The following is a 115,343-nucleotide window of genomic DNA, read 5'->3' as shown; positions in this document are numbered from 1 at the left end:
CTGGGCACCGAGCGCAACGACGCGCTCGCCTTGTTTCAACGCCCCTGACACGCGAGCGCTGTCGTCGTCCAGGTGCAGGACCGTGACCGGCCGCCATGCAACCCTGGCCGGTTCGCCGTTGACGACCCACACGCCGGGCCCTTTGCCCGCGTCGAGCACTGCGCCGATCGGCACCTGCAAGCCGCCCAGGAGCGCCACGCGTGCGTCCGGTATCTCGATCGTGACGGTTGCGCCCAGCGGCGCGTCGGCCAGGGCACCCTGCAGCACATAACGCGCTTCGAAGGTGCGGGTACGCGGGTCCGCCGTATCCGAGAGCTGGCGCAGCGTGGCTGGCACGCTGGCGCCGCCGTTACCGAACAGGGTGGCCTGGGCGACCGAACCGATGGCGGGGCGCAGGGTTTCCGGCAGCTGGATCACAGCCTCGCGGCGCCCGGCGTGGGCCAGGCGCACCACCGGCTGTCCGGCGCTGACGACCTGACCCGGTTCGGCCAGCGTTTCCATCACGACGCCATCCCCGTCCGCCACCAGCTCGGCATAGCCGGTCGCATTGCGCGCGACGTCGGCGTCCGCCTCGGCCGCACTGAGCTGCGCCCTGGCGGCATCGGCGGCCGCCTTGGCCTGGTCGTACGCCGAAGCCGATATCGCCCCGGTACCGCGCAGGTCGCGGTAGCGCTCCTCATCCTGCGCGGTCTGCTGCGCCCGTGCCCGCGCGGCGGTGACCGCGTCCTGCCGGGCCTGCGCGGCAAGCTTCAGATCAATGGGGTCGAGGCGCATCAGCAGCTGACCACGTTTGACGGTTTGCCCGGCATCCACCAGCCGCTCCAGCACCTTGCCGGAGACGCGAAATCCCAGGTCGCTTTGCACGCGTGCGGCGACGGTTCCGGTAAACGAACGGGACGCGGGGATCGCCGCCTGGGCGATGGCGGTGCGCACCAGGGGCGTCTCGGTGCGCGGATCGGAAGGCGCTTTTCCGTCGCAGGCGGCTAGCGCAAGTGGCAGTGCACAGACGACTGCAGAGGTAGCGAGGCGACGCCGGAGCATGAAAGTCCCATTGATGGAGGAATCGGGGCTTTCATTGTGGTTCAAGTGACCAATTTAGTCAATGGTCACAAATGAAATTTCCATCAAGGCGACAGACTGCGGAGCACGAGGCTGGACAGTTGCGCAGGCGCGACCTTCGTGTAATCGAAGCTGTACTGCAGGAGCATCGGGTTGAGGTAGGGACGCATTACCAGATAGATCGCCATCGCGGTCTCATCGAGCGGTGTTTTGCGCTCGAAGTCCCCGCTCTGCCGACCCTCCTGCAGGATGTCCTGAAGCAGCTTCTGGACGCGCGCTTCATACGCAAGCACGGCCTGCCAATTCTCCGTGGCCGCAGATGCTGCAATCTCGTAGAGCTTGCGGTCCTGGAAAAACAGACGGAGGCTCGCCTCGGTGAAGACGCTGAACATTCGCCGCAACTTCTCCGGCGGCAGATCGGTCTGGGCGACGGCCGCCCTGACCTCGGTTTCGATCTCGTGCAGGCAGTTCGCGCAAATCATCTCGCCAATGGCCTGCTTGGACTCGAAGAACTTGTAAATGTAGGCCTTGGAGAACCCGATCGCCCTGGCGAGATCGGAGACCGTCGTTTTCTCGTAGCCATACCGGCTGAAGTGCTCGGTGGCGGCGACAACAATCTGATCTCGTATCTCGTGGTCAGCGGGGCCGCGAGTCGTGATGGGGGGAGTGGTGGCTTTTTTCATGGGGATAGCATACAGCAATAGACAACTAGTGACCATTTGGTATTATGGTCACAACAGTAACCCTGCGCAGACGGTCATGCTACCCAATCACATCCTTGCCGCGATCATTGTTGCCGGCCTCTCGACAGCCTGCGCCGTGGGCCCTGATTACGTCCGGCCCAATGTAGCCATGCCCGGGCAGTTCCAGGGCCAGGACGCAGTGAATCACCGGCACGCGGTGGCCAGTGCTGACCTGGTCACGTGGTGGACGGGTTTCGGTGATCCGCAACTCACACGATTCGTCGCGCTCGCGCTGGAACAGAATCTGGACCTCGCGCAGGCCGCCGCGCGCGTCTCGCAGGCGCGCGCAGGACTCGGGGCAGCGAATGCCGCGCTGCTGCCTTCAGGCAATGTCAGCGGCCAGGCGGCGCGAGTCTACCAATCTGTCGAAACGCCCTTGGGGCAGGTCCTGAATTCGACGCCCGGATTCGACCGCTACGGCAACGACTACGAGGCCAACTTCAGCGCGAGCTGGGAACTGGATGTGTTCGGTGGCCTGCGTCGCGGGCGGCAGGCGGCTCTTGCGGAGTACCAGGCTTCGGAAGCCGGCGCGGTGGCCACACGCCTGGCTGTGGCGGCGCAGACTGCCGATATTTACATCACGATTCGTGGATTGCAGGCCCGTCTGAAGGTTGCCCGGCGGCAGGTGCAAACGCAGCAGGATCTGCTCTCGACCATCAAGCTTCTGTATGGAAAAGGACTGGCGGCCGATCTTCAGGTGAGCCAGGCTGAGGGTGCGCTGGCCCAGGTACAGGCATCCGTCCCTGTCCTGGAGACGACACTGGATGCGGCCATGAACGCACTGGATGTGATGCTGGGCTCGCAGCCCGGCACGCATCAAGCCGAGCTGGTCGATGCTGGCGACATCCCGGCCGCCCCGCGGATCGCGGGCACGGGAACGCCGGGAGAGTTGCTCAGGCGCCGACCCGACCTGATCGTGGCCGAGCGTCGCCTGGCTGCGTCGAACGCGCGCATCGGGGTGGCCATCGCCGAGTATTACCCGAAATTCTCTCTGAGTGGACTGATCGGGAGCGCAACATCGATGGCCGCGGGCAATCTGTTCACTGGCGGCGCCAGTCAGGCGGCCGGGGTGCTTGGGCTGCGCTGGCGTCTGTTCGATTTCGGCCGCATCAATGCACAGATCGCGCAGGCCAGGGGCCAGGACGCCGAAATGTTGGCCGCGTATCGGCTTGCTGCACTACATGCAACGGAAGATGTGGAGAACGCCTTTTCAGCACTCGTCAAGCGGGAAGAAGAGGCCGCGGTGCTCACGCAGGGAGTGAACTCACTCGGGCGGGCCCGAGCCGCTTCGTTTGTGGCATATCAAAAAGGTGTCGTCAGCCTGATTGAAGTCCTGCAGGCCGACGAAAACTTGCTGCGCGCATCCGATGAGCGGGTGCAGGCGCAAACGGAATCGGCAAAGGCAGCGGTTGCTGCCTTCGAGGCACTTGGTGGTGGTTGGCAGCCCAGCGATCCTGAGGCCGTGGCAAGCCGGTAGACACTGCGGTTGGGCGTCAAGGGGGCCGCCGACCAGATGCGTGGCGGAGAGGGCGCGTCGGGCCCACTCTCCACTTCATCTGGTGGTCGCCGAAATGGCTCTGCCACCCTGTTACCAGCGAGAGAGCCCATTGCCTTCGGTCGAGACCGCTACCCCATGTGAAGGCCACCGTTTAGCGAGAAGTCTGCTCCAGTCGAAAAGGCTGCTTCGTCGCTGGCGAGCCACGAGACAATTGAAGCGATCTCGTTGGCTTCTCCGAGGCGCCGGACTGGAATGCTCTGGACGATGGCATCAAGCACCTCGGGACGAACGGCCCGAACCATATCCGTCCCAATGTACCCAGGGGATACCGTATTCACCGTGATGCCCTTTGTCGCGACTTCCTGGGCAAGCGCCATCGTAAAGCCATGAATGCCCGCCTTCGCGGTCGAATAGTTGGTCTGGCCGAACTGTCCTCTTTGTCCATTCACCGAGGAGATGTTGATGATGCGCCCCCACCCCTTTCCGACCATCTCCTCGATGACCTGCCTGGTTACATTGAAAAGGCTGGTCAGATTCGTGTCGATGACATCGTTCCAATTCTCACGAGACATCCTGCGAAAAACGCCGTCTCGCGTAATGCCCGCGTTGTTCACCAGCACATCGATGTCGCCGATCTCCTTCTTCACCTTGGCGAAGGCGACCTCGGTTGATTCCCAGTCCGCGACGTTGCCTTCCGACGCAGTGAAGGAAAAACCGAGCGCGGCCTGATCGGCCAGCCACCGTTCGCGACGCAACGAGTTTGGCCCACAGCCGGCCACGACGGTAAATCCGTCGCTATGGAGCCGCCGGCATATTGCGGTTCCGATTCCACCCATGCCCCCCGTTACATAAGCAATTCGCTTTGCCATTGTTGCCCTCTCCCATTGCGCTACGTTGATCAATCGAAACGCTTTCAGGTACCGCTAGTCACGTTGTACGAAATCGGTTCGCAAATGACTGGCCATGACGCGACCCGGAACATCGGCTCGACTCGACGCCCTGGGCAACTGGGGACTCACGTTCCGCCTTCACTGTTGCCATACAAGGTTTCCTTCGGCGCATTGGTACACGGCCGTTCCTGCGAGAACGCGTGCGGAGCGAAGGTTCAACGCGTTGCCCCAGGCGACGGGCCACGCTTTACAAACCCCAGAAGGACTTCTACGGCTCTCAGGTTTCCGCGCTCCTCCAGCTTCATGGCGAGTGCGCGCGTGAATTTTTTCAGTTCCTCAGGTCCGTGTGCGGCCTCAAACTGAAGAAGCGTTTCCTTGATGGCTGCCTGCATGCTTTCTTCGTGCAGCATGCTTGAGATGTGAGAAGCACTTCGCGCCAGTTCCATATCATGCGCAATCAGCCACCGCCTATCACCCGCTCTGTGGCGACCTGTCGTCATATTGGCGGTCTTGTCAATGGCCGGGCTTCAACTTCGACGATTCGCACAAGCCGCGTGTCGAGTTTTCACTCAAAATTGCTCCGACCGCAGGGTATCGAATTCGTCGCGGCAAACTTCGCTGAATCGGCTCAGAATGTCGATCGAACCATCGGCGAGCATTTCGCGCAGTTCAAGGAAAGTTTTTTCCGGCGCATCATAGGTATCCACAATCTTTCGCCCGATCCGATCGGCTTCAATTGCAACCTCCGTAGAGGATTGGACACGCATGCGGCTTATCTTCGCGAACAGACTGACGATAGCGGTAACGTCCGGCTCTTTGTGCTGTAGCGCGTGGACATAGCATTGCGATGCCTGCTCGATAAATTCCCTGTAGAGTTCCTGCCGATGGATGCGGTCGTGCGCAAGCGACTCTGCCCTTGCCTGGGTTCGTTGAGTAACAAGCGATGTTAGGCCACCGATGGCTGCACCGAACAATGCCGCTGTTGCTGATAAGAGTGTTGCGTTCATCGTGTTCAATTGGCAACGGCCGCCTGCATTTACGCTCCCGACTGCGATGACTGTGTCCATGACACCGCTCTCACTTGGGACGTCATCAAACGCCAGTAATGACATTACATTCAAAATTGATTGTTATGTCAATATGGTGCAAAAAATCGCAACCAGATGTCGGATGTGGACACGCCCCACCCCAGACATCCTCTCCGGCGTCGCTCGTCTTGCGAATGCGTAGACGAGATCCAGGTGCGTGGCAAGCGGGTTCGTATGGACGAAAGCGACGAAATGTCGGGAAAGTCATCAAGCTCCTGACTACCCATTGCATCATCGGCGTTCCCGGGCGACCTGCGCACGAGTGGCACTGTCCTCGCCAACTTCGAAAAACTGCGCAGCGTGATCGATAAACGCTCTAACCTTCGCTGGCAACAATGCGCGCCCTATGTACGCCAGCCGGACTTCCGCCGCGGTATCCGTGATCTCAAGGTCTTCCAGAAGTCGAACGAGTCGTCCCGACTTGATGTCTTCTTCCACGAGCGTGATGGGAAGCAAACCAATGCCCAATCCTTCCAGAATGACGTCGCGGTTAAAGATCGGATTGTTCGAAGCTATCTCGTAGTTGATCGGGACAGCGATGTTTTCCTCTTCTATCCGAAACGAGACAAATGGCTTGTGCATCGACGGCGGAACCGTCACGAATGCATGTTGCTCAAGATCAGCAGGATGCCGTGGTCAGGGATGCCTGCCAAGGTAGGCTTCCGTTGTCACGATGACGAGTGGCAACCGCTGGAGAAGCCGTGTCACCGCCAGATCCGTTGCCAGCATGAAAGGCAGCACGATGCCCAGGTCGTAACCGTCGGCCGTCAGGTCAACGGGCCGCTCAGTTAGCGTGATATCGAGCGTGACGTTTCCATGTTTGCGTCTGAACGACGCAATCAACGGCGCCAGCCACGTCAGGGCAGCCGTCGTGTGCGCAACCAGTCGTAACACTCCCGTCGGCAGCCGGCCGTGGCCCGCAGCGCTCGCTTCCATGCAATCCAGATCGTCGAGGACGCGGCAACACCCCTCGTAAAAGCGCTCCGCGGCTTCCGTCAACGAAAATTGCCGAGTCGACCGGTGAAACAGTCGTGCTCCAAGGCGCTCTTCCAGCGACGCAATCGCCCGGGAAACGACCGAGGGGGACAGGTCCATCATTTCGCCAGCGCGTCGGAAGTTTTTGACTTCGACGATGGTGCGGAATGTTTGTATATTACACTCATTTCTGACTATTTAGTCAACAATGAAAATGTGGGCGTGAGTGAAAGAAAAGTCGATGCAGTACAGCCGCACGTGCTGTGGCTGCACCGCTTGCCCATACCAGCCGGCCCGCACAGCGCCCGTCCGGCGGCACTGACGGCCATCGGTCTGCCGTCTCCAGCATGGTTCTCCTGTTGTGGCGTCAGGCAGCCTCGACTTCGTTGGTCGACTGGACGAGTTCGATCTCGCCCAGATAAACGCTTTCGCCCATCAGACATTCACGCGACGCATTGCCGAGGTCATGACGTATCTCGATCCGATAGCGACCGCTGTCTTTGGCCAGGCCTGCGAACCGGAAATCGCCGAACGCGTCCGTGACGGTATCGGCCACCTTCTGGTCGCCCGTATGCAGCGCGACGGCGGCATCGGCGACGCATTCGACGATCTGCCCCACCTGTGCACTGACGCTACCGCCAATAAAGCAGGTATCCCAGCGTTCAAGGCCGCGATACCACACACGGGGCTTTGTCTTGAGTTTGGGCTCCAAAACCCTGAGTCCTTCCCGTCGTGCTTTCAGTGCCATCGCGGCGTCATCGAGCTTGACGGTTTCGAATACGCCCGTCGGGCATGACTGTTCGCATCGCGGATGCTGCCACCCCTGGTCGAGCAGATGCGCATCGAAGATCCAGGTCTGCGGCAGCTGCAGTGCCTCATTCCACACGATCGCCTTGTACGGACAGGCTTTCACGATGTCCTTTCTGCCTCGCGCCTTGTCCGGATCGATGATGACGATGCCGTCGGCGCGCTTGCGGATGGCGTCGCCGCCCACTCGCATGCATGGTGCATCGTCACAGTGATTGCACATGACCGGCAGGTACGTCGTCTCGACCAGGTGCGCGTCGCCCTGCACCCGGCGCAGGATGCGGATGGGGCTTTCGGCATCGGCCGCAGCGGGTGCCGAGTAGCCGGGAAAGTCGTTGCCTACGTGCTCGTCTCGCGCGGCGATCACGCAGTTCTGGCAGTTCTCGCACTGCCCGACCTTGATAACCAGATTCCACTTGCTCATTGCCTGCTCCTCACGCTACGCGACCGAGCATGAACGCGTCGGCGCCTTTCCACTTTTCAACCTGCACGAGGCATGAATTCGGGCTCATGCTGCTCGTGCCCGCCGTCTGGGACCGGTCAGGAGTGAGCATGTTCATGCAGCCGCCGATCTCGACACGCTCGCCGGCGATTTCGATGAGCTGGAATTCAGCGCTCGCCTCGTATGACTTGACCACGCCGGCGGCAAACAGAGGCGACACGTCAGCGGCACAAATGACAGCGCCGCGGTCGTTGTAGACCTTGACGAGATCGCGGTGGGCAATCCCCCTTGCCGCCGCGTCGGCGGGACCGAGCCGCAGCAACCAGAATCGATGCCCGCCGATCAAAGCGCGATGATCTTCGACGCTGTTGACCGAGGAATTCTTGCCGTCGCAATGCGTGTGGAAGCTGTACCGGCTATGAGTCGCAATCAGTTGCAGCGGATAGCGCTGGGCCAGTTCGCTGCGCAACCCTTCCCAGGACGGGATATACCGGTTCAGCGGCGGCCGCTCGGGGTTGTCGGCGGTGTGTCGCTTCAGCAACTCAGGTACGAACTCGATCTTGCCGCTGGGCGTCTGCAATCCCATGCCGAACTTTTCGGCGTACTGCGACGGCATGGGATGCGGTTCCTGCAGATCCTTGCGACGACCTTCCGCGAACCAGCGCATGTCGACCGGGTGGCGCAGTTCGGGCTTCTCGGGTGGTACGACGTAATAGCCTTTGCGGCAGAAGTTTCGCCACGAAATGTGATCCGGCAGATCCGACGAGTCGAATACCCTCTTGACCCAATCGAGTTCGCCGCATCCTTCGGTGAACACGCCGCCAAGCCCGAGACGGGTCAGAATCGCGGTGAAGATGTCGTAATCGGAGCGGGACTCGCCCAGCGGCTCGATGCATTTGTGTTGCATCATCACCATGCGATGATTGACAGTGCTGAAGCCGTGATGGGCATAGCCGCCCGAATTCGACCATTCGCCAATATCCCATCGTTCCAGCGACGTGCACGCCGGCAGAATGATATCGGCGAACTGCGCCTCGCCCTCCATCCAGATCGACTGGTTGACCACGAACTCGATGCTCGGGTGGCGGTAGGCGTCGGCCCAGCGTCCGGATTTCGTGACGGTGCTGAAAGCAGATCCGCCATAGCGATAGATCATGTGGATCGGCGAATAGCCTGGCATCGGGTAGCTGAACGGCGCGAACTGCGCTTCCTGTGACATGCCGTCCCACAGGTATCCCGTCGCATGGCCATTGATGATGGCATCGGGTAGCTGCTGCCGGGGAACCATCTGCTTGACGGGATTCATGGTCAGGATGTGAGGCATGCGCTGATAGTTGTTCACGGCATTGGCCGTCCACGCGAGGTCGCCAGACATGCCACCGTCTGCATAGCCCGGAAAATAGAAGTGCAGGTCATGCGGAGCGCCGAGTTCCAGACACCCAAAATTGACGCCTGGCTTGCCCCACCCCTGCATCGCCATCATCATGATCATGCAACGCGCCCATTGCGCCCCGGTCGCGCCGCGTCCTGCGCCGCCGAACCCCGCACCTGTCATGCCGACGGCGAGATAGACCTTCTTCTTGCCCCACAGGCGCGCGAGCGCACGCACATCCTTCGCTGGCACGCCAGTCTCGGACTGCTGCCATTCGGGAGTCTTCGGCACGCCGTCGGTTTCCCCCAGCAGGTAGGCGCGCCATTCATCGAAGCCAGTCGTGCGGTTGGCAACGTAATCCTCGTCGTACAGACCCTCCGCGACCCAAACGTGCATGATGGCGGTCGCGAGCGCGGCATCGGTTTGCGGGCGCACGGGAATCCAGCGCCCACCGAGCAACTGCGCGGTTGGATTGCAGTGCGGATCGATGTGAACGAACTCGATTCCCAGTTCCCTCGCCCATAGACGCCGCGGCGTGCCTTCGAATCCCGCGTACGCCCCGTTGGTGCTTTCCGGGTCGCAGGACCAGAAGACAACCATTTCCGCCTCCCTCAGGCAGTCTTCGATGCCGCCATAGCCTGACGGCACGCCCACGCGCATCGAGTTGCCAAAGTGATGCATCGCGCCCCAGTACCATCCCTCCCAGCTATCCGGATTCGCAGCCACCCGGGTGAAGCCAATCAGGTTGGCGAAGCGCGTTAGCGCGCTCAGGTAGTAGCCAACATTGCCCCACTGGTGATGGGACGACATCGGGAACGTAATCGAGCCGGGGCCGTGAACGCGTTTTTGCCGGTTAATCTCCTTCGCGACGATGTCAAGCGCCTCATCCCAACTGATGGGCACATAAGCCGACTTGCCGCGGTTCTGCGGATTGCGTTCCCCGTCAGGATCGAAGTCGACTCGCTTCATCGGACGAAGAATGCGCTTGTCCGAGTAGACGAGCGACTTGATCGCCAATGCGTGCGGTGCAACGAGGCCTCGCCGGGGCGGGCTAAACCGGCGTCCGCGCGCTTCGATCTCCCAACTCGGAGCATCCTTGCTGTCGAGATCGACAGGCGTCACGCGAATGATGCGACCATTTTTCACGTACACGAATAACGGGCCGCCGTTGGTGCACGTGGTGTAGCGCTGCGTGCCGTCGTACATGGGCGTACCCATCGGCAGGCTGATGGTTTGCATCATGCTCAGCGTTTGCATGAACCACACCAGCAGTTCATCGTCGCCTTCAGTAACCACCTTGAAATTTTTCGCTGCGTGAATGATCTCCAGGTAGTCCGGAGTGGCGGACAGAAATTTCAGTGCGGTTGCCACATCCTTGAAGAGCATGCGCACGTCGGGCTGCGGATGCCTGCCGGCACACGACCGGATGCGGCCGTTCTTGAGCTTGATGACGCGGCCGATGCTTTGATCCATGAGCCCGATCCACGCGACGAGATCGCGCTGCTTTAGCCGATCGCGATAGGCAGGGAAGCGGCGTGCCGTCAGGTCGAGGACCTTGGGCATAGCAAAGAGAATGGTCTTGAGGATCTGTCGTTTCACTTTTTGATCCAATGGGAAGGCTTCGCAGGTGCAAGCATCATGGAATTGCGGACCGGCTCCCCGAGCGGGCAAGCCGCTCAGGCGGGCGCGATCATGTCTGGTGGTGGTTTAAAGACCCGGGAAAGCCGGACCCCATTGCAGCAACGCCCTGTTGCCGATCCAGCAAACCGTAATCGACCATGAAGTCGCGGACGGCAGCCAGGTCCGGGTGGCGGAAAATAACGTATTCGATGTCTTCGATGAGCATGGAAAATCTCGCGATTGATGCGTTGGCGGCACGACCCGCCGCCTCGATTGATGGCTGGGAACGCGGGTCGTACTCGCTAGAATGTGTAGCCGACATTCAAAAATACGTTAATGGGTTCGATTCGGAGCGTCGACTTCGAAACGATCTGCGTTCCGTTTGCGGTCTGTCCGTATATGGTCATGTGCGTCTGGATCGGCATGTAGCCAACTGACGCTCCGACCGACCAGTGTTTGGAGAACGCGTAGCTTGCCCCGACCTCGAACACGGGGTTCCACGACGCACTGAGGGTCGCACGTATCGATCCGCCAGGACCGACACTATCCGTGATGAACTGGTTGTTGGTTGCGCGAACCTGGGTGAACCACGTGTAGTTCACGCCCAATCCGACGAAAGGACGAAATTTTGACTGAGCCTCAAACAGGTGATATCGAAGCTCGATGGCGGGCGGCATCGGCCTCGTCGTGCCGAGGGTGCCGTACTTCGAGAGCGTCCCGTCGCCAACAAGATTCACTGTTAGTGGCAGGCCAAAGAGGGTGGCGATGCCGATGTGGTCGGTCACGTAGTACTCGGTGGTGATGCCGAGCGTATTCGTTGACGACGCGTGCGCACCACTACCCGTTAATTGCTGATTGACCGGCATACCACCCACGCTTTCCACGGTAAGCGGCGTGGCATGACCCTGTGGCGCTACGTAAAGCCACCCTGTCGCCAGCGTGAAGCTTCCGGCCGATTGCGCATTCGCATTTCCAGCAAGCGCAGCCGAACAGATAAAACCCGCCATAACGGCAGGTCGAACATTTTTCCCGTAATTCCTCACGCGTCTTCTCCTGCCTCATCGGCTAAATATCTTTTTATCGTGCTCAGGGCTTTAACGAGCCGCCCATTGCTCCGTCTCGTTGGATCGGTCCTCGTATGTATAGACCGACTCGAAAAATCATCTCCTTTTATATAGGCATACTAAATACAATGAATTGATTTACCCGGATCCCCGCGTTGCTTCGTGCCTGTGCACCGTATCGAGTCCTGGGCTGCGTACGCCTGTTACTTCTCTTTGCCGTTCTGCGCGGTTGCCAGGTTTGACAAGTTGCCCGGCATGTTAGTGAACTCGCATCACAAGGCGCTCGGCCTGCGGTGCGTCTCTTACGTTGCGTTGCCGTCAACGCTGCCCCTGGAGCCCTCCGCGATAGCGATTGAGAACGCGAACGGAAAGCGTCCAAGCGCGGAAGTCGCCAATGGTTCGAGTGCTGCGTCGGAGAGTTCGACGTGAACGGAAATCCCACGCAAGGCTTCTTCAACGATGCTGACGGTTGCCCCCTCAACACCAGCTTCCACGAGCGCCGACCGCAGGGCATCTACGGTTTCGATCCGCTTCAGCGCGGGTTTGAAGATCTTGCCGACAGCCGTCAGGGGCATCGTTTCAACGATCCGTATGCCTTTGGGAAACGCGGCTCGCTCGCTGATCTCGTCACGCAGGAACGCCGCCATTTCTGCTTCATTTGCCGTTATGCCAGGCTTGAGCTGGACATAAGCGACCGGCAGTTCGCCTGCGTGCATATCAGGGCGCCCTACTGCTGCGGCAATCTGCACTGCGGGATGTCGGTGCAGCGCTTCTTCGATCGCTGCAGGATCGATGTTGTGTCCGCCCCGAATAATGAGTTCCTTCTTCCGGCCTGTGAGCCAGAAGTAACCGTCTGCGTCGCAGCGTCCCAGATCGCCGGTATTCAGCCATCTGCCGCCATCAGCCAGGTCCATCCAGATGCCGTTGTTCTGCTCCGGCCGCATATAGCCGATGAACACGTTCGGGCCGGAGATCAGCAGTTGACCAACCTCGTCCGCCACGCAGTCCCGCACATAACGGCCCGCTTCATCGGCCATCACGGCTTTCATGGCATGGCCCGGCAGACGAAGGCCGATCGAGCCGACCCGCCGTTCGCCAAGCGGCGGATTGACACTGCTAACGCAGGCACCTTCCGTGAGGCCATAGCCCTCGAGGATCCTGATTCCGGTTCGAGCCTGGAAAGCACGCAGCAATTCCACCGGCATCGGCGCGGCGCCACACAACCCGTATTCGAGCGAACTGATATCGCGGCCGCCGATGGGAACGTCCAGCAACGACCCAAAGAGGGTCGGCACGCCGCTAAAAAAGTTGATCCGGTAATGCTCAACGATATCCCAGAAGCGTTTGACGACGCCATCTCCGCGATAACCTTGCGGCGTGCCAAGCACGACGTGTGCACCGCGTGAAAACGGCAGCAGACCCGTCACCATCACGGCGTTCACGTGGAAAAGCGGCAATCCGCAGAAGATCGTCTTGCCTGGCGCAACGCTTTCACCGAGAAATTCTCCGGCGCTCCATGCATTGGCCACCTCATTGCCGTGCCGGCGCATCGCAATTTTTGGCAGGCCTGTGGTGCCGCCCGTGCAGAAGTAGGACGATACGTCGTCCCGGTTCATCCGGTGCGGGGTGGAGAGCGCTATGCCCGGCTCCCGTGCGACGGCTTCACCGAAGTCGTGGATGCTGATCCGCGAAGGAACCGCGCCTCGCACGCCCTCCTCGCCATGCAACCTTGAGCACTCGCCGCGCTGAAGCATTCGAGCCGCAAATCGCTGTTCGCCGGGTGCATGGTCGGCGAGGTTGACCAGCACGACATGCTCGAGCGAGGCAACCTTGTGCAAGACCGCCTGCACTTTCGGCCAAAGGTCCGTGCCGGGATACGGCGCCAAAGTGACAATCACGCTGGCGCCTGAGGCATTGAGCAGCTCGCCGATCGCGTCGCTTTCGAGCAGTGGATTGATTGCGCAGACAACGCCGACCGCCTCGCCGCCCCAGATCACAAAGTGCGTTTCTGGCAGATTCGGCAGTACATAAGCGACGACCGTGTCTCGCTGCACACCCAGCCGCGACAACATGTTTGCCGTACGTGTGATGTCGCGCACCAGTTCGATGTAAGTCCATCGCTCCGGGGTCGTGTAGTCGTCCGTGGTTGCGAAGAACGAAAGCGCGGGTGCAGTTGGATCAATGGCGGCGCCCCGGCAGATCAATTCGTAGGTGCTCGACGGTAGATCCGCCGGCTGCTGCCCCTGCGATTCGATAGCGAGGACGTCCTGCTCGTTTGCGACGCCTTTCATGCGGCCTCTGCGACGACGACGTTACGCTGGGTGCCAAGATCGATCGAGCCATCCTGGCTGACGATACGTGCTTCGACCACGTCGCCATCCTGAAGGTACTGCGGTCGCTCGGCTTGCAACGCGAGGAAAAGACGCCATTTCTCCACTTCGGGCAGCTGTGCCGCGGCGCGTTGCTTTTCCGGCGACGGAATGATCAGCGCGCAACCGGACGGCGTACCCGTTGCGAGCAAGTCACCCGCATGCAGGTCTTGAACGCCGGACAGCTCGGTCAATGTCTCTGCCGGACCGTAGACAAGACCCGAAGTGGAATCGTTCTGTCGAACCGTTCCGTTGACAGTCAGCGTCAGCACGAGCTCCTTGAGCTTCGGCATGTCGTGCTTCTCGAGCAGGCAAAGGTACGGGCCGACAGGGCCGAACGTGCGATAGCTCTTGCCCTTGTAGAACTGCATCTGTGGAATCTGGATATCGCGGGCGGAATAGTCGTTCACGATCACGGCGCCGGCAATGTAGTCGTGCAGGTTCTCGTCGGTAATCGTTGCGCGGGACGTGATGTCGCGTTTGAGGACAAGACCGAGTTCGATCTCGTAGTCGAGGAACTTCACTTCGTGCGGCTTCACCAGCTTCGAGTCCGCAGCAACGATGCAACTCGTGGCCTTCGTGAAGATCATGTTGAATTTCTTCGCGTCCGGGTCCATGCCGGATTCGATCATATGCTGGCGGTAGTTCGCGCCCTGGCAGATGAACTGCTGATTGGCGGTCACAGGCGAGAGCCACTGCACATCCGCTTCGGGAATCGTAGGGCCATTCAGCGTCATTAACCGCTCGACCGGATTGGCATGGACAAACTCAGCGGTCGTCTTGAACTCACCGGGAATCGGCGTGATAGCGTTTTGAGCCACTACGCCCCACTGGGCGCGACCATCGTGCAGATAATGCAGAACGTGAATTGCCATGTTGGCGGTCTCCGGATTCGAAAAAGGGGTACGTCAGGCAAAAATCTTGAACAGTGCCCGTAGCCTCGCCAGCGTGACGTCGGGGCTTCGGCGCAGGTTTGCGATCAGCGCCGCGATGCTCGCGGGCGTCAATCGGGGCTTGGTGAAGCTGCGCGGCATTGTCGGCCCCCACTGGGCCATCGCCTCGCGACTCACGCCATGGATTCCCGTCGGCGTGTCGCTGGTGAAAAGATCACCGTCGCAGTAGTGCTCATGCTTGTCTCCCCAAGGGTCCTGCCAGTAGTCGAAAATCTGGCTCCCGAGGATATGTCGGCCGATGCCCCACGCATGCGTCCATCCGCTCGTGCGCAGGACGCGCTGACCCATACCGACCGCGTCCGCATCGACGAGCTCGTAGGCGCTATGGCTGTATGTCGGGGCGAACGCCTGTGCCAGCGCAAGCGTGTGATGGTCGGCGGGTCTGTCGCCGAGATCGAGCCGCATGAACGCGACAGCCGGTGACCCATCGGGCAGCACCTGCACGTCGCTGGGGATAAAACCAAAATGGCGCGTGTACCACGCACAGGTTTCCTGATAGTCGGCGAGTTCAAGCACCACGTGCCCAAGCCTGATGACTTCAGGCGCGCTCTCGGGCGGTCGCTGAGTGCCGTTGACGCGAACGGCGGCATCGACGGAATTGAACGGCAACGGGAGCCGGTGCGGCAACGCGGAGGCGGGCGCCTGGCCCCAGAGCGCATCGACACGGAAACCGGACGGATCCGCGAGTTGCACCACATAGCCGCCGCCCGGCAACGCGGACGCTTTCACCTCCGACGCGCCCGGCAGCCTGGCGAGAGCGTCCAGTTCGGCTTCGCTGCCGACCTGCAGGCCGAACCCGACAAATCGCGCTTTGGACGCCTTGCGTACGACATAACAGAAGTGCGACGCGGCCGTACCGCGCAGAAGCAGCATCTCTTCGTCACGCGTTACCGTTCGAAGCCCGAAGTCATTGAGAAACCGTTCAGCTTGCCCGAGGTCCGGCCGATCGAACATGAGGTAGGCCAATGCGTTCGCTTTCGCCGTTGGATTCGGGTGACGAGCCGGCTGTGCAGTAGTCAGTTTCATGGCGGACGGTAATCAGGCAGTTGGGATGGGTGATGCAGCCCGCAGCGCGGGCGCGCCGCACCTCGGGAGCACGTGAGCGCTCGCAGGCTCACCGGACGGCCAATTTGCCGGCGCGGGAGGGACAGCGGCTCGTAATGCCCGGATGGGCAAATGGGGAAGGTGATGCCGGGCGCTCGGCGCAATGCCGATGCCGATTCCGATTGCTGTCTCCACAGTCACTCCGTCTGTTTTAGTTAGACCGGCTCTCGACAGCCTATGGTGACATTAAACTCATAGATGATCATTTTGTCAATATAGACATTCGAATCTATACTGTGGTCATGACCAGACTTGGATCCATCATGACAACCACGACCAAGCGCGGGGCGGCCAGGCGCTCCCCGCCAGCGGCGCCCGCCTCCCCGGCCGCCGTCATCGAAGAAAAAGAGCCTCGCGGTGCGCGCCGCAAGCGCGAGACGCGCGCACGTCTGCTCGACGCCGCCCTCAGGCTGATGGCCGAAAAGGGTATGGAAGGCGTGGCGATCAATGAAATCACAGAGGCCGCCGATGTCGGCTTTGGCTCGTTCTACAACCACTTCGAGTCGAAGGAGGTGATCTACGCAACGCTCGTCGACAACGTGTTCGAAGAGTTTGCGAACGTGCTCGATCGCCTCGCGGGGGGCCTTTCCGACCCGGCGGAAGTGGTGGCCGTCTCGGTGCGCCACACGGTCCTGCGTGCGCGGCACAATCCCGTGTGGGGACGCTTTCTGATACGCGAAGGGTTTTCTGAGCGTGCGTTGAGCCGTGGGCTGGGCCAGCGGCTCCTGCGCGACATTCGAAACGGCATCGCTGCAAAGCGATTCGTCGTCGCCGACCCGTTTATTGGCTATCTTGCAGTGGGTGGCACAGTGCTCTCTGCCATCGCGGCCGAACTGAACTATGTCGTGCCGGGCGCAAGCGCCGCGGGTTTGCTGAAGGAACTGGGATTCAGCGGCGAGCACTTTCCCGAGCGCACGGCAGCCATGTTGCTGCAAATGCTCGGCCTGAAACGCGCGGAGGCGGAAAAGATTGCCGCGCGTCCACTGCCCATCGTCGAGGAAGCCGACGAGGCAGCTTGAACGCGGCCAGTCGTGAGGGGAGCCGGTCTGGCAACCGGCCCCGTCCCGGCTGGCGATGCGCCGGGAATTTATGCCCCGGAGCGCGGAGCCGCCGCCCTGTCGACCGCGGTTCGCGCGCCGTCTATAAATTGCGGGCAGGACAGCGTTGTCATTCCCGTTCTGCTGGACGCGCCCGCAGGGCTAAACGGCCGATCCGCCGCGGTCGCAGCGAAGTTGCGCACGACCGCGGCTATCTGATCAGCGATCGCGTTGATCGCATGACGATGCCCGTCGACGATCGCCTGATACCCGCCAGACACGGGCTCGCTCACTACGCTGTGGCAACTCAGGGTCTCCAGGCCCGCAGACCTGCTCACACGCCATACGACGTCAACCAGTACGTGTGAACCCGGCCACGATTCAAAGCGCTGAACGTCGACGCCGACCTGATAGACGGGAACCTCCTCATCACGGCCAACTGCGTTGGCAGCGGGCGCGCCGGCCTGCTGGCTCACGCGAGCAGCCAGTGCATCGCGAATCTCGTCCGGAAGGGCCGACGACCAGCGATCGTCTTCGAGCACCCGCACCTGGGCCGGGTTGACCTGCACCACAAGCTGACTCCTGGCGACGGCGGCCGGCACCTTCACTGGGCGTACCTCGATCCGCAAAGCGGGGCTTGTCGTATTCTTGGCGATGGTCGGCTCTGCGTCGGTTCCGAGCGTATAAAAGCGCGTCGCGGGCGTTGCGCACGCCGTCAGAAGGGCCAGCCCAACGACAGAGACGAGTGTCCTCACCATGGTGCGGGACGAGCGGGATTGCATTGCGATCATTGCTGGTCTCCTTTTTTGCCAAACAGCAGCGCCTGCGGATGGCGCTCCAGGTATTCGGAGAGCGCATTGAGCGACTGCAGCGTACGTGTGAGTTGCTGCATGGCGTCCTGAACGTCCGACTGCATCGGCGCCGTCTGCCGCAGCGTCGATTCCGCGGTCGCGAAGGTCTTTTGTGCGGCAGCGAGCGTGTCGCGTGCTTGCGGCACGACCTCGGTGTCCATATGCCCGAACAGCTTGCTGGCGTTCTCCAGTGCACCGTCGAGGTGGGCGCCGATCCGGTCGAACGGCACCTGGTTCAGCTTCCTCGCGATGTCCGCCACCTGCACCTGGAGCTCGTCGAGCGTATTCGGCACGGTCGGCAGTTCGATCGGGTTGCTGTGCACGTCGACACTCGCGCGCGGCGCCTTCGGGAACATGTCGAGCGCGACATACAACTGTCCCGTCAGGAGATTGCCGGTCCGCAATTGGCCGCGCAGCCCTTCCGTCACGAGATGCTGCAGCATCTCGTGACCGCCGGGCGTGTCCGGCGCCGGCAGCGCCTCGCTGGAGCGCCGGCTGAGCCGGTCAGGGTAAAGCGCCATCGACACCTTCATGCTGAAGCTCTTCTGCTTTTCGTCGTACTCGATACCAATCTCGGTCACCTGCCCCAGCGCAATACCGCGAAGGTCGACAGGTGCGCCAACAGACAGTCCACGCAAAGACTGATTGAAACGCATGACGACATTGAGCGGCTGGCCGTCGGGCTCGCGCATGGCGTCCGATTCGTCCGCGGCGAGCCGGAACTCCGCCCTGTCTGCTGCCGGTCGGCCAGCGTCCTGCCCGGCCGGAGACTGGAACGCCAGCCCTCCGACGACGACAGTCGCGAGTGATTGCGTATTGAGTTTCAGCCCGTTGGAATCGAGACGCAGATCGACGCCGCTTGCATTCCACCACCGCGTATTGCTGCCGACGTACTGGTCGTACGGCGCATTCACGAAGACGTTCACGATGACGCCGGCGCCGTGTGGATCGAGGGAGTAGCCAATCACCTGACCCGCCTGGATGCGATGGTAGAAGATGGGGGCGCCGATATCGATCGAGCCCAGCGACTCACCTCGCAGCGTGTACTGGTGACCCGGCTGTCCCGTGGTGACAATGGGCGGGCTTTCAAGACCGAGGAACGCGGTTTGCCTCTCGGTCGAGCGCCCGATGTCCACGCCGATGTACGCACCAGAGAGCAACGTACCGAGGCCGGAGATGCCGTTGGCGCCAATGCGCGGGCGTACCACCCAGAATCGCGTGCCTTGCGTCGCAAATTTCCCTGCGTCCTTGCTCAACTGGACACTCACGATGACGCGCCGCAAATCGGTGGACAGCGCAATGGCTTGCACGACACCGATTTCAACGTCCTTGTACTTTACCTTCGTCTTGCCTGCCTCAATGCCCTCCGCGTTATTGAAGGTGACCGTCACGACCGGCCCCTTTTCTGCAACGGATCTGACCACCAGGGCAACCCCGATCAATGCAGAGATGAGTGGTACTAACCAGATGAGGGATGGCAGCCAACGTTTGCGCGGCTTGAATTCAGGTCCGGATAGATTGGAAAGATGCATCGTCTGTTTCAGGATATGCGATTGGTGGGGAGAGAAGCAGCCGGAACTTCATCGTTCGCAGTTGGAGCGTCACGCTGCCCCGCGTCCACGTTGTCCCAGATGAGCCGCGGATCGAATTGATGCGATGCGAGCATGGTCAGGATCACAACCGCTCCGAAAGCGAGGGCGGCCGGTCCCGCAGTGATGACAGCAAGCGAGCCGAAATGCACCAGTGTGACCGTCAGTGCAACGACGAAGACGTCGAGCATCGACCATCGGCCAATGCGCTCGACGAGCCGGTACAGGATTGATCTTTCACGAGCGCGCCATCCCGAACCGTGAGAAGCGGCTACCGTGAGAAGCGTGAGAACAACGAGCTTGAGAACCGGCACGAGAACGCTGGCGACAAAAACGACGACAGCAAGGGGCCAGTCTCCCGATGTCCAGAAATACGCGACGCCGCCAAGGATCGTGTCGTCTTCCGAACCGCCCACGGATGAGGCGTGCATGATCGGCAGCAGGTTCGCCGGAATATAGGCAAACGCGGCGGCAAGAAGCAGACTGGCCGTTCGCGCCAGGCTGTCCGGCCTGCGTTCGTGCAGCACATGCTGGCATCGGGAGCAGCGCTGGTGGGCCTCTCCTTCGATACGCGTCTGAACGAGTGCGCACGCGTGACAGCCGACAAGGCCGGCGCGTTGTGCCGTGATGGCGGGCGGTGAGCCGGCTTTGCGCGCCCCCAATGGCCGTGTGAAACGCCCTCGCCCTGTACTGACTCTCGACCAGCGAACGTCCGCAATTCGAGCACACCTGATTTCGTCACGGACCGCCCAGAGCCTGCTCGGGTCGAATGAAGCAACAACGCCCAGCATGACAGTCAGCGCGCCCGTTGCGAACAATCCCGGTCCCGGGATCACTTCCGCGATGCTGACCATTTTCACGATCGTCACCAGCACGCCGAGCATGAACACCTCGATCATGCCCCACGGCCGAACGAGCTGCACGAGACGCACCATCGCGTTGAATTGAGGTGGCAGTTTGCCTAGCCGGAGCGGCACCAGCACATATAGCAATGAGAGCAGTTCGATCAACGGGAAGAGTACCGCCGAGCAGAACACCATGATCGCGACGACGCGCATGTTGCCGGACCAAAGCGAGCGCACGGCGCCAAACAGCGTCGCCTCGGATGTCATGCCGTTCGCGCGTAGCTCGATCACAGGGAAACTCTGCGCGATGCAAAAAACGATCAATGCGGCGAGCGTCACAGCGCAAATCCAGTCAAGCGGCCATCCGCTACCCGGTAGCGCTGTCATGCCCGCACCGCAGCGCGAACAAGCTGCGCGGCGCCCTTTGACACGGGAAGGCTTGCGAAACAGCAGATCGCATTCGTGGCAGGCAATTAGTCTCTGATATTCCATACGGAAATAAAGCGGAAATCCGGGGGCATTCACACTGGCGCAACGGCCGAATCACGCGGCCGGCGCGGTGGCCCGTCAATTGATGTGTCCAACGGCCATCGCGTGGCTCGAGCCACTGCTGAACGGCGAGGGCGGTCCTGGCGGATCGCCCTCGCGTTTCACGAACGCCTGGGTCAATGCGTCGATGCGGTCGTCTGCTGAGTCTGCTGAGCCGGGGGCACTTCCCCCATCGCCTGGAACAGTGCGGCTGTATCGCTCATGCGCTGGCTCGCTGCGCGCACTGCGCCGATCTCTGCGTTCAGATACCGCGACTCGCTCGCGTGCGTTGCCGCCGAAGGCAGCGAGCCCAGGCGGTGGCGCGACGCCGTGTCCTCGAATGCCGTCCGCGCGGCGTCAGCGGCGACTTCGCTCGACGCGAGGGTCTGTGCGTCGTTATCCAGCGCGGCGAGCGAATTCGCCACGTCCTGGAACGCCGAAAGCACAGTGGACTTGTAATGCAGCACGGTGGCGTCGTAAGTATCGACCGATGCACGGCGTTGCGCGAACAGCGCGCCGCCATGGAAGATCGGCTGCGAGAGGCTCGCGCCGATAGCCCAAAGGCCGCCCGCGCCCGAAACCAATGCCGGCCAGCTGAAGCCGCCGCGACCCATCGCGCCCGTCAGCGACAGGCTCGGGAAAAGTTGCGCCGTTGCCTCGCCCACATCGGCGGCCGCCGCCTTGACGGCGCCGTCGGCTGCCTGGATGTCCGGGCGCGAGCGCAACAGGTCCGAAGGCACGGCGACGGGCACGTGCTCTGGCAACGACAGGCTGTCCAGATCCGGCACGCTCGGGGCATTGTCCGGTGTACGGCCGATCAGCACCGCGAGTGCATGAACCGCAGTCGCGCGCTGCTGACGCAACTCGGGCAACGTCGCCGCGATGGAAGCCGCGTCCTGTTTCGACGCAAGCGCCTGGACGCGCGATACTGCGCCCAGCGCGTAGCGCTGCTCGTCCTCGTTCGCCGCATCGTTCGATACGGCAACGAGCCGCTCGGTGAGCGCAATCTCGCGATCGAGTGCCGCCACATTGATCGTGGCTGCCACGATGTTTGCAGCGAGCGCACGGCGCGACGCTTCGAGTTCGAACGCCTGCACATTCACACGGGCCGCGCTCGCCAAGTTCGCATAGCGCGTCTGGCCGAACAGGTCGAACGTGTAATGCGCGAGCAACTGCCCGGCAAAGAAGTTGTATTGCACTTGCTCGGGGAGGCCAAGCTGGGGCGCGACCGGTGAACGGGCGCGCTGGACCTGCGCGGCGCCGTCGATCGATGGCAGCGTCGATGAGCCGATCTGCGCGCGCAGTTGCTCTTGCGCCGCAGCGAGCGTACGCTGCGTCGCCGCAAGCGTCGGGCTGTTGCGCAGTCCTTCGTCGACGAGCGCATCCAGCGCGGCGCAGTGGTAGAGCCGCCACCATTGCGGCCCGGGCGTGTCGCCGACATCGAAGGTCTGCGCAACGCCACCCGCGGCCACCGTCTTCGCCGGCTGCGCCTGCGCACCGTAGTGCTCGGGCGACGGCATGGCCGGCGCCTCGCCGCTCGGCCCGAACGAGCACGCCGTCACAGCGAGTCCCGCGGCCACGGCCAGCACGGATGTCTTGTAGGTAAAAGTCATGATCAACCCTCCGTATGCTCGACGACGACCGGTTGCTCGCCGCGCTCGTCACGACGGACCCTGAAGCACGTCGCGTAGAGCGCGGGCAGGAAAAACACCGTCAGCACCGTGGCGGTGGTGATGCCGCCCATCAGCGCGGTCGCCATGGGTCCGAAGAAGCCGGAGCGCAGCAGCGGAATCAGCGCGAGCACGGCGGCGGCGGCGGCGGCCGTCAGCATGATCGGCCTGAAACGCCGCACCGTTGCGCCGATAATGGCGTCAAAGCGCGGGTGCCCCGCCGCGATGTCCTGATCGATCTGGTCCACCAGAATGACGGAGTTGCGCATGATGATCCCGAACATCGCGATCACACCAAGCAACGCGACGAAGCCAAACGGTTTGCCAAACAGCAACAGCGCAGTCACCACGCCGATCAGACCCAGCGGTGCGGTGAGCACCACGATGAAGGTGCGCGCGAAGTTCTTCAGCTGGATCATCAGCAGCGTCAGCACCGCAATGATCATCAGCGGCATTTCCGCGTTGATCGACGTCTGGCCCTTCACGCTCTCCTCGACCGCCCCGCCCACCTCGATCCGGTAGCCCACAGGCAGCTTTGCGCGCACAGCCGTGAGTGCGTTCTCGATGTCGTGCGTCACGTCGATGCCCTGCGCGTCGCCGCGCACGTCGGCCTGCACGGTGATGGTCGGCTGGCGGTCGCGCTCCCAGATCACGCCGTACTCGAGCGTGTCGCGCACATGTCCGAGCGAGCCGAGCGGAACCGGGCCGTTCGGTGTCGGAATCGCAAGGCTCGTGAGCTTTGCGGGATCGACGCGCTCGCTCTTCGGCGCACGCAGATCGACGTTGATCAGCTTGTCGCGCTCGCGGTACTGCGTGACGGTGTAGCCGGACAGCGTCATGGCGAGGAAGCTCGAAACGTCCGCTGACGTGACGCCAAGCTGGCGCGCGCGGTTCTGGTCGATCTCGAACGAGATCGAGCGTTCGGCCGGCTCGTCCCAGTCAAACTGGACGTTGCGCGTGCGCGAATCGGCACGGACTTTCCCCGCGACCGTTTCCACGATCGATCGCACCGTCGCGATATCGTCACCGCTCACGCGGAACTTGATCGGAAAGCCCACGGGCGGACCGTTTTCGAGTCGTGCCACACGTGTGCGAGCTCCGGAAAAGTCCTTCTCCAGTTTCGCGTCGAGCCAGTGCATCAGTTCCTCGCGTGTTTCGACGTCTTTGGCCGTGATCACGAACTGCGCGAAATTGGGCTGCTGCAGCTGCTGGTCGAGCGGGAGATAGAAGCGCGGGGCACCCGTGCCGACGAAGTCGACGAAATGGTCGATCCCGGGCTTGCCATCGAGGACCTTCTCGAGGCGCTTTGATTCACGTAACGTCGCCTCGAACGAAGCGCCTTCCGGCAGCCTGAGGTCGACCAGCAGTTCGGGCCGCTCGGAGTTCGGGAAGAACTGCTGCGGCACGCGCGTGAATGCCGCCATCGCAATAACGAAGAGCACGACGGTGACCCCGAGCACGACCCAGCGTCGGTCGATACACGACGCGACCCAGCCCGACAGACGCCGGTAAAAGCCCGTGTTATAGACATCATGTTCATGGTCATGGCCACCGCTCGCGTGAGCCTTGCTCTCCGGAAGCAGATGGAAGCCCAGCAACGGCACCAGCACGACTGCAGCGAACCACGAAACGACGAGCGCAATGGCCGATACCTCGAAGATCGAGCGTGTGTATTCACCCGTGCTCGATTTCGCGAGCGCAATCGGCAGGAAGCCCGCGACCGTGACGAGTGTGCCCGTCAGCATCGGGAATGCGGTGCTCGTGTAGGCAAAGGCCGCCGCGCGCATGCGGCTCCAGCCCTGCTCCAGCTTCACGGCCATCATTTCGACGGCGATGATGGCATCGTCGACGAGCAGCCCGAGCGCGAGTACGAGCGTACCGAGCGAAACCTTGTCGAGCCCGATACCGAATAGATGCATGCACAGCGCCGTCACGGCCAGCACAATCGGAATCGTGATGACGACGACCATGCCCGTGCGCAGGCCGAGCGAAACGAGGCTGACCACCAGCACGATCGCCACCGCTTCGCCAACCGCCTCGACGAAGTCGTCTACAGAGTGCTTGACCGCGTGCGGCATGCTTGAAACCGGCACGAGCTTCAGGCCGGCCGGCAGCGACGCCTGCAATTCCGCCGTCTTCGCGTCGAGTGCCCGGCCGAGGTCAATGACGTCGCCCCCCTTTTGCATCGTTACCCCGATGCCGAGCACAGCGTGGCTGCCAACGCGCATCTGCGTGACGGGCGGATCGTCATAACCGCGCTTGATGGTTGCAATATCGCCAAGACGGAACGAGCGGTTGTTGACCGTGATCAGCGTGTCCGCGAGCGCCTGTTCATTCTTGAACGCGCCGCTCGGCCGCACGAATATGCGGTCGTCCGCCGTCGTAACGGTGCCGACGGGTGCGACGGTGTTCTGCGCGTCGATTGCACGAGCGAGTTGCTGCGGCGTGATCGACAGACGCGTGAGTTGCGCGTTCGAAATCTCGACAAAGATATGCTGATCAGGGTCACCGAAGTAATCGACCTTCGCGACGCCCGGCACGCGCAACAGAACCGTGCGCAGCTGATCCGCATAGTCATGCACTTGCGCGGGCGTAAAGCCATCGCCTTCGAGCGCGTAGATGTTCGTGTAGACGTCACCGAACTCATCGTTGAAGAAGGGCCCGGCCGTTCCCCTCGGCAGCGTCGCCGCGATATCGCCCACCTTCTTGCGGACCTGGTACCAGGTCTCGGGCACCTCCTTGACAGGCGCCGAGTCCTTCATCGCGAAGAAGATCATCGACTCGCCGGGGCGCGAGTAGCTCTTGATGTTGTCGACATACGGCGCCGCCTGCAGCTGGCGGCCAATCCGGTCCGTGATCTGTTCCTGCACTTCGCGGGCGGTCGCGCCCGGCCAGTACGTCTTGATGACCATCGTCCGGAACGTGAACGGCGGGTCTTCCGATTGCGCAAGATGGGTATAGCCAATCACCCCAAAAAGCGTGGCCAGCCCGATCAGAAAAATCACGAGCTGCTGGTGCCGCAGCGCCCATGCAGAGAGGTTGAAGCCCGTACCGCTAGCGCTTTGCTCGCCAGAAGCGTTCGCCGGCGCGCTGTCGAGCGCGTGCTCGTGGTCGCGCGCGTTCATACCGAGGCGTCCTCTGAATGCAGCGGAGGCACCACTTGCACATGCTGCCCGGAACTCACGGCATGCACGCCCTGCAGGACGACGCGGTCGCCATCGTGCAGTCCCGAACTGAACGAGACAGTGCGTTCGTCGTACCGCTCGATCGTGACCGGGCGCAACTCTAGCGTGTCGCTGCCTCTACGCACCACCCACACGGCCGGATTCTCACCCTTGTGGAAGAGCGCCGTCACCGGCAGCGTAAAGACCTGACTGCCGGCAGCGAGATCGTCGGCTGCGCTGAATGCCACATTGGCGGTCATGCCAAGACGCACCTCGGGACTCGGTGCGGTCAGCGTGAGCTTCACACGCCACGTGCGGCTTTGCGTGTCGGCCGCAGCCGAAACCTCGCGCACCCGCGCTTCGAAAGTCTTGCCGGGCAGCGCGGGCAACGTGACGCGCGCGTTGCTACCGACAGCGAGAGCGTTCAGCGTTCTTTCAGACGCGTCACAAACGACATCGACGTCGCCCGTCCAGTCGAGGTGGTACACAGCCTGGGTTGCCTGAACGTTCTGGGCGGTATCCACATCCTCGGAAGTGATGACGCCGTCGTGGTCCGCGGTCAGCGTCGCATAGCGCAGATGATCCGTCGCGAGCGCCATCTGGGCGAGCGCGGAAGTGCGCTGCGCAAGCGCCGAAGCGTAGGCATCCTCGGTCTGCTCCAGTTGCGCGGGAGCAATCAGGTTCGCACGCGCCTGAGCCTGATCACGGTCGAGCTGCTGCTTTGCAAAAACGAGGCGATGCTCAGCCGCGTCGAGCTGCGCGCGCGCATTGACGAGGTTGTTCTGCAGATCCGTCGGGTCGAGCAACGCAACCACCTGTCCCGCCTTGACGGTATCGCCGATATGCACTCGCCGCTCGATGACCTTGCCTCCCACCCGGAACGACAGTGGCGTCGAATAACGCGCCTGTACCTGTGCCGGCAGCGAGTTGCTCTCAGCGTGCCCATCCGGATGAACCGCAAGCGCAACGACGGGCTTGGCCTCCGGGACGACGGCATCAGTCTGGTGGCATGCACAAAGAGCGATGGCGCTGCACGCCGCAACGACGACAGTCAACTTGTGCGTCGACGGAAAGAAGGAAGGCAGGAGGGAGCGCACTCGTTTCAGCGCGACAAGACCGGGTTGTTTCACGATGTTCACAAGGCAGGTGATGAATACAGGTAGAAAAGTCATCCGCGCCGATGGCTAGTCGCGCCTGCAAGAAGCGCGCGTTGCCCGTAGCGCGAAAACGAAGCCATTGATGCGGAACGGATCCTCTTCGACGACCCCATGGACCGGCGGCCCGAGCTTTGTTGACAGGCCATCGCAGCGGATCGCCACACGTGTCTCGAAGCGGCTCGGCACCATCTGATAGACGCATTCGCTGATGCATGCGCGCCTTTCTGCGCGGCGCCCGCGGACTTTGGCGCCAGGTATCTACCAGCGTCTCGCAGACGCTTTCGTTGCCCGTGGATCCAGACTGTTTTCCGCTTCCACCGTCGCAAGGATGACATTAAACCCATTACTGATGCTATTGTCAATAATGACATTTAAATCTAAACTCTGACAATATATGGTTCCAGGAGCTGACATGCCCAACGTCCCGCTTTCCCGCACGAGTCGTCGGAAACTGGCGAAGGCGCCAGTTTCCGGTCGCGAGTCCACCGCAACGCGATCGCCGCGCGTGGCCCGACGTAAGCTCGAAACGCGGCTTCGTTTGCTCGATGCCGCGTTTGCGCTGGTGACGGAAAAGGGAATGGAAAGCGTCACGATCACCGAGATTACGAATGCCGCCGACGTGGGATTTGGGTCCTTCTATAACCACTTCGATTCAAAGGAAGGGATCTTCGCCGCGCTCGTCGAATGGTTATTCGAGGAATTCGCGACTACGCTTGATCGTCTCGCAACCGGGTTGTCCGACCCGGCCGAAGCGATCGCAGTGTCGGTACGTCATACGCTTTTGCGGGCCTACCGGGAGCCGGTTTGGGGGCAACTACTGATACGCGAAGGGCTATCTACGCGGGTACTGAGCAGGGGGCTGGGTCAGCGGCTACTGCGGGACACGAAGCGAGGGATTTCGGAACGACGCTTCATGGTCGCGGACGAACTGCTATGCGTGTTTTCCGTCATCGGCACTGTCGTCGCTGCAGTAGCTGCTGAGCTTCACCTCTCTGGATCTTCAAAGCGGGCGGTTCGCGCACGAAAGGCCCTTCGATCCAGGCACGAAAAGTTCGCCGAGAGCACGGCGGCCATTGTGTTGCAGGCGTTCGGCCTCAAACGCACTGAAGCCGAAAGGATTGCTCATCGCCCCCTCCCTGCGCCCCCACAAGCGGCGAGCGTTTCAAGCGAAACGGCGGCATGACGCCAGGCACGGAAATACCGCTTTAACGCTTCAGCATTGCTTCAGGAAAGCTAATGCTTCAGCGACGGCAGGCTCCGGCAGACGATCGAGCATCATCCGCCGCCTGCCGGTACACTGCGCAGCGACCGCTGATCTCCAAACGATCAGTCCCGGTAAAGTGTGCTTTCAAGACAGCCCCACCGTAGTGCTCGCAACGCCGAATCAACGACGGCACTCACAGGCAGCGCAAGCAGCACGCCGAAGAAACCGAACAGTTGCCCAAACGCCAGCAACGAGAAAATAACCGCCAGCGGATGCAGGCCGATGCGCTCGCCAACGAGCCTGGGTGTAAGAACGACACTCTCGATGATCTGTCCGATTCCGTATACGGCGACCACCGCTGCGAAACCGTACCAGTTCCCAAATTGCAGAAACGCAGCGAGTAGCGCAAGAGCCAGCGCGGTCGAGAATCCAATATAGGGGACGAAGACGGCAAGTGCGGTGAGAAGGCCGACAGGCAGCGCGATGTCCAGTCCAGCGATCGCCAGAGCCGTGGGGTAATACACCGCAAGTATCACGACGACGAGCAGTTGCCCATGGAGATACTGCGCCAGCATGTGGTCGATCTCCGCAACAAAGTGCCGAGTTCTTCCGAGCCAGCGCCGCGGCACAAAACTCTCCATGCGCTCCAGCGCCTCGTGCCTGTCGTGGAGCAGATAGAAAAGGACGAGCGGCACTAGCACCACATTGCCCGCGAGGTTCATCATCATATTGCCGCTCGTACGCACGTACTGCCACGCAGCGAGGACAGCGCCGTGCTCGCCTGATATCAGTCGCGCCGTCAACGCGTCGCGGACATTCGCCAGATCGAGCGAGTAGTTGATTCCCAGGAAAGCCAGCCGGGGTTGCAGCGTAGCGTCGAGTTTGGCTGCCAACGAAGGCACCTGTTTTGCGAGTTCGGGCCCCTCCCTCTGGATGACCACGAATACCAGCAAAATGAGCAGCATGACAAGCAAGGCGAACACGGAAATCATGACAAACGCGGCAAGACCGCGTGGTGCGCGATGACGTACCAGCCACTCCACGCCCGGTTGCAAAACGTACGCGATCATGGCACCGAGCAGAAACGGCGTCAGGACGGGACGCAGGCTCCATAACAGGACGCCAGCCGACGGGGCAACGGCTCCCCAGAACAATGATTGGCGATGGTAGGCAGTCGTAGGTACGCCCTTCCGGCGTTAAATCATCTGTTCGGCACGCGAGCGGCGCCGGTCATGGTTTGTATCCGCGCATCGCCGAAATTCCTGCCAACCATGGACATAGAATCATGCACGGCGGCCGGGCGGTGCACTGCAACGATCCGCCGTCGCAGCCCGGCAGATCCACCGGTACCGAAGGCCAAATGCCAGCGAATGTTTCTCTGCAGTGGGGGCATTCGTTACGCGTTTACGGTTGCCGAAGCAGCAAGATTTGCAAGCAAAAGCAGCGCTTTCCGTTTCATGTCACTGTCGCAAAATGGGCTGAGCCTGGATACGCCGCCTGTACCCTGCTGTGGTCACCACGCATTTGCGCGCACCCGCATCGGGAACGGTCGAGGCGCCAGCGCTTCGCATACATGATATTATTATCATAATTGGGCTGTTCGTCAACTACTGCCTCGCCTGCCTTCTTCCACGATTTACGCGGCCGTGTGCAGTAGAGCGCTATCTCCCATATGGAACCGCTTGCCGGCCGGCGTGACCAGAGAAACCAGCTTACTCAGTTCAGTACCGTCCGGCTGCACGCTGTGGAATACCTGACGACCGCTTTCCATTCGTATGTTTTACCGCCGTGCATGAATCCGATACCTGATGGACGAGGTGATTACGGGAAGTATATGCGCCGCAGACGTTGAATTAACGCTCGCAATTGTTTGTTTCCATCTCGCCAACGCGCGAGCAAAGCCCGCCCCGCCCGCCGGATAAATCGGCGTAGTGCACAATGAGGCGAGGTGCATAGTGATGCGTCAAACGTGCTACAGACCAGACGCAAGGTATGCCCGGGCTGCTCCGCTCAGTAAGCAGTTGGCCCGGTAACCAGGACGAACCTACGGAAGACGCGATGGGTCTGTGACATGGCTATCAAGAGTGGTCCACGCAATCCGCCTTAGTTGCACACAACGAAGAGAGAGAAAGATAGAGCCGGAGCAGACCACCCGATTTTTATGATCCCAACGGCCACAACCGGAGGGAGCGACAGCGTCGACTACCGGAATGCAAGCAGCTACCGTAATACGTAACAAAACGTAAATTGGGCATATTTAAACCAATTAACTTCCAGGCGGAAGTTTTATGGTTACCTCCACATATATATACCCACGAACTCCCCGCAAACAAACTGGCGGAAGGCAGCCAGAGTCGAACTGACCCGGGAGCGGCTGACGCCCCCAACCGGGTTTGAAGCCCGGCCGTACCACCGGATACGAATGCCTTCCTTCGTCAAACCCAAACCACCTGCAACCGCCAACAGAAATCGATGTGCCTACAACCATTCGCGCATCCGGCTATCGTGCCGTAGCAGATGCGTATCGCGCTGAAAGCGAGTATATCCAACGCGGTCGAAGTACTCCAGAATCTGGATCGCGCGCTTGCGGCCCAATGCCGTGGCGTCGCGAAACGCCGCGGCATTGACCGCGCCGCCCTGCTCCTCCGCAATCTGTGCGACGGCACGAGCGAGCGTTTGCACCACGTCGCGATCGTAAAAGAGATCGCGCACGACCTGATACACCATACCCAAACGCGCGAGCTTGCGCAGCAGCGCACGCACCTTCTCTTCCGGCTGCCGCGTCTCGCGCGCGAGATCCCGCACCCACGGTGGATCGAAACGCCCTTGTGCGAGCAGCGGCATGAGGCGCGCGGCAAGCGCTTCGTCGTCGGCGTCGAGCGTCACCACGTGTGACGGCAGATGCAGCCACGGCCCGCTGCGCGCCACGCGCCCCTCGCGCTCGAGCGCTTCAATCGCGGCGCGCCACACGGCATCGCTCACGAGCGGTGCCGCCATGCGGCGCAACCGTGCCGCGTCCGGCCCCTGCTCGTCGGGCGAGCGCGCATGAAACTCGGCGAGCGCCTGGACAATGCGCTCGGTGAGCCTCGTCCAGTGCGCACGTGCGATCACCGCACCTTCGTCTTCGCGTCCTTGCGCTGCGATGGAAATCACATCGGCCGGCAAAGCAAGCGCAGCTTCGTCGTAACCGGTCAACTGCACCAACGTCGCGCGCGCAATACCGCGCGGCGCTTCTTCGATCAGCGGTGCCAGGTTCGCTTCGTCGAGCCACGTGCGCAACGCGTCGAGCCATGCACGGCGTTCCGGCGTCCGGCGCCGCCGCGACAGGCCGAACGGATCGAGCACGCGCCCTCCACCTACGGTATGGTTCGCCTGCGCGTTGCGAACAATGAAGCGGTCTCCCGGCAACGCGTGCATCGGCGCTTCGAACACGAGCTGCACGCGGGCAGCCGCGCCCGGCGCGAGCGTTTCGCCTTCGAGCAACGCGACGTTTGCAACGCGATGCGTCGTGCCGAGATGCACATGCAGCGGCGACCAGTGCTGCAACGTGATGCCCGCGTCGTCGAGCAACTGCAGTTCGACGTCGAGACGCACGGCCGGCTCAGCCAGCCGTGCATCGACGATCCAGTCGCCGCGCGCAATCTGCGCCTTGTCGATGCCCGCGAGATTGAGCGCGCAACGCTGGCCGGCGTGGCCCGCATCGCCGGCCTGTACCGCGCGATTCTGCGCATGCAGGCCGCGCACGCGCACAGGCGTGCCGGCGGGTGCGAGCACGAGCGCGTCGCCTGCCTGCACGCGCCCGGCGAATACGGTGCCCGTCACCACCGTCCCCTGGCCCGTCAGCGTAAATACGCGATCCACTGCGAGGCGAAAGAGCCCATCGTCTCGTCGCGCCCGCCATGTACTCGCGCGCTCGCGCAACCAGGCGTCGAGTTGCGCCACACCTTCGTCGTGCGACTGCGTAGCATGGGCCTCGAATACGGTTGCGTCCGCAAGCATCGTGTTGGCAAGCCACGCGGCAATTTCGGCACGCACGGCGGCGAGCCGCGCCGCGTCCACGCGATCGCACTTGGTCAGCGCAATGGCGCCTTGCTGCACGCCAAGCAGTTGCAGAATGGCGAGGTGCTCGCGCGTTTGCGGCATGACACCGTCGTCGGCCGCAATCACGAGCAGCGCGAAGTCGATGCCGCACGCGCCTGCCGCCATCGTATGGACAAGCTTTTCGTGGCCGGGCACGTCGATGAAGCCAAGCACGTCGCCGTTGGCGAGCGGCAGGTACGCGTAACCCAGTTCGATCGAAATGCCGCGCGCCTTCTCTTCTTTCAGGCGGTCGGTGTCCACGCCGGTCAATGCGCGGACCAGCGTGGTCTTGCCATGGTCGATGTGCCCCGCCGTGCCGACGATCACAGACGCAGCTCCGCGAGTTGCGCCGCGAACGCCGCTTCGTCCGCGGGTTCGAGGCAGCGCAGGTCCAGACGCAGGGCGTCGTCGGCAATGCGGCCGATCACGGGCCGCGGCAGCTCGCGCAACGCGCGTTCGAGCTTGAGTAGCGCGCGGCCACTGCCGCCCTTGCCCGCGTGGCGCACGACCAGCCCGCTGCTCGGCAGCACGTCCACGGGCAGCGCGCCGCTGCCGATCTGGCTGAACATCGGCTCGACGCTCGCGGCGTACCCTTCGCCGATGGCACGCTGAAACGCGGGCAGCGCGCGCTGCGCGGCCTCTTGCATTTGCAATGCGGGCCGTGTGAGAAGGCGCAGCGTAGTGAGCCGCTCCCGCAAGAATTCGGGCGCCTGATAGAGCCGCAACACCGGTTCGAGCGCAGCGAGCGTGAGCTTGCCGACCCGCAACGCGCGCTTGAGCGGGTGCTTCTTGATCTTCGCAATGAGCGCCTTGCGCCCTACGATCAGCCCCGCCTGCGGGCCGCCCAGCAGCTTGTCGCCGCTGAAGGTCACGAGGTCCGCACCCGCTTCCACGGTCGCGCGCACCGTGGGTTCCGCTGGCAAGCCCCACTGCGCGAGATCGACGAGCGTCCCGCTGCCCAGATCGACCGCTACGGGCAGGCCGTGCTGACGCGCCAGCGGCGCGAGTTCATCGAGTTCGACACTCTTCGTAAAGCCGCTGATCGCGTAGTTGCTGCAATGCACTTTCATCAGGAGCGCCGTGCGGGCATTGATCGCCGCCTCGTAGTCCTTTAGATGCGTCCGGTTCGTCGTGCCGATTTCACGCAGGCGTGCGCCAGCCCGGCTCATGATGTCGGGAATGCGAAACGCGCCACCGATCTCGACCAGTTCGCCGCGCGAAACGACGACCTCCTTGCGATTGGCGAGTGCGCTCAACAGCAACAGCACGGCCGCTGCGTTGTTGTTCACGACGGTCGCGGCTTCAGCGCCCGTCAGTTCGCAGATCAGCGAGTCGATCAGGTCGTCGCGGTCGCCGCGCTTGCCGCTCGCGAGATCGAATTCGAGGTTCGCGGGTTGCGTGAGCGCCTGCACCACGGCTTTTACAGCCTCGTCGGGCAGCAGCGCGCGGCCGAGATTCGTGTGCAGGACTGTGCCCGTGAGATTGAAGACCGCACGCAGGCGGCTTTGCGTACGCTCGGCCAACCGTTGCGCAGTCGCCGCGATCACGCGCTCCAGCGAAAATGGTTCGGCATCCTTGTGTCCATTCGCCGGCACACCAGTTCGCACATCGCGACGCCAGCCGTCCTGCGTGGCGCGTATCGCGTCCAGCACCTGGGTGCGTCCGTACTGCGCAATCAGCGGCTGCGCTTGCTCCGAGGCAATCACGCGCTCGACGGCCGGCATTTTCGCGAGCAGCGCATGAAGGGCGTGCGCGTCGTGCTCCGCTGCCTGTCCCATGGTTTCACTCATGGCGCGCGCGGCTCCTTACTGGTCGCCAGGCACTTCGGGCCACAGCAACGGATTCGGGCTCGCGCGACGGTAGCCCGCATCGCTCATCAGCAGATCGAGCGTGAGGCTCGCCAGGTCGTCGGCAAGCGGCTCGAAATCGAGGTCTTTCTCCTGATAGCCGATCTTGCGGTACGTATGGCATTCGTCGCACGATTCGGCCTTGAGTGCATCATTGCCCCCTTCGATGCCGTGATACGCAATGCCCTTGGTCGAATCGCAGTTCGTGCACTTCACCCGCACCACGTGCGCCTCGGTGCCGCACAGGCTGCATTGCGCAAACCGGTAGCCCTGATACACGCCACCAATGCGCACGATGCTGGCAACGGGCGGCGACCCGCACACGGGACATACGCCCGGTGCGTCGACATAGGGAACATCGCGCACGTCGATGCGGCTCGCGAGGTCGGTCCACACCACCTGCAGCGCGGCCATGATGAACGGCGCGGTGGCGGGTGCGACTTCGGTGTAGCGCTGCGCGAGAACCGCATCGGCCTGGACGTCGAGTTGTGCTTCGTTCATAGCGCGCAGTTCGTCTAGCACTTTCGCGAGCGCAGGCGCGACGGCTCCTGCCGCTTCGACCCGATCGGCGAGACGCAATAGCACGGCGTGCCATTGCGGATCACGCTCGCCCGAAATCGCCGGCAGTATCGGCATGCAATGATGCTGCGCGTTCGCAATGGCTTCGCGCGAAGGCATGGACGCGCTGCAATGTTCGAGCGCCTCCTGCTGCGCATCGACGAGCGCTGCCATGAGACGCACGTAGCCGCCAATGGGATTGTGGTCCGCGAGATGCCGCAGGCGCACGGCGCGCGTGCTGAAAAAGGCGAAGCGCTCGGGCAGACGGATGCGCGGAATCGCCGAAGGATCGAGCGATTCGATTTGCTGCGGGTCGAGAATGCGTTGCGTCACGACGGTCTGCTCCAGAACGGCTTCACAAAGAAAAAACCGCCGTGCCCTCGCGGGCGCCGGCGGTTTGCCGCTCGCGCCGCCACTGCCTTAGCCAACGGCGCGGCAGGCGGCGCGCAGCCTGTGCGTTACTTGATGCTCTCGCGGAACCAGCGCGGATGATGCTTTCTCGCCCAGCCCCAGGTGACGTAACCGCGCGTCATCGCGCCGATCGACCCCTTCACCCAAAGCGCTGCATAAATATGGACGATGATGCCGCACATCAGCACGAACGCCGCTACCGCATGCACCAGGGAAGAGAGCCGGATAATCTCGATCGAGAAATAGATCGAAAAATATCGCCGCCAGATCACGATGCCGCTCAAAAGCAACAGCACGAGGCAAACCACCATCACAAAGAATAACAGCTTCTGGCCCGCATTGTAGCGGCCGATCTCGGGCAACCTGTCTTCGCGGTTGTTGAGCACGTCGCCCATCTGTTTCATCCACTGGATATCGTCTTTGTCCAGATAGTTGTGATGCCAGAAGCGCAACGCAAGGAGCAGGAACGAGACGAACATCACGATGCCGATGAACGGATGCAAAATACGCGTCCACTGGCCGCCGCCAAGCACCGCATAAAGCCAGGACATGGCCGGATGAAACATCGCGAGGCCCGAGAGCGCGAGCAGGATGAAGCTGATCGCGGTGATCCAGTGGTTGCTGCGCTCGTTGGGCGTGTAGCGCTCGATCAGTTGCGGTTCATCGTCTTTCATCGCTGCGCTCCTCGGGCGGTTCGCCACGCATGCGCCGCGCCTCGTCGCGCGCGGCAACTTCATCTTCTTCCGTCACCTCGTTCGGGCCGACTCGCGTGTAGTGGAAGAAACCCGCCAGCGCCGTGAGCGCCATGATGCCGAGTGCGATCGGCTTGGCGGCGCCCTTCCAGAGCCGCACCATCGGGCTGATGCGCGGGTTATCGGGCAGCCCGTGATAAAGCGAGGGCCGGTCCGCGTGATGCAGCACATACATTACGTGCGTGCCGCTCACGCCCGGCGGATCGTAGAGCCCGGCGTTCTGAAAGCCGCGCTCCTTGAGGTCCACGATGCGCTCGGCCGCATGCTGCTTCATGTCTTCCTTGGTGCCGAACACGATTGCGCCCGTCGGGCAGGTCTTCACGCAAGCGGGTTCCTGCCCCACCGCCACGCGGTCCGAACACAGCGTGCATTTGTAGACGCGACGGTCCTTCTGCGAGAGGCGCGGAATATTGAATGGGCAGCCCGTGATGCAAAAGCCGCAGCCAATGCAATTCTCCTGGTGGAAATCCACGATGCCGTTCGTATACTGCACGATCGCGCCCGGCGACGGACACGCCTTCAGGCAGCCCGGGTCCTCGCAATGCATGCAGCCGTCCTTGCGAATCAGCCATTCGAGGTTGCCGTCCGGGTTCTCCCATTCCGAGAACCGCATGACGGTCCACGAGTGCTCGGTGAGATCGTGCGGATTGTCGTAGACACCCGTATTGACACCGATTTCGTCGCGCAGATCGTTCCACTCCATGCACGCCGTTTGACACGCCTTGCAGCCAATGCACTTGGTCACGTCGATGAGCTTCGCGACCGTGCCCGTGACCGGCTCGCGCACGCCCGGCGGCGGCGTGGTCGTGGCTGAGATGCGCTTGATGTCGAGTGATTGCAATGCCATGGTTCGCGCCCCCTATGCCTTTTCGACCTTCACGAGGAACGACTTGAACTCGGGTGTCTGCGAATTGCCGTCGCCCACGGGCGGCGTGAGCGTATTCGTCAGATAGCCCGGGTGCGTGAGTCCCGTGAAGCCCCAGTGCAGCGGTACGCCAACCTGATGCACGGTCTTGCCCTCGATGGTCAGCGGCTTGATGCGCTTGGTGACCACCGCCACCGCGACCAGATAGCCGCGATTGCTCGACACCTTCACGCGCTCGCCCGCCACCACGCCCACCTCCTTCGCGAGCGCCTCGCCGATCTCGACGAACTGCTGCGGCTGAATGATCGCGTTCAGCCGGGCGTGTTTCGTCCAGAAGTGGAAGTGCTCGGTGAGCCGGTACGTGGTCGCCACATGCGGGAACTGCTTCGCGGTTCCAAACGTCTTGCGGTCGTCGGGGAACACGCGCGCCGCCGGATTGCTCGTGGCGAGCGGGTTGTTCGGATGGAACGGGTTATAGCCGAGCGGGTTTTCGAACGGTTCGTAATGCTCAGGGAACGGACCTTCGTTCATGCCGTCGCGGGCGAAGAAACGCGCCACGCCCTCGGGGTTCATGATGAACGGCCCCATGCCCTGATCGGGCGCTTCATCGACCTTGTAGTCGGGTATGTCCGCGCCCGTCCATGCACTGCCGTTCCAGCCAATCAGCTTGCGGGTCGGATCGAAGGGCTTGCCCGCCACGTCGCACGAGGCACGGTTGTACAGCACGCGCCGGTTCGCCGGCCACGCCCAGGCCCAGTTGAGCGTCTGCCCGATGCCCGTGGGGTCGTCGTTGTCGCGCCGACCCATCTGGTTGCCCGCCTGGGTCCACGCGCCGCAGAAGATCCAGCAGCCGCTCGCGGTCGTGCCATCGTCCTTCAGCTGCGCGAAGGCCGAGAGCTGCTCGCCCTTCTTCACGAGCACCTTGGTCGGATCTTTCGCATCGGTCAGGTCGGCGAGGGCACGGCCGTTGTACTCCTTCGCCAGTTCTTCCGGCGTAGGGCTCGCGGGATTCGAATAGGGCCAGTCGAGCTTGACGATCGGATCGGGCAGCTTGCCGCCGTCCTTCTGATACGCGGCGCGTATGCGCAGGAACAGGCCCGACATGATCTCGAGGTCGCTCTTCGCCTCGCCCGGCGGCTCCGCACCCTTCCAGTGCCACTGCAGCACGCGGCTCGAACTCACGAGCGAGCCGTTTTCTTCCGCAAAGCACGTGGTGGGCAAACGGAACACTTCGGTTTGAATCGAAGCCGGATCGACATCGTTATAGTCGCCGTACTTCTTCCAGAACTCGGCAGTTTCGATGGCGAGCGGGTCCATGATCACGAGCCACTTGAGCTTGCTGAGCGCCGAGACGGTCTTGGCCTTGTTCGGGGAGGACGCCATGACGTTGAAGCCCTGGCAGATATAGCCGTTGACCTTGCCCTGATTCATCAGCTCGATGGTCTGCAGCAGGTCGTACGGCTTGTCGAGCTTGGGCAGCCAGTCGTAGCCCCAGTTGTTGTCCTTCGTGGCTGCGTCGCCCCACCACGACTTCATGAAGCTCACAAAGAATGCGCCGTAATGCTGCCAGTAGCTGAGCTGGTTCGGCCGCATGGGCTGCGACGCGCGCTTCTTGATGTAGTCGTCGTAGTCCTGCTCCGCTTCGAACGGCAGCGTCATGTAACCCGTGAGCAGGTTCGACATGAGCCCGAGGTCGGTCAGCCCCTGGATGTTCGAGTGGCCGCGCAGCGCGTTCATGCCGCCGCCCGCAATGCCGATATTGCCGAGCAGGAGCTGCACCATCGCGCCGGTGCGGATATTCTGCGAGCCGATCGAGTGATGGGTCCAGCCGAGCGCATACATGATCGTGGCCGCGCGGCCCGGCACGGCCGTGCTCGCAAGCATTTCGCACACCTTCAGGAATTTGTCCTTCGGCGTGCCGCACACTTTCTCGACCATCTCGGGCGTGTAGCGCGAGTAATGCTGCTTGAGCAGCTGATATACGCAGCGCGGATTCTGCAGCGTGTCGTCGGTCTTCACGAAGCCGTCGTCGCCGAGCTCGTAGTTCCACGACGACTTGTCTGGGTACGAATGCTTCTGAGGATCGTAGCCCGAAAAAATGCCGTCGTTGAACGCGTAGTCTTCGCGCACGATGAACGAGAAGTCCGTGTAGTTCTTCACGTACTCGTGCTGGATCTTGTCGTTGGTGAGCAAGTAGCTGATCACCGCGCCAAGAAAGGCGACGTCCGTGCCCGTGCGGATCGGCGCGTAGAAGTCCGCGACCGATGCCGTGCGCGTGAAGCGCGGGTCCACCACGATGAGCCGCGCCTTGCGGTGCGCCTTCGCCTCCGTGACCCACTTGAAGCCGCACGGGTGCGCCTCGGCCGCATTGCCGCCCATCACCAGAATCACGTCCGCATTGCGAATGTCGACCCAATGGTTCGTCATCGCTCCACGGCCAAACGTCGGGGCAAGACCTGCCACCGTCGGGCCGTGTCAGACACGCGCCTGGTTGTCGAATGCTAGCAGGCCCATGCTGCGGGCCACTTTGTGCGTGAGATAGCCGACTTCGTTGGTGCCCGCCGATGCGGCCAGCATGCCCGTGGTCAACCAGCGGTTCACGGTCTTGCCGTCGGCGGTTTTCTCGACGAAGTTCGCGTCGCGATCTTCCTTCAACAGCTTCGCGATCCGGTCGAGCGCCTCATCCCACGACATGCGTTTCCACTCGTTCGAGCCGGCCGCCCGGTACTCGGGGTACTTGAGGCGGCTCTCGCTATGAATGAAATCGATCAGGCTCGCGCCCTTCGGGCACAGCGTGCCGCGATTGACGGGGTGATCGGGATCGCCCTCGATATGGATGACGCTCGTCGTAGCATTCTTCGCGCCATCGCCGAGACCGTACATGAGGATCCCGCAACCAACCGAGCAGTACGGGCAGGTATTGCGGGTTTCAGTGGTGCGCGCCAGTTTGTATTGTCGGACCTCGGCAAGCGCGTTGTCGGGCGCGAACCCCATCAACGCGAGGCTGGAACCCGCCAGCGACGTAGCCGTGACCTTGAGGAACTGGCGCCGGGACATCTGCAGCATGATTCGTCCTCGGCCTGGTTGTGGGTTTTTTCAGTATAAGACGTTTTGGGAGACGGATCGCGCTGGATGTTCGCGAGCTTTACGCGCGTGCGGCGCGAGATCGCCCGGGAACTACGCTTGCTAATATTATTGAATGGCGAATGAGCCATGTTTGTGACGAAAACGAACCACTGAAGAACCACCGCGGGGCGCTCCATCATGTCAACGCTTTCCACCGAACGACTGCAGTCCGCCGCGCGCAAGGAAGCGTCGTGGGTGGTAGGCGCGTTGCGCCAGTTCATCGCCAATCGCTGCCCGTCGCTGGCGGCGAGCATCGCGTTCTATTCGGCGTTTTCGCTCGCGCCCACGCTCGTGATGGTGATTGCCGTGGCCGGCTGGTTCTTTGGCGACGATGCCGCCCGCGGCGAACTCTTCCGCCAGGTCCACAACGTGCTCGGCGACGACGCGGCCGCGGGCATCACCACCATCGTGCAGAACGCGCACCGGGCGGGCGGCAAGGGCGGCGTCGCGGCGATTATCTCGCTCGCCCTGCTCGTAATCGGCGCGTCCGCAACCTTCTCCTCGCTCAATTCCGCGCTGAACATCGTCTGGCCGCCGGACGGGCAGCGTCCCTCCAGCATGATGGCGCTCGTGCGCGTGCGGCTCATTTCGTTCAGCCTCGTGCTGGGCGTCGCGTTCCTGCTGATCGTCTCGCTCGTGCTCGACACGGCCATTACGTTCGTCGGTCAGTGGCTCTGGGGCAATTCTCCTTATGTGATCATTGGCAACCTGATGCAGCTCGCCGTGGGTCTCGTGGTGCTGGCCGTCGCGTTCGGCGCCCTGCTGCGCTTCCTGCCCGACGCCGACGTGCGCTGGCGCGACGCGATGGTGGGCGGCATCGTCGCGGCAGTGCTGTTCTCGGCAGGCAAGAAGCTATTCGCGCTCTATCTCGCGCACGCGGGCATGGCGACGGCCTTCGGCGCCGCCGGCTCGCTCGCGGTGCTGCTCATGTGGCTCTATTTTTCAGCGGCGGTGCTCCTGCTCGGCGCGGAATTCTCGGCCGCGCGCGGGCGCATGCACGACCCGCGTGGCGCGTGGGGTTTCCTTGAGGAAACACCGCCCGGCAGCCGCGCCAAGCTGGCCTCGGTGCTCGCCGCCTCCACCATCGTCGCGCGGCACGACACGAAGCGTGCGGACCGTCCCGCCGCTGCGCTAGCGCCATCGGCCGTGCCGATCGGAAACGGCGGCACGGCCGCCACGGCAATGCCTGCGGCTCTGGCGGCAGCCATTTCGGCAGACAAATCGACACGATCGGAAACTCCGCTCGGCGCGATCGGCCGCGCGAGCGCGCATGGCGGCGCGTTCGGGAGGCTGAAATCGGGGCTGCAGATCCGCCGTTCGGTCGTGCGCATGGAGGACAGCGCCACTTACGCGGCCGCGCTCACGCTGGTCCACGCGGGCCGCACGGTCGCCGCCGCGGACCGCTACGTGAAGCGCCACCCGTGGGGTTCGGTGCTGTTCGTCGCCAGCGCCGCGCTCGCCATGACAGCCGCCGGCAGGCGCCGCCACCCCAATGCCGCCGCGCCAATTGAGTCGGCTACCCAAGGTCGCAGTAAGGCGAAAAAATAACGGCTGTTTACGGAACTTTTATCAAAAACGACAATAATGCTCGATCAACAATCCAATATTTCTTAAAACGGCATAGTGGACCGAGGCCCCGTCTGACAAGGGGTTCTGGCCGGTGTCAGGTTTTCGCGACAATCTTTATTTTTTCATTTCAGGTCGCCTGGCCTGCTGCGTTATTCTGCAACGCGCAACAACTAAACAATTTCTGCGTGGAGAAAACAGAATGAAACGAGTCGCTCTCTCGACCCTCTCGCTGGCCCTCTTGGCCGCAGCTGGCACCGCTCACGCTCAAAGCAGCGTGACCCTCTATGGTGTGATCGACGAATCGATCCAGTACGTCAACCACACGATGAACAGCCAAGGTCAAAACAAGAACCTGGTCGCCCTGGTCGGCGGCAACCTGCAGGGTAACCGCTGGGGCCTGAAGGGCACGGAAGATCTGGGCGGCGGCCTTAAGGCAATTTTCCAATTGGAAAGCGGCTTCGACATCAACAGCGGCAAGATGGGCAAGTACAACGGCAACACGGCGATCTTCGGCCGTCAAGCATTCGTTGGCCTGTCGCACGACCAGTACGGTACGGTCACGTTCGGCCGCCAGTACGACCCCGTGGTCGACATGGTTCAGCCGCTGACGGGTGACAACTACTTCGGCAGCACGTTCGCTACCCCGGGTGACGTCGACAACAACGACAACAGCTCGCGTACGAACAGCGCGGTCAAGTACGTCTCGCCAGTTCTGCAAGGCTTCCAGTTCGAAGGCATGTACGCGTTTGGCGGCGTGGCTGGCTCGACCGGCTCGGGTCAGACCTGGGGTGCTGCTGCAACGTACGGCATCGGCTCGTTCAACGTCGCCGGCGGCTACGTCCGCATGGACAACGCGTCGTCGCCGGCATCGCGCGCGGCTAACGGCGGCTGGGCTTCGGGCGCAACGTCGGACGCCATGTTCCAGGACGGCAGCCAGATCACCCAGGCTTACGCTTCGGCGAAGTCGGTTGGCATTGCTTCGGTGGCTGCACAATACGTCGCTGGTCCGTTCACGTTCAACGGCCGTTACAGCAACGTTCAGATGCGCCGGGACAGCGCTTCGGCATTCCCGTCGAACCAGCGCTTCAACGTCGCAGGCGGCTACCTCGGTTATCAGCTGAACCCGGCACTGCTGCTCGGCCTCGGCTACACCTGGACGCACGGCTCTGGCGACACCTCGAACACGTACAACCAGGTTTCGCTCGGCGCGGACTACAACCTGTCGAAGCGCACCGACCTGTACGCTGTGGCGGCCTGGCAGCACGCCAACGGCACGCAGCGCGACAGCGCGACCACGACGTCGATCGCAGGCGCGTCGATCGGCTCGTACGGCTACAACTCAGCTACGAGCTCGCAGACCATGGTCAGCCTGGGCATCCGCCACAAGTTCTAAGCAACGCTTTACTCCGGGCTTCGGCCCGGCGCCGGAACGGGCTGACGAGCCCTTCCGGCGCAGCTCGCGAGACCACGCAGCTAAAAACGAAACGCCCCACAAACCAGCCTCAGGCGCAAGCCCTGGCTGGTTTTTTTATGGCCGCCGGGTTTTAGGAGCATTCCCCCAAGGGCGTGTTCACGCAAAATCTTGACTTGCGCCGTTTACACGCCTTTTAACGAGCGAAAGGCTCAACGCAGCCGCGCCAGCGCGGCGGCGGCGTGCCACACGAACGCGTCGCTCAGCGCCGTCGCCGCGCGCTGCGTGCCGCGCACGACATGGAGCGCACCCGAAAGCGCGGGCGTGAAGCGCTTCACGCTCACCCGCGCGCTCGCGTGCTGGGCTGTCAGCGCGTCGACGAGCGCGATGCCCATCCCCGCCTCCACCATCGCCACGACGGATTGCGCGAGCGCCGCTTCGACGCCGGGCTCGCGCGCCACCCCGCATTCGGCAAAGTGCCGGTCGATCGAGAGGCGCGCCTCGCTCGCCGCGGCAAACGAAATGAAGGGTTCGCCCGCGCAGTCTTGCGCATGAATCACGCGCTTGCGCGCGAGCCGGTGCCCGCGCGGCACGATGCAGTGCAGCGGCCATTCACCCAGATACTCGAGACGCGCGCCAGGATGCGCGACGGCTTGCGCGACGAAACCGAGATCGCAGCGTTGCGCCGCCACCCGCTCGGCAATCCCGGCGGCCTCGCCCGTCAGCAATTCGAAATCGACGCCTTCGTGCTCGCTCGCAAACGCGGCGGCCACGCGCGGCAGGAAGTCGGCGCAAAGATCCGCTGAAGCAGCAACGCGCACGACGCCGCGCCGTTGCGCGCGAATCTGCGCGGCCGCCTGAGCCACGCGCTCGAAACCGAAGAACGCGCGCTCGACTTCGTCTTGCAGCGTATGGGCCTCGACGGTCGGCAGCAAACGCCCCCGGCGCCGCTCGAAAAGCGCGAACCCCACCTTTGCTTCGAAGTCGGCAAGCAAACGGCTCACCGCAGGTTGAGAAATGCCGAGCGCCTGTGCCGCGCGCGTGACGGTGCGCCATTGCATCAACGCGCGAAACGCTTCCACCTGGCGCAAACTGAGGTCGGCTGTCTGCATAACACCTTGTTATGGATGGTTGAATCATTCTGTCTAAAGCATCATTTTCATATGATATCGACGACGACCCTATCGCGAATACAGAGATATCATACTGAATATCAGCCATAATATCAGGGCATAGCAAAGCAGTTCCAGTGCGCATTGCACGCACCAAATGAAAAATCCCCGTGGGCTCGACGCCAACGGGGATTTTTTGGTACTGACGGGTAACCGCTACCCGAAGGCCGCGGCTTGTAGCGCAATCAGCGCGATCAGGCTGCTGCTGCGTCCTTCAGCTTCTTGAGGGCGCGCGCCTTGATGCGGACCGATGCGGGCTTCGCCGGGAACCAGCGCTCTTCGCCCGTGAACGGATCCTTGCCGAAGCGCTTCTTCTTCGCCGGCACGGCCTGGACGACGATCTTCAGAAGGCCCGACAGCGTGAATTCGCCAGCGCCCTTCTTGTGGACCGAACCGAGGATCGTGTCTTCCAGCGCGGCGAGCACGGCCTTGGCAGCCTTCGGCTCGACGCCTGCACGCTCAGCGACGTGGGTAGCCAGCGAGGCCTTCGTGAAGGTGTCCTTGATCGGCGTCGGTGCGCCGGACGCCTTCACGGCGACCTTCTTAGCTGCGGCCGTCTTGGTGGCGGGCGCTTTCTTTGCGGCAACCTTCTTGGCCGGGGCAGCTGCCTTTTTTGCGGCCACTTTCTTTGCGGAAGTCGGCATGTTTCTCCTACCAGTGTTGGTCAGTGAATCGAAGAAGCACTGCGGAATGCACGTGCTTCAACGGCGGATTCTACATACGCGCAAGCGTTTTGCGTGAAGCTTTTGCATTGTCGTTACGATTTTGTTGCGCGGCGCTGACTCTCGATCACATTCTGACGCCTGTTTACAGGGGTAAACGTGCCCCTGACGCGCCCGAATCGCTGACGGACGACGCACTTCGGTCGGCGCGGCGCACGCCGCGTTCATCAGGAAAGCGCCATACGTATGGCGTTTTTGCACGATTTCGGCTGCCACGCCGGTGTCGCCGAGGCGGCAAGATGCAGTCACAGCGTGCGCAGCAGCGTGGCGAGCGACGTCAGCGCGGCGTCGATACGCTCGACGTCGACTCCACCGTAACCGAACAGAAAACCGCTCTGCACAGGTGCTTCGAGATGAAACGGCCCGAGCGGGTGCAGGCCGATCGACGCGCGGCGCGCGGCCTGCGCGAGCGCGGCGGCGTCGAGCGGCGCGACGAGCCGTGCCGCCACGTGCAACCCCGCCGTGTTCGGCATGACGGGTTCGAGCCAGGGCGCAAGCGGTCCGCTCAGATGCGCGAGCAGCACGTCGTGGCGCTGCGAATACGCCTGATTGACAACGCCTAAAGTGCACCTGTGGCTACGCAGTTCGCGAGTCCAACGCATCGTTGTCAACCTCGCTGTCGACGACAGCGCCACGAAATTCAACTCGATAGGTGAACGCTCATGCAAGCACGTCTGGATTTCTACAAGGCCAACCCGGAAGGCACGAAGGCCATGATTGCGCTCGAAGAGCGCGCGAGCAAAAGCTCGATCAAAAAGCCGCTCGCAGAACGGGGGCGCCTGCGCGCTTCGCAGATCAATGGCTGCGCCTATTGTGTCGACATGCACACCATTGATGCGCGTAAGGGCGGCGAAACCGATCGCCAGCTCGCCACGGTATCGGTGTGGCGCGAAACGCCGTTCTACACTGAGTGCGAGCGCGTGGCGCTCGAATGGACCGAATCGGTCACGCTGCTCGCGCAAACGCACGTGCCCGACGACATTTGGGAACGCGTGAAGCCGCATTTCAGCGATCAGGAGATCGCCGACTCACGCTGCTGATCATCGCGATCAACGGCTGGAACCGCATCGCGATGACGTTCCGCAAGATGCCGGCCTGAGTTTGAAGCAGCCAACGCGCCGCTTCAGTTGCCGCAAGTTAAGCGGCGGCTGAACGCGGCGCGTGTCTCGTTCACTGAACGCTTTCCGATTGCGGCTCGCACCTGCGCCGCTGGCAGTTTTTGCGTGGTTTTTGGCATGGTTGTGGACCGGGGCGAGATTACAGTGATTTCCGAATCATCGGCACAGCTATCGACCCTTTGCGACAGTCCAATCTTGACCGGGAACCCCACATGGCACTGCAAATCGGATTTCTCGCATTTCCCAACGTTCAGCAGCTCGACCTGACCGGCCCGTACGACGTGCTCGCGTCGATGCCGGACAGCCAGGCGCGGCTCATCTGGAAGACGCGCGATCCGGTGCGCTCGAGCACCGGTCTCATGCTCACGCCCGACACGACCTTCGAGGACTGCCCGCCACTCGACGTGGTCTGCGTGCCGGGCGGCAGTGGCGTCTCCCTGCTGATTCCCGACGACGAGACGCTCGCGTTCCTGCGCCGCCAGGCGAGCACGGCGCGCTACGTCACCTCGGTTTGCACGGGCGCGCTCGTGCTCGGCGCGGCCGGGCTGCTGCGCGGACGCCGCGCGACCACGCACTGGGCCTTCCACGAACTGCTGGAGCCGCTCGGCGCGCTGCCCGTGAAAGCGCGTGTGGTGCGCGACGGGAACGTGCTGACCGGCGGCGGCATCACTGCCGGTATCGATTTCGCATTAACGCTCGCCGCCGAGCTGATCGGCGACGAGGCCGCCCAGGCGCTCCAGCTCGAACTTGAATACGCCCCCGCGCCGCCATTCGATGCGGGCGACCCCGCCAGCGCGCCGCGTGTGATCGTGGAAAGGTTGCGCGCGCAGACAGCTGCGTCGCTCGCCGAACGCGCGCGCGTAGTCGCAGCGGCGGCCGCGAAACTCGGCGCCTGAGTGCCCAGCGAGCCCGCCGGGGTCGCCGCTGCGGTTACCAGCAAGCCAGGGTCAGCGCTTGCTACCGTCTTTGGTGGGGATCGATTACATTGAGCAACGGGCGCGCCGCAGCCATGTGCGCCCGTCGTCCCAGCCCTGAGTAAGTCGTTCAAACCAATGATTAGGGGAATCAATGCGCTCCACCACCAGCAAGCTGACTCTCGCCGCGGCTACCGCCGCTTTCCTGATCGGCGTTGCCGCGCCGGCATTCGCGCAAACGGAAGCCAGCGCACCCGCCGCCGCCGCGGCCTCGCAACCGCTCACCAAGGAACAGAAGGCGCAGGCCAAGGCTCAGGCCAAAGCGCAGCGCAAGGCCGAACGCAAGCAAGCCCGCGCGAAGAACAATGCCGAGCTGAAGAAGCTGGAAGACGCGGGCTACAAGCCGGCGTTGAACGACCCGAACTATCCGCAGAACCTGCAGGACGCACAGAAGAAAGCTAACGCTGCTGCTGGCGCCAGCCAGTAATTCGCGTCGGCGGCCGTTTTAACCGGCTGTTTTGCCGGTTAAAACGCCTCCACCATCAACTTGCCCGCATCACCCGCGGCATGCTGCCACGCCGCCCTTCCCCAGCCTTCGCGCTCGCCCGCTTCCGCCGTACACACTAAACGCTTCATCAGTCGAATGGCAGTACCATCCGCGAAGCGAATGCGCTGACTCGTTCGCAAGCCGCCACACCGCCGCTTTTCGACGCTGCACGCGCCCTGCCAGAAGCGACACGCGAGCCATGCCGCGTGCATGCCCAACATGGAGTCATCGCCATGAACGCACCCCAGCCAGCCGCCAACGCGAGCGCCGCGCCGCAGAAAAAGGGCATACCTGTGGGCCTGATCGCGGGCGTGATCGCGCTCGTCGTCGTGCTTCTGCTGCCCCTGCCCGATAGCCTCCCGCCCGCCGGCCAGCGCATGCTCGCCATCCTCGCGTTCGCCGTGGTCGTGTGGCTCACCGAAGCGGTATCGTACGAAGCGAGCGCCATCATCATCACCTCGCTCATGGCGTTTCTCGTGGGCACCGCACCCACCATCGACAACCCCGCTGTCGATTACGGCACCAACAAAGCCATCAGCATGGCGCTCGCGGGCTTCTCCAATTCCGCGCTCGCGCTCGTGGCTGGCGCACTCTTTATCTCCGCGGCGATGACCGTCACCGGGCTCGACCGGCGCATTGCGCTCGTCACGCTCTCGCTGATCGGCACCACCACGCGGCGCATCCTGATCGGCGCGGTCGCCGTGACCATCGTGCTCTCGCTCGTGGTGCCGAGCGCCACCGCGCGCAGCGCCTGCGTCGTGCCGATCATGGTGGGCGTGATCTCGGCGTTCGGCGTGGACAAGCGCTCGAACATCGCGGCGGGCATCATGATCGTGGTCGCGCAAGGCACCAGCATCTGGAACGTCGGCATCCAGACCGCCGCCGCGCAGAATCTGCTGACCGTGGGCTTCATGGACAAGATGCTCGGCGCGCGCGTCACGTGGCTCGACTGGCTCATTGCGGGTGCGCCCTGGGCGATCGTGATGTCGGCGGCGCTGCTCTTCATCGTGCTGAAGATGCTGCCGCCCGAAGCCGACGCGATCGCGGGCGGCAAGGAAGCCGTCGAAGCCTCGCTGCGCGAACTCGGCCCCATGACGGGCCCGCAAAAACGCCTGCTGGGTGTTTCCATCGGCCTGCTGCTGTTCTGGGCGACCGAAGGCAAGCTGCACCCGTTCGATACCACCTCGGTCACTTACGTTGGGCTCGTGCTGCTGCTGTTGCCGCGCTTTGGTGTGATGGACTGGAAGACCGTGCAAAGCCGCATTCCGTGGGGCACGGTGATCGTGTTCGGCGTGGGCATCAGCCTCGGCACGGCGCTGCTCACGACGAAGGCGGGCCAATGGCTCGGCGACCTCGTCGCGCATCACACGGGGCTCGACACCGCCACCCCGTTCATGGCCTTCGCGATTCTCTCGGCCTTCCTCATCCTCATCCACCTCGGATTTGCGAGCGCAACGGCGCTCACCTCCGCGATGCTGCCGATTCTCGTGTCGGTGCTGCAGTCCATGCAGGGCGACTTCAACCGGCTCGGTCTCACCATGCTGCTCGGCTACGTCGTGAGCTTCGGCTTCATCCTGCCGATCAACGCGCCGCAAAACATGGTGTGCCTCGCCACCGAAACGTTCACGGCGAAGCAGTTCGCGCGCGTGGGCATCGTGCTGACGATCGTCGGCTATGTGTTATTGCTGCTGTTCGCCGCGACGTGGTGGCGCTGGCTGGGCTGGATCTGAACACTGCACCCGAACGCTGCACGGTTAGCAAGGAGCCGCTCATGGAAGTCAAGATCGACGACGCACGCCGCTTCGCCACGGCCGTGCTCACGAACGTCTCGGTGCCTGAAGACATTGCCGCCGACGTGGCCGATCACCTGATCGAATCCGACCGCGTGGGCTACGCGAGCCACGGCCTGTCGATCCTGCCTAACTACAAGCGCGTGCTTGCCGCGGGTTTCGTCGCCGCCGATGGTCGCGCGGAACGCGTAGTCGACCGCGGCAGCCTGATCGGCTATGACGGCCACAGCGGCTTTGGCCAGCACATTGGCAAGGTCGTGATGGAAGACGCGATCGCTCGCGCGCACGAGCATGGCCAGTGCATCGTGACGCTGCGCCATAGCCATCACCTGGGACGCATGGGCCACTACGGCGAAATGGTCGCGGCGCAAGGCTACGTGCTGCTCGCGTTCACCAACGTGGTGAACCGCGCGCCGATCGTCGCGCCGTTCGGCGGACGCGAGCCTCGACTCACGACCAACCCGCTGTGCTTCGCGGGCCCGCTGCCGGGCGGGCGGCCGCCCTTCGTCGTGGATATCGCCACGAGCGCCATTGCCGTGAACAAGGCGCGCGTGCTCGCCGAAAACGGCCTGCCGGCGCCCGACGGCTCGGTGATCGACGCGAACGGCCAACCGAGCACCGACCCGAACGTGCTGTTCGCCGACCCGCCCGGCGCGCTGCTGCCGTTCGGCCTGCACAAAGGTTATGCGCTCGGGCTCGTGGCGGAACTGCTCGCGGGTGTGCTCTCGGGCGGCGGCACGATCCATCCGGACAACCCGCGCAACGGCGTCGCGACCAACAATCTGTTCGCGCTGGTGCTCGATCCGCAGGTGGATTTCAACACGACGTGGCGCTCGCAGGAGGTCGAATCGTTCCTCGACTATCTGCTCAGCTGCCCGCCGCAGGATCCGGCGCAGCCGGTGCAATATCCGGGCCAATATGAGGCGGAGAATCGCGCACGGCATATGCAGACGATCGTTCTGCCCGACTCCGTAAGAAAACCCTTCGCCGATATCACAAACGAACTGGGCATCGCGCCGCTCACGGCGATTTGAAACCGGCTTGAAACGGTCCAACGCGCCGCCGGACACGCAAAAAAAGCCGCGCGAGCCCTTCGGGACCCGCGCGGCCATTTCATTCGTTGCGCTTACCTCACACGGCAACCGCGCCCACGTAGTTCTCGGCCATCGCCGTCGCGGCGGCGCGCGACGTGGTGACGTGCTCCAGCTCGGCGACCTGCAGGCGCTGCTCGAACGGCGTGGCATCGTCGAGGCGGTGCATCATGCGCGTCATCCAGTACGAGAAGTGTTCGGCGCGCCAGATGCGGCGCAGCGCCGTTTCGCTATAGCCGTCGAGCAGATCGGTGCGGCCTTCCTTGTAGAACGCCACCAGCGCCGCGGTCAGCACGCGCACGTCCGCCACCGCGAGATTGAGGCCCTTCGCGCCGGTAGGCGGCACGATATGCGCCGCGTCGCCCGCGAGAAAGAGGCGGCCGTGCTGCATCGTGGTCGTGACGAAGCTGCGCATGCCCACGATGTTCTTCTGGAATATCTTGCCTTCCACCACTTGGTGGCCTTCGCGCGAATTGACGCGCGCGTGCAACTCGGCCCAGATGCGGTCGTCGGACCAGTGATCGACGTTGTCCTTCGGATCGCACTGGAAATACATGCGCTGCACGTTCGGCGAGCGCGTGCTGACGAGCGCGAAGCCGCGATCGTGCCGCGCGTAGATCAGCTCGTCGGAAGTGGGCGGCGCCTCGACGAGAATACCGAACCAGCCGAACGGGAACACGCGCTCGTAGTCCTGGCGCAGCGTTGCCGGAATCGAGGCGCGCGACACGCCGTGAAAACCGTCGCAGCCGATCACGTAGTCGCAGTGCAGCTCGTGCGCCTCGCCTTCATGCGTGAAGCGGATCGACGGCGTGCTGGATTCGACGCCGTGAATCGACGTGTCCGAGACGTTGAAGAAGAGCTTGCCGTCCGCAGCCACGCGCGCGGCCACGAGGTCCTTGAGCACTTCGTGCTGCGCGTAGACGGTGATGGCTTTGCCCGTGAGGCCAGTGAGATCGATGCGGCGGCGCTTGCCTTCGAACGCGAGTTCGAAGCCGTGATGCAGCGCGCCTTCGGCCTTCATGCGCTCGCCAACGCCCGCTTCGGTGAGCACGTCCATCGTGCCTTGCTCGAGCACGCCGGCGCGAATGGTCGATTCGATCTGCTCGCGGCCACGCAGCTCGAGCACGACCGAGTCGATGCCACGCAAATGCAGAAGATGGGAAAGAAGCAGGCCCGCGGGCCCGGCGCCGATGATACCAACCTGAGTGCGCATGAGATGTCTCCTGGTGCGGCGTTGCTTGAATTGATTTTTCGCAAGTTTCGCCGCTGCGCCCGTTATCGCGCAACGCGATATGAAGAATATGGACTATCCCGATTTCGAATAACGCCGCAGGCGCCAGCCGTCTCGCCAGCCCGTTGGGCGGAACGGAAATTGCTCCTTGGCACGCTTCGCCTGCGCCCACGTTCGCGCGCAGGCGCGCTCGTCGCCCATCAAAAACATCAAGGCCATGTCTTTTCCGTTCCGCTCCCGCACGCCCGCATCCGCCACGAAATCCCGCTCCATCCCGTTTGCCGCCACACTCGCCGCTGCGTTGTGCCTCGCCTGGCCGCTCGCGCAAACCGCCCATGCCGCTAACGCCCAGGCCGACGCCGCGGCCTCCGCGAGCGCGCCGGCCAACGCGCAGGAATTACAAACGTCCGCGCGATCGGCAAAGCCGGTTCGCTCGCCAGCGCAGCATGACGCGGCAAAAGAGAGCCAGCCCGCCACGCCCGCCGACCTCTACGGCCGCCTCTATCACGACGTGCAGCTCGCGCAGATCTTCCCCGACAGCAAGACGTTTGCCGATATGCTGCCCAACGAGCGCCCGAGCCAGATCACGGCGGCCTACGAGCGCTGGCGCCAGCAGCACGCGGGGTTGCACGACAACGCCGCGCGCAAGGCCGCGCTCACGCAGTTCGTGAACCAGTACTTCACGGCCCCGGCGCAAACTGAAAACCACTACGTTTCCGATCCGAACCAGGATGTCGTCGGCCACATCGACACACTCTGGAACGTGCTGAGCCGCCGCCCCGACGCGAAGCCGAATCCGTATTCGTCGCTGCTGCCGCTGCCGTATGCGTACGTCGTGCCGGGCGGGCGCTTCAACGAAATCTACTACTGGGATTCGTACTTCATCATGCTCGGCCTGGAAGCCAGCGGCCGCCACGAACTCGCGCTCGACGAGCTGAACAACTTCGCCGCGCTGATCGACCGCTACGGCCATATCGCGAACGGCAATCGCACGTACTACCTGAGCCGCTCGCAGCCGCCGTTTTTCGCGCAGATGGTGAGCCTCGTCGCGGAGAAAGACGGCGACGCCGTGTACCTCCATTACCTGTCGCAACTGCGCAAGGAATATGACTACTGGATGGCCGGCGCGCAGACGCTCAAGCCCGGCCACGCCGCGCGCCACCTCGTGCGCCTGCCCGACGGCACGCTGCTCAACCGCTACTGGGACGCGCGCAACCGCCCGCGCGACGAGTCGTACCGCGAAGACATCCTCACCGCGCGCGCCACGCCGCAGCGTGATGCCTCCGACCTCTGGCGCAACCTGCGCGCGGGCGCGGAAACGGGCTGGGACTACAGTTCGCGCTGGCTCGCCGACGGCCACACCCTCTCGACCATCGACGTGACCTCGCTCGCGCCGGTGGACCTCAATTCGCTGATGGTGATCCTCGAACGCACGCTCGCGAAGGCCTACGGCCTGAAGGGCGACGCGCGCGAGGCCGAACTGATGACGAAGCGCGCGCAACAACGCGCCGACGCCATCGACCGCGTGCTCTGGGATCCGCAATTGCACGCATACAGCGACTACGACTTCGCACACCGCACGCTCACGCACCGGCTCACGGCGGCGACCGTCTACCCGCTCTATGCGGGCGCCGCGACGAAGGCCCAGGCACAGGAAGTAGCCGCCGCGGTGCGCGCCGGACTGCTGCGCCCCGGCGGCCTCGCCACCACCCAGGTCGCGACCGGCCAGCAATGGGACGAGCCGAACGGCTGGGCGCCGCTCCAATATCTCGCGGTCATGGGGCTGCGCCGCTACGGCGAGCAGGACCTGGCGCAGGAAATCGCCACACGCTGGATCGCCACGAATCTCGCCTACTACACCCGCACGCACAAGCTCGTTGAGAAGTACGACGTGAGCGCGTCGGCCACGAAGGCCTCGTCGGCGGGCGGCGGCGAATATCCGCTGCAGGACGGCTTTGGATGGACCAATGGCGTACTGCGCGTGCTGCTGCAGATGTATCCGCAGACGGGCGCCGCCCAAGGCGCCCCGGCGGCGTCCGGCGCGGCTGCTGCCAGCGCGCCCTGAGGCGACGCCGCTAGCCCGCCGCGGCGTACACTTTTTGCGCTACCACTGCGTAATCGTCGTGTTGCAACAGGAGCCACCCATGCGCAACGAAACGGCCTTTTTGTTCGACCTCGACGGCACGCTCGTCGACAGCGTGTATCAGCACGTGCTCGCATGGAAGGAAGCGCTCGACGCGGACGGCATCGAGCTTTCGGTGTGGCGCATTCATCGGCGCATCGGCATGAGCGGCGGGCTTTTCATGAACCAGTTGCTGCGCGAGACGCACGAGGCCCACGAGACGATCGCGCCCGAGCGTATCGCACGCTTGCAAAAACTACACGCTGACGCCTATCGCCGCCACGCCGACAAGGTGCGGCCGCTGCCCGGCGCTCGCGCGCTGCTCGACGCCCTGAGCGCCGCGCAGGTGCCCTGGGCGATCGCCACGAGCGGGCGGCTCGCCACGGCGTCCGTGAACTTGCAGGCGCTCGGCGTGGACCCGTCCGTCACGACCGTGGTCACGCGCGACGAAGTGCGCCACGCCAAGCCCGATCCGGATCTCTTCGTCGCCGCGGCGCTGCGGCTGAGCGTGCCGATCGAGCGCTGCCTCGTGGTGGGCGACAGCGTCTGGGACATGCTCGCGGCCCAGCGCTGCCGCGCGCTCGGCATTGGCCTGCAGTCGGGCGGCTACGGCACCGAGGAACTGGAGCGTGCGGGCGCGCTGCGCGTGTACGAAGATCCCGCCGACCTGCTCGGCCACCTCGACGAAGTCTGCGCGCGCGACTGAGCGGCTGGTTGGGCGGCTAATCGAACTGATCGCGCGCACCGCCCGCATGCGGCGCGGAAATTGCGCAGCTCTCGAATGTGCAGTGCAGCACCCCCGCTGCGCCGCCCCGCCTCTGGCGCACGTCATGTACTGCATGTCGCGCGCCATCGGCGTATGCTGACATAGGTCAATTCGACAACTCACCGGCCGGCTCCCGCCGCCTGCTGCGATGAACGACTCCGCCCCTGCCCCCGGAACTCCCAGCGCGCCGCGCGTGACGGTGGTCGTCCTCACGCGCAATCACGTACGTCAAACCATCGATACCGTCGCGCGCCTCACCGCCCTTCCCGAGCACCCCGACCTCATCGTGGCCGACAACGGCTCCACCGATTCCACCGTCTCCCTGCTGGCGTCGCTCTTTCCGCAAGTGCGCATCGTCCAGTCGCTGGGCGACCACGGCATGGCCGGCTTCAATCGCGCCGTGCTGCTCGCGCGCACCGACTACGTCGCGTGCTGCGACGACAGCACCTGGTTCGCACCCGGCGCGCTCGCGCGCGCGGCGCAGCTGCTAGACGCCCATGCGCAAGTCGCCGTGCTCAATGCGCGCGTGGTAAGCGGCGACGAGCGCGAAATTCACCCCGCCTGCCTGATGCTCGCCGCCACGTCGCCGGGCGCGGAAGGCGACGCCGGCCCGGCGCTCGCGAACTTCATGGCGGGCGCGTGCATTTTCCGCGCGGCCGTGTTCCGCGCACTCGGCGGCTACGAGGAGCGGCTGTCACACGGCGGCGCCGAGGAGCTTGCCGCGCTCGACATGCTGTCGGCCGGCCATGAGATCGTCTATTGCGAGCAGGCGCTCGCACATCGCGAACCGCTTTACCGCTGGTTCACGCGCGCGCAGCAATGCGCGCTCGCGCGCAACACCGCCTGGGTGGCATGGATGCGCCTGCCCGCGCGCGATGCGTTCGCGGCGACCGGCCGTGCGCTCGCCGTGTTCGCACGCCAGCGCTCGCTCGGGCCCGCGGGCGTGGCGCTGCTGCGCGGCGCGTTCTGGACGTTGCGCGCACGCCGCGTGGTGCCGCCCCACGTCGTGCTGCTCACCCGCCAGGTCCGCCGCGCGGAACGCCACGTGCGCGCAGGCATTCCGGCAATGGCCGAAAAGTACGACCGCTCAGGGCAGCGCGCGTGGTAAGCTGCGGCGCCCGCTGTACGCGGGCCGTCCATTCAAGAGGCCAGAGCCTGTCAAACTTGTGAACAGGCCGTATGACAGACCCGAGGACCATGACGACGCCCGACTCCGGCATCGCCCCGCACAACGCCGCCGCCGAAAGCCACCACGAACGCCGCTTCGAGGCGCTCGTGGAGCCGATCGAGGACTACGCGATCTTCCTGCTCGATACGCGCGGCTACATCGTGAGCTGGAATCGCGGCGCGGCCCGCATCAAGGGCTATGAAGCGCACGAGATCATCGGCCAGCATTTCTCGCGCTTTTACACCGACGAAGCGAATGCGCGCCGCTGGCCCGATCACGAGCTGGAGCAGGCCGCGCTGCACGGACGCTTCAACGACGAAGGCTGGCGCGTGCGCAAGGATGGCTCGATGTTCTGGGCCAACGTCGTCATCACCGCGCTGCGCGAGCGCGACGGCTCGCTCTCCGGCTTCGCCAAGGTCACGCGCGACCTCACCGCCGAACGCCGCCAGGTCGAGGCGCTGCGCCTTTCCGAGGAGCGCTTTCGCCTGCTCGTGGAAAGCGTGAGCGACTACGCGATGTTCATGCTCGATCCGCAGGGCCACGTGGTGAGCTGGAACGCCGGCGCGACCAACCTGAAGGGCTACCGCCCGGCCGAGATCGTCGGCCAGCATTTTTCCGTGTTCTATCCGCCCGACGAGGTCGCCGCTGGCCAGCCCGAACGCGAGCTGCGCCGCGCGAAGGAGTTGGGCCGGGTCGTGACCGAGGGCTGGCGCGTGCGCAAGGACGGCTCGATGTTCTGGGCCAGCGTCACGATCACAGCCGTGCACGACGGCCACGGCCGGCTCACAGGTTTCGCAAAGGTCACGCGCGACATGACCGAAAGCCGCCGCACCGACGAACTCGAGCATTCGAGCGAGCAGATGAAGCAGTTCCTCGCCTTGCTCGCGCACGAACTGCGCAACCCGCTCGCGCCGGTGCGCAACGCCGTGGCCACGATGCGCCTCATGGCTGCGCCGAGCCCCGACATCGAGCGCGCACGCGACACGATCGACCGGCAGATCGTGCACCTCACGCGGCTCGTGGACGACCTGCTCGACGTCGGGCGCATCACGTCGGGCAAGATCGAGTTGCGCGAGGCGCCGCTCGACCTGCACGAAGTGGTCGCGCACGCCATCGACGCGGCGCAGCCCTTCACCTCGGCGCGCGGCCAGCACGTGGACGTGCAGATGCCCGACAAGACGCTCACCATGACGGGCGACCACACGCGGCTCGTGCAGGTGCTGCAGAACCTGCTGCACAACGCCTCGAAGTTCTCGCCCGACGGCAGCCATATCGTCGTGGACGTGCGTTCCGCCGCGCGCGCCGTACAGATCCAGGTGCACGACGAAGGCCGCGGCCTGCGGCCCGGCACGCACGAGTCGATCTTCGGCCTCTTCAGCCAGGACCGCTCGGCGCCCGGGCCCGCGGAAAACGGGCTCGGCATCGGCCTCATGCTGTGCCGCTCGCTCGTCGAGCTGCATGGCGGCACCATCTCGGCCAGGAGCGCCGGGCCCGGCAAAGGCAGCACGTTCACGATCCGCCTGCCGTTCGTGCGCGAGACCGCGCATGCCGTGCAGCCGCCGCCGCTCATGCCGGACACGGCCGAGCTGGCCGCGCTGGCCGAAGCCGGCGTGCCGCCGCTGCGCGTGCTCGTAGTCGACGACAACCGCGATTCGGCCGACAGCCTCGCCACGCTGCTCGAACTCAAAGGGCACGACGTGCGCGTGGCCTACAGCGCCGCCCACGCGCGCGAGGAAGTGGACGGCTTCACGCCCGACGCCGCGCTCATCGACATCGCCATGCCCGAGATCGACGGCTATGCGACGCTGCGCGCCCTGCGCGCGCTGCCGCCGCTCAGGCACACCCTGTTCGCCGCGATGACGGGTTTCGGCCAGGCCGCCGACATCGAACTCACGCGCGAAGCGGGCTTCGAAATGCATCTCGTGAAGCCCGTGGACGTCACGCTTTTCGACGAGGTGCTCGCACTCGCGGCGGCACGGCAAAGGCGCCGCCGCGCGTAACGTCGACTTGAGGCGCCTTAAGGTGAGATAGGTGCGAACGGCCGGTACTCGACCGTGGGCCCGCGCACGACGATCGCCGTCGATTCCGGCACTTCGGCCCATACATCGAGCGCATCGCCAAGCGGCTCGGAAACGAGCAGATAGGCATCGTCGCCGGCCGCCACGATGCGCGGGTCGTCGGGATACAGTTCGCGCAGATGCCGGAACGCCGTGGTGTGATAGAGCGAGCGCGAGTTGCGCTCGCTCGAATAGCGCGCGGCGACGATCTGCTCGCCGTCGCATGCGCAGACGGTCATATTGAGCGCCGGCTCGACGCCATGCTTTTTTGCGGTTTCCTCGACAAAACCCGCCATGCGTTCCAGCGCAAGAACGGGATCGATTTCGAGGCCGAACGTCATGGCCAGATAGAACATCGTTTCCGAATCCGTCGACCCTTCGAGCGCATTGAAGCGCCCCGGATCAATCGCGACCAGCAGATCGCGCCGCATCAGCGGATAGCTGCGGATCAGCCCGTTGTGCGCGAAGATCCAGCGCCGGTGGCGAAACGGATGGCAGTTCGTTTCCTGCACGGGCGTATGCGTGGCCGCGCGGATGTGCGCGACGAACATCGGCGCGCGCACCGCGCGCGCCAGTTCGCGCAGGTTGCGGTCGTTCCAGGCCGGATGCACGCTGCGGTAGCGATAGGGAATGTCGTGCGGGTCCTGATACCAGCCGAGCCCGAAGCCGTCGCCATTCGTGGTGGTCGCGCCTTTGGTGGAGTGCAGGCTTTGATCGATCAGCGAATGGCGGGCGTGAAACAGCACGGTTTCGAGCTGCACGGGGTTCCCGGTATAAGCGAGCCAGCGGCACATGAAGGTCTCCTTCGCGTGAGGACGCGTGTGTACGCCGGCCCGCTAGAAAGCGCTGCTACTTCGCGGCGCGCAGGTCGGCGATCGGCGTGAGAAAGCCGGTCAGGCCAGTCAGTATGATCTGCACCCCGATGCACAGGAGCAGAAACGACGACACGCGCACGGCCACGCGCGTGCCTTCCACACCCAGGTACTGCGAAAGCCGCGCAGCGCGGCTGTACACGTAATAGATCACGAGCATGACGAGCGCGGAGATCACGATCGACGCGAAGCTCGAGAGCAGCCACGCCGAAAGCTTGTGCGTGCGGTTGGCATTCAGCGCGATGGCCGTGGCGATGGAGCCGGGTCCGGTGGTGAGCGGAATGGTCAGCGGAAAAAAGGCCTTGCCGGAGGCCGAACTCGCGCTCATGGGCTTGACCGGATGATCGACCGGAAGCGGCTCGGGTTCGGGCGCGTTGAGCATCTGCCAGCCGCTCACGGCCACCGCGAGGCCCCCGCCAATACGCAGCGCTTCCATGGAAATGCCGAAGAAATGCAGGATGGGCGTGCCCACGAAAAACGCCGCGACCAGCACGCAGAACGCATTGATCGCCACGCGCTTGGCGAGCAGGCGCCGCTCTTCGTCGGTGAGGTTCGCCGTGCGGTCGAGAAAAACGAAGGCAACGCCAATGGGATTGATGATGCTGATGAGTCCGGTGAAACCGAACAGGATGTCTGAAATCAGGCTCTCGATCATGGAGTCGATCCGGTAAGGGGATGCGCAAAAAGCGCGCCGGGCTGGCGAGAAGTGTAGCCGGATCGGCATTAGGCGTGCCTGATCGACGTCGCTCGATGCCCTGAAAAATGGCGCGTTGCAGCAATTTTTACAGCGGGCCCTTCAGTATTTTTGGCAGCTTTACGGGGCGCGTTCACAAGCATAGAGTGGGTTGCCTCGCACCCCGACGCGACGTTTCTTTTCTTCTCATATGAAAGAGGAGTTGCCATGTCACTGCGGTTGCTCGCTGCCCTGCCCTTTATCGGCATCCTGTTAGGGGTGCCGTTCGTCAATCGCACCGAGCCGCTCGTGCTCGGCATGCCGCTCGTGCTCGCGTGGATCGTCATGTGGGTCGTGCTGGCCGCGGTGATCATGGGCATCGTCTACCGGCTCGACCCGGTCAACCGGCTTTCGGGCGAAGCGGATGCGGAGGTGCGATCATGAGCGCCCTCATCATCATCGCGGCGATGACCCTCGTCGCGCTCTTCCTCGGCGTGCGCGCGCGCCGGGGCCACGACATGAGTCTCGAGCAGTGGTCGGTGGGCGGACGCAGCTTCGGCACCGCGTTCGTGTTCCTGCTGATGGCGGGCGAAATCTACACGACCTTCACGTTTCTGGGCGGCAGCGGCTTCGCCTACGGCAAGGGCGCGCCCGTCTACTACATTCTTGCCTACGGCACACTTGCATACATCCTCTCGTACTGGATGCTGCCGCCCGTATGGCGCTTCGCCAAGCAGCACCGGCTCGTCTCGCAGCCGCACTTCTTCGCGCGCAAGTATCAGAGCCCCGCGCTCGGCGTGCTCGTGGCGTGTGTGGGCGTGCTCGCGCTCGTGCCCTATCTCGTGCTGCAATTGAAGGGCCTCGGCATCATCGTGACGACGGCCTCGTATGGCGCGGTTTCGTCGACGGCGGCGATCTGGATCGGGGCGATCGTGGTGACGGTCTACGTGATCGCTTCGGGCGTGCGCGGCTGCGCATGGAACTCGGTCGTGAAAGATACGATGATTCTCGCCATCGCCGTGTTCCTCGGCATCTACCTGCCGATTCACCACTATGGCAGCCTGAGCGAGATGTTCCGCGCCATCGACGCGGCCAAGCCCGGCTTCCTCACCTTCCCGGCACGCGGCCAGAGCGTAACGTGGTTCCAGTCCACCGTGCTCCTCACGGCGCTGGGCTTCTTCATGTGGCCGCACACGTTCATGTCGGTGTACACCGCGAAGAACGAGCGTATTTTCCGCCGCAACGCGATGATCCTGCCGCTCTACCAGCTCATTTTGCTGTTCGTGTTTTTCTGCGGTTTCGCGGCGGTGCTCAAGGTACCGGGACTCAAGGGCGGCGACATCGACCTCTCGCTCTTTCGGCTCGCGCTGCAAACGTTCGATCCGTGGTTCGTGGGCGTGATTGGCGCGGCCGGCGTGCTCACCGCACTCGTGCCAGGCTCGATGATCCTCACGACGGCATCCACGCTGCTTGCCAATGACGTCTACCGTGGCGGCCGCGTGAAGAACGCCGACGACGCGCGCGTCGCGAAGCTCGCACGCCTGTTCGTGCCGGTGATCGCGCTCGTGGCCGTGGGCTTCACGCTCCGGGGCGGCGAAACCATCGTCGCGCTGCTGCTGATGGGCTATAACTTCGTCACGCAGTTGTTCCCGGCACTGGTGTGCAGCCTTTCCGCGCGCAACCGCGTGACGAAGCAAGGCGCGTTTTGCGGCATCGTGGCGGGCGTGCTGGTCGTCATCGTCACGACGATGACGCACCTGAGCGTCGCGCAACTGCTTCCGTTCGCACCGGACGCCATCAAGGACGTCAACATCGGCTTCCTTGCGCTGTTCGTGAACGTGATCGTGCTTGCCGTCGTGAGCACGGTGACGCAGCCGCGCACGCATGTGGATCATGAGCACGCGCGGGCGCATTGACATTGCATAACGCGGTAACGAGGCGGCCCATTCGGCGCGATCCGATTGGGCCGTTTTCCATTTACGCGGCCTTGCGCGCCTCGGCTATGCGCTGCGGCGCCTCGGGGCGCGCGTAGAGGCGATCGAGATACGCCTGCAAGCGCGGGAAGCCGTCCAGCAGATGCACTTCGTTGGCCCAGTCCATCAGATAAACCGTCACGCAGTCGGCGACCGAAAGCTTGTTGCCGACGATGAACTCGCGTCCTTCGAGGTGCTTCTCGAGCACCGCGGCCATGGCCCTGAAGTCCTCCCGCGCGAGTTCGATATCGGCCGGACTGCGCTTTTCCGGCGGATAAAGGAACGAATGCCGTGTGATTCTCCAAAGCGGCTGTTCCAGTTCGGTGACCGCGAACAGGGTCCAGCGATACGCCTGTGCCCGCTCGTCGAGATCCGCGGGCAATAGCACTTTCTCCGGGTATTTATCCGCGAGATACAGCACGATGGCAGCCGATTCGGGAATCACGCGGTCGCCGTCGATCAGCACGGGCACCTTGCCCGCGGGATTGATGCGCAGGTATTCGGGCCGCCTGTGCTCGCCTTCGAGCAGATTGACCGAGATGAATTCGAAATCGGCATCGACTTCCTTGAGGCCCCATAGCGCGCGTTGCGAACGGGTGCCGGCAAAACCGTAGAGTTTCATGACGGGGCCTCCGTTCAGACACCGGGAATCGGCAGAACCGGCATCAGTTCGACGCCCTCGCCCGGGAAAATCGAAAAATGCGGGTGCCCTTCGAACAGCTTCGCAGCCTCTTCGTGCGATGCGGCACGCAGCACGGTATAGCCCGTTAGCGCGTTAGACGTATCCGCAATGCCATGCTCGCCAATCGACTTGGTCTTGCCAAGCGGCCCGCCCATATCGACGATCGATGCCTTGTGCTTTTCGACCCACGCGTGCCAGGCCGCAATGCCCTCCTTTTCCTTTGCGTGTCGATCCGCTTCGGAAAGCGCCGCCCAACCCTTCATGCGTGCGTTGTCTTTGGTACCGAGAAAAACAGCGAGAAACAGTTTCTGATCGCTCATGTGTCCTCCAACTGCTGGTCTGGTTGCTGGTCTGAAAAACGGGAGCAACGGCATGTCGCCCATCCGGCCTTGACAGCATAGGTTGATATCAACATAATTGCAACATGGCACGTGCAAAGAAACTTCCCTTCGAAACCACGCTATTGGTGCGCGATTGCTGCCTGTGTTTGCATATGCAGCGGGCGGCACGCAATCTCGCGCGCATTTTCGACGACGTGCTGCGTCCGCTCGATCTCACGAACGGGCAATTTTCACTGCTGATGTCGCTGAACCGTCCGCATCCGCCCGGCATGAAAGACGTGGCGTCGCTGCTGGCCATGGATCGCACCACGCTCACGGCCGCGCTCAAGCCACTGGAGCGGCGCGGCCTCGTCGTGATCGAGCAGGACCCGGAAGACAAGCGCAGCCGTTTGCTGAGCCTCACCGACGAGGGGCATCGGCTGCTCAACGCGGCGTTTCCGCTATGGCAGCAAACGCATGAGGAAATCGAAAAGGAGTTTGCCGATGGCGAGGTGGACAAGCTGCGGGCGCACTTGCGCGCGCTTTCGTAGCCCTAGCGCTTCTGCGCCCCATACAGCGTCGAATCCGCAAATCCCTCCGCCGCGAGCACGCGCCCCACGAGAATCAGCGCCGTACGCTCGATATCCGTGGCCAGCACCTTCTGCGCGATATCCGCTAGCGTGCCCGTCACGCGTTCCTCGTCGGGCCAGCTCACGCGATAGATCACCGCGACCGGGCAATCCTCGCCATAGTGCGGCCGCAATTCCTCGACGATGCGCGCGATATGGCGCACGCCCAGGTGAATCGCGAGCGTCGCTTTGTGACGCGCGAGGTCGGCTAGCTGCTCGCCTTCGGGCATCGACGTTTTCGTGGCGTAGCGCGTAAGGATGAGCGTCTGCGAAATGCCGGGCAGCGTAAGTTCGCTGCCGAGCGCCGCCGCGCACGCAGCGGTCGCGGTCACGCCGGGCACGACTTCATAAGGAATACCAAGTAGACGCAGCCGCCGTATCTGCTCGCCGATTGCGCCATAGAGCGACGGGTCGCCCGAATGCACGCGCGCCACGTCGAAGCCCTGGGCATGCGCGCTTTCGAGCAGCGCAACGATCTCGTCGAGCGTGAGCGGCGCCGTGTCCACCACCTTGTGCGCGCGGTGGCCTTCCAGCACGGCGGGCGGCACGAGCGAGCCCGCGTAGAGAATGACGGGGCAGCTGCGCACGAGGCGCTGGCCCTTCACGGTGATCAGTTCAGGATCGCCCGGACCCGCGCCGATAAAGAAAACGGTCATACGTGGAAACTCCGCTAAATAGGGTTCGCGAGCGCGTCGGTTGCCGCTTGCGCCGACGTGAATTCACGTTGCGCTGCGGGCAGCGGCGGCCGCTGCATCATCACCACAGGCAAGCCCATTTCGCGCGCGACGGCGAGCTTCGCTTCGGTCGCGCCGCCGCCGCTGTTCTTGCTGACCACGACGTCGATGCGCGCTTCGGTAAAGAGCGCGCGCTCGCCAACGGCTGTGAACGGCCCGCGCGCATCGATGACGCGAGCGCGGGCAGGGCCGGGATGCGCTTCGAGGCAACGGATCGTCCAGTGCTGCTGCGGCGGCACTTCGTTCAGATGCGCAAGCGGCTCGCGCCCGAGCGTGAAGAGCGGGCGCGCGAACGGCACGATCGCTTCGACTACGCCGGCCCAGCCGCTCACCATGCGCCAGTCGTCGCCGGGCTGCGGCTGCCACGGCGCACGCCGCAGCGCCCAGTACGGCACCTGTGCCGCAGCGCACACGCGCGCCGCATTGGCGCTGATCTGCGCGGCATAGGGATGCGTGGCGTCGAAAACGAGTGCGATGTTTTCGTCGGCGAGAAAGCGCGCGAGCCCTTCTGCCCCGCCAAAGCCGCCCACGCGCACCGCGCAGACGAGATCGGCGGGCACGCGGCCAAGGCCCGCGAGCGAGTACACGTGCTGCGGGCCGAGCGTGCGCGCGATCGCCAGCGCATCGCCGGTGCCGCCGAGCAGCAGGATGCGCACCGTCACGGCTTGACGGCCTCGTAAAGCGTGACAGGCAAGGCCTGACGCCAGGTATCGAAGCCGCCCAGCGGCTGCGCCTCGCCGATGCCGATGCGCGTGAGCGTGCCGCCGTGCTGCGCGCGCCATGCCACGAGTGCCGCTTCGCTCTGCAATGTTACCGCGTTCGCGACGAGCCGCCCGCCGCTCGCTAGCGCCGCCCAGCACGCGTCCAGCACGCCGGGTACGGTCACGCCGCCGCCGATGAAGACCGCGTCGGGCGCGGCAAGTCCTGCGAGCGCGTCGGGCGCGCGGCCCGCGACGAGTTGCAAACCCGGCACGCCCAACGCCGCGCGATTGTGCTCGATGAAACGTTGACGCTCGGCGTGCGCCTCGATCGCGATCGCGCGGCAGGCGGCGTGCGAGCGCATCCACTCGATGCCGATCGAGCCGCTGCCGGCGCCCACGTCCCAAAGCAGCGCGCCGGGCGTCGGCGCGAGACGCGCGAGCGTGAGTGCGCGCACGTCGCGCTTCGTGATCTGACCATCGTGGCGGTAGGCATCGTCGGGAAGGCCGGGCGTGAGCGTCCAGCCGCGCGCGGGCGTCTGCACACTATCGCTTTCGCATTCGAACGCGACCAGATTGAGTGCCGCGGCTTCTTTGACGTGCCACGCATCGGCGCGGCCTTCAATGCGGCGCTCGAGCGGGCCGCCCAGATGCTCGAATACGGCAAGACGCGTGGCGCCGAAGCCCGCTTCGGCGAGCAACGCGGCAAGCGCCGCGGGCGTGCGCCCATCCGCGCTCAACGCGAGCACGCGCGAGCGCCCGTAGAGATGGCGGCGCAGCGCATCGAGCGGACGGCCGACGAGCGAGACCATCGCCGTATCCTGCAACGCCCACCCCCTGCGCGCCGCCGCGAGCGAGAGCGACGACGGCGCGGGCAGCACGCGCATTTCACCGGGCGCCACGCGGCGCGCGAGCATCGCGCCCACGCCGAACAGCATGGGGTCGCCGCTCGCAAGCACGCATACGGACAGATTCGACTCGCGGAACGCAAGCAGCGCCTCCACGCTGAACGGCTGCGGCCACGCTTCGCGCCGCGCACGCACGCGCGAGGGCAGCATCGCGAGATGGCGCTCGCCGCCCGTCACGATGGCCGCGTCGAACAGCGCGCGCCGCGCGTCGCGCCCGAGCCCCGCGTAGCCATCGTCGCCGATGCCCACCACCGTCAGCCATGCCTGCGTGCCCAGCATTCGTTCTCCCGCCTTTACCTGTTTCTCTACACCGCCGCGGGCCCTGAGCCCCATCGTGGGGCGGAGCACGCGTGAAAACGGGCATAATACCGTGTCCGCCGGCGCCGTTAAGGCAACTTTGCGTGAGACCGGAGTAAGCGCTGAAGCACTAACTCCGGATCGCAGAAAGGGAACACAGCAAGCTGTGGCCGCCCCCGCGACTGTGAGCAGCGAGACCGCATCCACCCGAGCCACTGGTTTTACCGGGAAGGCCGATGCGGTCGACGACCTGCGAGCCAGGAGACCTGCCGGCCGAATGTTTGCGCGAACCCATATCGGGCGGGGTGTACCGATACCGCTGCCGTTTCCCGCCTGCCGTGCGGGCAGCGCGCCGCACCAGCGCGATGCTTACCCGGTATTCCCTTGAAACACGAAACGAAGCCCGTCTCGCCCGCTGCTGCATTGGCCGTGCTCCGCCCCTCGGCGTGCCCGGGGCTCGTACGCGTAGTCGCGGCACGCGACGGCGGCCTGTGCCGCATCCGCCTGCCTGGCGGCGTGCTGAGCGCCGCGCGTGCGCGCGCCCTCGCGGGCGCCGCGTTGACGCATGCAAGCGGCGTGCTCGAACTGACCAATCGCGCGAACGTGCAGATTCGCGGCGTGCGCGCCGGCGAGGAAGCGGCGTTGAGCGCCACGCTGATCAGCGCTGGCCTCGGCCCCGCTGGCATCGACGCCGCGAGCCCGGTCGAGCGCGCGTGCGCCGCCGACGAACTGCGCAACGTGATGCTGAGCCCGCTCGCGGGCCTTGACCCTAACGCGTTGTGCGATACGACGGAACTCGCCGCCGCGCTCATCGACATGATGCAGCGCGAGCCGCGTTTCGCCGCGCTCTCGCCCAAGTTCGCGCTGCAACTGGACGGCGGCGAACGTCTGGCGATGCTCGAGCATCCGCACGACATCTGGCTCGCCGCGCTGCCGCATGGCGCAACGGTGCGCTTCGCGGTGGGCCTCGCGGGTTGCCCCACGGCGCAGCCAGTCGGCACGCTCGCGGCCGGGGACGTTTGCGCATCGATGCGCGCGCTGCTGCATGCGTTCCTCGATCTCGCCGCAGTAGACGCAACACGCATGCGCGACGTGCTGGCCGCTCACTCGCTCGACGCGCTGCTGCAGCGCGCGCAACAGCATGGCGAATGCGCGCTGATGCGTGACGACGCCGCCCTGCACGCATGGCGCCGCGCCGCGAGTCCCGCCGACTTGCGCCTCGGCGCGCACGCCCTGCACGCCGACGGCAGCGGCTATGTGGGCGCGCAGCCCTCGCTCGGCCGTATCGACGCGCAAACGCTGCGCGCACTAGCCGCGCTCGCTGAAGACTCAGGCGATGCGACGCTGCGTGTGACGCCATGGCAAGGCGTGCTGCTGCCCAACGTGCCCGCTCACGCCATGCCCGCCGCGCTCGAACGGCTGCACGCGCTCGGCCTCATCGTCTCGCGCGCCAACCCGCTTGCACGCCTGATCGCGTGCACGGGCTCGACGGGATGCGCAAACAGCCACGCGGACACGAAAGCCGACGCACAGCGCCTCGCCGCCCTGCTGCCGCCCGGCGCCGAAGCCCACCTGAGCGGCTGCGAGCGCTCCTGCGCGGCCGCGCATTGCGCGCCGTTCACGTTGCTCGCCAGCGCACCGGACCACTACGACCTGTACCAGCGCGACGATACGCAAAGCGGCTTCGGCCAGCTCGTCGCGCGCAACCTGACGATCGAAGCCGCTGCCCTTGCACTCGCGCAGCAGCCCCGGAGTACCCAAGATGTCTGATTACATCCGCGACGGCCAGGCGATCTATCGCGAGTCGTTCGCGACGATCCGTGCCGAAGCCGACCTCTCGCGCATTCCCGCCGACCTCGAAAAACTCACCGTACGCGTGATTCACGCATGCGGCATGGTCGACGTGGCCGCCGACCTCGCGTTTTCCGCAGGCGCGGGCACGGCGGGCCGCAACGCGCTCGCGGGCGGCGCGCCGATTCTCTGCGACGCGAAAATGGTCGCCAATGGCGTGACGCGCGCGCGCCTGCCCGCGAACAACGCCGTGATCTGCACGCTCGACGATCCCGCCGTACCGGATCTCGCGCGCGAGATCGGCAACACGCGCTCGGCAGCCGCGCTCGAACTGTGGCGGCCGCACCTTGCAGGCAGCGTCGTTGCGATCGGCAATGCGCCTACCGCGCTCTTTTATCTGCTCGACATGATCGCCGCCGGCGCACCGCGCCCCGCGCTGATCCTCGGCTTTCCCGTGGGCTTCGTCGGCGCGGCCGAGTCCAAGGCGCAGCTCACAGCCGAAAGTCATGGCGTGCCCTTCGTCGTCGTGCACGGCCGCCGCGGCGGCAGCGCGATGGCCGCCGCCGCCGTCAACGCACTCGCTTCGGAGACCGAATAAATGATCCGCAAAGGACGTCTGCACGGCATTGGCGTCGGCCCCGGCGACCCCGAACTGCTCACGCTCAAGGCGCTGCGCCTGCTCAAAGCCGCGCCCGTAGTCGCGTATTTCGTCGCGAAGGGCAAGAAAGGCAATGCGTTCGGCATTGTCGAGGGCCATCTCGAAGCGGAGCAGGAACGCCTGCCGCTCGTGTACCCCGTCACGACCGAAGCGCTCGAACCGCCGCTCTCGTATGAAGCGATCATCGCCGACTTCTACGACGGCGCGGCGCAAACGCTTTCGCGCCATCTCGACGCCGGACGCGACGTGGCCGTGATCTGCGAAGGCGATCCGTTCTTCTACGGCTCGTACATGTATCTGCACGACCGGCTCGCCGCGCGCTACGAGGCCGAAGTCGTGCCGGGCGTGTGCTCGATGCTGGGCGGCGCGGCGGTGCTCGGCGTGCCGCTCGTCTACCGCAACCAGAGCCTCGCCGTCCTCTCGGGGGCGCTGCCCGAAGACGAATTGCGCCGGCGCCTGGCCGACGCTGACGCCGCCGTGATCATGAAACTGGGCCGCAACTTCGACAAGGTGCGCCGCGTGCTGGGCGAACTGGGCCTCGCGCATCGCGCGCTATATGTCGAGCGCGCAACGATGGCGAACCAGCGTATCGTCGCGCTCGACGACGTCGATCCGATGGCTTCGCCCTACTTCTCGCTGCTCGTCGTGCCGGGGGTGAAATGGCAGTCGTGACGCCGCCCGCCATCGTCATTCTCGGTCCCGGCGCACTCGCCATGGCGCGGCGCGTGCAGGCGCTTTACCCAGGCGCGCAGGTCCATGCGCTACAAGGCCGCGTGGCAGGCGATGTCGCGTTCAGCGAGCTTGGCGCGCATTTGCGCGAATGCTATACGCGTGGCCTGCCCATCGTCGCGCTGTGCGCGGCGGGCATCGTGATCCGGTGCCTCGCGCCGCTCTTTGCCAACAAGGGCGCGGAGCCACCGGTGCTCGCGCTCGCCGAGGATGGCAGCGCCGTCGTGCCGCTGCTCGGTGGGCTCACCGGCGTGAACGTCATGGCGCGCGAAATTGGCGCGGCGCTCGCGGTTGCGCCCGCCATCACCACGAGCGGCGAATTGCGCTTCGGCACCTGCCTGCTCAATCCGCCCGCGGGCTATGCGCTGGCGAGCCTCGCGCAAGGCAAGCGCTTCGTCTCCGATCTGCTTGCGGGCGCAACGACACGCGTGGACGGCCAGGCATCGTGGCTGGAAAACGTCGATCTGCCGCGCGACGCCGCGGCGCGCCATGCGATACGCGTGAGCGCGCACAGCTGGGACGGCAGTCCCGACGACCTCGTGATTCATCCTCGCAGCATCGTCGCGGCCGTGGGTGCGCCACGCGAAGCGCTTGCCGCTTGCGTGCGCCGCGCACTCGTTGCACATGGCCTCGCGCCGCTCGCGCTCGCGGCGCTCGTCGCCCCTGCTGCGCACATGGGCGATGCGTCGCTCGCGCAGGCGGCAACGGAACTCGGCGTACCGCTGCGCTTCGTCGATAGCGCGGAGAACACCGCGCAAGCCACGCTCGCCGCCCTCGACTTTGCGGCAAACGTCGAACGCTATGCGCCGAACGACAACGGCGTCGCCCTCGCCTGCGCGGCCGCGCCGCTCGACCCGCTTGCGCTGGGCCGCGCGCGCGGCAAGCTCACGGTGCTGGGCCTCGGCCCCGGCCGCGCCGATTTGCTCACGCCCGCCGCACGCGCCGCGCTCGACAGCGCCACCGATATCGTCGGCTATGCCACCTATGTGGAGATGGCGGGCCCGTTTCGCGCGGACCAGCAGCGCCACGCCACCGACAACCGCGAAGAATTGCAGCGCGCCCGCCACGCGTTCGAGATGGCGAGTGAGGGCCGGCGCGTGGCCGTGGTCTCGTCGGGCGACCCCGGTGTGTTCGCCATGGCGGCCGCCGTGCTCGAAGCGCTCGAAGGCTCGGATGACGCACGCTGGCATGCCGTCGAACTGGCGATCGTGCCAGGGGTTTCCGCGGCGCTCGCCACGGCGGCGCAAGTCGGCGCGCCGCTCGGCCACGACTTCTGCATGCTGTCGCTTTCCGACAACCTGAAGCCGTGGACAGTGATCGAAAAGCGCCTGCTGCACGCGGCGCAGGCCGATCTCGTGATGGCGTTCTACAACCCGATCTCGCGCGCGCGGCCCTGGCAGCTCGAGCGCGCGCTGGAAATCTTGCGCAGCGTGCGCGCGCCGCACACGCGCGTGGTGCTGGGCCGCGACGTGGGCCGCCCCGGCGAGACGCTGCGCGCCATGACCCTGGGCGAACTGCGTTCGGCGGACGTCGATATGCGCACCATGGTGATCGTCGGGTCGTCGGCCACGCGCGGGTTCGCTCGCAGCGACGGCAGCGAGTGGATTTACACGCCGCGCTGGTATCGCGAGGATACCTAAAAGAAACTTACGCCTTCAACGTGGGTAGCGAGTCGCGCGGGTCGGGTGGCGCGCCCTCGAACTCGCGCGCTTTCACCTGATTGCGCCCCGCCTGTTTCGCCGCGTAAAGCTCCGCGTCGGCGGCGCGCAGCAGCGCCTGGGCGCCGCCGCGCTCGCGCGGCACGCAAGTGGCGCAGCCAATGCTCACGGTCAGCGTGCCGTATTCACTGTGCTCGTGCGCGATTCCCAGCGCCGCCACCTGCTGGCGCACCGCTTCCGCGATTTTCACGGCGCCGTCGGCCGGCGTGGCCGGCAGGACCGCGGCGAACTCCTCGCCGCCATAGCGCGCCACCATGTCCGTTGCGCGGCGGCAGGCCTCGCGTATCGCACGGGCCACGGCGGCGAGCACTTTATCGCCCTCGGCGTGTCCGTAGAAGTCGTTGAAGAGCTTGAACTTGTCGATGTCGATGAAGAGCACGGAGAGCGGTTCGCCCGCGCGTCTCGCGTGCTGCCATTCGGTTTCGATGCGCAAGTCGAGTGCGCGGCGATTGTAGAGGCTCGTGAGCGCGTCGGTGACTGCGAGGCGTTCGAATTCTTTTTGCGTAGCGAGCCGCGTGCGCATCGACAGTGCGAGCAGCCACGACGAAGCCGCGATCAACGCGCCGAAGATCAACGCCATCGGCGCGTAGGTCCGCAGGCGGTGGTGCCAAGCGTCGAGCGCGCCGTCCACGGAAGGCGCGACCACCGCGATGAGCGACGTGTGCGGAACGCGCTTGAACGTGTAGATGCGCTCGACCTCGTCCCCCTCGCCCGCGGCGATGAACGAACCGGCACTGGTTTTCAGCATCGGCTGGACGTAATCCAGCTCGCCGATTTGCGCACCCACTTCGTAGTCCGAATAGGGGCGGTGCGCGAGCATGGTCCCGTCGCTCAGCAGGATGAACGCGCTGCCCTTCGCGTCGACGTCGACGCGGTCGAACAGTTGCTGAAAATACGCGAGCCGCAGCGTGAGCAGCACGACGCCGCCAAACGAGCCGTCGTACTCGCTCACGCGGCGTGAGAGCGCAATCGAATATTGGCCTTCGCGCGAGCGCGAGCGAATCGGGTCCGAAATATACATGCCGACCGAGCGCTCGTGCTGCGCCGTGAAGTAGTCCCGGTCCGCGAGGTTGACGCCGGGATACGCGCGGCCGTCCCGCGATTCGACGATACGGCCACCCGCGTCAGCGTAGAACGCGTCGTCGAGATACGCGCCGGTGGCCACGCGGCCGAACAGCAGCTTGCGGCGGATGTCGGCCGGAAGGCCTGCCGTGCGCGGGTCGCGCGCGCTGTCGGCAGCATCGAGCAGCAGGAGGTCGTAGATGCCGAAATTCGCCTCGAGGTCGTTCGACATCAGTGCAACGAGCGCGGCCGAATTGTGCTGTGTGCTGGCGATGGCCTGGGTGCGCTGCTGCATCAGCCCCACCAGTACGATGGCCACGATGGTCGCGCCGACCAGCGAGCCCGTCGTGCCGACAATGAACGGGTGCCCCCCCACCCACTGCATGAGCGCCCGGTTCCATTGGCGGAGGATTCGCAAACATCGTGTCCAGAGCTTCATGAGGCGTTTCCTCTTGCTCCGCGCGTTTGGTTGATACCGCTTGCACCGCGTGCCGGCCGATTACAGATTGCATTCAGGGGCCATCATACTGCGGCTCGCGAAACCGCCTTCGAATCGCGGCACGCACTCAATATCCCTGCCGCAGCGCCGTAAACCAGATGAACCCGCGAAGTGCATTCGCGACGCGAACCGCTCACCGCCTAGCCCTGCGCCGATGACCAACCCGACCACCGAAGATCAAGCCGAAGCGACCGACGCCGCAACGCAAGCCGCCCCGCTCACGCCGGAAGCCCTGCCGGTTGGCGAGCCGCTCGCCTGGCCTGTCGTCGATCGCGACGGCGCCCTGCTGCTCGACGCCGGCTCGGTGCTGATGGGCGAAGCGGAACGCGACTTTCTGTTCCAGCATTTCGCGCCGCATCGCGGCGACATGGAAAGGCACGAGGTTGCACCGGAGAGCGCGGCGGCCACGAATGCGCCCAGCACCGGCGATACCGCCACCACCGCGCGCGACATGCACCTGAACATCGGCGCGCTGATGGGCCTGCGTCCGCAGATGGGCGCGAGCGGCGAGCCGATGCACCCGTGCCGTCTGATCGGCTTCGCGCCCAACGAGGCGTTCTTCGTGACGACGCCCTACGTCGATGGCCGCCCCATCGCCATCACGCCAGGCGAAAACGTCGAGATCGTCGCGATTGCGAGCCAGGCCGTCTATCGCTTCGTATGCACCGCGCATGCGCTCAGCCAGACGCCGTTCGACTATCTCGTGCTTTCGAAGCCCGCCAACATCCGCCGCCTGCGCGAACGCCGCTCGATTCGCGTGCGCGCGCAATTTCCCGTGCGCTACGGCATCGGCGAGGAAGGCGCGGGTTATGACGGCGTGGCGCTCGCGCGCGGGATCAGCGCGCTCGGGCTTTCGGTGAGCGCCGCGTGGGCGCTCGGCAAAGTCGGCGAGCGGCTGCGCGTGGCCTTCCAGCTGCGCTCGGGCGACAACGCAACGGCGATCGAAACCAGCGCGATCATCCGCAACGTGCAGGCGGAAACGGACGCCCCCGCGCACGCGACGCTCGGCCTCGAACTCGACCGCCTCACGGCCGCCGAGCAGATGGCGATGAAAGTCTACGTATTCGATCGTCAGGACGACGTGCTGTACTGGACCGGCGGCACCCGCTAACGCGCGTTCAGGCGAGCAGCGCCTGCGCGTTCAGGCACTCGCCGGCCCATGCCTGCGCGAGCGCCTCGCAGCGCCCGACGCGCAGCGTGCCAAGTTCGCAATCGATCACCGTGACGTGGTCGGCGTGACGTGGCCGCGCGGGCCACTGCGTCGTGCGGCCGTCGCTGAACAGCCAGAGATGGCGCGCGCGCGCCGGATCGCGGCGCGCAGCGGTTTCGAGCACTTGCGCCGCGCGGCCGATGCCCGCTTCGAGCGGTGTGCCGCCGCCCCCGCCGATCGGCTCGATCCAGCGCTCGTTCCACCAGCGCGGCACCGCGGGCCCGAACCTCAGCTCGGCGCCGGCACCGCCGAAAGCAATCAGCGCCACTTCCACACGCTCGGCGCGGGCGCGATCGAACAGCGCGATCAACAACCCCTTGGCGAGCGCGAGTTGGCCGCGCGCGAGCATCGAGGCCGAGCAGTCGAGCACGAAGCAATGGAGCGCGCCGGAACCCGTCTTGCGTTTGGCGAAGCGGAAATGTTGCGCCTGCAATGACCCGGCGCGCTTGGCCGCGAGCGTGGGCGGCCAGGCGATGCGCGCGCCGTGCTTCGCGACTTGCGCGAGACCGCGCCCCGGGCCTTCTCGCCGTCGAGCGCCGCCCTGTGACGAGGCGGCGGCCTGTGCCCGACGGGTCAGCGTTTTTTTGCGGGCAGCGGGATGACATCCTTCACGGCCTTTGCCGCAACGGGCTCGGGCGGCAACTCGCCCCAATCGGTAGCCGATGTTGTTTCGGTATGCCTGTCTTCGCGCCCGGGCGCGGATGCCGGCGGCAGCGGCTCGGGGAAAGACGGCGCATCGGAACGCTGCGGCATGGCGTGCCGGCGATGCGCGAGCACGCAATCGGCAACCTCGTCGACGTGTTGCGGGCTCACCGCTCGCGCCCCTTCAAACGCGGCGAGCGCACGCGCCGCGCGCAGCATCACGAGATCGGCGCGCAAGCCGTCAACGGCAGCCTCGATGCAACGCTGCGCCGCGCGCTCGTGGACGGCATCGCTCCAGTCGAGCTTGCCGAGCATTTCGCGGGCCGCCGCAATACGCTGCGCGAGCGAGCGCTGTTCGGTCTCGTGGGCCGCACAAAACGCCTGCGGATCGGCGTCGAATGCAAGCCGCGCCTTGACGATGCGTTGCCGCTCTGCGACGTCATAAGGCGTGCCGAGTTCGACCATCAAGCCGAAGCGATCGAGCAATTGCGGCCGCAACTCGCCTTCTTCGGGATTCATCGTGCCGACCAGCACGAAGTGCGCGTCGTGCATGTGCGAGACGCCATCGCGCTCCACGGTGTTCACGCCGCTCGCTGCCGCGTCGAGCAGCACGTCGACGAGCGCATCGGGCAGCAGGTTCACCTCGTCCACGTAGAGCACGCCGCCATGCGCGCGCGCGAGCAGCCCCGGCGCGAAGCGCACCGCGCTCTCACGCAACGCCGCTTCGAGGTCGAGCGTGCCGATCAGCTTGTCCTCGCTCGCGCCGAGCGGCAGCGTGACGAACGCGCCTTCCGGCAAGAGCGCCGCGAGCGCACGCGCCGCCGTGGATTTCGCGGTGCCGCGTGGCCCGCTCACCAGCACGCCGCCGATCGCGGGGTCGATGGCCGCGAGCAGCAGCGCGCGCTGCAACGGCGCCTGGCCGACCAGCGCGGTAAAGGGAAACGCGGGACGCGTGGCCGCAGCGCTCATGGTCCTGATCCTTCCAGATGCTGCCCGGCTTCGAGCAGACGGTGTTCGAGTTGTGCGCGATGCTCGCCCGGCTCCTGCCAGAGACCGCGCTGGATCGCTTCGAGCAGGCGCTCGCACACGGCATGCAGCGCGTGCGGATTGTGGCGCTGCATGAACTCGCGCGTGTCGTCGTCGTGCACGTAGGCGTTCGCGACGAGCGCGTACTGATGATCGCCCACCACGCGCGCGGTCGCGTCATAGCCGAACAGATAGTCCACGGTCGCCGCCATTTCCGCCGCGCCCTTGTAACCGTGACGCTTCACGCCGTCGATCCACTTCGGGTTCACCACGCGCGAGCGGATCACGCGGGCGATCTCTTCGTGCAGCGGACGAATGCGCGGCGCAGCGGGGTTGCTGTGGTCCGCGTGATAGAGCGCCGGCTGCGCCTGCGAAAAATGCCGCGCTGCCGCGGCCATGCCGCCCTGGAACTGGTAATAGTCGTTCGAGTCGAGCAGGTCGTGTTCGCGGTTGTCCTGGTTCTGCAGGACCACATCGAGCGTCGCGAGACGCGCGCGGAACGCATCGCTCGCCTCGTCGCCCGCGCTCTTTTGCGCGTAGGCGTAGCCGCCCCACGCCTGATATGCGTTCGCGAGATCGGCGTCGGTCTGCCACTGGCGATGGTCGATCATCGACTGCAAGCCCGCGCCGTACGCGCCAGGACGCGCGCTGAACACGCGCCAGCCCGCGCGGCGGCGCGCCTCGTCGGTGGCCATGCCGTTCGCAACCAGCGCATCGCGCTCGCGCAGCACGCGTGCGTGCAGCGGGTTCTGGTGCTCCGGCTCGTCGAGATCGGCCACGGCTTGCACGGCGGCGTCGAACAGATGCATCACGTTGGGAAACGCGTCGCGGAAGAAGCCCGATACACGCAGCGTCACGTCGATGCGCGGCCGGTCGAGCGCCTCGACCGGCATGATCTCGAAGTCGGTCACGCGCTGGCTACCGGCGGCCCACTTCGGCCGCACGCCGATCAGCGCGAACGCCTGGGCGATGTCGTCGCCGCCGGTGCGCATCGTCGCCGTGCCCCAGACCGAAAGCCCCACGGCGCGCGGGAAGTCGCCGTGCTCCTGGAGATGTCGCTCGATCAGCTGCTGCGCCGATTTCATGCCGAGCGCCCACGCGGCCTGGGTCGGAATGGCGCGCGTATCGACGGAGTAGAAGTTGCGGCCCGTGGGCAGCACATCGGGGCGGCCGCGCGAAGGCGACCCGCTGGGGCCTGGCGGTACGAAGCGGCCTTCGAAGCCACGGCGCAACTGGCGCATCTCTTCGGGGCCGCAGGCGTCGAGGCGCGGCAGCACGTCGTCGCGCAGGCGCGCGAGCACCTGGGCCGCGTGCGGCAGCGATGCCCGCTCCGCATCGCTTCGTTGGCCTGAGCAAATGTCTTCAATCAGCGTGGCTGCGAACCTTTCCAGGCGTTCGCGCGTGTCGCCCGCATGACGCCATGGCGTATCGCTCACCGCAGCGAGCTGCGGCGGACGCGGGCCCTGCCACGGCGCAGCCCAATCGACCGTGGCAGGATCGACGAGGTGATCGATGCGCAGGTCTCGCGCGAGCGCGTCGATGAGGCCCGCGTTCGCGCCCTGCCCGTCGCCGCATGCATAGCGCCCGAGCGCGAGCAGCGTGTCGCGCCGCTGCTGGCCTTGCGGCGATGCGCCGAACGTATGCAGGCCGTCGCGAATCTGGGCTTCCTTCAGCTCGCAGAGGTAAGCGTCGGCGCGCGTGAGCAATTCGTCTTCGCCGGCCTGATCCTGCGGCGCGGAAACGCTCAATTCCTCATGCAGCCGGTGCTCGATGATCGTCGCGAGTATGGTCTTGCGCAGCAGCTTCGCGCGGCGCGGGTCCACCATCAATGCTTCGTAATACTCATCGACCTGACGTTCCAGGTCTTGCAGCGGCCCGTAGTTTTCGGCGCGCGTGAGCGGCGGCATCAGGTGATCGACGATCACGGCCTGGGCGCGGCGCTTGGCCTGGCTCCCCTCGCCCGGATCGTTGACGATGAACGGGTACAGATGCGGCAGCGGCCCGAGCGCCATGTCGGGCCAACAGGTGTCGGCGAGCGCCACACTCTTGCCCGGCAGCCACTCCAGGTTGCCGTGCTTGCCCACGTGCGCGATGGCGTCGATGCCGAACGTCTCGCGCAGCCAGAAGTAGAACGCGAGATACGCGTGCGGCGGCACGAGTTCGGCGTCGTGATAGTTCGCGTAGGTGTCGTCGCCGCGCGAGCGCGAAGGCTGGATGCCCACGAACACCTGGCCACAGCGCCAGCCCGCAATCATGAAGCGGCCGCGGCGCACCGTTGGGTCGTCCTCCGGCACGCCCCAGCGCGCGATCAGCGCGTTTTGCGCCTCGGCGGGCAACTGCGAGAAGCGCGCGCGGTAGTCGTCGAGGGAAAGACTCTGCCATGCGGGACGCAGCGCGCGCGTGTCGGGATCGTTCGTCACGCCCTGCGTGAGGATGCGCATGAGCGCGTCGCCGTCTGCGGGCAAATCGGCCACGCGATAGCCTTCGTCGCGCAGCATGCGCAGGATGCCAACCACCGAGGTCGGCGTGTCGAGCCCCACGCCGTTGCCGATGCGCCCTTCGCTCATTGGATAGTTCGCGAGCACGAGCGCGAGCTTCTTCTCTGCGTTCGGCAAGCTGCGCAAACGACACCACCGGCGCGCCAGTTCGGCGACGAACGCCACGCGTTCGATATCGGGCTGATAGCGCACGACATCGACCTGCGTCTGCTTGCAGTGGTACGCGAGGCCCTTGAAGCTGATCGCGCGCGTAATCACGCGGCCATCTACTTCGGGCAGCGCGATATGCATGGCGATGTCGCGCGAATTCAGGCCGTGATTGTCCTTCACCCAGTCTTCGCGATTGCCGCCGCTCAGGATCACCTGGAGCACAGGCGCGTCGCCGGCCAGCGCGATCGGTTCGGGGTCGTCGAGCGACGAAGCCGCGAATGCGGTGGTATTCAGCACGAGTGAGACGTCGTGCTCGGCCGCCAGTTGATCGAGCACGTCGCGGCTCAAGGTGTCCTTGAGCGACGTGATCGCAAGCGGCAGCGGGTTCATGCCGCGCGTGAGCAGCGCGGCGATGAGGGCATCGAACGCGGCGGTGTTCGCCGCCTGCAGATGCGCCTTGTAAAACAGCAGCGCGACGACCGGCGCGCCGGGTTGCCAGCGCGCGCGCCATTCGTCGATGGTCGCGACGTCGCGCTGCGGGCAATAGAGCGCGGCGGCCGGCAGCGCGACGGGCGGCGCAGGCTCGCTGCCCCAGTCGAATGCCCGCCACGCGAGCGCACGCAGGAACGACTCGGCGTTGGCCGCGCCGCCTTCGCGCAGATAACGCCACAGCAAGCGGCAAAACTCGGGCTCGGCGCGGCTCTTCGCGATGAGATTGGGGTCTTCCTGCAAGTCGCCGGAAAACATCGCGAGCAGTTGCCCGCGGCGCTCGGCGAGCGAGACGACCTGCTCGATGCCATAAGGCCAGTATGTTTCGCCGCCCAGATGATCGACCACCACCACGCGCGCGTGCTGCAGGACGTCTTCGACGTAGAAGTCCACCGACGCGGGCTGGCGCAGATACGTGACGTTCGCGAGCCGCACGCTGGGAAAACCTGCGGGCAAGCGCGGCACGACGCTCGCCAGCAGCGCGAGCGTCGTGTCCGCCGAACTGAGCACGACGATCTCGGCGGGCTGCTGGTCGATACGGATAACGCCCTGCGTGTCGTCGACGAAACCGCCGGGCGTGGTGCGCAGCAAATGCATGGGACGGCCTCGTCTAGCTCGGCACGTTCACTTCGCGGCCGCGGTCTGCACGTTCGCCAATGCGGCGTCGAAGGCCGCTTGCAGCGTCGCGCCATCGAGGTCCTCGCCGATCAGCACGAAGCGGCTCGCCAGCGGCTGCGCCGCGCTTTCCTGCGTGTTCCAGCGGCGGTCGAAATAGCTGTCGAAGCGGCGGCCCACGCCTTGAATCACGAGGCGCATCGGCGCGCCCGGCAACGCGGCAAAGCCCTTCACGCGATAGATCGTGTGCGCATCGACGAGTTGTTGCAGCGCCTCGATCACGGTCTCGCGCGAAGCGGCATTGCCTGACACCACAACCGAGTCGAACTCGTCATGGTGATGATCGGGATCGTCGGCGGAGCCGTGATGGTCGTGCCGCAGATGAATGCTCTCCTCGGAGGCCGCCTCGAGCCCGAGCAGCGTATGCAGATCGAGCTTGCCGTGCTGCGCGCGCACGATCTTCACTTGCGGCGGCAGCTCTTCGCGCAGCTCGGCGATGAGCGCGTCCTGGCCCGCCTCGTCGAGCAGATCGGTCTTGTTGAGAATGACGAGGTCGGCGGCCGAAAGCTGGTCTTCGAACAGCTCATGCAGCGGCGATTCGTGATCGAGATTCGGGTCGGCGCGGCGCTGCGCGTCCACGGCCTGGGGATTTTCGGCGAACTGGCCGCTCGCAGCGGCAGGGCCGTCCACCACGGTCACGACCGCATCGACGGTGAACGCGTTGCGGATCGACGGCCAGTTGAACGCCTGCACGAGCGGCTTGGGCAGCGCGAGACCCGAGGTTTCGATCAGCACGTGATCGACATCGCCCCGGCGTTCGAGCAGTTTCTCCATCACGGGGAAGAACTCTTCCTGCACGGTGCAGCAGAGGCAGCCGTTCGCGAGTTCGTAGAGCTGCCCTTCGGTTTCGTTGCCGTTTTCGTCGCAGCCAATGCCGCAGCCACGCAGAATTTCGCCGTCGATGCCGAGTTCGCCGAATTCGTTGACGATGACCGCGACGCGCAGGCCGCCCGCGTGCTGAAGAATGTGACGCAGCAGCGTGGTTTTACCGCTGCCGAGAAAGCCCGTCACGATCGTGACCGGAATCTTGCGCATTTGCATGAAGTGCTCCTTCGGCGCCAGGCCGGATCGAGGGGCATGGTGCGTCGCGCCTGCCGTTCGTGCGGGTGTCGTGTTGCGCTCACGCGCGTATCCGTGGAGACGCTGTCACGCGTAACGATTCAACAACCTGCAGGGGACGAACGACCAGAAACGCACCCGGGCCACGCCCAGCTGACGCATGAAAATCACGGATCCGGCACCGCATCCCCGCAGCGCGAATCCCACGTATCTGGCCGGTATCCGGACTGACGAGACACCGCTTCGCCTTCCCGCGCGAGTGGCCTTGCGGCCGTCTTGCACAGTGGCGTGGACTGCGTAAAGCATGGAAGCGGTTTGCGGCATTCGTGCGAACGCCGCGCTCGTTGTACCGTTGCGGGTGCAGTTCAGGTTGGCCATGCCCGAGGCGGGATGGCTCCCTGATTCCCGTTTAACTGCGCGCGCATTATGAGTCGCGCACGCGAGCACCAGAGTGCGTGCGAGTGTAGGCGCGGGGGGCCTGCGCGTCAAGGAAGGCGTGGGAAGCCGCAAACGCGTGTGCTATCGTAGCGCGCATCCGGCGCCGGCCGGAACGCGACTCTTTTGCTCGTTTTGCCTCTGCGATCAGCCTTCGATCGACGCTCTCGCCGTGAATCCTGCCGAAAATCGCGCCTCGCGCGCAGCCTCATTCGAAGCCACGCTGGAACCCATGCAGCGCGTGCCGCCGCTCGCGCTCGGCATCGGCTGCCGGCGCGGCGTGACACTCGCGCAGATCGAAGCCGCGGTGCGCGCCGCGCTCGGCGCGTGGCCGCTCGACAGCGTAACGGCTGTGGCAACGCTCGACGCCAAAGCCGGCGAACCCGCCTTGCAAGCGTTTTGCGCCGCACATGCGCTGCCGCTGCAAACGTACACGCGCGAGCAACTCGCCGCGACGCCCACACGGGCGGCGCCCTCCGCAGCCGCGCAAGCGCAGTTCGGCGTGGACGGCGTGTGCGAACCCTGCGCGCGTCTTGCAGCGGGCGGCGCTCCGCTCGTGCGCGGCAAGCTGGCGCTCGACGGTGTGACGGTCGCAATCGCAGGCTTTCTGCCAAACCACGCAAACGCGGACGCGAAGGCGCCGCAACCAACCCACTCCCGACGATGAAAACCGATCCCGAATCGCACCAACGCATGACGCAACGCCGCCGCGAAGGCCACGAGAAGAAGCAGGCCGCCGCGACGCACGAAAAGGGCCTGCTGATCGTCAACACCGGCAACGGCAAGGGCAAGAGCACGGCCGCGTTCGGCATGGCGGTGCGCATGCTCGGCCACGGCATGAAGCTTGGCGTCGTGCAGTTCATCAAGGGCGCGCTGCACACGGCCGAACGTGATTTTCTCGGCAGCGTTGCGCACTGCGATTTCGTGACGATGGGCGACGGCTACACCTGGAACACGCAGAATCGCGACGGCGACATCGCCACCGCGCGCAAGGGCTGGGACGAAGCGAAGCGCATGATCGAGAGCGGCGAGTACGCCATGGTGATCCTCGACGAACTCAACACGGTGCTCAAATACGAGTACCTGCCGCTCGACGAAGTGCTCGGTGTGATCGCGTCGCGCGCGCCGCACGTGCACGTGGTCGTGACGGGCCGCCATGCCCCCGACGCCCTGATCGAAGCCGCAGACCTCGTCACGGAAATGCGCCTCGTGAAGCATCCGTATCGCGAGCAAGGCGTGAAAGCGCAAAAGGGCGTGGAGTTTTAAGCGCATGAGCGCAACCTTTGCCTGCCCCGCGCTCTTCATCAGCGCGCCCGCGTCGGGTCAGGGCAAGACCACGCTCACGGCTGGCCTCGCGCGCCTGCACCGGCGCGCGGGCCGACGCGTGCGCGTCTTCAAGACTGGGCCGGATTTTCTCGACCCGATGATCCTCGCACGCGCGAGCGGCGCGCCGGTGCTCTCGCTCGACCTGTGGATGGTGGGCAAAGAGGCGTGCCGCGCCCTGCTCGCGCAGGCCGCGCGCGAAGCCGACCTGATCCTCATCGAAGGCGTGATGGGCCTGTTCGACGGCACGCCGAGCAGCGCCGATCTCGCGACCGCGTTCGGCGTGCCGGTGGCCGCCATCGTCAGCGCGAAGTCGATGGCCCAGACCTTCGGCGCGATCGCGTTCGGTCTCGCGCGTTTTCGGCCGGACGTGCCGTTTCATGGCGTGCTGGCGAACCGCGTGGGCTCAGCGCGTCACGCGCAAATGCTGCAGGAGGCATTGCCCGCCGACGTGCGCTGGCTCGGGCACGTCGCGAGCGAAGCAACGATGGCGCTGCCCGACCGTCATCTCGGTCTGCATCAGGCGGCGGAGATCGACGACCTCGACGCGCGCATCGAACGCGCCGCGGACGCGCTCGCGCAAACCGCGCTCGTCGAATTGCCGCCTGCGGTGACATTCTCCGATCCTTCGCATGACGAAACGATTGCGCGCCAGCTCGAAGGCCATCATATCGCCGTTGCCCGCGACGCCGCGTTCTCGTTTCTCTATCCGGCGAACGTCGCGTTGCTCGAATCGCTGGGCGCGAACGTGAGTTACTTCTCGCCGCTCGCGAACGAGCCCGCACCCGCCGGCGCAGAGGCGATCTTTCTGCCGGGCGGCTATCCCGAGCTACATGCTTCGACGCTCGCGCACAATACGCAGAGCGCGAATTCGTTGCGCGCGCATGTATCTGCGGGCAAACCGCTCGTCGCCGAATGTGGCGGCATGCTCTATCTGCTCGATGCCCTGACCGACGTAGAAGGCACGTGCACGCCGATGCTCGGCCTGCTACCAGGCGTTGCGGTCATGCAAAAGCGCTTCGCGGCGCTCGGCATGCAGCAGTTCGACGGCGCGCATGGCGCGCTGCGCGGCCACACGTTTCACTACTCGCGCATGGCCACGCCGCTGGCGCCCGCGCTCACGGCACACCACGCACAAACTGGCGCGCCCGGCGAGGCGCTGTACCGGCACGGCTCGATCACGGCCACCTATATGCACGCTTACTGGCCCTCCAACCCGGCTTTCGCGGCCGCACTCTTTCATGGCACAGCCCTTTGACGAAGCCGAACGCGCGGCGGTCTACCGCGCGATTTACGAGCGCCGCGACATGCGGCACTTCGCACCGGGCCCGATCGATCCCGCGACGCTCGCGCGCCTGCTCGACGCCGCGCATCACGCGCCGAGCGTAGGCTTCATGCAGCCGTGGCGGATCGTGCGCATCACGGACCATTCGCTGCGCGAGCAACTTCACGCGACAGTCGAGCGCGAACGCATTGCAACCGCCGATGCGCTGGGCAAACGCCGCGACGAGTTCATGAAGCTCAAGGTGGAAGGCATGCGCGATTGCGCCGAGGTGCTCGTGGTCGCGCTGATGGATCGCCGCGAAGCCCACGTCTTCGGCCGCCGCACGCTGCCCGAGATGGACCTCGCCTCGGTGGCGTGCGCGATCCAGAACATGTGGCTCGCGGCCCGCGCCGAAGGGCTCGGCATGGGCTGGGTGTCGATCTTCGACGTCGACGAGGTGCGCGCCCTGCTCGCCATGCCGCCCGGCGCCAAGCCGGTGGCGATACTCTGCGTGGGTCAGGTCGACGCATTCTACCCGCAGCCGATGCTCGAAATGGAGAAATGGGCGGAACGCAAGCCGCTTGGCGAATGCGTGTTCGAAAACCGCTGGCCGCAGGACGAGGCGGCCAGCGTGCCCGCGGCGGCGCCGGATGCCACGCCTGGCGCCTGACGCCCGCTTACGCTTCGCGCGCGTAGCAGACGGCCTCGACGTTGTTGCCGTCGGGATCGATCAGGAATGCTGCGTAATAGTCGGGACTGTAGTCGGCACGCAGGCCGGGTTCGCCATTGTCTTTCGCGCCTGCGCGCAGGCCCGCTTCATAGAAACCAACGACCGCCGCGCGGTTCGCCGCCGCGAACGCCACATGCACGCCGCGCGGCGCGAGCGCGGCGTCGGCGGAGACGGCGTGCAGCCAGAGTTTGGGCTCGCCCGGCTGGCCGAGCCCCGCGTAGGTGTCGTCGCGCATACACACCACGACGCCTAGCGGCGCGAGCAGCGCCTCGTAAAAACGCACGCTGCGTGCGAGATCCGGCACGCGCAATCCAATGTGATCGAACATGAGCGACTCCCGTGATGTCTGCGCGCAACCGTTGCGCCAGATTCTGGAGCCAGCATAACGCCTTCGCGTTCGACGCGGCCTGGGGAAAGTTGCCCTGAACTACTGCGGATTGACGGGTGAGACGGAGAGCACTTCCGGTATGCCCGGCGCGTGATCCGCCGTGCCGGCGTTGGCCGGCCCCTTCAGCTTGACGCGCCATTGCGGCGCGCCCGCGTACGGCAGCCGCGCCAGTGCGCCCGCCACGAGGTACGGCACGGCCTCGCGTGCATCGGCGTTGCGGTCGCGCTTCACGGCGCTCACCTTGTAGACCTCGCCACCATCGGGCAACGCGAAGAAACGCAGCGTCAACGTATGCACGTAGGGCCGCCCGAACCACGGCAACGACGGCCCCTCGGCCGGCGCGCAGCCGGCGCCGCAGCCGGCGTCCACGACTTTCACCTCGGCGGGATGCGTGTCCCACGCCACCGAGACGAGATAGCGCGCCGCCTCGGGCGCGCCTGCCTTGAAGCCGCGCTGCGCGAGCCCATCGCTCAGCAACGCCTGGTACGGGAGGATCTCGCCCGCATCGGCCTGGGCGGGCGTTGGCGCAAAACGGTAGGTCGCGGTGGCCGCAGCGGGCAGTGCGCCCGTGGCCGCGACGTCGGTCGTCACGCCCGCACATCCGGCGAGGGCGACGAATATCGGCAGGAGACAGATCGACAGCAAGGTCTTCACGAAACACTCCATCGGGTTGCCGCCGGCATGCGGCCAGCGGCATTCGGGTTATTCATGCGCAGCCGCAACGGCCCGGTGCGGCTCAAACCGGCGCGTCGAACGCGGGCAGCGACATCGTCAGGACGGTGCCCTTGCCTGGCTCGCTGTCCAGCTGGACGTCGCCGCCGTGGCGCGTCACGACGGTTTTCACGAACGCCATGCCGAGCCCCGCACCGCTCACCTCGGGGCGCTGTTCCGCGTGAAAGCGCTGGAACGGCTGGAACAGCCTCGCCTGATCCTCCTGCGCGATGCCGTAGCCCTGATCGCGAATCGAGCAGACCACACGCGGCGCAACGCGCTCGTCCAGCGCGACAGTGCAGACGATGCGCGTATCCGCAGGACTGTACTTCACGGCATTGTTCAGCACGTTCACGAGCGCGCGCGTCATGAGCGAGCGGTCGGCGTTGATCCAGCCCATCTGCTCGCCTTCGAACACGGTGTCGATCTGGATGCGTTTCGCGTGCGCCTGCGGCCACACTTCGTCGCTCGCGTCGATCACCAGTTCCGCGAGGCTCGTGGGCTCGAGCGCATACACCTGCGACTCGGCGCGCGCGAGTTGCACGAAGTCGTCGGCGAGCTTGAGCGAGCGGCGCGCGTAGCGCTCGATACGCTCCATCACGCCGCGCACGGGCTCCGAGGCGAGCGCGCCGCGCTCGCGCTCCGTTTCGACGAGCGCGACGATCGAGGCCTGCGGCGAGCGCATGTCGTGCGACAGCAGGCGCAGCGCGTCCTCGCGCTGGCGTTCGGCGTCGTGCAGCTCGGTCACGTCGACGAGACCCGCGATCCAGCCCACCGCCTGCCCCTGCGCGTTCGTACAGCGCGCGTAGCGCAGCAGATAGTCGCTGCCGTCGCGCGCGCGCACTTCCACGCCGCGCTCCATCAGCTCCGCGAACTCGTCGCGCGCCGGGTCGAGCGGCGCGGGCCAATGCGCGTGCGCAAACGCCATCGCATCGGGCGCCGGGTCGATCGGCTTGACAAGCGCGAGGTCGCCGAACACGTCCTGCATCCGGCGCCCTTCCGCGGCGCTCACCGCCAGGCGCTCGAGATACGCACGCGAAGCATGATTCGCGATCAGCACGACACCGCGCAAATCGGCCACGAGAATCGGCTCCGGCACGGAATCGAGGCTGTCCCACACGAAGCGGCGCATGTCCTGCAGCCGCTGCGCGGCCTGCGCCATGAGCGCCATTTGCTGGGCGAGCGCGTCGCCAGCGAATTCGCGGCGCGGCGTGGCCGCCTCGGGCAACAGGTAAGGTTCGTCGGCAAGCTGGCGCAGTTCCTTGCGCAGGTAAGCCATCGTCATTTCGAGGCGGCGCCAGCTCCACGCCGGATAGGCGATCAGCAGCGCGACGATCGCGGGCACGGGCGAGAGCCAGAGGCGCGCGTGCAGCATGCCCGCGCTCGCACCGAGCGACACGACGATCAGGAACGCGAGCAGCAGCAGCGTGCGCAACGGCGAGAGCACGAGGAATCCCGCCAGCAGCAGCACGAGCGGCGCGAGCGAAGCAAGCACGACCATGACCGGCGGCACGGGCTGGATGGCGCTGCCGTTGAGCAGCGTGTCGAGCACGATGGCGTGGATGTACACGCCGGGCAGCGGCCCGAGCGTACCCGAGAGCGGCGTGGCGAAGCGGTCGTAGAGCCCCGAGGCCGTGACGCCGACGATCGCCACGCGCCCGCGCAACTGCTCGGGCGGCACGCGGCCTTCGAGTACGTCGGCGAAGGAGACCTTATGGAAAGTCTGCGAATTCGCGCCGAACGGAATCAGGAAACGCGACTCGGTATCAGGCGCCGCCGCATGCAGCACATCATCGCGCTGCGCGGCCGCGGGCGTGCCATGCGCGAGCTTCACGACGCCGTTGCGCACGGCCCGCCAGACCGGCACCATCAGTTGCGGCCAACGCTGCTGCGCGTCGCCTTCGAAGAGCGCGACGCTGCGCACGATGCCGTCGCTATCGACTTCGAAGTTGATATGGCCCATGCCGGCGACCGCCTGCGCAAGCGGCGCAACCGGGCGCACGGCCTCGCGGCGACCGGTGTCGTCGGGGGGGGTGAGCAGGATGGGGAGGAACGCCGGGCGCGCGCGCAGCGCCTGCGCAAAGTGCGCATCGTCGGGAGACGATTCGGTGAACAACACGTCGTAGACGACGGCCGCGGCGCCCGCTTTCGCGAGCTGATCGACGAGCCGCGCATGCAGCTCGCGCGGCCACGGCCAGCGCCCGAGCGCGGCGACGCTAGCATTGTCGATCTCCACCAGCACGATGTCGGGCGACACCGGCAGCGCGCGCGCAGAGAGCAGGCGGTCATAGACCAGATGGTCGGCGCCGCTCGTGAGCCGCCAGAGCACGCAGAGCACGACCACGACCACGCCCGCGCAGCCCACTCCGGCCCATTCGAACAGGAAGCGTCGCCCGACGGAGCGGCCAAGGCGCGCGGGCTGCCTCATGCTCATGCGCGGCTCCACCTCGTCTGGGCGAGTCACCAGTCGAGCCTGAACGACTGGACCGGGCTTGCCTTCTGGTAATAGTGGCCGTTGTCGAACTGCTCAGCGATCACCGTCCAGTAGTAGACGCCCTTCGGCAGGTCGCGCACGACCGCGTCGCCCGCCGTGATGTCGGTACGGTCGATGAGCGGCGCGCGCAGATCGGACGTCGTGCCGAGCACGAAGCGAAAGCGCGTGTTCGGCGCGTTGCGGTCGATGAACCAGCGGAACGCGAAGTCGCGCGAGCCTTCAATCGGGCCGGCGCTCGTGCCGAGCGCAACGCGCCGGCGCTCGAACGCATATGACACCGGCATGCCTTCGAGACCGCGAGCGTCGATAGCGGAGATGCGTACGAAGTAGGTGCCGTCGTCGAGGTTGGCAAACGACACGCGCGGGTCGGCGCTGCGCTGGTCGCGCATCATGTCGAGCAGGCCCGCGTCGCGACCGATTTGCACGCGCCAGGCGCTCGCACCCGCTGTGGGCGCGATTTCGAAGGCGACGTCTTCGTCGTCCTGCACCTTGGACGGATGCAGCAGCTCGGGCGCGTCGAGCAGCGTGACGGGCGCGCCCGCCGGCTGGCCCGCCAGCGTGAGGTTCCCATGGTGCGCGGCGACGAGTTGCTCCGAGGCGCTGAGCGGCGTACCCGGTGCCGGCGGCTGCGCGCGAGCACCGTGGCGGTTACGGGCCGGCGAGTCGGCGTCGACGCCCACCGCGCCGTCCAGCACCTCGACCGCCGTCGCACCCTTGTCGCCGTCATAGCTCACGCGAAACTGCGTGCCGCGCACGCCGGCCACCACGGAAGGCGAGCGGATCTGGAAGCGATCGTCCTTCTTCGTGGCATGGGTGACCTCGCTGTTCACCTCGCCATGGTGGAGATCGACGATGCGGTCGGTCGCGCCGGTGAGCGCCGTTTGACGCAGCGTGGCAAGGTCGAGCGAGGTATCGGGCGGCAGCGCGATATGCGAACCGTCGGCCAGTTCGAGGGTGGCGAAGCCGTTGTGGCCGGTCTGCACCCGGTCGCCTTCGACGAGGCTTGCGCCGACCGTGAGCGGCAGGAGCGGACCGGCGCGGAACGCATGCTGCACCGGACCGTTCGCGGCGACCACCTGCGCGCTCAGGCCATCCTGGCGCAGCAGCGCGACCGGCACGCGCAGCGTCGTGCCCGGCCGGAGGTGGCGCGGCTCGCTCACATGATTGAGGCTCGCGAGCTTCTTCCAGTCGGCGGGATTGCGCAGATAACGCGTGGCGATGTCGTAGAGCGAGTCGCCGGGGCGCGTGACGTAGGTGGTCATCTCGGGCGGCTGCGACGCAGCGCCCTCACGCGCCTCGGCGCCGCGGGGAAGTGCAAGGAACGCGAGCGCGAAGGCAAGGAACGGCGCCGCGGTCGCGCGCACCGCACGCGCGCCCCTCACGCGTTGTCCCCCTCGATACGCTCGAGCCGGTAACCGTAGCCGTAGATCGGCGTGAGGCGATAGCCGTTTTCGGGGCGCAGGCCGAGCTTCGAGCGCAGCATGGAAACGTGCGTGTCCATCGTGCGCGAAGGAATGTCGTCGGACTGCTTCCAGATCACGTCGAGAATGTGCGCGCGCGACAGTGGCCGGCTCAGGTGCTGAAACAGCAGCAGCGCGAGATCGAACTCCTTCTGCGTGAGCGCGACGTTGCGGCCGCTCACTGAAGCCTGGCGCGACTTCAGGTCGAACTCGTACTCGCCGAAGGTTTCCTTGAACGCGGGCGTGTGCAGTTGATAGGCGCGGCGCAGCAGCGAATTGACGCGGGCGATCAGCACCGGCGCCGAGACAGGCTTGACGACATAGTCGTCGGCGCCGGCGTTGAGCATTTGCGCGATGTCGGCCTCGCGGCTGCGGCTCGTCATGAAGAGCACCGGCAGGCGCGTGGAGAGGCTCTGCCGCACCCAGTGCAGCACTTCGTCGCCCGCCATGTCGGGCACGTTCCAGTCGAGCACGAGCAGATCGAATGTCTGCCGCCGAAGCTGCCTGACGAGCTCGCTGCCCTTGGCAAACGCGTGGCAGGCGTGGCCTGCCGCGCTCAAGGCCTGGCAGACGAACTCTGTCTGCGCTGCATCGTCATCCAGTACTGCAACTCTCATAGCACCCCGCAACCAGGTTTGTTATTCATCGTCTCAGGATGGGCTGCCTCCCTGCCGCACCGCGCTGCTACCGGGACCATCGTCTGGCAGGCTCTGGCGCGCGCACCGGCGCCGGGTCGCCGGCCATCCGCCCGGGCCCTGGCGGCACGCGGGACCCGCCGTGCGCCGAAGCCTGCTACATTCGCCGCGTCTCGAAAAAAATGGGAGCGCGAGGCCGCGCTCGACTTCGGTGAACAGATCGCTCTCATGTTAATCACTCATGGTAGTCGAATTTGCCTTCGTTCGAACCGGGCCTGGCCTCCTCGCCCGCAGCCGACGGCGATTGCGCGAGCAGCGCGGTCAGATGGGAGCGCACGTGCTCCCATGCCGCGTGCGCATAGTCGGGCTGCAGGGCCGCGCGCGACTGCGCCATCATGAACACGCGCAGCACTGTGGACGAACACTGTGTCAGGCGCTCGGCCGCGCCGAAACGCGAAAGGTTCAGCGCTTCGCTGAGCCACGGGAGTTCGGCCGCGCAGGAATCCGCGTAGGCCTCCATCGCGGCGCGCGCATGGCGGTCGCGCGCGAGGTCGAGTTCGATGCGGTCGAACTCGCGGCCGCTGTCGGGCCCGTCCGCGCGCGAGCCCGGTGGAAAACGCATACGGCCGGATCGGAAAAACATGTAGCCCCCGTGAAGACAAGCAGGCAGAGCGTCAGAAGTGTGAAGCGGCCAGGCGTTTTTTCGCGGACGCAACAACGTCGAGCCGCTCGCAATGCGCGAAGCGGCAAAGAGAATGCGTTCTGAAGTGCGGAAAAAAATGTGGCGACGGCCGCGTGCAGCGCACTGCATGGTCTCCGGATTCCGCCCCCGGAGTCGGACCGCCAGCGCAGTCATCGTCGTACGCGGCGCGAGCCCCGCTGCCAGCGTCACCGCCCGACGCTGTCAGCTGGCCGCAGCCGCCTCCCTGCACGACGAGGCACGTGCCGCCATCGCCACGTCCACCTCAAAGCACTGGTTTTCCCAGCGTTATCCGGCGAACTCGGGTTCGCTCTGACTTCCTCTTGCTGACTGCGTCGCCAGGTCCCGAGCGAGCCAGCCCCCGTAGCAGATATCCGTTGCCAGCGGCGCATGCGCGAAGCTCGCGTGGCGCTGGCGGCGTGCGGCCATGCCTGCATTAGCCGCGACGACGTATTCTCACCTGGGCGCCATGAATTTACTGTCAGGGATTGTTAAATCTGTCAGAACCGACGAAAAGCGGAGAAAAGCCAGTCGGATGGCATGGGTTGGGCGATGGCTCTTGCGAGCTTGCGTAACGCGGCGCATGACCGTCATGCACCTTGATTGATTCGCAATCCTAATTCGCAGTCGGAAAACAGCAGCGGCGGGATTCCCGCCATGGAGATCCCGCCGCTGCAGCGAAGAAACGCGCTATGCGTCAGTGCTCGGTTTGCCGCTCGTTGCCCCGTTCGCCACCCTGGCTGGGAGCACGGCCGCCCTGACCACCCTGAGGCGGCGCGGCCGGCCGCCCCTGCGGTTGTTGAGGTGCAGGCGCGGGCCCGGGCGCACGCATGCCGCCCTGCGGCTGGGGCGCCGGCTCCCGCGCATAGCCCTGCGCGGGAGCGCCGGCCGGCGGCCGGCCGCCGAATTGCTGCTGCTCGGGCGGATGGCCCGCCTCGTGGGGACGCATGGTGCCCGGCTGCTCCACGTTGCCGGGCGCGCGTGGCGGTTCTCCATTGCCGGGCGGGCGTCCCGCGCCCTGCGGCGGCATGTAGCCCGGCGCACGCGGCGCTTCGGGGTTGCCAGGCGGGCGTTGCGCTCCGGGCGGCGGTGCGCCGCGCATCGGCTCATTGGGCGCGGGCGGGCGGCCGCCACCGCCAGGCTGAATGGCGGGCGGACGGCCCGGCGCACCATGCCACGCCGGCGCAGTCGGCGGGCGGCCGCGTTCAGGCGGCGGCACGTGCTCCCAGCGCTGGTGTTCGCCATACCATGGCCGGTCGCGATAGAAACTGCCCCAGTAGGCGCCGAGCGAGAACGCCACGATCGGCAGGCCGATCTCCGCGCCATAGTCGGTGAGCGGCACGTAGTTGCCCTGATACGGATAACTGAGATACCCACCGTAGACCCAGCCGCGCAGACCGGGCACCGTGACGTCGCACCACGAATAGTCGCCCACGCAGCCCATCACGGTGACGGGCTGGCCGGGTCCCAGTTCGGCAACGACGGGATAGTCGCCTGAAGGCCCGGCGTATAGATCCACCGGTTCGCTCGTGTAGGCCGCAGATTGCGCGCTGGCGTCGGACGACGCGAGCACGAGGCCGGTTGCGAGGCACGCGCTGGCGAGCGCAGGGACGAGCGCACGCAGGCGCGTGTTGAGGCGCTTGGACATTGTTTCTCCCTGTTCCAGCTAATTTGTTTTGGGGTGAGCAATTGCCGTGCCTGGCCCCATCTCTCGTTGCGGCGCTGCTTCGAGATTATTCGTTTTCTTTGACGTAGTGAAGTCGCTGCGCGACTGGACGTATCCGCTCCCTCATCCAGGTGAGCCCGCAACGACATTCACCATCCGATGCGCTCGACCGACCGGCATTCGATCGCCGGTCAAGGCTGAAAACCGGCCGTCGAGCTGCTGTTCTGGACGCACCGCCTCCCCGCCCTTGCGCCTGGCTCTGCTCGCGCGGCCTTGTCACGCGGGGCTCTGGTCTGGATTGCCCGCCAATGGCATGGCTGTTGCAGAGACGAGCGCGAGCCGCCACATCGCATGCGATGCATTCGGTCAAACGTGAGCAACGCGGCTCGTGACTACTTCAATCATTGGAGACGAAACCATGGAAGGGCTTTCGCAAGTCCAGGTGTTGGGCATCGACGCCGGCGGCACGATGACCGACACCTTCTTCGTGCGCGCCGATGGGCGATTCGTCGTCGGCAAGGCGCAGAGCAACCCTGAGGACGAATCATTCGCGATCTTCAACTCGTCGCAGGACGCGCTCGCGCACTGGCAGCGCGACGTCGACGCCGTCTATCCCGAACTCGTGACCTGCGTGTACTCCGGCACGGCCATGCTCAATCGCGTCGTGCAGCGCAAGGGGCTCGACGTCGGGCTGCTCGTGAATAAAGGCTTCGAGCACGTGCACTCGATGGGCCGCGCGATCCAGAGCTACCTCGGCTATGCGCTCGAAGAGCGGATTCATCTGAACACGCACCGCTATGACGAGCCGCTCGTGCCGCTCTCGCGTACGCGCGGCGTCACCGAGCGCACCGACGTCCAGGGTGAAATCGTCATTCCCGTACGCGACGCCGAAGTGCGGCAGGCGACGCGCGAACTGGTCGCAGCGGGCGCGAAGGCCATCGTGATCTGTCTCCTGCAGTCACACAAGAACGCTACGAGCGAGCGCCTGGCGCGCGACATCGTGCGCGAGGAACTGAAGGCGATCGGCGCGGACATCCCGGTGTTCGCCTCGGTCGACTACTATCCGCAGCGCAAGGAAAGCCACCGGATGAATACGACCGTGCTCGAGGCCTATGCAGCCGAGCCGTCGCGGCAGACGCTTCAAAAGGTCAGCGACCGCTTCCGCAAGCACGGTGCGAAATTCGACCTGCGGGTCATGGCGACCCACGGCGGCACGATCAGCTGGAAGGCGAAAGAACTCGCGCGCACGATCGTCTCGGGCCCGATCGGCGGGGTGATCGGCTCGAAGCTGCTCGGCGAGGCCCTCGGCTACGACAACATCGCATGCTCGGATATCGGCGGCACGTCGTTCGACATGGCGCTCATCACGAAGGGCAACTTCGCGATCGCATCGGATCCGGACATGGCTCGCCTCGTGCTGTCGCTCCCGCTCGTCACGATGGATTCAGTGGGCGCCGGCGCGGGCAGTTTCGTGCGACTCGATCCCTATAGCGGCGCGATCAAGCTCGGCCCGGACAGCGCCGGTTATCGCGTCGGCACCTGCTGGCCGCAGAGCGGGCTCGCGACCGTGTCGGTCTCCGACTGCCATGTGGTGCTGGGCTATCTGAACCCTGACAACTTCCTCGGCGGCCAGATCAAGCTCGATGTCGACCGCGCGCGCGAGCACATCAAGGCGCAGATCGCCGGTCCGCTCGGGCTCTCTGTCGAAGATGCGGCCGCTGGCGTAATCGAGTTGCTGGACCTGCAACTGCGCGAGTACCTGCGCTCGAACGTCAGCGCGAAAGGCTACAACCCGACGGAGTTCGTCTGCTTTTCGTATGGCGGCGCGGGCCCGGTCCACACGTACGGCTACACCGAAGGGCTCGGTTTCAAGGATGTCGTGGTGCCCGCGTGGGCCGCCGGCTTCTCGGCATTCGGCTGCGCGTGCGCGGATTTCGAGTATCGGTATGACAAGAGTGTCGATCTGGCGCTGCCGCAACTCGCCAGCGACGACAACAAGGTCCTCGCCGCACAAACCATCCAGAAGGCGTGGTCAGAACTCGCCGCCAAGGTGGTCGAAGAATTCCGCATCAATGGCTTCAGCGACCAGGACGTGATCCTGCGCCCGGGTTTTCGCATGCAGTACATGGGGCAGCTCAACGACCTCGAGATCGAATCGCCCATCGCCAGCGCCGCGCAGGCAGGGGACTGGGACCGCATCGTCGCGGCATTCGAGGACACCTACGGCCGCGTCTATGCCAGTTCGGCGCGTTCGCCCGAGCTTGGCTTCTCTGTCACCGGCGCCATCATGCGCGGCATGGTGATCACGCAAAAGCCCGTGCTCCCCGAGGACGCGGAAGGCGGCGCCTTGCCGCCGGCCGAGGCGCGAACCGGCGTGCGCAGGCTCTATCGCAACAAGCAATGGCATGACGCCGTCCTGTGGAAGATGGAGGCGCTCAAGCCCGGCAACGAGATCACCGGCCCGGCCATCATCGAATCCGACGCGACAACCTTCGTCGTTCCGAAAGGTTTCGCGACCACGCTCGACAAGCATCGCCTCTTCCATCTCAGGGAAGTCCAGCAAGGAGACACGCAATGAACATGCTATCCAGCCAGGAAGTTGGCTTCGCCGACCTCCTCAAGAACGGCCAGACCCTCAAGCAGTTCCGCGACGGCATCCTCGCGCGCACCGGTCAAACGGGCCATTACAACGGGCTTGAGCGGCTCGAATTGCGCGAGCGCGATCCGATCCGCTACGAAAAGATGTTTTCGAAGCTGCGCGGCGGCCTCGTCCATGCGCGCGAAACCGCGAAGAAGATCGCGGCAAGCCCGATCGTCGAGCAGGAAGGCGAACTGTGCTTCACGCTTTACAACGCTGCGGGCGACTGCGTGCTGACCTCCACCGGCATCATCATCCACGTCGGCACGATGGGCGCGGCGATCAAGTACATGATCGAAAATAACTGGGAAGCGAATCCCGGCATTCATCCCGGTGACATGTTCACCAACAACGACTGCTCGATCGGCAACGTCCATCCGTGCGACATCGCGACGATCGTGCCTATCTTTTCGCACGGCAAGCTGGTCGGCTGGGTGGGCGGCGTGACCCACGTGATCGACACGGGCGCAGTGACACCGGGATCGATGTCGACAGGCCAGGTGCAGCGCTTCGGCGACGGCTACATGATCACGTGCCGAAAGACCGGCGTGAACGACACACCGCTGCGCGACTGGCTCCACGAGAGCCAGCGTTCGGTACGCACACCGAAGTACTGGATTCTCGACGAACGCACGCGCATTGCCGGCTGCCACATGATCCGCAACCTGATCGAAGAAGTGATCGAAGAGGAAGGGCTCGATGCGTACGATAAGTTTGCCTATGAAGTGATCGAGGAAGGACGCAGGGGTCTGCAGACCCGCATCAAGGCGATGACGCTGCCGGGCAAGTATCGCAAGGTCGCCTTCGTCGACGTGCCGTACAACCATCCCGATGTGCAGACCTCGTCGGCGTTCGCGAAACTCGACTCGATCATGCACTCGCCCGTGGAGATGGAAATCCGCAAGGACGGTACGTGGCGGCTCGACTTCGAGGGCGCGAGCCGCTGGGGCTGGCACTCGTACAACGCGCACCAGGTCGCGTTCACGAGCGGCATCTGGGTCATGATGACGCAAACACTCGTCCCCACGCAGCGCATCAACGACGGCGCGTATTTCGGCACCGAGTTCCATCTGCCCAAGGGCGCGTGGATGAATCCGGACGACCGCCGCACGGGTCACGCCTATGCCTGGCACTTCCTGGTTTCGGGCTGGAGCGCGCTGTGGCGAGGTCTCTCGCAGGCCTACTTCAGCCGCGGCTATCTCGAGGAAGTCAACGCCGGCAACGCCAACACGTCGAACTGGCTGCAGGGCGGCGGCATCAACCAGGATGGCGACATCCATGCCGTCAACAGCTTCGAGGCTTCGTCGTGCGGCACGGGTGCCTGCGCAGTCAAGGACGGCCTCAGTCATGCCGCCGCGATCTGGAATCCCGAAGGCGACATGGGCGATATCGAGATCTGGGAGATGGCGGAACCGCTGCTCTACCTCGGCCGCAACATCAAGACGAACTCAGGCGGCTACGGCAAGTATCGCGGCGGGTGCGGTTTCGAAACGCTGCGCATGGTGTGGAAGGCGCAGGACTGGACCATGTTCTTCATGGGCAACGGCTACATGAACAGCGATTGGGGGCTCATGGGCGGCTACCCGAGCGCCACCGGCTACCGCTTCGAGGCGCACCGCACCGGCCTGAAGGAGCGCATCGCACTGGGCGAAAGCCTGCCGCTCGGCGGCGATGCCAACCCCGATTTCCCGGACTACGAGAATCACCTGAACGCGGGCGCCATCATCAAGCGCGATCATCAGTGCATGACCACGGAGGACTGCTACAGCAACTACGATCTTTACCTCAACTATCTGCGCGGCGGCCCCGGCTTTGGCGACCCGCTCGATCGCGAGCCCGAAGCCGTCGAACGGGATCTGAACAGTGCCTTGCTCTTGCCCGAATACGCGCAGAAGGTGTACGGCGCCGTCGCGACGAAGGATGCCAACGGACTCTGGACCGTCGACGCAAAAGCAACTGCGCTGCAGCGTGTCGCGATCCGCAATGAGCGCCTGGCCCGTTCGCAACCCACGCGCGAATGGATGAAAAGCGAACGCGAGCGCATCGTGCTCAAACACGCCGCGCCCCAGGTGCAGCACATGTTCGCAACGAGCTTCGGGCTTTCGACGAAGTTCGAGCAGCAGTTCCGGGCGTTCTGGGATCTGCCGGACTCGTGGACGCTCACTGAAGACGAGCTCGACGTACCGACCTACGGCTCGAAATTCCGCATGGACCTCTCGAAGATGCCCGACGTCAAGACCGTCGTGCTGGTCGAAGAGTAAGTCCGCCGGCTTTCGCGCAACCATCAAGGAATTCGAGGAGGAAACGCCATGTCCACCTACACCAGGGAACAGATCAGGAATCTGGTCGACGGCAAGCTCGACTGGGACACGACGCTGCGCATGCTGTCGATGCCCAAGGACGGCGAGCGGTTTCAGATGTACGTCGAGTCGCTGCAGGCCAGGCTCGGCTGGAAGGACCGCATTGTGCTGCCGCTCGGGCCGCACCTGTACATCGTGCAGCAATGGGCGACGAAGAAATGGGTCACGCAGTGCGACTGCGGCCACGTGTTCTGCGACTACCGGGAAAACTGGAAGCTGCACGCCAACATCTTCGTACGCGATTCCGACGAAGCCATGGACGAGGTCTATCCGCGGTTGATGGCGCCCGATACACAATGGCAGGTGTACCGCGAATACTACTGCCCCACGTGCGCAGCGATGCATGACGTGGAGGCGCCTACGCCGTGGTATCCGGTCGTCCATGACTTCGAGCCCGACATCGACGCGTTCTACGCCGAATGGGTCAAGCTGCCGGTCCCCGAGCGGGTCGATTAGGCTGATGTTCGAACCGACCGGCGCGCCTTGACGCCGGTGTGCCCCGCTTTCGCACAGCGCGAAGCGGGGCGTTCGTTTTCCGGCCGTTCGATTTCCGGACAGCCGGCGTGTTTCCGGTCGCGCTTTCGCTCAACCAGTTGAAGCCGACTCGCCCGATTGCGCTAGCGGCATGCACCACGAGGCCCGCCGGGGGCCGGCTGGCGCACGCATTGCTTGTACGGGATAGATTGCGAGCCGGTCATGGCGCCGGATCGGAGTACGATACCCAGCAACGAGCCCGGCCGGTCCTGCCGGGCAAGACTGGAATGAAAAAAGAGGCCGGTTGCAACGGCCTCACGGTTTGCTGCAAACGCGAACTGCCAGGAGACAGGTATGCAACAGACAGGCACGCCCATGGACTGGTTTTCCAGTCCCCAGCACGACGCCGGCATCATGACGGCATGGGAGCATCGGGTGGGCGGCGACGAATGGCACTCGACCGAGGTGCGCGGCGTCGTCGACGATTCGTGGCAGCGCTGCCTCCTGGGGCAGGTCAACCCGGCAGCGGATCGCGCACCGCCGCCGCTCGGCGAAGACCAGCTGATGCAGTGGCAAGGCGCCAGCAATCGTCTGATCAGCGCAAGTCTGCCGCTCATGCAGCAAATCCGCGAGTTGCTGACGCAGACCGGTACGGTCATGCTGCTTGCCGACCCGGACGGCATCGTCCTGAAGCACGAAGGCGACATGCGGATCATCGAGCCCGCGCGTGAGGTCGGGCTCGTGCCCGGCTGCAACTGGACCGAGCTCAACTGCGGCACCAACGCGATCGGGACTGCACTCGCACTGGGGCAGCCCGTGCAGATTCACGGCGCAGAGCACTTCTGCGCCGGCATCAAGCGCTGGACCTGCTCGGCAACCGTCATCCGCGATCCGTTCCATGGCCACGTGCTGGGCGTGATCGATGTCTCGGGACTCGCGGACACCTACAGCCGCTACACGCTTGCGCTGACCGTGTCGCTCGCGGGGCGCATCGAAAGCCGGCTTGCCAAGGATGCCATGCAGCGGCGTTTGCGCGTGCTGGACCTGTGCGCGTCACACCTGGGTACCAACGGCCCGGACGGGGTACTCATCGTTGACGAGCAGGGGCGTCTCGTCAAGGCGAATGCCCAGATCGTGCCCGCGCTGCGGCGACTCGGTTTCGACGTGCAGCTCGACGCCAGCTTCATGCTGCCGGGACTGGACACCAGGTCAGGCACCGTCGCTTCGGCCGCAGCACCGGCCTGGCTGCGGCATGCCCATGTCGAAATACTGCGCGAAGACGGTGTCGTGGGTTTCATGATCGTGATCCCCGGCGCCCCCGCCGTTCGCGGCGCAAAACCGGTTGCCCGCGAACGCGAGCCACATCACGTCGCGACCCGCGGCTTCGGGCGCATTGTCGGAGACAGCCGCGTATTGCGCGCGGCCGTCGACAAGGCGCGCCAGCTCGCGCCCTCGAAGGTCCCTGTCCTGTTGCTCGGCGAGACAGGCGTGGGCAAGGAGCTCTTCGCGCAAGGCATCCACCAGGCCAGCGAACGGGCAAACGGGCCATTCGTCGCACTGAACTGCGGCGGACTCTCGAAAGACCTGCTTGCGAGCGAACTGTTCGGCTATGCCGAAGGTGCTTTTACCGGGGCGCGAAAGTCGGGAGCAGCGGGCAAGATCGAAGCGGCCAACGGCGGCACGCTGTTTCTCGACGAGATCGGCGAAATGCCGCTCGACATTCAGCCGCATCTGCTGCGCGTTCTGGAGGAAAACGAAATATACCGGCTAGGCGAGAACACGCCGCGCAAGGTCAACTTCCGGCTCGTCGCCGCAACCCATCGCGACCTGAAGGATGCCATTGGCAAGGGCACGTTCCGCATGGACCTGTTCTACCGCATTGCGGTGACGACTGTGTCGATTCCGAGTCTGCGTGAGCGTACAGAAGATCTGCCTGCCCTCATTGCATACTGGCTCGAGCATATGTGCGCATCTTACGGTTTGCAGGACAGATCGTTCGACGATGAGGCCTATGCCTGTCTGCTCGATTATTCGTGGCCGGGCAACGTGCGCGAGCTGCGCAACGCGATCGAAGGCGCCCTCCTGCTAACCCACGGCCCGACGATCAGCGTGGAGACATTACCCGCGGAGGTTCGCGCGCCTGTGGTGCCAGTCGAGTGCGGCGCGCCAGGCGCTGCAGGCACATCGGAACAAGGCGCGGAGGCATCGCTGCGAATGACCGAAGCCGAAACGATCCGCCGGGCGCTCGATCGCCACGCCGGCAATCTCACGCAGGCAGCGAATCAGCTGGGCATCGCCAAAAGTACGCTTTATGAAAAGGTCCGCAGATACGGCCTCGTGGCAGCCGTGAGTCACGCGCGCCGGTCACGGGGTTTGCGCTAGACGAGCCAGCTGCGCCGCATTGCTGGGCGCGGCCGGGGCAGTCTCGATATCGGCGGTCCTATTCGTTTTCTTCGAAGCAATGAAGCGGCTATGCCCGAAACGCTGAGCGGGGCGTACCGCGGCCGATGACGCGCCGCGCCCCGGGCCGCTTGCGCGCGGGCGCCCGTTCTCGGCGCGCTAACGATAGGTCATGGTGAACGTCAACGACGTATTGGCCGTGCCGGGACCGACGCCCGCGCCGCTCTGGTAGTAGCGCGCCTTCATCGGAATCACATAGCTGCCGCCTGTGCTGCCGCGGTAGGCGCTAAAGGCCGTCGACGTGGCGAGCGGGAAAGTGTTGCCCGCTGCGTCGAGTAATTGCACGCCGATTCCCGTGGCGGTCGAACCGCCGTCGAGCGCCACCACGGAAGCCGCGCTGCTGATCAGGTTCGTGGTCGCATCGATCTGGTAGGTGATGCTGTTCATGCCCACCGGACAGTTATTGAGCGGGATATTGAAGCCAGTCGCGCTGCTATAGCTGCCCGGACCGCGAAACTCCGACGAGCGATGCGAGCCGAGGTCGACGGCCACATCGGGCGTCGTGCACGCTGCCACCACGAAGGTCGCATTGCCCGAGACGACGATGTTGGTGACGTTCTCGTAGGAACTGCCGATCTGCATCGCCGTCTGCGCCACGAGTCCGCTTACGTTGGTCGTGCCGCCCTGCATGGGGCCGGTCTTCACGTACGCAAAGGTAGCCGATACGCCGAAAATCGCGCCTTGCGCCTGGCCGCCGCTCTGCCAGCTATTGCCTTGATGCCAGCTCAGAGGGATCCCCCAGCCAGGCGGGAACCACGCCGAGGCGACAAAGTTTTCGACGCCGAGTACGATGCCCACGCCGGCCAGATTCGTCTTGTAGACCCGATACACGACACCGCTCGGCGCCGTGAACGTCGTCCCCGTATCGGTCAGGCCCACGGCCATGGTGGCCGGCCCCGCCCAGGTGTTCGCGGGCACGTTACAGGTCCAGAGGTTCGAATACGGCGCGCCGGTCGGAAACGCGGTGAACGGCGTCAATTGTGTGCCGACGGGCGCATCGCGAGGAATCGTGTAGGTGCCGGTCGGCAGGGTCAGGTTGAGCGCAGTGACGTTGGCCGTGCAAACCGCCGCATACGCCATGCTGCTCGTCAGCGCACCTGCCGCAACGAGGAGCGCCGCACCAAGACGGCGTCGCACGCATCGAAGCATCCAGAACATCATCGTTGTCTTCCTTGAATCATCGAATTGCATGGTGGCCTCACGCCGTTATTGAAGGGGTGTCCGCACGGGCACGAGGTGCGTGTCCGGAGACTCGAGGCGGCTGCACCGGGACAAGGAAGCCGCTCGTGCGGTGCCGCCAGTGCGCTGCAAACCCAGAGGAGCATCGGAGGCCGCCGCTCGCAACGCCCGAGGCCCTGTCCAGAGGACGGCGGGGGCGCCGTTCGCGAACGACCCGCCATCAGTGCGCGTTCGCAAGCAGATGAACGCCATCGCATACCGCTTCGATCGTCGACCAGACGCTCACATTGGCCAGCGCCGCCTTGGGCAGCACGTAGTGCAACTGACACGCCTTGTTTGCGGCATCGTTCACCTGCACCGTGAGATCGCCCTCCCCCGACTTGAGCCCGCGCACCACGATGCGTCCGCCCTGCGCCACCGTGCCGACGACGTTGCCCGCCGCATCGTGGACCTGCGCGCCGAACGGCACCGCTGTGCCATCGGCCATGCGGGCCTTGATGATCAGCGAGGCGCCGGGATTGTCGGTCTCGAACTTCGCCCGGACAACGGCACCCGAGGTCGGTGCGACGCGCTGCATCGTAGACTTCAGTTCGACGCTGACCGGCAGGCCCTTCGGGTCGATCTCGATCTCGTTGCTCGCGAACGGCGTCAGATTCGTCACGATCGCATGGCCCCACGGATCGACGCGCAGGCCGCTGCCGGCGGTCACGCGCGCGCCGGCGGCATCGCGGGCTTCGACGATCGCGATGGTCTCGCCCATCGCCGGCGTGAACGCCACGCCGCCCCCATAGGCGACGATGCCACCCGAAAGGCCCCCGCCCGTCTGGTTGTAGCCGGTGCCCGTAGACGCGCTCGCCGTCACCGTGGTGACCGGCGAGCGGTATGCCACGTTGCCGCCCGCGTTCGTCACGTCGCGCGTATTGCCGCCGCCCGTATAGCCGGCATTCACGCCGTAGCTGAAGGCGTTGTCGACGCCCGCGGTGCCGGTGACCGAGGTCTGCAGGTTCGTCGTGTGATCGGAGCCGGTTTGCAGGCTGGTCGACGAGTACGGCGCATGGGCGCCCGTGCCGAGCGGAATGCCCACCGTGAGCATGAACCGGTTGTCCCACTGTCGCGAGGTCAGCATGTATTGACGCGACACCGACACGTTGTAGCTGAGGCGCCTGAAGCTGTTGTTGTAGCCCGCCTGAAACTGCGTGTCGGTGCCCGAGCGGTTCCAGTAGTCCTGCGTCGAGCCGGTGAGATAGAACGCGCCGTAGCCCGGCGGCAGACTCTGGTTCACGGTAACTTGCAGGCTGTTGCGCTGGATGCCTCCACCGTAGAAGCTCCCGGCCGCGTTGCCGGTCTCGCGCAGGGACATGGCGTCGCGCAGGCTCAGGTAGCCGCTGCTCGAGTAGCGATACGCGGCCACCGCGACGTCCGTGTTGGTCGGCGCGATCAGCTTGCTGTAGCTCAGGCGCAGGCTCTGCCCGCTGCGCGACGGCTGGCTGCCGAGCGACGCGCTCGACTGCGTGAGATCGAGGCCGAACGCGCCGATCGGCGTGTTCAGGGCGGTGCCGATCACGGCCGCCGCATAACCCTCGGCGATCGTCACGCCGCCATAGCCGGTCAGCAGGTTCGTGAAACCGTGCTGCACGGTGGCCTGTGCAAGCCCCGGGTGGGCGGACAACACGGCGTCGCGATACTGGCCCGCCGTGATGCTGAAACGCGTGATGCCCGGCCGCAGCGCGTTCACGGCTGCGGCAAACGGCACCACCGAGATGCTTTGCGAGCCGTCCGCCTCGGTCACGACGACCTGCAGGTTGCCGCCGTAACCGGTCGCGTAGAGATCGTCGATTTCGAAAGGCCCGGGCGCGACGTTCGTTTCGTACAGCACGTTGCCGTTCTGCGTGACCTGCACGAGCGCGTTGCTGCGCGCGATGCCGCGGATGGTCGGCGCATAGCCGCGCTGCGATTCCGGGTACATGCGGTCGTCGGTGGCGAGCTGCACGCCGCGAAAGCCGACACTGTCGAACATCGCGCCATCCGTGAAGGCATCGCCCACGACCAGCTGACTCTTCAGGGGCGCTATCGCCCGTTGCAGGCTGGTCTGGATGCTCTGATAGTGCGTGCCGGTCTGATTGCTGTTGGTCAGGCTGCCGTTGTGACGAAAGCGCCAGGCGCCGACGTTGACCCCAGCGTTCAGCCCGAGATAGCTCTGCGTGGAGGACGCGCCGCTGGCCTGGGCATGGTAGATATTGCCGTTGTATTGAAGGATCGCGGCCGGCACGCCGTCGTCCCAGTAGCGCGGATCCACATAGCCCCGCGCGCGGCGGCTCAGCGCCGCCTGCGGAATGCTGACGTCGAGCCGGAGCTCGCTGCTGTCGAACGTGGCTGCCGCGGCGTCGATGAGCGAGGACAATGGCGCGCACGCATCGCTGCCGCCTTCGAGCAACGCGGCCTTATCGTGCGGCAGACGCGTGAGGTCGATGCCCATGCGTTCGAGCAGCACGCGATCGAAGCAGGGCTCGACGCGCTCCCCTTCCATCTGCTTCAGGCTCACTTCGGCACGGCCGAGCCAGGCCTCGTTGACGAACAGATCGGCGCGATACTGGCCGGGCAGCGAAACGTTGCCCTTGTCGAAGCGGCTGATATCGACCGAGGAAGGCCCGAACTGGTTCAGGAAGGTGTCGTTGAACTGGACTTGCGCGACCTTGGCGGGCTCGCCCGCTGCGCAGGCGAAGTGGCCCGCGGAGAGACTGTACAGCACGCATGCGCATAGGGGTCGCAGACGCAGCCCCGATAGACGATAAGCATTTCTAACATTCATGGCGACATTTCTCACTACGAAAGCGGATCCCTGCCGCTCGCACGCGGCACGCGCACCACTTTTAGCTGGGGGATCGGCCTCTCGATGAGGCGCTTGCGATCGCGCTGGCTCCTGCCTGCCGTGCGACCGGTGGGGACGCCGGCTCAGGGCGCGGCAGGGGCCGCCATACGGGACAGCGCCGGCGCCGGACCCTGCAGTAACGGCGCTTCGCCATCGACGTTGCCGCCGTAGTCGTTGAGGACGTGGTAGCGGACCTTCGCCGCCGCCGAGCCGCTCACGCTGCCGGCCAGCGGCAAACTGGCGGTTTCGCCCGGGGCGATCATCGCGCCGTCGGCGAGGGTGGCCTTGCTGGCGCCGTCCTGGAGCTCCGCGCCCGTCAACGACACGTGATACTGCGACGGATTGCTGACCTGCAACGCGTTCTTCCCGTGGTCCGCGACGAGGCGCCAGGTCATCTGCTCAGCCGCCTGCTGAGGATCGGCCTTCAGTGCCTCGGGACGGAAAAACAGCTTGATGCGCGAGCGGAATGCCAGTTGCAGCTTGTTGATATCGGCTGCGTCGCCGGTCGGCCTGGGCGGAATCTCGAGGACGTTCAGCCAGAACACCGATTCGTGATCGGTGGCGAGCGGTTCGCCCGTATAGATGATGCGCAACGTCTGCCCCTTGCCGGGATCGATCCGTGCGATGGGCGGCGTGATCGTGAACGGCACCTCGATCGTGGAGGGCATGGCCTTGGGATCGCCCTTGTCGATCCAGACCTGCACCAGTGCGGGAGACTGGCCGACATTGGACAGCTTGAGCGTGACTTCCGGCTCGCGCTGGTTGTAGATCACTCGCGTGCCGGCGAGCACCACGGAGGCATGACTGTTGGTGCTCGCTGCCAGCGAGACGGCAGCGAAAGCAGCGGCGACGAGCGCCTTGAGTACGCGGTTGGCTTTCATCGTTAGGTAAGCGGGGCTAAAGCGGGAAGCGGTACGGCGAGTAGCGAGCAGCGAGCGGCAAGGCAAGGCGAGGCGCGATGACCTGCCTCGCCTCGCCCAGCGACACGATTACTGGTAGGCGATCGTGTACATCACGCTCGAATCCGCCGCACCGGCCGTTGCCGCGGCGGTTGCCACGTACTGCGCGTAGTAGTTCAGCGTGGCCGAACCGTTGTTGATGGCGACAGGCAGCGAATTCTGCGAAGCATCGGCTGCGCCGAGCGCAATGTTCGTAAAGTTGCTGTTTTGCAGGCCGATTTCGACGTTTGTCGCGCCGCCGGCGTTCAGGACGAGGTGGCCGGTGGCGGCGTTGACCGTCGGACCTGCCTCGAAGTACGTGTGCACGTTGCCGCTATTCGGCGTACAGGCGCTGAGCGCGATGTTGAACGGCGTGCGGCCCGCGGTCTGGCCCGCCGTGGCAAGCGTCGACGCCGACACGGTGGGCAGTGCCACCGTGAAGTTGTTGCTGCCCGAGCCGTTGCCGTTGATCGTGCAGGTCTGCGCGGTGATGTTGCCGGTGAACTGGATCGTGCCGTCGGCGGCGAATGCGCCTTGCGCCATCAGAGCTGCCCCAGTGGCGACCAGGATGGAGAGAAGCTTGAGTTTCATCACTTGGTATTTCCAGAAAAAGTAACTGTTTTGTGCAGCCTGGGCACCTGCCGTGACCTGGCTGCTCTCGCCGAATGTCTGCTTGCCGTCTCGCCGCAGATAGCGACGAGCGATGCGCGCTCATCCGGAAGGTGCCCTTATGGGACCCAGATGATTATGTCGAGCGGGGACGGCCAGCCCTATCAGAACGTTCTTAAAAAACAGGCACTTAACGATATTTGTAGATTTCCTTGGGCGGCCGTTTCGCGGACCGGTCTGGCGTGGTCGCGGACATGGGCATGGCGAGGACAAGCAGCGGGACTGCGCGACGAGGCTCGCGCTCGTTGCGAATCGAAAGGCGAGCGAAGAGTCGTCAGCGCAAGAGCAATGAAGCGGGCTGGACGCGGGGCTTCGGGCGGCCGAACGAACGCAGCGTTGCCGCTGGGTTGCAGCAGCGACGGGATCAACGGAGGTGTTGGAGGTGAAACGGAAAGGGGTGTTTCAGAGCCGCCGGTGACGGCATACGCGCGGCGAGTGCAACGGCGCGCCGACTCGAGCGCGTCGGGAGCGACACACCGGCGTGTTCACATCAATCCAGCAGTTGCGAAATGCGACCGCCGCGATCACCGGCACGCACAGCACGAGTGGGATTGCAAAGTAAGGCACTTCGAGATCAACGAACCAGGTATAGACGAGCCAGCCGACTCCGGCACCTGGCGTCGCAATGCCTACGAGAGCAGTTAGCAGGTTCAGTACCGTCGTGCGGATCCGGTCCATTCGAGTAGCGCACCTGTCGTGCCTGCGAGGCAGTTTTATCGAACTCGGTGACGACCGCCACAGTCGATCGGGCGACACAGTGCGGCCAGGAGGCGACGTTCACCAGCGCGCTCAGAAGTTCATTCGAACGGCAGTTACTGCCGAGAGAGCGGCCGCTCATTGTGTGGTGGTCAAATACTCGAGCCGTACGCAGATGCGGCAAGAGAATTTCCTGCGTGATGAGGAGTATTCACGTTTGAACGACGTCACGGAGCGATCTTTCCCGTGCAACCATCGGCATACTCCAGCGAATTCAAAATCCAGGAGTTGCAACTCGAGCGCAATCAAACTGCATCCACGAAGTCCGGTACGAGCGCGAACGGATCGCCGTCGAGCACGTAGTCGGCCCCGCCGAAGATCGGCGCTTCTTCGTCCTCGTGACCGCCACGATCACCTTCGAGTCCATCATGCCCGCAAGGTGCTGGATCGCGCCCGAGACGCCCACAGCGATGTACGGTTGCGGCGCGACGATCTTGCGGGTCTGGCCAACCTCTTCGGCAAGTAGCCCGCGTGGACCGCTGCGCGCGACGCGCCAAGTGCCGCGCTGAGCTTGTCGGCGAGCGGCTCAAGCAACTCTTGAGAGCGAATTCAATCCCGATATGCTGCGCGAGCGGTGGGTTCAAGGTGTTCCCGAAGCACCGATCATGTTGCTTAGACGATCTCAATTGCAAGCGCCGTGGCCTCACCACCACCGATGCACAGACTCGCGACGCCTCGCGTCTCGCCGCGCTGGCGGAGTGCGCTCAGGAGCGTCACGACCAGGCGCGCGCCCGTCGCGCCGATCGGGTGACCCAGCGCGCAAGCACCACCATGCACGTTCACGCGCTCGTGCGGAAGCGACAGCTCGCGCATTGCGGCCATCACGACCACGGCAAATGCCTCGTTGATTTCCCACAGGTCTACATCGGCCGCCTGCCACCCCACCTTGGCTAGCAGCTTCTGGATCGCACCCACGGGCGCAGTGGTAAACCAGGCCGGATCCTGAGCCTGTGTGGCGTGCCCGCGGATAACGGCCAGCGGTGCTAAACCACGCTCGTGCGCGGTGGACTGGCGCATCAGCACCACGGCCGCTGCACCATCGGCGATCGAGGCCGAACTCGCCGCCGTGACTGTGCCGTCCTTTCCAAAGGCGGGTTTGAGGCTGGGAATTTTGGCTAGTTCTGCTTTCGCTGGCGCCTCGTCCTCGTCGACGAGTTTCTCGCCACTGCGGCCCGGCACCGCCACCGGCGTGATCTCCCACCGCAACCAGCCGTCACGCTGCGCCTGTTGCGCGCGCAGCGTCGAGGTGGAAGCAAAGGCGTCCTGTGCATCGCGCGTGAAACCGAAGTGGCGCGCGCAGTCCTCGGCGAAGGTGCCCATAAGACGGCCACGGGAGGCGAGGCTGTAGTGATCCTCCAGGCCGTCGAAGAACATGTGGTCCAGTACCTGGCCGTGTCCCATGCGCTGGCCCGAGCGGGCCTTGGGCAACAGGTAGGGCGCGTTGCTCATGGATTCCATGCCACCGGCCACGATCACCTGTTGACTCCCAGTCAGCAGCAGATCGTGTGCAAGCATCGTTGCCTTCATACCCGAGCCGCAGACCTTATTGATCGTGGTGCACCCCGCCGAAAGCGGCAAACCGGCTCTCAGCGCCGCCTGGCGTGCGGGTGCCTGCCCGAGGCCGGCGGGCAGCACGCAACCCATGAGTATCTCGTCTACCGCCTCTGGCTGCAGCCCTGCGCGATCGAATGCGGCACGGATGGCGCTGGCGCCGAGTTGCGGAGCCGTCAGCGACGCAAGGTCGCCCTGAAAGCCGCCTAGCGCCGTGCGGGCGGCACCGACGATTACGACGGGATCATCTGAAGTCGAAGAGATAGGCATGCGAGTCTCCATCCGCCGCCGCGCGGCGGCGTTGCAAGGTGTGGGGAAAGTTTGGCAGTCCACAGGTCATCTGAGCCCTTCCGGATTCGGCGATTCGCCGAACTCAAGCAAGGCGGTAGCCGGAACAATGACGTGCACTCCAGACGCCGAGTTCACCTTGCCGCCATACGGATGCCGCCATCAAGGCGAATCACCTCGCCGTTGAGGTAGGTGTTTTCGAGGATGTGCACCACAAGGCCCGCGAATTCTTCTGGCCGACCAAGGCGCGCGGGAAAGGGGACCATCTTGCCAAGGGCGTCTTGTACCTCGGTGGGCATGCCTTTGAGCATCGGCGTCTCCATGATTCCTGGCGCGACCGCAAGCACGCGAATGCCATCGCGGGCCAATTCCCGCGCGATAGGCAGCGTCATCGCGACGACACCGCCTTTGGACGCAGCATAGCCCGCTTGCCCAATCTGGCCATCGAAGGCGGCGACTGAAGCAGTATTGATGATCACCCCGCGCTCGCCATCAGCCTCGGGCATGTTCCTGGCCATGCAGGCTGCGGCCAGCCGTACCATGTTGAAAGCGCCGACCAGATTGACCTGAACGGTGCGCGCGAAACTCTCCAGCCGGTGCGGGCCTTCGCGTCCGAGCACTTTCTCGGCGGGGGCAACGCCTGCGCAATTGACCAGTCCGTGCAACCCACCGAAGGTGTCGCAAAAAGCGTTCAACGCACGCTCGGCGCCCGTTGCGTCCGATATGTCAGCCTTGGCGAAGTGGGCATTGCCGCCGAGTTCCGCCGCCAGCGCAGTACCGGCGTCCTGGTCCAGGTCTACAAGGAGCACCGAGGCGCCGCCCGCCACCAGACGGCGCGCCGTGGCGGCGCCCAGCCCTGAGCCCCCACCCGTGACGACGAATCCTCTATGTTGAATCTGCACTGCTGTCTCCCAAAAGTAACCACCCGGACGCGCAACGGACCGGCCTGTGCTTCGCCGGAAGCTCTGGATTCCAGAGCAACGGATGCCCCTTGCATGGGTCATGTGATATGACCGCCATGCTGTATGACCTCGGACAACAAAGCCACACTCGCGACGATGAACTGAGTGGCCATGGTAAGCGGCAGGCGAGCGTGCGCACATGCCCATAGACCTCTTCGTGCGTGGGCCCTTCGGACATATTGGGGCGAGGCGTGGGTCGCCCGCCAGCGCTCTTTGGCCGATGACTGCCCGCGCAAAGTCGGGTAGCCGGTTCCACTTGCGCCCGGCAGCGATTAACATCAGTACACTTTCCGTGGGTGAGCCTGACCATGAATGACGCTCAAGACAAGGGCACAACGTCTATCAGCCTGGTACGTGAGGCAATTCTCGTGGCAACACAACGCAATCTTGATGTGTCGGCCGTCCTCCAGCACGCTGGAATCGCGTCAGATTTGTTGAATGCGCCGAGAGCGCGTGTGCCGGCGTTGGCCTTTTCGCGCCTGTGGGCGGCTCTGGCCGACTTGATGGACGACGAGTTCTTTGGTCTCGACAGCCACGCACTGCGCCGGGGTAGTTACGCGCTGATGTGTCACGCGGTGCTGCATGCGGACAATCTGGAACACGCGCTGCGTCGCATGCTGAAGTTCCTGCGTGCCGTTCTCGACGACATTCACGGGGAGTTGCGCTGCGAAGGCGAGCATGCACTGATCATCCTGCATGACGATGGGCGGACACGCCGGCTCTTTGCCTACGGCACGTGGTTCATCCTCGTGCACGGTCTTGCATGCTGGCTCGCGCGCAGACGGATTCCACTGGTGGAGATGAGGTTTCGCGCGTCCGCACCAATCGATGACAGCGACTACCGCATGCGCTTCTGCGAGGATGTGACGTTCTCCGCAGAGGAGACCCTGATCCGCTTCGATCGCAGTTTCCTCGGCCTCAAACTGTCCGGGACGGAAGCGAGCCTGCGTGTATTCCTGGAGAAAGCACCAGCCAATATCCTGGTCAAGTATCGCAATGAATCGAGCACTACGGCCCTGGTCAGGCGCCGACTAAGAAACCAGGCCCCCGACGACTGGCCGGACCTCGACGCGCTATCGCGGTTACTGAATCTATCCGCGGCCACGCTGCAACGCCGCCTGCTGGCCGAAGGCACGAACTACCGGCAACTGAAAGACGAATTGCGCCGTGACATCGCAATCGACTTGTTTTCCAGCAGTTCTCTCACGGTCGCCGAAGTCGCTGCACGGACAGGATTTCAGGAAACCAGTGCTTTTCACAGGGCCTTCAGGAAGTGGACGGGGGCCAGCCCGGGGATGTACCGCCACGGCAGGGCGAACTCTTAACATTAGAACTCGTACTGTTGTCATAGCGGAATTGGAGCGCTCCGACTTGCTTGTACGTCTGAGCGGTCGAAAGGCTCGATCCTCGTTTCCAGACGAGCGTTGGGCGAAAGCATCGCTGCCGAGGCAAGCCAACGCAAAACCGTGCAACCGATGAATCGCAAATAGACGGGCAGCGCCGAAGCGGCATTCCACCCATCCTCACTTGAATTCTCGGGGTGATGGGGCAGCCAACACACGAAGCAGAACGAAAGCCCAGCGTGTCCACGCACCTCATGCAAACTGAGGTCGGCGGGCATGGATTGGCGTCCCAGCCGGGGTGACACTGCAGTGCGTTCTGCACCGCAGATCAGACAAGCCTCGCGCCCGGTTCCACAGAGTAACCGGAGCCGGCTCCACGAAAGCCCCGCCCTTGCTCACCGCCGAAAAATAAGTGAAGTGTTATCGCTTATTTGGGCAGCAGGTTTCTCGCCAACGCGTCACCGAATCAGCGGGGGGAGGAGATATTGCCCTCGATGAGCAGCGCATTGCGGTAGCAATACAAATATGGAGACGAGAGGTTGACCCGGTTCAGAATCCGCGCGGAATTGCGAGCGCTGACGCGACTGGGCGCATATGTTCCGGCCCGATGCACAGCATCACGTCATCAACGAAGCGCTACGGCATCCAGTTCGCCGCCACACTGACCGGGGTCATCGCATTCCAGATACCTCCGTTATACGGCATGCGGCTCGACCATCGCGCGGAGCTGATCGATGCGGATCATCCCCGGTTGTGGCTCGCACCGGCAAACCGATGCAAGTTGGCCCGATATGGTCGTTCTCCTGAGAACCGATTTCTCCAACTGGAAATCGGTGTCGTCGCCTGACAAATTCGCGGGCTGCCCCTAATGGCGCGACGCCGGAAAGCGGGTGTTCGGTGACCTCATTCAGGTTGAAGTTGATGGACATGGATTGTCAGCTGTGTCCGCCTGACACTGGTTACAGCGCGACGGCAACGGTCGATCCCGGCGCCACAAGGCGGCAATGTTTCTGCCATACGCAGCTTTATGGCCGAGATTTTCACGAATAGCGCGGCTTGTATGAACTCCACCCTCAACAAACGCCACATGGCTCAGTGCAAAGCAACTTTCAATGCCGGCATCGAAATGAACCGTCTATCTCCTCCTCCCTTGAACTCGTTTGCCGACGTGGCCCGAGCCGTCGATTGGGCGCTGGTAACGCGGCGCAGCGTTCGTGCTTTCCTGCCCACGCCGGTTCCTCGCGAGCAAATCGAGGCCATCCTCGACGTGGCTCGCTTCAGCGCAACCGGCGTCAATATCCAGCCCTGGCATGTGCATGTCGTGACAGGCGCAATGAAGTCCCGCCTGTCTGCCGCCATCAACGAAATCAATGACGATCCCGTTCGCAGCTCCGGCCTGGACGAGCCCTATGATTACTACCCGCGCGAATGGATCGCACCGTATGTGGATCGCCGGCGTGAGGTTGGTTGGAACCTGTATGGCCTGCTGGGCATCGAGAAGGGTGACAAGGAGCGGATGCACGTCCAGCACGGTCGCAACTACCGCTTCTTTGATGCACCCGTGGGCCTGTTTTTCACGGTTGACCGGGTCATGCGCGAAGGAAGTCTGCTGGACACGGGCATGTTCCTGCAAAGCGTCATGATCGCCGCCCGGGCGCGGGGCCTCGATACGTGCCCGCAGGCGGCTTTCAACAAGTTCCACCGTGTCATCGCCAACGAACTGTCCATTCCCGACAATCACATGTTGGTGTGCGGAATGAGTCTGGGTTATGCGGATCACAGCTGCATCGAGAACACTCTGGTAACGGAGCGCAGTCCGGTACGCGATTTCACTACTTTTTATAATGAATGAAATGGAGACAAAGTCATGAGTGCAACGGCCTATTCTCGAGGACTTGAGAAGAACGCGGCAAACCACGTTCCATTGACGCCCTTGACCTTTCTCGATCGAACCGCTGACGTTTATCCAAATCGAACCGCGATCATTCATGGCGACTTCCGCCAGACGTGGGCGAAAACGCGCGAGCGTTGCTATCGCTTCGCGTCGGCGCTCGTTCAATTGGGGATTGAACCGGGCGACACGGTGTCGATCATTGCGCCGAACACCCCCGCCATGCTTGAGGCACACTTCGGCGTCCCTCTCTCGGGGGCCGTTCTCAATGCCATTAATTGCCGCCTTGATGCTGAGGGCATTGCATTCATTCTGCGCCACGGAGAATGCAAACTCCTGCTCGTGGACCGGGAATTTGCACCGCTCGTTGAGAAAGCGTTGCAGTCAGTTCCCAATCCGCCGCGCTTGATAGACATCAACGATCACGAAGCACCTGACGGTCCCACCATCGGGGAAACTGACTACGAGTCGCTGCTGGCGGGCGGTGATCCGGCATTTGCGGGCCGCCGCCCGGCCGATGAGTGGACTCCGATCGCCTTGAACTACACCTCGGGCACCACTGGCGACCCGAAAGGCGTCGTTCCGAGCCACCGGGGCACGTATCTGATGAGCCTCTTGCAGATGACGAACTGGCCGCTCCCCCGTGCGCCGATTTACCTGTGGACACTTCCCATGTTCCACGCGAACGGCTGGTGCTTCACATGGGCAATTACGGCCGCAGCGGGAACGCACGTCTGTTTGCGCAAGGTGAATGCCGCGAATATTCTTTCGGCCATCTCCGAACACGGTGTCGATCATTTTTGTGCGGCACCGATTGTCCTCGCAGGCATCGCGAACATGCCCGAATCGGAACGGCAGCCGCTGCCGCGTCGTGTGCGGGTCCTTACCGCGGGCTCGCCGGCGCCCGCGGCCGTTCTCGAGGCCGTTGGCGCAATGGGTTTCGACGTCGACCACGTCTTTGGAATCACCGAGATTGCCGGTACGCCAATCAGCTGTGCATGGCACGACGAGTGGGATACGTTGCCGCCGGAGCAGCAAGGAAAATTGAAAGCACGGCAAGGTGTACGAGCGGCCGCGTTCGAGAACATGTCGGTGGCCGATCTTGCGACGCTTGAACCGGTGCCAGCCGATAGCAAATCTTGCGGCGAGGTCATGGTCCGGGGGAATACGGTAATGATGGGATACTTCAAGAATGCCGACGCAACGGCAAAAGCTTTCGCCGGCGGTTGGTTTCATACCGGAGATCTTGCCGTCGTTCACCCAGACGGCTATATCCAGATCACAGACCGCTCCAAGGACGTCATCATCTCGGGGGGAGAAAATATCTCGTCTGTAGAAGTGGAGGAGGTCATCTATCGCATATCCGGCGTGCTCAACGTGGCCGTCGTCGCTCAGCCGGATGACAAATGGGGCGAGACTCCCTGTGCGTTTGTCGAACTGAGGCCGGACGCCTCCAACATCACGGAGCAGAATGTCATCTTGTTCTGCCGGGAGTGGCTAGCGCATTTCAAATGCCCTCGTCGCGTGATTTTCGGGGAATTGCCCAAGACCGCTACAGGCAAAATCCAGAAGTTTCGTCTGCGGGAGCAAGCGGGCAGCCAGGTAGCGATCACGAGGTTGGCGGGTTGAAGCGGTTGGTCCGCTGAGCGTGCCATGCGCTCTACAGTGCGACTACGGTCAAGTGCGGCTGTAGTCGTGCGTACCCGCGCCCTATGTGCCGAACAAAACCGGGACACCCCCGCAGCCCACACGCGGTGTGACGGGCCGCTCGCCGTCCGATAGCTGACATTGGGACGATGAAAGCCCGAAGCGCTTGATGACTACATGACAGACACCAATCCGGTACCCGTGGTGGATGTTTTTGTCAATGAGCTGGATCTTCACAAGCTCGGATTTGAAGGCGTTGAGCCAGCGCTAACGGGTCGGCCTTCGTATCATCCGGGGGTGATGCTCAAGATCTACATCTACGGTTACCTGAACCGTATTCAATCCAGCCGTCGCCTTGAACGATCAGATGGTGCTTCGTGTCAACCGCCGTCTGGACGTTGTAGCCCACGACTCCGGTTCCTCGGGTCTTCATCCAACGGGCATCCGGATCCGTGAGCGATATCTGTGCGTCTGGTGGCTTCTTTCAGCTTGTCCTCGATCTCCTTGAGGCTCTGCATCTGTTCCCTCAAGGCTGCAATCTTGTCTTGCAATCGTGCAAGGTCAGGGCGGTGAACCCATCGCGAGCGCAACTTCACGAGCGCCAAGCTCGAACGACGCATGCGCGACATCGAGTCAAGTATCGCCCGCTATCTCGAGGCGATGGAAACGCGGATCGCCAGGAGCCTGCCATCGCGAAGGCCAGAACAGATCGTCGCGCACGTCGTTAGCAATAACGGCATTGATCGTGATCAGTTGACGTCGATGGCGAAGCTCGCCCGTACAGAGATGGGCATCGACAAGCTCACCGCAGTTGCGAATCGCGGCTACTACAAGAGCGAGGAGATACGAACGAGTATCGGTGCCCGGCAGGCGAGCGGCTCATTTGGCGATTCTCGACCGTCGAGCACGGCCTGAAACTCAATAAGTATTGGAGTTCTAATTGCCAGCAATGTTCGCTAAAAAGGGACTGCACGCCGGGCCCTCAACTTCGCGTGGCACGCTGGGTGCTGGATGAGATCCAGGCGCGACTTGACCACGCCCCTGAGATGATGCGAATTCGACGGCAGACTGTCGAGCATCCATTTGGGACGATCGAGGCGTGGATGGGTGCAACCCATTTCCAGACAAAAACTATCGAGCGGGTGAGCACGGAGATGAGCTTGCACGTGCGGGGTGATCAAGCTACTCGGTCCGGAAACGGTTATGACGGCGATGCGGGCGTGATGCCCGCACGGGATTGTTGAGCCCTCGTAATCTGTACGGCTTTGATTTGTAGTGAGCGTTCCTACAATTCACATGCCGCCACCTGTGCCGAGGCAGATCTCGTTAATTCCCTCTGGCCAGGCGTTTTGACACGCTCTGGGCCATGAGCGGTCGTTGGAACAGTGCTCATAGATCGGCGACAATCGGACATTCTGAAAAGCCATTCTTTCAACTGCGCGGATGTCCTGTCCACTGCGTGCTTAATGTGCAGCCAGATTCGCGCCGCTCTTGTCCACGGTAACTATCTCGGGCTCGCCGTTCTGTTCACCTTCTCGAAGTAACAGCGGGCTACTTGACCGCGCTTACGCGACAAAGCCTTCCAGACCTTCGAGGACGTAGGGCCGGAGACACATCGAACCAGTTCGCTACATCATGACCACAGCAAGAAGCCTGGCGCTCATTCTGGCATGCGTGTTTGCCTCTTCTCAGCAAGGCCGCGCGCAATGTGTCGACCTGGTCGCCAGTCTTGACGACGGTCAGTTGATGCAGTCGCGGATTGCGCTGGTCGACCGTGCCACGCCTACCGAACAGATCCGCATCCTCGCCTACATCTTCGAAATCGATCAGACCGGCGGCCTGCTGTTGCGTCATCTGGTCGAGGCGGCGCGCCGAGGCGTGCCGGTCAAGCTGCTGATCGACGGCATCGGCCCCGAGCCGCACTGCCCGTTCGAGGACGAGTTCATCGTCGCCCTGCACGAGGTGGCTCCCGGCATTGAACTCCGAATCTTCCATCCACGATCCGATCTCGTCGAGATTTCGCATCGCATGCACGACAAACTGTTCCTGGTTGGCGACACGGCCGTGATCGGCAGTACCTCGATCTGGGATGCGAGCTTCCGTAACTGGCTCAGCGAGCGCGATCTGATGGTGTCGGGCGACGCCGGCCAGGATGCTTCCTCCCTGCACGCCAT

The 115,343-nt window shown here is 64.5% G+C and carries 89 protein-coding genes, 1 tRNA gene, 8 pseudogenes and 2 riboswitches (1 of these 100 running past the window's edge); of the genes and pseudogenes, 37 read left to right on the top strand and 61 right to left on the bottom strand.

Annotated features, from left to right (window positions below; translation table 11 throughout):
• Nucleotides 1-1,041, bottom strand: partial view of an efflux RND transporter periplasmic adaptor subunit gene (locus tag M3I56_RS20665; protein WP_254355598.1) — the 5' portion only. The gene continues 75 nt to the left of window position 1, outside the view; the window shows 1,041 of its 1,116 coding nt (coding positions 1-1,041); its start codon is at nt 1,039-1,041; its stop codon lies beyond the left edge, outside the window.
• Between the two features lie 83 nt (nt 1,042-1,124).
• Complete coding sequence (locus M3I56_RS20660) at nt 1,125-1,742, bottom strand: TetR/AcrR family transcriptional regulator (RefSeq protein ID WP_254355583.1); 618 nt, start codon at nt 1,740-1,742, stop codon at nt 1,125-1,127.
• 76 nt (nt 1,743-1,818) lie between these two features.
• Between M3I56_RS20660 and M3I56_RS20655 the strand changes: the two genes are divergently transcribed.
• The gene (locus M3I56_RS20655) at nt 1,819-3,279 is read left to right on the top strand and encodes an efflux transporter outer membrane subunit (RefSeq protein WP_254355582.1); all 1,461 of its coding nucleotides are present in this window, start codon (nt 1,819-1,821) and stop codon (nt 3,277-3,279) included.
• A gap of 149 nt (nt 3,280-3,428) precedes the next feature.
• Here the strand turns inward: M3I56_RS20655 and M3I56_RS20650 are convergent, their stop codons facing one another.
• The 11 genes and pseudogenes from M3I56_RS20650 to M3I56_RS20600 form a co-directional block, all read right to left on the bottom strand.
• Nucleotides 3,429-4,169 carry a 3-ketoacyl-ACP reductase gene (locus M3I56_RS20650; protein ID WP_254355581.1) on the bottom strand — a complete coding sequence of 247 codons (741 nt, stop codon included), beginning with the start codon at nt 4,167-4,169 and terminating at the stop codon, nt 3,429-3,431.
• A 236-nt stretch (nt 4,170-4,405) separates the two neighbouring features.
• Complete coding sequence (locus M3I56_RS20645; protein WP_254355580.1) at nt 4,406-4,582, bottom strand: hypothetical protein; 177 nt, start codon at nt 4,580-4,582, stop codon at nt 4,406-4,408.
• Nucleotides 4,583-4,759: 177 nt separating this feature from the next.
• The gene (locus M3I56_RS20640; protein ID WP_254355579.1) at nt 4,760-5,257 is read right to left on the bottom strand and encodes a hypothetical protein; all 498 of its coding nucleotides are present in this window, start codon (nt 5,255-5,257) and stop codon (nt 4,760-4,762) included.
• 252 nt (nt 5,258-5,509) lie between these two features.
• Nucleotides 5,510-6,451: pseudogene (locus tag M3I56_RS20635) on the bottom strand (LysR substrate-binding domain-containing protein).
• Nucleotides 6,452-6,620: 169 nt separating this feature from the next.
• Nucleotides 6,621-7,484: a 4Fe-4S dicluster domain-containing protein gene (locus M3I56_RS20630; protein ID WP_254355578.1), complete on the bottom strand. Its 864-nt coding sequence runs from the start codon at nt 7,482-7,484 to the stop codon at nt 6,621-6,623.
• A gap of 10 nt (nt 7,485-7,494) precedes the next feature.
• Nucleotides 7,495-10,473 (bottom strand): molybdopterin-dependent oxidoreductase, encoded by a 2,979-nt coding sequence (locus M3I56_RS20625; RefSeq protein ID WP_254355577.1) that lies wholly within the window; start codon nt 10,471-10,473, stop codon nt 7,495-7,497.
• A 91-nt stretch (nt 10,474-10,564) separates the two neighbouring features.
• Entirely contained in the window at nt 10,565-10,720 is a 156-nt protein-coding gene (locus tag M3I56_RS20620) for a hypothetical protein (protein WP_254355576.1), read from the bottom strand.
• A gap of 76 nt (nt 10,721-10,796) precedes the next feature.
• Nucleotides 10,797-11,501: an OmpW family protein gene (locus M3I56_RS20615; protein WP_254355597.1), complete on the bottom strand. Its 705-nt coding sequence runs from the start codon at nt 11,499-11,501 to the stop codon at nt 10,797-10,799.
• A 359-nt stretch (nt 11,502-11,860) separates the two neighbouring features.
• Nucleotides 11,861-13,849 (bottom strand): acyl-CoA synthetase, encoded by a 1,989-nt coding sequence (locus M3I56_RS20610; protein ID WP_254355575.1) that lies wholly within the window; start codon nt 13,847-13,849, stop codon nt 11,861-11,863.
• Nucleotides 13,846-14,802 (bottom strand): fumarylacetoacetate hydrolase family protein, encoded by a 957-nt coding sequence (locus tag M3I56_RS20605; protein ID WP_254355574.1) that lies wholly within the window; start codon nt 14,800-14,802, stop codon nt 13,846-13,848. Before M3I56_RS20605 ends, M3I56_RS20610 begins: the two co-directional genes overlap by 4 nt.
• 33 nt (nt 14,803-14,835) lie before the next feature.
• Nucleotides 14,836-15,906: a VOC family protein gene (locus tag M3I56_RS20600; protein WP_254355573.1), complete on the bottom strand. Its 1,071-nt coding sequence runs from the start codon at nt 15,904-15,906 to the stop codon at nt 14,836-14,838.
• Between the two features lie 341 nt (nt 15,907-16,247).
• Between M3I56_RS20600 and M3I56_RS20595 the strand changes: the two genes are divergently transcribed.
• Nucleotides 16,248-17,003, top strand: coding sequence for a TetR/AcrR family transcriptional regulator (locus tag M3I56_RS20595; RefSeq protein ID WP_254355572.1), 756 nt, complete (start codon nt 16,248-16,250; stop codon nt 17,001-17,003).
• A gap of 68 nt (nt 17,004-17,071) precedes the next feature.
• Here the strand turns inward: M3I56_RS20595 and M3I56_RS20590 are convergent, their stop codons facing one another.
• From M3I56_RS20590 to M3I56_RS20565, 6 genes are all read right to left on the bottom strand, one after another.
• Complete coding sequence (locus M3I56_RS20590; protein ID WP_254355571.1) at nt 17,072-17,812, bottom strand: membrane integrity-associated transporter subunit PqiC; 741 nt, start codon at nt 17,810-17,812, stop codon at nt 17,072-17,074.
• Nucleotides 17,809-19,404, bottom strand: coding sequence for an intermembrane transport protein PqiB (locus M3I56_RS20585; protein WP_254355570.1), 1,596 nt, complete (start codon nt 19,402-19,404; stop codon nt 17,809-17,811). The genes M3I56_RS20590 and M3I56_RS20585 overlap by 4 nt, the downstream gene beginning before the upstream one ends.
• Before the next feature lie 8 nt (nt 19,405-19,412).
• Entirely contained in the window at nt 19,413-20,798 is a 1,386-nt protein-coding gene (locus tag M3I56_RS20580; RefSeq protein ID WP_254355596.1) for a PqiA/YebS family transporter subunit, read from the bottom strand.
• Nucleotides 20,799-20,971: 173 nt separating this feature from the next.
• The gene (locus M3I56_RS20575) at nt 20,972-22,447 is read right to left on the bottom strand and encodes an efflux transporter outer membrane subunit (protein WP_254355569.1); all 1,476 of its coding nucleotides are present in this window, start codon (nt 22,445-22,447) and stop codon (nt 20,972-20,974) included.
• Between the two features lie 2 nt (nt 22,448-22,449).
• Entirely contained in the window at nt 22,450-25,629 is a 3,180-nt protein-coding gene (locus tag M3I56_RS20570) for an efflux RND transporter permease subunit (protein ID WP_254355568.1), read from the bottom strand.
• Complete coding sequence (locus M3I56_RS20565; RefSeq protein ID WP_254355595.1) at nt 25,626-26,807, bottom strand: efflux RND transporter periplasmic adaptor subunit; 1,182 nt, start codon at nt 26,805-26,807, stop codon at nt 25,626-25,628. The genes M3I56_RS20570 and M3I56_RS20565 overlap by 4 nt, the downstream gene beginning before the upstream one ends.
• A 430-nt stretch (nt 26,808-27,237) precedes the next feature.
• On the opposite strand from M3I56_RS20565, the gene M3I56_RS20560 reads away from it, so the two are divergent.
• The gene (locus M3I56_RS20560) at nt 27,238-28,008 is read left to right on the top strand and encodes a TetR/AcrR family transcriptional regulator (protein WP_254355567.1); all 771 of its coding nucleotides are present in this window, start codon (nt 27,238-27,240) and stop codon (nt 28,006-28,008) included.
• Nucleotides 28,009-28,151: 143 nt separating this feature from the next.
• On the opposite strand, the gene M3I56_RS20555 is transcribed toward M3I56_RS20560, so the two are convergent.
• The 8 genes from M3I56_RS20555 to fdnG all read right to left on the bottom strand — a co-directional run bounded on the left by M3I56_RS20555 (nt 28,152) and on the right by fdnG (nt 39,608).
• Nucleotides 28,152-29,183 (bottom strand): AI-2E family transporter, encoded by a 1,032-nt coding sequence (locus tag M3I56_RS20555; RefSeq protein WP_302056926.1) that lies wholly within the window; start codon nt 29,181-29,183, stop codon nt 28,152-28,154.
• A gap of 1,181 nt (nt 29,184-30,364) precedes the next feature.
• Nucleotides 30,365-30,460, bottom strand: a tRNA-Sec gene (locus M3I56_RS20550).
• A gap of 47 nt (nt 30,461-30,507) precedes the next feature.
• Complete coding sequence (gene selB / locus M3I56_RS20545) at nt 30,508-32,436, bottom strand: selenocysteine-specific translation elongation factor (RefSeq protein WP_254355565.1); 1,929 nt, start codon at nt 32,434-32,436, stop codon at nt 30,508-30,510.
• Nucleotides 32,433-33,899 carry an L-seryl-tRNA(Sec) selenium transferase gene (gene selA / locus M3I56_RS20540; protein WP_254355564.1) on the bottom strand — a complete coding sequence of 489 codons (1,467 nt, stop codon included), beginning with the start codon at nt 33,897-33,899 and terminating at the stop codon, nt 32,433-32,435. Before selA ends, selB begins: the two co-directional genes overlap by 4 nt.
• Before the next feature lie 15 nt (nt 33,900-33,914).
• Nucleotides 33,915-34,847: a formate dehydrogenase accessory protein FdhE gene (fdhE, locus tag M3I56_RS20535; RefSeq protein ID WP_254355563.1), complete on the bottom strand. Its 933-nt coding sequence runs from the start codon at nt 34,845-34,847 to the stop codon at nt 33,915-33,917.
• A 125-nt stretch (nt 34,848-34,972) separates the two neighbouring features.
• A complete protein-coding gene (locus M3I56_RS20530; RefSeq protein ID WP_254355562.1) occupies nt 34,973-35,599 on the bottom strand; it encodes a formate dehydrogenase subunit gamma in 627 nt (208 codons plus the stop codon).
• Nucleotides 35,586-36,524 (bottom strand): formate dehydrogenase subunit beta, encoded by a 939-nt coding sequence (fdxH, locus tag M3I56_RS20525; RefSeq protein WP_254332467.1) that lies wholly within the window; start codon nt 36,522-36,524, stop codon nt 35,586-35,588. The genes M3I56_RS20530 and fdxH overlap by 14 nt, the downstream gene beginning before the upstream one ends.
• 12 nt (nt 36,525-36,536) lie before the next feature.
• The gene (gene fdnG, locus M3I56_RS20520) at nt 36,537-39,608 is read right to left on the bottom strand and encodes a formate dehydrogenase-N subunit alpha (protein WP_254355561.1); all 3,072 of its coding nucleotides are present in this window, start codon (nt 39,606-39,608) and stop codon (nt 36,537-36,539) included.
• 198 nt (nt 39,609-39,806) lie between these two features.
• Here fdnG and M3I56_RS20515 point away from each other — a divergent pair, with 198 nt between their 5' ends.
• Entirely contained in the window at nt 39,807-41,216 is a 1,410-nt protein-coding gene (locus M3I56_RS20515; RefSeq protein WP_254355560.1) for a YihY/virulence factor BrkB family protein, read from the top strand.
• 220 nt (nt 41,217-41,436) lie between these two features.
• On the top strand, nt 41,437-42,630 hold the full coding sequence (locus M3I56_RS20510; RefSeq protein ID WP_254355559.1) for a porin: 1,194 nt from the start codon (nt 41,437-41,439) through the stop codon (nt 42,628-42,630).
• A 230-nt stretch (nt 42,631-42,860) separates the two neighbouring features.
• Here the strand turns inward: M3I56_RS20510 and M3I56_RS20505 are convergent, their stop codons facing one another.
• The 3 genes from M3I56_RS20505 to M3I56_RS20495 all read right to left on the bottom strand — a co-directional run bounded on the left by M3I56_RS20505 (nt 42,861) and on the right by M3I56_RS20495 (nt 45,144).
• Nucleotides 42,861-43,760 carry a LysR substrate-binding domain-containing protein gene (locus M3I56_RS20505; RefSeq protein WP_254355558.1) on the bottom strand — a complete coding sequence of 300 codons (900 nt, stop codon included), beginning with the start codon at nt 43,758-43,760 and terminating at the stop codon, nt 42,861-42,863.
• Nucleotides 43,761-44,014: 254 nt separating this feature from the next.
• Nucleotides 44,015-44,464: an HU family DNA-binding protein gene (locus M3I56_RS20500; protein ID WP_028205533.1), complete on the bottom strand. Its 450-nt coding sequence runs from the start codon at nt 44,462-44,464 to the stop codon at nt 44,015-44,017.
• A 323-nt stretch (nt 44,465-44,787) separates the two neighbouring features.
• Nucleotides 44,788-45,144, bottom strand: coding sequence for a hypothetical protein (locus tag M3I56_RS20495; protein ID WP_254355557.1), 357 nt, complete (start codon nt 45,142-45,144; stop codon nt 44,788-44,790).
• Between the two features lie 60 nt (nt 45,145-45,204).
• On the opposite strand from M3I56_RS20495, the pseudogene M3I56_RS20490 reads away from it, so the two are divergent.
• The 3 genes and pseudogenes from M3I56_RS20490 to M3I56_RS20480 all read left to right on the top strand — a co-directional run bounded on the left by M3I56_RS20490 (nt 45,205) and on the right by M3I56_RS20480 (nt 47,061).
• Nucleotides 45,205-45,641 (top strand): annotated as a pseudogene (locus M3I56_RS20490) (carboxymuconolactone decarboxylase family protein).
• Nucleotides 45,642-45,872: 231 nt separating this feature from the next.
• Nucleotides 45,873-46,556, top strand: a complete 684-nt coding sequence (locus M3I56_RS20485) for a DJ-1/PfpI family protein (protein WP_254355556.1) — start codon at nt 45,873-45,875, stop codon at nt 46,554-46,556.
• A 172-nt stretch (nt 46,557-46,728) separates the two neighbouring features.
• Nucleotides 46,729-47,061: a DUF4148 domain-containing protein gene (locus M3I56_RS20480; RefSeq protein ID WP_254318105.1), complete on the top strand. Its 333-nt coding sequence runs from the start codon at nt 46,729-46,731 to the stop codon at nt 47,059-47,061.
• Nucleotides 47,062-47,099: 38 nt separating this feature from the next.
• Here the strand turns inward: M3I56_RS20480 and M3I56_RS20475 are convergent, their stop codons facing one another.
• Entirely contained in the window at nt 47,100-47,342 is a 243-nt protein-coding gene (locus M3I56_RS20475; protein WP_254355555.1) for a hypothetical protein, read from the bottom strand.
• A 12-nt stretch (nt 47,343-47,354) separates the two neighbouring features.
• On the opposite strand from M3I56_RS20475, the gene M3I56_RS20470 reads away from it, so the two are divergent.
• Nucleotides 47,355-48,851 (top strand): DASS family sodium-coupled anion symporter, encoded by a 1,497-nt coding sequence (locus M3I56_RS20470; RefSeq protein WP_254355554.1) that lies wholly within the window; start codon nt 47,355-47,357, stop codon nt 48,849-48,851.
• A gap of 41 nt (nt 48,852-48,892) precedes the next feature.
• Nucleotides 48,893-49,945, top strand: a complete 1,053-nt coding sequence (locus M3I56_RS20465; RefSeq protein ID WP_254355553.1) for an Ldh family oxidoreductase — start codon at nt 48,893-48,895, stop codon at nt 49,943-49,945.
• 97 nt (nt 49,946-50,042) lie between these two features.
• Here M3I56_RS20465 and M3I56_RS20460 read toward each other — a convergent pair whose 3' ends face one another.
• Nucleotides 50,043-51,215, bottom strand: a complete 1,173-nt coding sequence (locus M3I56_RS20460; protein ID WP_254355552.1) for a 4-hydroxybenzoate 3-monooxygenase — start codon at nt 51,213-51,215, stop codon at nt 50,043-50,045.
• 235 nt (nt 51,216-51,450) lie between these two features.
• On the opposite strand from M3I56_RS20460, the gene treF reads away from it, so the two are divergent.
• The 4 genes from treF (at nt 51,451) to M3I56_RS20440 (ending at nt 57,289) form a co-directional block, all read left to right on the top strand.
• Complete coding sequence (gene treF / locus M3I56_RS20455; protein WP_254355594.1) at nt 51,451-53,298, top strand: alpha,alpha-trehalase TreF; 1,848 nt, start codon at nt 51,451-51,453, stop codon at nt 53,296-53,298.
• Between the two features lie 79 nt (nt 53,299-53,377).
• A complete protein-coding gene (locus M3I56_RS20450; protein WP_254355551.1) occupies nt 53,378-54,061 on the top strand; it encodes an HAD family hydrolase in 684 nt (227 codons plus the stop codon).
• A gap of 208 nt (nt 54,062-54,269) precedes the next feature.
• Nucleotides 54,270-55,229 carry a glycosyltransferase family 2 protein gene (locus M3I56_RS20445; RefSeq protein WP_254355550.1) on the top strand — a complete coding sequence of 320 codons (960 nt, stop codon included), beginning with the start codon at nt 54,270-54,272 and terminating at the stop codon, nt 55,227-55,229.
• An 89-nt stretch (nt 55,230-55,318) separates the two neighbouring features.
• On the top strand, nt 55,319-57,289 hold the full coding sequence (locus M3I56_RS20440) for a PAS domain S-box protein (RefSeq protein ID WP_254355549.1): 1,971 nt from the start codon (nt 55,319-55,321) through the stop codon (nt 57,287-57,289).
• 17 nt (nt 57,290-57,306) lie between these two features.
• Here the strand turns inward: M3I56_RS20440 and M3I56_RS20435 are convergent, their stop codons facing one another.
• Complete coding sequence (locus M3I56_RS20435) at nt 57,307-58,140, bottom strand: class II glutamine amidotransferase (protein WP_254355548.1); 834 nt, start codon at nt 58,138-58,140, stop codon at nt 57,307-57,309.
• Nucleotides 58,141-58,195: 55 nt separating this feature from the next.
• Nucleotides 58,196-58,873, bottom strand: coding sequence for a MarC family protein (locus tag M3I56_RS20430; protein ID WP_254355547.1), 678 nt, complete (start codon nt 58,871-58,873; stop codon nt 58,196-58,198).
• 246 nt (nt 58,874-59,119) lie between these two features.
• Here M3I56_RS20430 and M3I56_RS20425 point away from each other — a divergent pair, with 246 nt between their 5' ends.
• Entirely contained in the window at nt 59,120-59,335 is a 216-nt protein-coding gene (locus tag M3I56_RS20425) for a DUF3311 domain-containing protein (RefSeq protein ID WP_028205546.1), read from the top strand.
• Nucleotides 59,332-60,807 (top strand): sodium:solute symporter, encoded by a 1,476-nt coding sequence (locus M3I56_RS20420; protein WP_254355546.1) that lies wholly within the window; start codon nt 59,332-59,334, stop codon nt 60,805-60,807. The genes M3I56_RS20425 and M3I56_RS20420 overlap by 4 nt, the downstream gene beginning before the upstream one ends.
• Before the next feature lie 61 nt (nt 60,808-60,868).
• Here M3I56_RS20420 and M3I56_RS20415 read toward each other — a convergent pair whose 3' ends face one another.
• Nucleotides 60,869-61,486: a glutathione S-transferase family protein gene (locus M3I56_RS20415; RefSeq protein WP_254355545.1), complete on the bottom strand. Its 618-nt coding sequence runs from the start codon at nt 61,484-61,486 to the stop codon at nt 60,869-60,871.
• A gap of 14 nt (nt 61,487-61,500) precedes the next feature.
• Entirely contained in the window at nt 61,501-61,866 is a 366-nt protein-coding gene (locus tag M3I56_RS20410) for a hypothetical protein (protein WP_028205549.1), read from the bottom strand.
• 104 nt (nt 61,867-61,970) lie between these two features.
• Between M3I56_RS20410 and M3I56_RS20405 the strand changes: the two genes are divergently transcribed.
• A complete protein-coding gene (locus M3I56_RS20405; RefSeq protein WP_254355544.1) occupies nt 61,971-62,417 on the top strand; it encodes a MarR family winged helix-turn-helix transcriptional regulator in 447 nt (148 codons plus the stop codon).
• 2 nt (nt 62,418-62,419) lie between these two features.
• On the opposite strand, the gene cobM is transcribed toward M3I56_RS20405, so the two are convergent.
• Genes cobM through cbiE form a run of 3 tightly spaced genes read right to left on the bottom strand, consistent with a single transcriptional unit; the run spans nt 62,420 to nt 65,114 of the window.
• On the bottom strand, nt 62,420-63,151 hold the full coding sequence (cobM, locus tag M3I56_RS20400; RefSeq protein WP_254355543.1) for a precorrin-4 C(11)-methyltransferase: 732 nt from the start codon (nt 63,149-63,151) through the stop codon (nt 62,420-62,422).
• Between the two features lie 14 nt (nt 63,152-63,165).
• Complete coding sequence (locus M3I56_RS20395) at nt 63,166-63,891, bottom strand: cobalt-precorrin-6A reductase (RefSeq protein WP_254355542.1); 726 nt, start codon at nt 63,889-63,891, stop codon at nt 63,166-63,168.
• Complete coding sequence (gene cbiE / locus M3I56_RS20390; RefSeq protein ID WP_254355541.1) at nt 63,888-65,114, bottom strand: precorrin-6y C5,15-methyltransferase (decarboxylating) subunit CbiE; 1,227 nt, start codon at nt 65,112-65,114, stop codon at nt 63,888-63,890. The genes M3I56_RS20395 and cbiE overlap by 4 nt, the downstream gene beginning before the upstream one ends.
• A gap of 118 nt (nt 65,115-65,232) precedes the next feature.
• A riboswitch (cobalamin riboswitch) is annotated at nt 65,233-65,421 on the top strand.
• A 95-nt stretch (nt 65,422-65,516) separates the two neighbouring features.
• Here cbiE and cobG point away from each other — a divergent pair.
• From cobG to cobJ, 4 genes are read left to right on the top strand one after another with little or no spacing between them, the layout of a single operon-like run.
• Nucleotides 65,517-66,902: a precorrin-3B synthase gene (gene cobG / locus M3I56_RS20385; RefSeq protein ID WP_254355540.1), complete on the top strand. Its 1,386-nt coding sequence runs from the start codon at nt 65,517-65,519 to the stop codon at nt 66,900-66,902.
• Nucleotides 66,895-67,521 (top strand): precorrin-8X methylmutase, encoded by a 627-nt coding sequence (locus tag M3I56_RS20380; protein ID WP_254355539.1) that lies wholly within the window; start codon nt 66,895-66,897, stop codon nt 67,519-67,521. The genes cobG and M3I56_RS20380 overlap by 8 nt, the downstream gene beginning before the upstream one ends.
• Nucleotides 67,522-68,253, top strand: a complete 732-nt coding sequence (locus tag M3I56_RS20375; protein ID WP_254355538.1) for a precorrin-2 C(20)-methyltransferase — start codon at nt 67,522-67,524, stop codon at nt 68,251-68,253.
• The gene (gene cobJ, locus M3I56_RS20370) at nt 68,241-69,950 is read left to right on the top strand and encodes a precorrin-3B C(17)-methyltransferase (protein WP_254355537.1); all 1,710 of its coding nucleotides are present in this window, start codon (nt 68,241-68,243) and stop codon (nt 69,948-69,950) included. The genes M3I56_RS20375 and cobJ overlap by 13 nt, the downstream gene beginning before the upstream one ends.
• A 7-nt stretch (nt 69,951-69,957) precedes the next feature.
• On the opposite strand, the gene M3I56_RS20365 is transcribed toward cobJ, so the two are convergent.
• Complete coding sequence (locus M3I56_RS20365) at nt 69,958-71,508, bottom strand: sensor domain-containing diguanylate cyclase (protein ID WP_254355536.1); 1,551 nt, start codon at nt 71,506-71,508, stop codon at nt 69,958-69,960.
• 235 nt (nt 71,509-71,743) lie between these two features.
• Here M3I56_RS20365 and M3I56_RS20360 point away from each other — a divergent pair, with 235 nt between their 5' ends.
• On the top strand, nt 71,744-72,700 hold the full coding sequence (locus tag M3I56_RS20360) for a flagellar brake protein (RefSeq protein WP_254355535.1): 957 nt from the start codon (nt 71,744-71,746) through the stop codon (nt 72,698-72,700).
• 7 nt (nt 72,701-72,707) lie between these two features.
• On the opposite strand, the gene M3I56_RS20355 is transcribed toward M3I56_RS20360, so the two are convergent.
• From M3I56_RS20355 to cobW, 4 genes are all read right to left on the bottom strand, one after another.
• Complete coding sequence (locus M3I56_RS20355) at nt 72,708-73,232, bottom strand: VWA domain-containing protein (protein WP_302056925.1); 525 nt, start codon at nt 73,230-73,232, stop codon at nt 72,708-72,710.
• A 140-nt stretch (nt 73,233-73,372) separates the two neighbouring features.
• Nucleotides 73,373-74,410 (bottom strand): ATP-binding protein, encoded by a 1,038-nt coding sequence (locus M3I56_RS20350; RefSeq protein ID WP_254355534.1) that lies wholly within the window; start codon nt 74,408-74,410, stop codon nt 73,373-73,375.
• On the bottom strand, nt 74,407-78,201 hold the full coding sequence (cobN, locus tag M3I56_RS20345; RefSeq protein ID WP_254355533.1) for a cobaltochelatase subunit CobN: 3,795 nt from the start codon (nt 78,199-78,201) through the stop codon (nt 74,407-74,409). The genes M3I56_RS20350 and cobN overlap by 4 nt, the downstream gene beginning before the upstream one ends.
• A gap of 27 nt (nt 78,202-78,228) precedes the next feature.
• A complete protein-coding gene (cobW, locus tag M3I56_RS20340) occupies nt 78,229-79,320 on the bottom strand; it encodes a cobalamin biosynthesis protein CobW (protein ID WP_254355532.1) in 1,092 nt (363 codons plus the stop codon).
• 213 nt (nt 79,321-79,533) lie between these two features.
• A riboswitch (cobalamin riboswitch) is annotated at nt 79,534-79,804 on the bottom strand.
• Between cobW and M3I56_RS20335 the strand changes: the two genes are divergently transcribed.
• The 4 genes from M3I56_RS20335 to bluB all read left to right on the top strand — a co-directional run bounded on the left by M3I56_RS20335 (nt 79,790) and on the right by bluB (nt 83,030).
• Nucleotides 79,790-80,440 (top strand): cobalamin biosynthesis protein, encoded by a 651-nt coding sequence (locus tag M3I56_RS20335; RefSeq protein WP_254355531.1) that lies wholly within the window; start codon nt 79,790-79,792, stop codon nt 80,438-80,440. Its footprint overlaps the riboswitch before it by 15 nt.
• Nucleotides 80,437-81,039 (top strand): cob(I)yrinic acid a,c-diamide adenosyltransferase, encoded by a 603-nt coding sequence (gene cobO / locus M3I56_RS20330; RefSeq protein WP_028205563.1) that lies wholly within the window; start codon nt 80,437-80,439, stop codon nt 81,037-81,039. The genes M3I56_RS20335 and cobO overlap by 4 nt, the downstream gene beginning before the upstream one ends.
• Before the next feature lie 4 nt (nt 81,040-81,043).
• On the top strand, nt 81,044-82,354 hold the full coding sequence (locus M3I56_RS20325) for a cobyrinate a,c-diamide synthase (protein ID WP_254355530.1): 1,311 nt from the start codon (nt 81,044-81,046) through the stop codon (nt 82,352-82,354).
• On the top strand, nt 82,338-83,030 hold the full coding sequence (gene bluB, locus M3I56_RS20320; RefSeq protein ID WP_254355529.1) for a 5,6-dimethylbenzimidazole synthase: 693 nt from the start codon (nt 82,338-82,340) through the stop codon (nt 83,028-83,030). The genes M3I56_RS20325 and bluB overlap by 17 nt, the downstream gene beginning before the upstream one ends.
• 7 nt (nt 83,031-83,037) lie before the next feature.
• On the opposite strand, the gene M3I56_RS20315 is transcribed toward bluB, so the two are convergent.
• The 7 genes from M3I56_RS20315 to M3I56_RS20285 form a co-directional block, all read right to left on the bottom strand.
• The gene (locus M3I56_RS20315; RefSeq protein ID WP_254355528.1) at nt 83,038-83,418 is read right to left on the bottom strand and encodes a VOC family protein; all 381 of its coding nucleotides are present in this window, start codon (nt 83,416-83,418) and stop codon (nt 83,038-83,040) included.
• A 99-nt stretch (nt 83,419-83,517) separates the two neighbouring features.
• Nucleotides 83,518-84,132, bottom strand: coding sequence for a DUF4136 domain-containing protein (locus M3I56_RS20310; protein ID WP_254355527.1), 615 nt, complete (start codon nt 84,130-84,132; stop codon nt 83,518-83,520).
• Nucleotides 84,133-84,214: 82 nt separating this feature from the next.
• Nucleotides 84,215-86,623 carry a CHASE2 domain-containing protein gene (locus M3I56_RS20305; protein ID WP_254355526.1) on the bottom strand — a complete coding sequence of 803 codons (2,409 nt, stop codon included), beginning with the start codon at nt 86,621-86,623 and terminating at the stop codon, nt 84,215-84,217.
• A 26-nt stretch (nt 86,624-86,649) separates the two neighbouring features.
• Complete coding sequence (locus tag M3I56_RS20300) at nt 86,650-88,065, bottom strand: FecR domain-containing protein (RefSeq protein ID WP_254355525.1); 1,416 nt, start codon at nt 88,063-88,065, stop codon at nt 86,650-86,652.
• Entirely contained in the window at nt 88,062-88,760 is a 699-nt protein-coding gene (locus M3I56_RS20295) for a response regulator transcription factor (RefSeq protein ID WP_028205569.1), read from the bottom strand. The genes M3I56_RS20300 and M3I56_RS20295 overlap by 4 nt, the downstream gene beginning before the upstream one ends.
• 253 nt (nt 88,761-89,013) lie before the next feature.
• Nucleotides 89,014-89,400 (bottom strand): hypothetical protein, encoded by a 387-nt coding sequence (locus tag M3I56_RS20290; RefSeq protein ID WP_254355524.1) that lies wholly within the window; start codon nt 89,398-89,400, stop codon nt 89,014-89,016.
• Nucleotides 89,401-90,175: 775 nt separating this feature from the next.
• Nucleotides 90,176-91,126, bottom strand: a complete 951-nt coding sequence (locus tag M3I56_RS20285) for an SH3 domain-containing protein (RefSeq protein WP_254355523.1) — start codon at nt 91,124-91,126, stop codon at nt 90,176-90,178.
• Nucleotides 91,127-91,562: 436 nt separating this feature from the next.
• On the opposite strand from M3I56_RS20285, the gene M3I56_RS20280 reads away from it, so the two are divergent.
• The 4 genes from M3I56_RS20280 (at nt 91,563) to M3I56_RS20265 (ending at nt 98,998) form a co-directional block, all read left to right on the top strand.
• Nucleotides 91,563-93,722, top strand: a complete 2,160-nt coding sequence (locus tag M3I56_RS20280) for a hydantoinase/oxoprolinase family protein (protein WP_254355592.1) — start codon at nt 91,563-91,565, stop codon at nt 93,720-93,722.
• Entirely contained in the window at nt 93,719-96,043 is a 2,325-nt protein-coding gene (locus M3I56_RS20275) for a hydantoinase B/oxoprolinase family protein (protein ID WP_254355522.1), read from the top strand. Before M3I56_RS20280 ends, M3I56_RS20275 begins: the two co-directional genes overlap by 4 nt.
• Nucleotides 96,044-96,091: 48 nt before the next feature.
• A complete protein-coding gene (locus M3I56_RS20270; RefSeq protein WP_254355521.1) occupies nt 96,092-96,598 on the top strand; it encodes an acetone carboxylase subunit gamma in 507 nt (168 codons plus the stop codon).
• A gap of 372 nt (nt 96,599-96,970) precedes the next feature.
• Nucleotides 96,971-98,998 (top strand): sigma-54-dependent Fis family transcriptional regulator, encoded by a 2,028-nt coding sequence (locus M3I56_RS20265; protein ID WP_254355520.1) that lies wholly within the window; start codon nt 96,971-96,973, stop codon nt 98,996-98,998.
• Nucleotides 98,999-99,175: 177 nt separating this feature from the next.
• Here the strand turns inward: M3I56_RS20265 and M3I56_RS20260 are convergent, their stop codons facing one another.
• The 8 genes and pseudogenes from M3I56_RS20260 to M3I56_RS20225 all read right to left on the bottom strand — a co-directional run bounded on the left by M3I56_RS20260 (nt 99,176) and on the right by M3I56_RS20225 (nt 108,228).
• Nucleotides 99,176-100,237 (bottom strand): fimbrial protein, encoded by a 1,062-nt coding sequence (locus M3I56_RS20260; RefSeq protein ID WP_254355519.1) that lies wholly within the window; start codon nt 100,235-100,237, stop codon nt 99,176-99,178.
• A 238-nt stretch (nt 100,238-100,475) separates the two neighbouring features.
• Nucleotides 100,476-103,064: a fimbria/pilus outer membrane usher protein gene (locus M3I56_RS20255; RefSeq protein WP_254355518.1), complete on the bottom strand. Its 2,589-nt coding sequence runs from the start codon at nt 103,062-103,064 to the stop codon at nt 100,476-100,478.
• Nucleotides 103,065-103,207: 143 nt separating this feature from the next.
• Nucleotides 103,208-104,005, bottom strand: a complete 798-nt coding sequence (locus M3I56_RS20250; protein ID WP_254355517.1) for a fimbria/pilus periplasmic chaperone — start codon at nt 104,003-104,005, stop codon at nt 103,208-103,210.
• 108 nt (nt 104,006-104,113) lie between these two features.
• Nucleotides 104,114-104,653, bottom strand: coding sequence for a fimbrial protein (locus M3I56_RS20245; protein WP_302056924.1), 540 nt, complete (start codon nt 104,651-104,653; stop codon nt 104,114-104,116).
• 573 nt (nt 104,654-105,226) lie between these two features.
• Nucleotides 105,227-105,409: pseudogene (locus tag M3I56_RS20240) on the bottom strand (hypothetical protein); the annotation flags it as partial.
• Between the two features lie 323 nt (nt 105,410-105,732).
• Nucleotides 105,733-106,024 (bottom strand): annotated as a pseudogene (locus tag M3I56_RS20235) (FAD-binding protein); the annotation flags it as partial.
• A 75-nt stretch (nt 106,025-106,099) separates the two neighbouring features.
• Entirely contained in the window at nt 106,100-107,308 is a 1,209-nt protein-coding gene (locus M3I56_RS20230) for an acetyl-CoA C-acyltransferase (RefSeq protein WP_254355516.1), read from the bottom strand.
• 152 nt (nt 107,309-107,460) lie between these two features.
• The gene (locus M3I56_RS20225; protein WP_254355515.1) at nt 107,461-108,228 is read right to left on the bottom strand and encodes a 3-hydroxyacyl-CoA dehydrogenase; all 768 of its coding nucleotides are present in this window, start codon (nt 108,226-108,228) and stop codon (nt 107,461-107,463) included.
• A gap of 368 nt (nt 108,229-108,596) precedes the next feature.
• Between M3I56_RS20225 and M3I56_RS20220 the strand changes: the two genes are divergently transcribed.
• The 5 genes and pseudogenes from M3I56_RS20220 to M3I56_RS41400 form a co-directional block, all read left to right on the top strand.
• Nucleotides 108,597-109,613, top strand: coding sequence for an AraC family transcriptional regulator (locus M3I56_RS20220; RefSeq protein WP_254355514.1), 1,017 nt, complete (start codon nt 108,597-108,599; stop codon nt 109,611-109,613).
• Between the two features lie 625 nt (nt 109,614-110,238).
• Complete coding sequence (locus M3I56_RS20215) at nt 110,239-110,478, top strand: hypothetical protein (RefSeq protein ID WP_254355513.1); 240 nt, start codon at nt 110,239-110,241, stop codon at nt 110,476-110,478.
• A gap of 240 nt (nt 110,479-110,718) precedes the next feature.
• Complete coding sequence (locus tag M3I56_RS20210) at nt 110,719-111,483, top strand: nitroreductase (protein ID WP_254355590.1); 765 nt, start codon at nt 110,719-110,721, stop codon at nt 111,481-111,483.
• A gap of 15 nt (nt 111,484-111,498) precedes the next feature.
• Nucleotides 111,499-113,151 (top strand): AMP-binding protein, encoded by a 1,653-nt coding sequence (locus M3I56_RS20205; protein WP_254355512.1) that lies wholly within the window; start codon nt 111,499-111,501, stop codon nt 113,149-113,151.
• Between the two features lie 195 nt (nt 113,152-113,346).
• Nucleotides 113,347-113,490, top strand: a pseudogene (locus M3I56_RS41400) (IS5/IS1182 family transposase); the annotation flags it as partial.
• 37 nt (nt 113,491-113,527) lie between these two features.
• Here the strand turns inward: M3I56_RS41400 and M3I56_RS20200 are convergent.
• A pseudogene (locus tag M3I56_RS20200) lies at nt 113,528-113,723 on the bottom strand (IS5/IS1182 family transposase); the annotation flags it as partial.
• Between the two features lie 22 nt (nt 113,724-113,745).
• Here M3I56_RS20200 and M3I56_RS41680 point away from each other — a divergent pair.
• Nucleotides 113,746-114,338 (top strand): annotated as a pseudogene (locus M3I56_RS41680) (transposase); the annotation flags it as partial.
• A gap of 300 nt (nt 114,339-114,638) precedes the next feature.
• Here M3I56_RS41680 and M3I56_RS20185 read toward each other — a convergent pair.
• Nucleotides 114,639-114,721: pseudogene (locus M3I56_RS20185) on the bottom strand (IS6 family transposase); the annotation flags it as partial.
• A gap of 83 nt (nt 114,722-114,804) precedes the next feature.
• Here M3I56_RS20185 and M3I56_RS20180 point away from each other — a divergent pair.
• A partial coding sequence (locus M3I56_RS20180; protein WP_254355510.1) for a phospholipase D-like domain-containing protein occupies nt 114,805-115,343 on the top strand: 539 nt, incomplete at its 3' end.

It is taken from the genome of Paraburkholderia sp. CNPSo 3281 (assembly GCF_024206515.1).
Lineage (GTDB): Bacteria > Pseudomonadota > Gammaproteobacteria > Burkholderiales > Burkholderiaceae > Paraburkholderia > Paraburkholderia nodosa.
This window is presented reverse-complemented; position numbering and strand designations above follow the sequence as displayed.

Excerpts from the sequence above, each read along its gene's own strand:
- M3I56_RS20375 (WP_254355538.1), top strand. The coding sequence starts at position 67,522 with ATGATCCGCAAAGGACGTCTGCACGGCATTGGCGTCGGCCCCGGCGAC.
- M3I56_RS20470 (WP_254355554.1), top strand. The coding sequence starts at position 47,355 with ATGAACGCACCCCAGCCAGCCGCCAACGCGAGCGCCGCGCCGCAGAAA.
- M3I56_RS20290 (WP_254355524.1), bottom strand. The coding sequence starts at position 89,400 with ATGCGTTTTCCACCGGGCTCGCGCGCGGACGGGCCCGACAGCGGCCGC.
- cobM (WP_254355543.1), bottom strand. The coding sequence starts at position 63,151 with ATGACCGTTTTCTTTATCGGCGCGGGTCCGGGCGATCCTGAACTGATC.
- M3I56_RS20460 (WP_254355552.1), bottom strand. The coding sequence starts at position 51,215 with ATGCGCACTCAGGTTGGTATCATCGGCGCCGGGCCCGCGGGCCTGCTT.
- M3I56_RS20530 (WP_254355562.1), bottom strand. The coding sequence starts at position 35,599 with ATGAAAGACGATGAACCGCAACTGATCGAGCGCTACACGCCCAACGAG.
- M3I56_RS20280 (WP_254355592.1), top strand. The coding sequence starts at position 91,563 with ATGGAAGGGCTTTCGCAAGTCCAGGTGTTGGGCATCGACGCCGGCGGC.
- M3I56_RS20275 (WP_254355522.1), top strand. The coding sequence starts at position 93,719 with ATGAACATGCTATCCAGCCAGGAAGTTGGCTTCGCCGACCTCCTCAAG.
- M3I56_RS20600 (WP_254355573.1), bottom strand. The coding sequence starts at position 15,906 with ATGAAACTGACTACTGCACAGCCGGCTCGTCACCCGAATCCAACGGCG.
- M3I56_RS20285 (WP_254355523.1), bottom strand. The coding sequence starts at position 91,126 with ATGTCCAAGCGCCTCAACACGCGCCTGCGTGCGCTCGTCCCTGCGCTC.
- M3I56_RS20585 (WP_254355570.1), bottom strand. The coding sequence starts at position 19,404 with ATGCATCTTTCCAATCTATCCGGACCTGAATTCAAGCCGCGCAAACGT.
- M3I56_RS20245 (WP_302056924.1), bottom strand. The coding sequence starts at position 104,653 with ATGAAACTCAAGCTTCTCTCCATCCTGGTCGCCACTGGGGCAGCTCTG.
- M3I56_RS20610 (WP_254355575.1), bottom strand. The coding sequence starts at position 13,849 with ATGAAAGGCGTCGCAAACGAGCAGGACGTCCTCGCTATCGAATCGCAG.
- M3I56_RS20325 (WP_254355530.1), top strand. The coding sequence starts at position 81,044 with ATGAGCGCAACCTTTGCCTGCCCCGCGCTCTTCATCAGCGCGCCCGCG.
- M3I56_RS20205 (WP_254355512.1), top strand. The coding sequence starts at position 111,499 with ATGAGTGCAACGGCCTATTCTCGAGGACTTGAGAAGAACGCGGCAAAC.
- M3I56_RS20485 (WP_254355556.1), top strand. The coding sequence starts at position 45,873 with ATGGCACTGCAAATCGGATTTCTCGCATTTCCCAACGTTCAGCAGCTC.
- M3I56_RS20415 (WP_254355545.1), bottom strand. The coding sequence starts at position 61,486 with ATGAAACTCTACGGTTTTGCCGGCACCCGTTCGCAACGCGCGCTATGG.
- M3I56_RS20515 (WP_254355560.1), top strand. The coding sequence starts at position 39,807 with ATGTCAACGCTTTCCACCGAACGACTGCAGTCCGCCGCGCGCAAGGAA.
- M3I56_RS20650 (WP_254355581.1), bottom strand. The coding sequence starts at position 4,169 with ATGGCAAAGCGAATTGCTTATGTAACGGGGGGCATGGGTGGAATCGGA.
- M3I56_RS20270 (WP_254355521.1), top strand. The coding sequence starts at position 96,092 with ATGTCCACCTACACCAGGGAACAGATCAGGAATCTGGTCGACGGCAAG.
- M3I56_RS20420 (WP_254355546.1), top strand. The coding sequence starts at position 59,332 with ATGAGCGCCCTCATCATCATCGCGGCGATGACCCTCGTCGCGCTCTTC.
- selA (WP_254355564.1), bottom strand. The coding sequence starts at position 33,899 with ATGAGTGAAACCATGGGACAGGCAGCGGAGCACGACGCGCACGCCCTT.
- M3I56_RS20250 (WP_254355517.1), bottom strand. The coding sequence starts at position 104,005 with ATGAAAGCCAACCGCGTACTCAAGGCGCTCGTCGCCGCTGCTTTCGCT.
- cobW (WP_254355532.1), bottom strand. The coding sequence starts at position 79,320 with ATGCAAATGCGCAAGATTCCGGTCACGATCGTGACGGGCTTTCTCGGC.
- M3I56_RS20350 (WP_254355534.1), bottom strand. The coding sequence starts at position 74,410 with ATGAGCGCTGCGGCCACGCGTCCCGCGTTTCCCTTTACCGCGCTGGTC.
- M3I56_RS20510 (WP_254355559.1), top strand. The coding sequence starts at position 41,437 with ATGAAACGAGTCGCTCTCTCGACCCTCTCGCTGGCCCTCTTGGCCGCA.
- cobO (WP_028205563.1), top strand. The coding sequence starts at position 80,437 with ATGAAAACCGATCCCGAATCGCACCAACGCATGACGCAACGCCGCCGC.
- M3I56_RS20500 (WP_028205533.1), bottom strand. The coding sequence starts at position 44,464 with ATGCCGACTTCCGCAAAGAAAGTGGCCGCAAAAAAGGCAGCTGCCCCG.
- M3I56_RS20405 (WP_254355544.1), top strand. The coding sequence starts at position 61,971 with ATGGCACGTGCAAAGAAACTTCCCTTCGAAACCACGCTATTGGTGCGC.
- bluB (WP_254355529.1), top strand. The coding sequence starts at position 82,338 with ATGGCACAGCCCTTTGACGAAGCCGAACGCGCGGCGGTCTACCGCGCG.
- fdxH (WP_254332467.1), bottom strand. The coding sequence starts at position 36,524 with ATGGCATTGCAATCACTCGACATCAAGCGCATCTCAGCCACGACCACG.
- M3I56_RS20260 (WP_254355519.1), bottom strand. The coding sequence starts at position 100,237 with ATGATGTTCTGGATGCTTCGATGCGTGCGACGCCGTCTTGGTGCGGCG.
- M3I56_RS20465 (WP_254355553.1), top strand. The coding sequence starts at position 48,893 with ATGGAAGTCAAGATCGACGACGCACGCCGCTTCGCCACGGCCGTGCTC.
- cbiE (WP_254355541.1), bottom strand. The coding sequence starts at position 65,114 with ATGCTGGGCACGCAGGCATGGCTGACGGTGGTGGGCATCGGCGACGAT.
- M3I56_RS20440 (WP_254355549.1), top strand. The coding sequence starts at position 55,319 with ATGACGACGCCCGACTCCGGCATCGCCCCGCACAACGCCGCCGCCGAA.
- M3I56_RS20645 (WP_254355580.1), bottom strand. The coding sequence starts at position 4,582 with ATGCAGGCAGCCATCAAGGAAACGCTTCTTCAGTTTGAGGCCGCACAC.
- M3I56_RS20615 (WP_254355597.1), bottom strand. The coding sequence starts at position 11,501 with ATGGCGGGTTTTATCTGTTCGGCTGCGCTTGCTGGAAATGCGAATGCG.
- M3I56_RS20605 (WP_254355574.1), bottom strand. The coding sequence starts at position 14,802 with ATGGCAATTCACGTTCTGCATTATCTGCACGATGGTCGCGCCCAGTGG.
- M3I56_RS20410 (WP_028205549.1), bottom strand. The coding sequence starts at position 61,866 with ATGAGCGATCAGAAACTGTTTCTCGCTGTTTTTCTCGGTACCAAAGAC.
- M3I56_RS20475 (WP_254355555.1), bottom strand. The coding sequence starts at position 47,342 with ATGTTGGGCATGCACGCGGCATGGCTCGCGTGTCGCTTCTGGCAGGGC.
- cobN (WP_254355533.1), bottom strand. The coding sequence starts at position 78,201 with ATGCATTTGCTGCGCACCACGCCCGGCGGTTTCGTCGACGACACGCAG.
- M3I56_RS20590 (WP_254355571.1), bottom strand. The coding sequence starts at position 17,812 with ATGATCGCAATGCAATCCCGCTCGTCCCGCACCATGGTGAGGACACTC.
- M3I56_RS20630 (WP_254355578.1), bottom strand. The coding sequence starts at position 7,484 with ATGAGCAAGTGGAATCTGGTTATCAAGGTCGGGCAGTGCGAGAACTGC.
- M3I56_RS20595 (WP_254355572.1), top strand. The coding sequence starts at position 16,248 with ATGACAACCACGACCAAGCGCGGGGCGGCCAGGCGCTCCCCGCCAGCG.
- M3I56_RS20575 (WP_254355569.1), bottom strand. The coding sequence starts at position 22,447 with ATGACTTTTACCTACAAGACATCCGTGCTGGCCGTGGCCGCGGGACTC.
- M3I56_RS20655 (WP_254355582.1), top strand. The coding sequence starts at position 1,819 with ATGCTACCCAATCACATCCTTGCCGCGATCATTGTTGCCGGCCTCTCG.
- cobJ (WP_254355537.1), top strand. The coding sequence starts at position 68,241 with ATGGCAGTCGTGACGCCGCCCGCCATCGTCATTCTCGGTCCCGGCGCA.
- M3I56_RS20660 (WP_254355583.1), bottom strand. The coding sequence starts at position 1,742 with ATGAAAAAAGCCACCACTCCCCCCATCACGACTCGCGGCCCCGCTGAC.
- M3I56_RS20570 (WP_254355568.1), bottom strand. The coding sequence starts at position 25,629 with ATGAACGCGCGCGACCACGAGCACGCGCTCGACAGCGCGCCGGCGAAC.
- M3I56_RS20265 (WP_254355520.1), top strand. The coding sequence starts at position 96,971 with ATGCAACAGACAGGCACGCCCATGGACTGGTTTTCCAGTCCCCAGCAC.
- M3I56_RS20315 (WP_254355528.1), bottom strand. The coding sequence starts at position 83,418 with ATGTTCGATCACATTGGATTGCGCGTGCCGGATCTCGCACGCAGCGTG.
- M3I56_RS20495 (WP_254355557.1), bottom strand. The coding sequence starts at position 45,144 with ATGCGTTGGACTCGCGAACTGCGTAGCCACAGGTGCACTTTAGGCGTT.
- M3I56_RS20580 (WP_254355596.1), bottom strand. The coding sequence starts at position 20,798 with ATGGAATATCAGAGACTAATTGCCTGCCACGAATGCGATCTGCTGTTT.
- M3I56_RS20360 (WP_254355535.1), top strand. The coding sequence starts at position 71,744 with ATGACCAACCCGACCACCGAAGATCAAGCCGAAGCGACCGACGCCGCA.
- M3I56_RS20210 (WP_254355590.1), top strand. The coding sequence starts at position 110,719 with ATGGCTCAGTGCAAAGCAACTTTCAATGCCGGCATCGAAATGAACCGT.
- M3I56_RS20380 (WP_254355539.1), top strand. The coding sequence starts at position 66,895 with ATGTCTGATTACATCCGCGACGGCCAGGCGATCTATCGCGAGTCGTTC.
- M3I56_RS20480 (WP_254318105.1), top strand. The coding sequence starts at position 46,729 with ATGCGCTCCACCACCAGCAAGCTGACTCTCGCCGCGGCTACCGCCGCT.
- M3I56_RS20305 (WP_254355526.1), bottom strand. The coding sequence starts at position 86,623 with ATGAGCATGAGGCAGCCCGCGCGCCTTGGCCGCTCCGTCGGGCGACGC.
- M3I56_RS20505 (WP_254355558.1), bottom strand. The coding sequence starts at position 43,760 with ATGCAGACAGCCGACCTCAGTTTGCGCCAGGTGGAAGCGTTTCGCGCG.
- M3I56_RS20435 (WP_254355548.1), bottom strand. The coding sequence starts at position 58,140 with ATGTGCCGCTGGCTCGCTTATACCGGGAACCCCGTGCAGCTCGAAACC.
- M3I56_RS20215 (WP_254355513.1), top strand. The coding sequence starts at position 110,239 with ATGCACAGCATCACGTCATCAACGAAGCGCTACGGCATCCAGTTCGCC.
- M3I56_RS20450 (WP_254355551.1), top strand. The coding sequence starts at position 53,378 with ATGCGCAACGAAACGGCCTTTTTGTTCGACCTCGACGGCACGCTCGTC.
- M3I56_RS20560 (WP_254355567.1), top strand. The coding sequence starts at position 27,238 with ATGCCCAACGTCCCGCTTTCCCGCACGAGTCGTCGGAAACTGGCGAAG.
- M3I56_RS20620 (WP_254355576.1), bottom strand. The coding sequence starts at position 10,720 with ATGCTCATCGAAGACATCGAATACGTTATTTTCCGCCACCCGGACCTG.
- M3I56_RS20295 (WP_028205569.1), bottom strand. The coding sequence starts at position 88,760 with ATGAGAGTTGCAGTACTGGATGACGATGCAGCGCAGACAGAGTTCGTC.
- M3I56_RS20425 (WP_028205546.1), top strand. The coding sequence starts at position 59,120 with ATGTCACTGCGGTTGCTCGCTGCCCTGCCCTTTATCGGCATCCTGTTA.
- M3I56_RS20255 (WP_254355518.1), bottom strand. The coding sequence starts at position 103,064 with ATGAATGTTAGAAATGCTTATCGTCTATCGGGGCTGCGTCTGCGACCC.
- treF (WP_254355594.1), top strand. The coding sequence starts at position 51,451 with ATGTCTTTTCCGTTCCGCTCCCGCACGCCCGCATCCGCCACGAAATCC.
- M3I56_RS20230 (WP_254355516.1), bottom strand. The coding sequence starts at position 107,308 with ATGCCTATCTCTTCGACTTCAGATGATCCCGTCGTAATCGTCGGTGCC.
- M3I56_RS20640 (WP_254355579.1), bottom strand. The coding sequence starts at position 5,257 with ATGGACACAGTCATCGCAGTCGGGAGCGTAAATGCAGGCGGCCGTTGC.
- M3I56_RS20430 (WP_254355547.1), bottom strand. The coding sequence starts at position 58,873 with ATGATCGAGAGCCTGATTTCAGACATCCTGTTCGGTTTCACCGGACTC.
- M3I56_RS20445 (WP_254355550.1), top strand. The coding sequence starts at position 54,270 with ATGAACGACTCCGCCCCTGCCCCCGGAACTCCCAGCGCGCCGCGCGTG.
- M3I56_RS20220 (WP_254355514.1), top strand. The coding sequence starts at position 108,597 with ATGAATGACGCTCAAGACAAGGGCACAACGTCTATCAGCCTGGTACGT.